General features: G+C 61.2%; 109 protein-coding genes and 2 pseudogenes. 79 read left to right on the top strand and 32 right to left on the bottom strand.

Annotated elements, in window-relative coordinates; all coding sequences use genetic code 11:
• Positions 1-334: 334 nt before the first annotated feature.
• Together ABIB44_RS19170 and ABIB44_RS19165 are read right to left on the bottom strand one after the other, a co-directional pair.
• Entirely contained in the window at positions 335-898 is a 564-nt protein-coding gene (locus ABIB44_RS19170) for a Riean_0653 family protein (protein WP_354586292.1), read from the bottom strand.
• A gap of 145 nt (positions 899-1,043) precedes the next feature.
• Positions 1,044-1,490, bottom strand: coding sequence for a hypothetical protein (locus tag ABIB44_RS19165; protein ID WP_354586291.1), 447 nt, complete (start codon positions 1,488-1,490; stop codon positions 1,044-1,046).
• Positions 1,491-1,725: 235 nt separating this feature from the next.
• Between ABIB44_RS19165 and ABIB44_RS19160 the strand changes: the two genes are divergently transcribed.
• The 4 genes from ABIB44_RS19160 (at position 1,726) to ABIB44_RS19145 (ending at position 3,480) form a co-directional block, all read left to right on the top strand.
• Positions 1,726-2,031: a hypothetical protein gene (locus ABIB44_RS19160; protein ID WP_354586290.1), complete on the top strand. Its 306-nt coding sequence runs from the start codon at positions 1,726-1,728 to the stop codon at positions 2,029-2,031.
• Positions 2,032-2,144: 113 nt separating this feature from the next.
• Positions 2,145-2,402 carry a DUF7660 family protein gene (locus ABIB44_RS19155; protein WP_354586289.1) on the top strand — a complete coding sequence of 86 codons (258 nt, stop codon included), beginning with the start codon at positions 2,145-2,147 and terminating at the stop codon, positions 2,400-2,402.
• Positions 2,403-2,556: 154 nt separating this feature from the next.
• Entirely contained in the window at positions 2,557-3,165 is a 609-nt protein-coding gene (locus ABIB44_RS19150; RefSeq protein WP_502916505.1) for a recombinase family protein, read from the top strand.
• A 138-nt stretch (positions 3,166-3,303) separates the two neighbouring features.
• The gene (locus ABIB44_RS19145; RefSeq protein WP_354586288.1) at positions 3,304-3,480 is read left to right on the top strand and encodes a hypothetical protein; all 177 of its coding nucleotides are present in this window, start codon (positions 3,304-3,306) and stop codon (positions 3,478-3,480) included.
• Here ABIB44_RS19145 and ABIB44_RS19140 read toward each other — a convergent pair.
• The 6 genes from ABIB44_RS19140 to ABIB44_RS19115 all read right to left on the bottom strand — a co-directional run bounded on the left by ABIB44_RS19140 (position 3,449) and on the right by ABIB44_RS19115 (position 11,565).
• Positions 3,449-4,042: a Fic/DOC family protein gene (locus ABIB44_RS19140; protein ID WP_354586287.1), complete on the bottom strand. Its 594-nt coding sequence runs from the start codon at positions 4,040-4,042 to the stop codon at positions 3,449-3,451. The two genes, ABIB44_RS19145 and ABIB44_RS19140, sit on opposite strands and share 32 nt — an antisense overlap.
• A 43-nt stretch (positions 4,043-4,085) precedes the next feature.
• Positions 4,086-5,168, bottom strand: a complete 1,083-nt coding sequence (locus tag ABIB44_RS19135; protein ID WP_354586286.1) for a DNA polymerase beta superfamily protein — start codon at positions 5,166-5,168, stop codon at positions 4,086-4,088.
• 107 nt (positions 5,169-5,275) lie between these two features.
• Complete coding sequence (locus ABIB44_RS19130; RefSeq protein WP_354586285.1) at positions 5,276-6,046, bottom strand: nucleotidyltransferase domain-containing protein; 771 nt, start codon at positions 6,044-6,046, stop codon at positions 5,276-5,278.
• A 29-nt stretch (positions 6,047-6,075) separates the two neighbouring features.
• Entirely contained in the window at positions 6,076-8,694 is a 2,619-nt protein-coding gene (locus ABIB44_RS19125) for a polynucleotide kinase-phosphatase (RefSeq protein ID WP_354586284.1), read from the bottom strand.
• Positions 8,695-8,842: 148 nt separating this feature from the next.
• Positions 8,843-10,291, bottom strand: coding sequence for a 3' terminal RNA ribose 2'-O-methyltransferase Hen1 (locus ABIB44_RS19120; protein ID WP_354586283.1), 1,449 nt, complete (start codon positions 10,289-10,291; stop codon positions 8,843-8,845).
• Positions 10,292-10,623: 332 nt separating this feature from the next.
• Positions 10,624-11,565: a 2-dehydropantoate 2-reductase gene (locus ABIB44_RS19115; protein ID WP_354586282.1), complete on the bottom strand. Its 942-nt coding sequence runs from the start codon at positions 11,563-11,565 to the stop codon at positions 10,624-10,626.
• Positions 11,566-11,759: 194 nt separating this feature from the next.
• Here ABIB44_RS19115 and ABIB44_RS19110 point away from each other — a divergent pair, with 194 nt between their 5' ends.
• The 3 genes from ABIB44_RS19110 to ABIB44_RS19100 all read left to right on the top strand — a co-directional run bounded on the left by ABIB44_RS19110 (position 11,760) and on the right by ABIB44_RS19100 (position 17,349).
• A complete protein-coding gene (locus ABIB44_RS19110) occupies positions 11,760-12,302 on the top strand; it encodes a GNAT family N-acetyltransferase (protein WP_354586281.1) in 543 nt (180 codons plus the stop codon).
• A 344-nt stretch (positions 12,303-12,646) separates the two neighbouring features.
• Positions 12,647-13,549, top strand: coding sequence for an MBL fold metallo-hydrolase (locus ABIB44_RS19105; protein ID WP_354586280.1), 903 nt, complete (start codon positions 12,647-12,649; stop codon positions 13,547-13,549).
• A 560-nt stretch (positions 13,550-14,109) separates the two neighbouring features.
• Positions 14,110-17,349: a PAS domain S-box protein gene (locus ABIB44_RS19100; protein WP_354586279.1), complete on the top strand. Its 3,240-nt coding sequence runs from the start codon at positions 14,110-14,112 to the stop codon at positions 17,347-17,349.
• Between the two features lie 98 nt (positions 17,350-17,447).
• Here ABIB44_RS19100 and ABIB44_RS19095 read toward each other — a convergent pair whose 3' ends face one another.
• A complete protein-coding gene (locus ABIB44_RS19095) occupies positions 17,448-19,796 on the bottom strand; it encodes a PAS domain-containing protein (protein ID WP_354586278.1) in 2,349 nt (782 codons plus the stop codon).
• A gap of 349 nt (positions 19,797-20,145) precedes the next feature.
• Here ABIB44_RS19095 and ABIB44_RS19090 point away from each other — a divergent pair, with 349 nt between their 5' ends.
• The 9 genes from ABIB44_RS19090 (at position 20,146) to ABIB44_RS19050 (ending at position 31,213) form a co-directional block, all read left to right on the top strand.
• Positions 20,146-22,974 carry a PAS domain-containing hybrid sensor histidine kinase/response regulator gene (locus tag ABIB44_RS19090; RefSeq protein WP_354586277.1) on the top strand — a complete coding sequence of 943 codons (2,829 nt, stop codon included), beginning with the start codon at positions 20,146-20,148 and terminating at the stop codon, positions 22,972-22,974.
• Between the two features lie 268 nt (positions 22,975-23,242).
• Positions 23,243-23,434 carry a hypothetical protein gene (locus ABIB44_RS19085; protein ID WP_354586276.1) on the top strand — a complete coding sequence of 64 codons (192 nt, stop codon included), beginning with the start codon at positions 23,243-23,245 and terminating at the stop codon, positions 23,432-23,434.
• A 233-nt stretch (positions 23,435-23,667) separates the two neighbouring features.
• Positions 23,668-27,186: a PAS domain-containing protein gene (locus tag ABIB44_RS19080; protein ID WP_354586275.1), complete on the top strand. Its 3,519-nt coding sequence runs from the start codon at positions 23,668-23,670 to the stop codon at positions 27,184-27,186.
• Positions 27,187-27,188: 2 nt separating this feature from the next.
• Positions 27,189-27,842 carry a response regulator gene (locus tag ABIB44_RS19075; RefSeq protein WP_354586274.1) on the top strand — a complete coding sequence of 218 codons (654 nt, stop codon included), beginning with the start codon at positions 27,189-27,191 and terminating at the stop codon, positions 27,840-27,842.
• Positions 27,843-28,154: 312 nt separating this feature from the next.
• On the top strand, positions 28,155-28,454 hold the full coding sequence (locus tag ABIB44_RS19070) for a hypothetical protein (protein ID WP_354586273.1): 300 nt from the start codon (positions 28,155-28,157) through the stop codon (positions 28,452-28,454).
• Positions 28,455-28,521: 67 nt separating this feature from the next.
• Positions 28,522-29,580: a chemotaxis protein CheB gene (locus tag ABIB44_RS19065; protein WP_354586272.1), complete on the top strand. Its 1,059-nt coding sequence runs from the start codon at positions 28,522-28,524 to the stop codon at positions 29,578-29,580.
• Between the two features lie 271 nt (positions 29,581-29,851).
• Positions 29,852-30,445, top strand: coding sequence for an RNA polymerase sigma factor (locus ABIB44_RS19060; RefSeq protein WP_354586271.1), 594 nt, complete (start codon positions 29,852-29,854; stop codon positions 30,443-30,445).
• A 300-nt stretch (positions 30,446-30,745) separates the two neighbouring features.
• Positions 30,746-30,916: a hypothetical protein gene (locus tag ABIB44_RS19055; protein ID WP_354586270.1), complete on the top strand. Its 171-nt coding sequence runs from the start codon at positions 30,746-30,748 to the stop codon at positions 30,914-30,916.
• Between the two features lie 36 nt (positions 30,917-30,952).
• Entirely contained in the window at positions 30,953-31,213 is a 261-nt protein-coding gene (locus ABIB44_RS19050) for a hypothetical protein (RefSeq protein ID WP_354586269.1), read from the top strand.
• A 331-nt stretch (positions 31,214-31,544) separates the two neighbouring features.
• On the opposite strand, the gene ABIB44_RS19045 is transcribed toward ABIB44_RS19050, so the two are convergent.
• From ABIB44_RS19045 to ABIB44_RS19025, 5 genes are all read right to left on the bottom strand, one after another.
• Positions 31,545-32,699 carry a hypothetical protein gene (locus ABIB44_RS19045; protein WP_354586268.1) on the bottom strand — a complete coding sequence of 385 codons (1,155 nt, stop codon included), beginning with the start codon at positions 32,697-32,699 and terminating at the stop codon, positions 31,545-31,547.
• A gap of 251 nt (positions 32,700-32,950) precedes the next feature.
• Positions 32,951-33,322: a DUF6799 domain-containing protein gene (locus ABIB44_RS19040; RefSeq protein ID WP_354586267.1), complete on the bottom strand. Its 372-nt coding sequence runs from the start codon at positions 33,320-33,322 to the stop codon at positions 32,951-32,953.
• Positions 33,323-33,452: 130 nt separating this feature from the next.
• Entirely contained in the window at positions 33,453-34,958 is a 1,506-nt protein-coding gene (locus tag ABIB44_RS19035) for a sensor histidine kinase (protein WP_354586266.1), read from the bottom strand.
• Positions 34,959-35,139: 181 nt separating this feature from the next.
• Positions 35,140-35,859 (bottom strand): response regulator transcription factor, encoded by a 720-nt coding sequence (locus ABIB44_RS19030; RefSeq protein ID WP_354586265.1) that lies wholly within the window; start codon positions 35,857-35,859, stop codon positions 35,140-35,142.
• A gap of 98 nt (positions 35,860-35,957) precedes the next feature.
• Positions 35,958-36,317, bottom strand: coding sequence for a hypothetical protein (locus tag ABIB44_RS19025; RefSeq protein ID WP_354586264.1), 360 nt, complete (start codon positions 36,315-36,317; stop codon positions 35,958-35,960).
• A gap of 106 nt (positions 36,318-36,423) precedes the next feature.
• Between ABIB44_RS19025 and ABIB44_RS19020 the strand changes: the two genes are divergently transcribed.
• From ABIB44_RS19020 to ABIB44_RS18980, 9 genes are all read left to right on the top strand, one after another.
• Positions 36,424-36,954, top strand: a complete 531-nt coding sequence (locus tag ABIB44_RS19020; RefSeq protein WP_354586263.1) for a DUF417 family protein — start codon at positions 36,424-36,426, stop codon at positions 36,952-36,954.
• Positions 36,955-37,017: 63 nt separating this feature from the next.
• A complete protein-coding gene (locus tag ABIB44_RS19015) occupies positions 37,018-37,263 on the top strand; it encodes a hypothetical protein (RefSeq protein WP_354586262.1) in 246 nt (81 codons plus the stop codon).
• Positions 37,264-37,980: 717 nt separating this feature from the next.
• The gene (locus ABIB44_RS19010; protein WP_354586261.1) at positions 37,981-40,317 is read left to right on the top strand and encodes a response regulator; all 2,337 of its coding nucleotides are present in this window, start codon (positions 37,981-37,983) and stop codon (positions 40,315-40,317) included.
• A 208-nt stretch (positions 40,318-40,525) separates the two neighbouring features.
• On the top strand, positions 40,526-40,681 hold the full coding sequence (locus tag ABIB44_RS19005) for a hypothetical protein (protein ID WP_354586260.1): 156 nt from the start codon (positions 40,526-40,528) through the stop codon (positions 40,679-40,681).
• A 474-nt stretch (positions 40,682-41,155) separates the two neighbouring features.
• Complete coding sequence (locus tag ABIB44_RS19000; protein WP_354586259.1) at positions 41,156-42,112, top strand: hypothetical protein; 957 nt, start codon at positions 41,156-41,158, stop codon at positions 42,110-42,112.
• A gap of 245 nt (positions 42,113-42,357) precedes the next feature.
• Positions 42,358-42,744, top strand: coding sequence for a hypothetical protein (locus ABIB44_RS18995; protein WP_354586258.1), 387 nt, complete (start codon positions 42,358-42,360; stop codon positions 42,742-42,744).
• A 205-nt stretch (positions 42,745-42,949) separates the two neighbouring features.
• Entirely contained in the window at positions 42,950-43,114 is a 165-nt protein-coding gene (locus tag ABIB44_RS18990; RefSeq protein WP_354586257.1) for a hypothetical protein, read from the top strand.
• A 157-nt stretch (positions 43,115-43,271) separates the two neighbouring features.
• Entirely contained in the window at positions 43,272-45,398 is a 2,127-nt protein-coding gene (locus ABIB44_RS18985; RefSeq protein ID WP_354586256.1) for a TonB-dependent receptor, read from the top strand.
• 105 nt (positions 45,399-45,503) lie between these two features.
• The gene (locus ABIB44_RS18980) at positions 45,504-46,214 is read left to right on the top strand and encodes a DUF4198 domain-containing protein (RefSeq protein ID WP_354586255.1); all 711 of its coding nucleotides are present in this window, start codon (positions 45,504-45,506) and stop codon (positions 46,212-46,214) included.
• A gap of 623 nt (positions 46,215-46,837) precedes the next feature.
• Here the strand turns inward: ABIB44_RS18980 and ABIB44_RS18975 are convergent.
• A complete protein-coding gene (locus ABIB44_RS18975; protein ID WP_354586254.1) occupies positions 46,838-48,148 on the bottom strand; it encodes a DUF2268 domain-containing putative Zn-dependent protease in 1,311 nt (436 codons plus the stop codon).
• 181 nt (positions 48,149-48,329) lie between these two features.
• Here ABIB44_RS18975 and ABIB44_RS18970 point away from each other — a divergent pair, with 181 nt between their 5' ends.
• The 7 genes from ABIB44_RS18970 (at position 48,330) to ABIB44_RS18940 (ending at position 52,581) form a co-directional block, all read left to right on the top strand.
• Positions 48,330-48,890 carry a hypothetical protein gene (locus ABIB44_RS18970; protein ID WP_354586253.1) on the top strand — a complete coding sequence of 187 codons (561 nt, stop codon included), beginning with the start codon at positions 48,330-48,332 and terminating at the stop codon, positions 48,888-48,890.
• A 125-nt stretch (positions 48,891-49,015) separates the two neighbouring features.
• Complete coding sequence (locus ABIB44_RS18965; RefSeq protein WP_354586252.1) at positions 49,016-49,318, top strand: transposase; 303 nt, start codon at positions 49,016-49,018, stop codon at positions 49,316-49,318.
• The gene (locus ABIB44_RS18960; RefSeq protein WP_354586251.1) at positions 49,315-50,196 is read left to right on the top strand and encodes an IS3 family transposase; all 882 of its coding nucleotides are present in this window, start codon (positions 49,315-49,317) and stop codon (positions 50,194-50,196) included. The genes ABIB44_RS18965 and ABIB44_RS18960 overlap by 4 nt, the downstream gene beginning before the upstream one ends.
• A 57-nt stretch (positions 50,197-50,253) precedes the next feature.
• A complete protein-coding gene (locus ABIB44_RS18955) occupies positions 50,254-50,628 on the top strand; it encodes a hypothetical protein (RefSeq protein WP_354586250.1) in 375 nt (124 codons plus the stop codon).
• Positions 50,629-50,739: 111 nt separating this feature from the next.
• On the top strand, positions 50,740-51,069 hold the full coding sequence (locus tag ABIB44_RS18950) for a hypothetical protein (RefSeq protein WP_354586249.1): 330 nt from the start codon (positions 50,740-50,742) through the stop codon (positions 51,067-51,069).
• Between the two features lie 108 nt (positions 51,070-51,177).
• Entirely contained in the window at positions 51,178-51,822 is a 645-nt protein-coding gene (locus ABIB44_RS18945; protein WP_354586248.1) for a hypothetical protein, read from the top strand.
• Positions 51,823-52,179: 357 nt separating this feature from the next.
• Positions 52,180-52,581, top strand: coding sequence for a hypothetical protein (locus ABIB44_RS18940; RefSeq protein WP_354586247.1), 402 nt, complete (start codon positions 52,180-52,182; stop codon positions 52,579-52,581).
• Positions 52,582-52,666: 85 nt separating this feature from the next.
• Here ABIB44_RS18940 and ABIB44_RS18935 read toward each other — a convergent pair whose 3' ends face one another.
• Both ABIB44_RS18935 and ABIB44_RS18930 read right to left on the bottom strand, forming a co-directional pair.
• Positions 52,667-53,230, bottom strand: coding sequence for an SMI1/KNR4 family protein (locus ABIB44_RS18935; RefSeq protein ID WP_354586246.1), 564 nt, complete (start codon positions 53,228-53,230; stop codon positions 52,667-52,669).
• A 126-nt stretch (positions 53,231-53,356) separates the two neighbouring features.
• Positions 53,357-53,611 (bottom strand): hypothetical protein, encoded by a 255-nt coding sequence (locus ABIB44_RS18930; protein ID WP_354586245.1) that lies wholly within the window; start codon positions 53,609-53,611, stop codon positions 53,357-53,359.
• 148 nt (positions 53,612-53,759) lie between these two features.
• Here ABIB44_RS18930 and ABIB44_RS18925 point away from each other — a divergent pair, with 148 nt between their 5' ends.
• Together ABIB44_RS18925 and ABIB44_RS18920 are read left to right on the top strand one after the other, a co-directional pair.
• Positions 53,760-54,476, top strand: a complete 717-nt coding sequence (locus ABIB44_RS18925) for a porin family protein (RefSeq protein ID WP_354586244.1) — start codon at positions 53,760-53,762, stop codon at positions 54,474-54,476.
• A gap of 104 nt (positions 54,477-54,580) precedes the next feature.
• A complete protein-coding gene (locus ABIB44_RS18920) occupies positions 54,581-55,048 on the top strand; it encodes a hypothetical protein (RefSeq protein WP_354586243.1) in 468 nt (155 codons plus the stop codon).
• A gap of 67 nt (positions 55,049-55,115) precedes the next feature.
• On the opposite strand, the gene ABIB44_RS18915 is transcribed toward ABIB44_RS18920, so the two are convergent.
• A complete protein-coding gene (locus ABIB44_RS18915) occupies positions 55,116-55,490 on the bottom strand; it encodes an SMI1/KNR4 family protein (RefSeq protein ID WP_354586242.1) in 375 nt (124 codons plus the stop codon).
• Between the two features lie 192 nt (positions 55,491-55,682).
• Between ABIB44_RS18915 and ABIB44_RS18910 the strand changes: the two genes are divergently transcribed.
• From ABIB44_RS18910 to ABIB44_RS18900, 3 genes are all read left to right on the top strand, one after another.
• The gene (locus tag ABIB44_RS18910) at positions 55,683-56,060 is read left to right on the top strand and encodes a DUF3592 domain-containing protein (RefSeq protein ID WP_354586241.1); all 378 of its coding nucleotides are present in this window, start codon (positions 55,683-55,685) and stop codon (positions 56,058-56,060) included.
• Between the two features lie 205 nt (positions 56,061-56,265).
• The gene (locus ABIB44_RS18905) at positions 56,266-56,475 is read left to right on the top strand and encodes a hypothetical protein (protein WP_354586240.1); all 210 of its coding nucleotides are present in this window, start codon (positions 56,266-56,268) and stop codon (positions 56,473-56,475) included.
• Between the two features lie 888 nt (positions 56,476-57,363).
• The gene (locus ABIB44_RS18900; protein WP_354586239.1) at positions 57,364-59,259 is read left to right on the top strand and encodes a T9SS type A sorting domain-containing protein; all 1,896 of its coding nucleotides are present in this window, start codon (positions 57,364-57,366) and stop codon (positions 59,257-59,259) included.
• 552 nt (positions 59,260-59,811) lie between these two features.
• Here the strand turns inward: ABIB44_RS18900 and ABIB44_RS18895 are convergent.
• On the bottom strand, positions 59,812-61,986 hold the full coding sequence (locus tag ABIB44_RS18895) for an ATP-binding protein (RefSeq protein ID WP_354586238.1): 2,175 nt from the start codon (positions 61,984-61,986) through the stop codon (positions 59,812-59,814).
• A gap of 552 nt (positions 61,987-62,538) precedes the next feature.
• Complete coding sequence (locus ABIB44_RS18890; RefSeq protein WP_354586237.1) at positions 62,539-62,913, bottom strand: hypothetical protein; 375 nt, start codon at positions 62,911-62,913, stop codon at positions 62,539-62,541.
• Positions 62,914-63,295: 382 nt separating this feature from the next.
• Between ABIB44_RS18890 and ABIB44_RS18885 the strand changes: the two genes are divergently transcribed.
• The 3 genes from ABIB44_RS18885 (at position 63,296) to ABIB44_RS18875 (ending at position 66,601) form a co-directional block, all read left to right on the top strand.
• On the top strand, positions 63,296-65,596 hold the full coding sequence (locus ABIB44_RS18885) for a T9SS type B sorting domain-containing protein (RefSeq protein ID WP_354586236.1): 2,301 nt from the start codon (positions 63,296-63,298) through the stop codon (positions 65,594-65,596).
• A 113-nt stretch (positions 65,597-65,709) separates the two neighbouring features.
• Entirely contained in the window at positions 65,710-66,084 is a 375-nt protein-coding gene (locus ABIB44_RS18880; RefSeq protein ID WP_354586235.1) for a hypothetical protein, read from the top strand.
• A 136-nt stretch (positions 66,085-66,220) separates the two neighbouring features.
• Entirely contained in the window at positions 66,221-66,601 is a 381-nt protein-coding gene (locus ABIB44_RS18875) for a hypothetical protein (RefSeq protein ID WP_354586234.1), read from the top strand.
• A gap of 69 nt (positions 66,602-66,670) precedes the next feature.
• Here the strand turns inward: ABIB44_RS18875 and ABIB44_RS18870 are convergent, their stop codons facing one another.
• Together ABIB44_RS18870 and ABIB44_RS18865 are read right to left on the bottom strand one after the other, a co-directional pair.
• Positions 66,671-67,552, bottom strand: a complete 882-nt coding sequence (locus tag ABIB44_RS18870) for an IS3 family transposase (RefSeq protein WP_354586233.1) — start codon at positions 67,550-67,552, stop codon at positions 66,671-66,673.
• The gene (locus tag ABIB44_RS18865) at positions 67,549-67,851 is read right to left on the bottom strand and encodes a transposase (protein WP_354586232.1); all 303 of its coding nucleotides are present in this window, start codon (positions 67,849-67,851) and stop codon (positions 67,549-67,551) included. Before ABIB44_RS18865 ends, ABIB44_RS18870 begins: the two co-directional genes overlap by 4 nt.
• A 515-nt stretch (positions 67,852-68,366) precedes the next feature.
• Here ABIB44_RS18865 and ABIB44_RS18860 point away from each other — a divergent pair.
• A complete protein-coding gene (locus ABIB44_RS18860; protein WP_354586231.1) occupies positions 68,367-69,125 on the top strand; it encodes a helix-turn-helix domain-containing protein in 759 nt (252 codons plus the stop codon).
• Positions 69,126-69,157: 32 nt separating this feature from the next.
• Entirely contained in the window at positions 69,158-70,324 is a 1,167-nt protein-coding gene (locus ABIB44_RS18855; RefSeq protein ID WP_354586230.1) for an FAD-dependent oxidoreductase, read from the top strand.
• A gap of 69 nt (positions 70,325-70,393) precedes the next feature.
• Here ABIB44_RS18855 and ABIB44_RS18850 read toward each other — a convergent pair whose 3' ends face one another.
• From ABIB44_RS18850 to ABIB44_RS18830, 5 genes are all read right to left on the bottom strand, one after another.
• Positions 70,394-70,750 carry a nuclear transport factor 2 family protein gene (locus ABIB44_RS18850; protein WP_354586229.1) on the bottom strand — a complete coding sequence of 119 codons (357 nt, stop codon included), beginning with the start codon at positions 70,748-70,750 and terminating at the stop codon, positions 70,394-70,396.
• Between the two features lie 49 nt (positions 70,751-70,799).
• Complete coding sequence (locus tag ABIB44_RS18845; RefSeq protein ID WP_354586228.1) at positions 70,800-71,507, bottom strand: ClpP family protease; 708 nt, start codon at positions 71,505-71,507, stop codon at positions 70,800-70,802.
• A 127-nt stretch (positions 71,508-71,634) separates the two neighbouring features.
• Positions 71,635-71,901, bottom strand: coding sequence for a hypothetical protein (locus tag ABIB44_RS18840; RefSeq protein WP_354586227.1), 267 nt, complete (start codon positions 71,899-71,901; stop codon positions 71,635-71,637).
• A gap of 3 nt (positions 71,902-71,904) precedes the next feature.
• Entirely contained in the window at positions 71,905-72,492 is a 588-nt protein-coding gene (locus tag ABIB44_RS18835) for an RNA polymerase sigma factor (protein ID WP_354586226.1), read from the bottom strand.
• 218 nt (positions 72,493-72,710) lie between these two features.
• Positions 72,711-73,070, bottom strand: a complete 360-nt coding sequence (locus ABIB44_RS18830; RefSeq protein ID WP_354586225.1) for a winged helix-turn-helix transcriptional regulator — start codon at positions 73,068-73,070, stop codon at positions 72,711-72,713.
• 214 nt (positions 73,071-73,284) lie between these two features.
• Between ABIB44_RS18830 and ABIB44_RS18825 the strand changes: the two genes are divergently transcribed.
• From ABIB44_RS18825 to ABIB44_RS18705, 25 genes are all read left to right on the top strand, one after another.
• Positions 73,285-73,881: an FMN-dependent NADH-azoreductase gene (locus ABIB44_RS18825; RefSeq protein WP_354586224.1), complete on the top strand. Its 597-nt coding sequence runs from the start codon at positions 73,285-73,287 to the stop codon at positions 73,879-73,881.
• 159 nt (positions 73,882-74,040) lie between these two features.
• The gene (locus ABIB44_RS18820) at positions 74,041-74,688 is read left to right on the top strand and encodes a YceI family protein (protein WP_354586223.1); all 648 of its coding nucleotides are present in this window, start codon (positions 74,041-74,043) and stop codon (positions 74,686-74,688) included.
• A gap of 22 nt (positions 74,689-74,710) precedes the next feature.
• Complete coding sequence (locus tag ABIB44_RS18815; RefSeq protein WP_354586222.1) at positions 74,711-74,968, top strand: hypothetical protein; 258 nt, start codon at positions 74,711-74,713, stop codon at positions 74,966-74,968.
• A 115-nt stretch (positions 74,969-75,083) separates the two neighbouring features.
• Positions 75,084-75,473 (top strand): DoxX family protein, encoded by a 390-nt coding sequence (locus tag ABIB44_RS18810; RefSeq protein ID WP_354586221.1) that lies wholly within the window; start codon positions 75,084-75,086, stop codon positions 75,471-75,473.
• Between the two features lie 66 nt (positions 75,474-75,539).
• A complete protein-coding gene (locus tag ABIB44_RS18805; RefSeq protein ID WP_354586220.1) occupies positions 75,540-76,136 on the top strand; it encodes an FMN-dependent NADH-azoreductase in 597 nt (198 codons plus the stop codon).
• Between the two features lie 129 nt (positions 76,137-76,265).
• Positions 76,266-76,538 (top strand): acyl carrier protein, encoded by a 273-nt coding sequence (locus ABIB44_RS18800; RefSeq protein ID WP_354586219.1) that lies wholly within the window; start codon positions 76,266-76,268, stop codon positions 76,536-76,538.
• A complete protein-coding gene (locus ABIB44_RS18795; protein WP_354586218.1) occupies positions 76,535-76,801 on the top strand; it encodes a hypothetical protein in 267 nt (88 codons plus the stop codon). Before ABIB44_RS18800 ends, ABIB44_RS18795 begins: the two co-directional genes overlap by 4 nt.
• A gap of 67 nt (positions 76,802-76,868) precedes the next feature.
• Positions 76,869-77,831 carry an adenylate/guanylate cyclase domain-containing protein gene (locus ABIB44_RS18790; RefSeq protein ID WP_354586217.1) on the top strand — a complete coding sequence of 321 codons (963 nt, stop codon included), beginning with the start codon at positions 76,869-76,871 and terminating at the stop codon, positions 77,829-77,831.
• A 651-nt stretch (positions 77,832-78,482) separates the two neighbouring features.
• A complete protein-coding gene (locus ABIB44_RS18785; RefSeq protein ID WP_354586216.1) occupies positions 78,483-78,926 on the top strand; it encodes an efflux RND transporter periplasmic adaptor subunit in 444 nt (147 codons plus the stop codon).
• Positions 78,927-79,218: 292 nt separating this feature from the next.
• On the top strand, positions 79,219-79,803 hold the full coding sequence (locus ABIB44_RS18780) for a Crp/Fnr family transcriptional regulator (protein WP_354586215.1): 585 nt from the start codon (positions 79,219-79,221) through the stop codon (positions 79,801-79,803).
• A 190-nt stretch (positions 79,804-79,993) separates the two neighbouring features.
• A complete protein-coding gene (locus ABIB44_RS18775; RefSeq protein ID WP_354586214.1) occupies positions 79,994-80,347 on the top strand; it encodes a nuclear transport factor 2 family protein in 354 nt (117 codons plus the stop codon).
• Positions 80,348-80,547: 200 nt separating this feature from the next.
• Entirely contained in the window at positions 80,548-81,618 is a 1,071-nt protein-coding gene (locus ABIB44_RS18770) for an LLM class flavin-dependent oxidoreductase (RefSeq protein WP_354586213.1), read from the top strand.
• 104 nt (positions 81,619-81,722) lie between these two features.
• Positions 81,723-82,676, top strand: coding sequence for a quinone oxidoreductase family protein (locus tag ABIB44_RS18765; protein ID WP_354586212.1), 954 nt, complete (start codon positions 81,723-81,725; stop codon positions 82,674-82,676).
• Positions 82,677-82,864: 188 nt separating this feature from the next.
• A complete protein-coding gene (locus ABIB44_RS18760) occupies positions 82,865-83,473 on the top strand; it encodes a TetR/AcrR family transcriptional regulator (protein ID WP_354586211.1) in 609 nt (202 codons plus the stop codon).
• A 166-nt stretch (positions 83,474-83,639) separates the two neighbouring features.
• Entirely contained in the window at positions 83,640-84,524 is an 885-nt protein-coding gene (locus ABIB44_RS18755; protein WP_354586210.1) for an aldo/keto reductase, read from the top strand.
• A gap of 490 nt (positions 84,525-85,014) precedes the next feature.
• A complete protein-coding gene (locus ABIB44_RS18750) occupies positions 85,015-86,355 on the top strand; it encodes a TolC family protein (RefSeq protein WP_354586209.1) in 1,341 nt (446 codons plus the stop codon).
• Between the two features lie 42 nt (positions 86,356-86,397).
• On the top strand, positions 86,398-87,486 hold the full coding sequence (locus tag ABIB44_RS18745; RefSeq protein ID WP_354586208.1) for an HlyD family secretion protein: 1,089 nt from the start codon (positions 86,398-86,400) through the stop codon (positions 87,484-87,486).
• A 12-nt stretch (positions 87,487-87,498) separates the two neighbouring features.
• On the top strand, positions 87,499-89,133 hold the full coding sequence (locus ABIB44_RS18740) for a DHA2 family efflux MFS transporter permease subunit (protein ID WP_354586207.1): 1,635 nt from the start codon (positions 87,499-87,501) through the stop codon (positions 89,131-89,133).
• Positions 89,134-89,339: 206 nt separating this feature from the next.
• Positions 89,340-89,627: an acyl carrier protein gene (locus ABIB44_RS18735; protein WP_354586206.1), complete on the top strand. Its 288-nt coding sequence runs from the start codon at positions 89,340-89,342 to the stop codon at positions 89,625-89,627.
• A 58-nt stretch (positions 89,628-89,685) separates the two neighbouring features.
• Complete coding sequence (locus ABIB44_RS18730; RefSeq protein WP_354586205.1) at positions 89,686-91,245, top strand: GMC family oxidoreductase; 1,560 nt, start codon at positions 89,686-89,688, stop codon at positions 91,243-91,245.
• Between the two features lie 37 nt (positions 91,246-91,282).
• Positions 91,283-92,029 (top strand): SDR family oxidoreductase, encoded by a 747-nt coding sequence (locus ABIB44_RS18725; RefSeq protein ID WP_354586204.1) that lies wholly within the window; start codon positions 91,283-91,285, stop codon positions 92,027-92,029.
• A 682-nt stretch (positions 92,030-92,711) separates the two neighbouring features.
• A complete protein-coding gene (locus ABIB44_RS18720; protein ID WP_354586203.1) occupies positions 92,712-93,002 on the top strand; it encodes an Atu4866 domain-containing protein in 291 nt (96 codons plus the stop codon).
• Positions 93,003-93,011: 9 nt separating this feature from the next.
• The gene (locus ABIB44_RS18715) at positions 93,012-93,917 is read left to right on the top strand and encodes a helix-turn-helix domain-containing protein (protein ID WP_354586202.1); all 906 of its coding nucleotides are present in this window, start codon (positions 93,012-93,014) and stop codon (positions 93,915-93,917) included.
• Positions 93,918-94,212: 295 nt separating this feature from the next.
• Positions 94,213-95,163, top strand: coding sequence for an SDR family NAD(P)-dependent oxidoreductase (locus tag ABIB44_RS18710; RefSeq protein ID WP_354586201.1), 951 nt, complete (start codon positions 94,213-94,215; stop codon positions 95,161-95,163).
• 156 nt (positions 95,164-95,319) lie between these two features.
• On the top strand, positions 95,320-96,075 hold the full coding sequence (locus tag ABIB44_RS18705) for an SDR family oxidoreductase (RefSeq protein ID WP_354586200.1): 756 nt from the start codon (positions 95,320-95,322) through the stop codon (positions 96,073-96,075).
• 318 nt (positions 96,076-96,393) lie between these two features.
• On the opposite strand, the pseudogene ABIB44_RS18700 reads toward ABIB44_RS18705, so the two are convergent.
• The 4 genes and pseudogenes from ABIB44_RS18700 to ABIB44_RS18685 all read right to left on the bottom strand — a co-directional run bounded on the left by ABIB44_RS18700 (position 96,394) and on the right by ABIB44_RS18685 (position 98,845).
• A pseudogene (locus ABIB44_RS18700) lies at positions 96,394-96,966 on the bottom strand (oxidoreductase).
• A 29-nt stretch (positions 96,967-96,995) separates the two neighbouring features.
• On the bottom strand, positions 96,996-97,874 hold the full coding sequence (locus ABIB44_RS18695; protein WP_354586199.1) for an IS3 family transposase: 879 nt from the start codon (positions 97,872-97,874) through the stop codon (positions 96,996-96,998).
• Positions 97,875-97,909: 35 nt separating this feature from the next.
• Positions 97,910-98,173 carry a transposase gene (locus ABIB44_RS18690; RefSeq protein ID WP_354586198.1) on the bottom strand — a complete coding sequence of 88 codons (264 nt, stop codon included), beginning with the start codon at positions 98,171-98,173 and terminating at the stop codon, positions 97,910-97,912.
• Positions 98,174-98,419: 246 nt separating this feature from the next.
• On the bottom strand, positions 98,420-98,845 hold the full coding sequence (locus ABIB44_RS18685; RefSeq protein ID WP_354586197.1) for a hypothetical protein: 426 nt from the start codon (positions 98,843-98,845) through the stop codon (positions 98,420-98,422).
• A 359-nt stretch (positions 98,846-99,204) separates the two neighbouring features.
• Between ABIB44_RS18685 and ABIB44_RS18680 the strand changes: the two genes are divergently transcribed.
• The 5 genes and pseudogenes from ABIB44_RS18680 to ABIB44_RS18660 form a co-directional block, all read left to right on the top strand.
• Complete coding sequence (locus tag ABIB44_RS18680; protein WP_354586196.1) at positions 99,205-100,167, top strand: site-specific integrase; 963 nt, start codon at positions 99,205-99,207, stop codon at positions 100,165-100,167.
• A 501-nt stretch (positions 100,168-100,668) separates the two neighbouring features.
• On the top strand, positions 100,669-102,249 hold the full coding sequence (locus ABIB44_RS18675; protein WP_354586195.1) for a toll/interleukin-1 receptor domain-containing protein: 1,581 nt from the start codon (positions 100,669-100,671) through the stop codon (positions 102,247-102,249).
• 324 nt (positions 102,250-102,573) lie between these two features.
• Entirely contained in the window at positions 102,574-103,641 is a 1,068-nt protein-coding gene (locus tag ABIB44_RS18670; RefSeq protein ID WP_354586194.1) for a PDDEXK nuclease domain-containing protein, read from the top strand.
• A gap of 172 nt (positions 103,642-103,813) precedes the next feature.
• Positions 103,814-104,371: a PDDEXK nuclease domain-containing protein gene (locus tag ABIB44_RS18665; RefSeq protein ID WP_354586193.1), complete on the top strand. Its 558-nt coding sequence runs from the start codon at positions 103,814-103,816 to the stop codon at positions 104,369-104,371.
• Positions 104,372-104,616: 245 nt separating this feature from the next.
• Positions 104,617-104,853 (top strand): annotated as a pseudogene (locus ABIB44_RS18660) (PDDEXK nuclease domain-containing protein); the annotation flags it as partial.
• Positions 104,854-104,977: 124 nt separating this feature from the next.
• On the opposite strand, the gene ABIB44_RS18655 reads toward ABIB44_RS18660, so the two are convergent.
• Positions 104,978-105,361, bottom strand: a complete 384-nt coding sequence (locus tag ABIB44_RS18655; RefSeq protein ID WP_354586192.1) for a helix-turn-helix transcriptional regulator — start codon at positions 105,359-105,361, stop codon at positions 104,978-104,980.
• Positions 105,362-105,462: 101 nt separating this feature from the next.
• Between ABIB44_RS18655 and ABIB44_RS18650 the strand changes: the two genes are divergently transcribed.
• From ABIB44_RS18650 to ABIB44_RS18620, 7 genes are all read left to right on the top strand, one after another.
• Positions 105,463-106,116, top strand: coding sequence for a hypothetical protein (locus tag ABIB44_RS18650; protein ID WP_354586191.1), 654 nt, complete (start codon positions 105,463-105,465; stop codon positions 106,114-106,116).
• Positions 106,117-106,149: 33 nt separating this feature from the next.
• The gene (locus tag ABIB44_RS18645; protein WP_354586190.1) at positions 106,150-106,758 is read left to right on the top strand and encodes a hypothetical protein; all 609 of its coding nucleotides are present in this window, start codon (positions 106,150-106,152) and stop codon (positions 106,756-106,758) included.
• A 36-nt stretch (positions 106,759-106,794) separates the two neighbouring features.
• The gene (locus ABIB44_RS18640) at positions 106,795-107,259 is read left to right on the top strand and encodes a hypothetical protein (protein ID WP_354586189.1); all 465 of its coding nucleotides are present in this window, start codon (positions 106,795-106,797) and stop codon (positions 107,257-107,259) included.
• A 1,608-nt stretch (positions 107,260-108,867) separates the two neighbouring features.
• Positions 108,868-109,626 (top strand): ParA family protein, encoded by a 759-nt coding sequence (locus ABIB44_RS18635; protein WP_354586188.1) that lies wholly within the window; start codon positions 108,868-108,870, stop codon positions 109,624-109,626.
• Positions 109,623-110,000: a hypothetical protein gene (locus tag ABIB44_RS18630; RefSeq protein WP_354586187.1), complete on the top strand. Its 378-nt coding sequence runs from the start codon at positions 109,623-109,625 to the stop codon at positions 109,998-110,000. The genes ABIB44_RS18635 and ABIB44_RS18630 overlap by 4 nt, the downstream gene beginning before the upstream one ends.
• A gap of 611 nt (positions 110,001-110,611) precedes the next feature.
• Positions 110,612-111,901, top strand: a complete 1,290-nt coding sequence (locus tag ABIB44_RS18625) for a replication initiation protein (protein ID WP_354586186.1) — start codon at positions 110,612-110,614, stop codon at positions 111,899-111,901.
• 134 nt (positions 111,902-112,035) lie between these two features.
• Positions 112,036-112,479, top strand: coding sequence for a hypothetical protein (locus ABIB44_RS18620; RefSeq protein WP_354586185.1), 444 nt, complete (start codon positions 112,036-112,038; stop codon positions 112,477-112,479).
• Positions 112,480-112,593 lie beyond the last annotated feature (114 nt).

Below are 112,593 nucleotides of genomic sequence, written 5' to 3'. Positions count from 1 at the left end.
GGGCCATCAACAGGCACAATACCGCAGCTTCGAGCACCGGAAAATGTACTTCCTGCACGGTAGGGCGCGAATCCCCACGAGGCCACTGCCCATAAATCAGGTAGTACCAGTAGCCAAAAGCGGCGCACACCAAGACGTATGCAGTTGATACCGAAGCACACCGCAACAGCCATCGTGCCAGTGGGGAAGCAGTTGACGTCGGATGCATAGGGATTGAACGTGTTTACTTATCGGTCGAAAACGGCGCGACATTTATAAAATTGCTCCTTTCACCAAACGGGGCAGGTTTACCTTCGGACCCTTTAGATGAACGCCGCGGCGGAGGTCGGGGCCGTTAAAATTTAACGTCAAATCGGCCGTTGGTCACGCGCAACGTGTCACAGCCGCCAGGCTCGTACAGGGTGAAGGCAAACCGGCCAGCCGCGATGCGGGCCAATCCATCGAACTTCAGCAATTCCACTTTGCCCGTTTTGATGTAGTTCCCTTCGTAAACGCAGGGTTTGCTACCGGCTACCGCATTGGCCGCAAACTGGTTGAGACTGGGTGCTAACGGCTGCTTGAACGGAACCAAATCAAACAGTTGCCCGCTTTCTAATTTTCCATTCAATAGCAAGCCGATGGAGACCAACTCTTTTCCGAACACGGCCCCGGCATTGGCACCCCCACTGATGCCCAGTGCACGGGCGCCTTGCCAGTCCCCCCGGCACTTAATGGGCGAAATCGTCGCATAAGCGTTGCCATTGACCAAGCACCCAAAGGTGTTGGCCCCGGTCTGCGTTTCGGCAGGGAGCACGCTGAGTGGGTCTTTCGGGGGCAGCGGCGTGGGGTTGTCCAGCTTGCATTTGCTGCATTGCGTCAACGACAATAAAGACAGGTAAAGCAGGAGTTTGCCAAGCATAGTGGAAGGTAGCGCCGCAGGTGCTTTCATTTATTGGCTCGTAATTCTGAACCAAGCGCGTTCACCCGAGTACTGTTTTCCTGAACACAAAAAAGCGACAGTACGTAGCATCCTACTTAAAGTGCCACCGGAAGGACTTCAGCATTTAGTCGGCCTCAAAGGTTAAATCGGCAAAGTCTGGGGAATTGGTTTCTTGGTAACGCAACCGCAAGCTCGACGGCGATAGCTCACGGACGGTCAGTGTGCTGGCCAGCAAATAGGGCAAATAGGGGACAGCCCCGGTCAATTGCGTTTCTCCCGCCGCCCACTGCCATTGCCCCGTCTGTTGCTGTGGGTCGGTCGCGGCGCAGCGGCTTGCCCCCTCGTCGGTAACGAGCCGGTGGTCGGTGTAAAACTGGAGGCGGTTGTCGCGGCTACAGGAAGGAATGTCTGCGTAACGGTCCGTCGTTCGCCCCCCTGTTGTGGTCGTTAGGGCGACCACGTGCCACGGGTGCGCCGTCAGCAAGGCGGTGGGCGTCGAAGGGGTCGGGCCGGTATGTTTACAGGCGCCTAGGGCGAACAGCAATAACAAAAACAGGGCAGGTGACCGCATCAGGGCAAGGAAAGGTTTAAGAACGCATCGACCGGCAAGATAGGGGCGACGACTTGCACCAAACAAGCTGTCAAACACGGGCGGCAAACCAGAGCGGAATTGATGACTCAAACGCTCGTAATTCTGAACAAAGTGCGTTTAAGCCACTACCCTTTCAGTAAACCGATGTTACCAATGGAATGAGCTATATAGTACACTCGTTAGTCCGTTCCGCTCGTCCTTACAATAGCTGTCAATGAAAGTTGTGCAACAGGCAAATGGGGTTTCTTTGGTCGTATCAGTCCTATACGTCGGTGCTGGGACCTTGCAGTTGTTGGCTTCTAACGGAGGCGATGGGATTTTTCGCCTAGGCGGGGCATTAGATGATTTTTTGGGGCCAGGTTACTTTTTAGGGTTTGCACTGGGATACGGGGGTGGAACATTTTGGGCCATGGCAGGGCAGGCCGTGATGTTGCTCGTGGTCTATGGAATTGCATTAAGCATTTTCCTGCCAATTTTTAAGCTTATTGAAAAAGGAAGTAGCTCATCCAAAGACACCTAATTTACCGTCTCCCAAACGCTCCTATTTTTGAACGTAGCGCGTCTACCTTGCCACCGTTCAAGTAAACTTATCATTTGCTACTTGCTTACCCCGGCTGCCAACAATCCTTTCCCATGTCAGATAAAGTCAGTGGCTTGCCGCCCATCAAAACGCGCCAGGAGTTTTTGGCCTTTCTGGAAGTACTTCGAAAAGACTTACGCGAGGGCGGCACCCAGTGGGAAAACGGTACCCTTGCTGATTATCTGGAAGCGATTCAAGCGTGGACGGCTGACATGGATGGCTATTACGCCAATACAGGCCAGCCGACGCCAGAAAACGTGCAATGGCAAGTTTTTGCAGATATTCTGCGAGCCGCACGAGTGTATGAATAACCACTCGTTTTAGCAAACCACTAAACTAGACAGCTCACAAGTTCTGCAAAGGCTTTTGAAAGAACTTTCGTGACGTTGTCGAGTTTAAGAAACTCGTCTACTAATCAAAGTTTACGAAATGCCGTTAAGAGATGAGTTTCTTAAACTCCTCCGCATGAAAATTGGCTACGCCCGTGTCTCGACCCGCGACCAGAATTTAGCACTGCAGCTCGATGCCTTGACCCAGGCCGGCTGCGAGCTTATCTACCAAGAGAAAGCCTCCGGCGCCCTGGCAGCCCGGGTCGAACTCGACAAGCTCCTCGTGCAGGTGCGCACGGGCGACACGGTCTTTATCTACAAGCTCGACCGGCTGGGTCGTTCGCTCAAACACCTGCTCGACCTAGTTGCCGACCTGCAGCGCCGGGACATCGGCTTGATTTCGCTGACCGACGCCATCAACACCCACTCGGCCCAAGGGCGGCTCGTGCTCAACCTGTTTGCCTCGCTCGCCGAGTTCGAGCGCGAACTCATCCGCGAGCGCACCCTGGCCGGGTTGGCCGCCGCCCGGGCCCGGGGCCGCGTCGGCGGGCGCAAACCCGGCCTCTCGGCCGAAGCCCAGCGCACAGCCCGCGCCGCCGAGTTGCTCTACAAAGCCCGGGAGCTGAGCGTCGATGACATGGCCCGGAGTCTGCGCATCTGCAAGGCCACCTTTTACAAGTACCTGCACCACCGCGGCGTGGCCCTGCACGCCCAGCCCTTGCCCAGTCCCGTGGCGCCTGTGTGAGCCGCCCGGGCTGCGGCGATTAGGGCCACTATTCTCCGCATCGTAGGCGGAGAATAGCGGCCGTGCTGGGCAGACGCGCCGCGGCGGAACTTCGCCCGTACCTTTGGGCTTCTACTGGGAGCATTCTCCCCTTTTGCCATGAAACTCCGCGACCGCTTCCGTCAGCTGCAGGACCCCGCCGTGGTCAAGGCCATGGTCGTGCGCTCGGTTTATGCCTCGATGGCGCTGGAGAACCAGACCGTTTCGCTGGACCGCTTGGACGCGCTCTACGAGCAGATGGGCCCTACGCCTCCAGCGGGCGCAGCTGGGCGCTAATGAGCGCCTGCAACGGACCCGGGTCGTAGGCATCCGCGTGGCGGATGGCATGTAAATATTCGGTCCGCCCGGTGCCGTTCTCGCGGTGGTACAAGACGACGTCCTGGTAGCCGTAATTGTAGGCCAGCAGGTTGGTGAACAAGCGCGCGGTCCGGCCGTTGCCATTGGCGTAGGGGTGAATGGCCACCAGCCGGTGGTGCGCGTAGGCCAACAAGGCCGCTACCTGCTCGGCCGTGGGCACCTCCGGCAGCAGGGCCTGCCGGTGGCGCAGCTCGTCGATGAATTCGTAGAGCAGCTGCGGCACGCGGTGGGCCGGGGGCGGCAGGTACGCGCCCACGTTGGGCACTTGCGTGCGCCAGTGCCCGGCCCAGTCGTACACGTGGCCAAAGGCGCGCCGGTGCAGGTCCTGCAAGAGCCCGACCGATGGTTCGACCGGGTAGTCGAACTCTTCGAGCAGGTAGCGTTCGACCCGGGCCACGCCCAGCGCTTCCTGTTCGTTTAAGGCCGCCTTGTCGGTCAAGCCGAGCAAATTGTCTTCCGGTGCGTCGGTGTAATGCCCCATGCGCCAAAGGTAACCGGTTCACCTAAGCCAAGAGACGCTTAGTTTACTGCGAAGCGGCCAGTTGATAGAAAGCCTTGCGTACCCGCACCAACAAGTGTTCGGACTGCTCCTTGTTGGGGGCATCCGGTAACGCAGAGGCCGCAAAGGCCGCCTCTACCCGCGTAACCAATTCCTCCGCTTTGGCCACCAGTTCCTCGTACTCAAACTCCCCGCGGCGGATTTGCAGCAGGTACTCCCGGTTGGGCCGGCGCACGTGCAGCTGACCGGTTTCAGCAATTTCCAGCGCCATTTGCAGGAGCCGGAACACGTGCAGCATGTTCTTGGCGTCGTAGTTCTTGCCGTGCTGCACGGTGTTGGCGTACCGCTCGCCGCTGCGCTTCTCCACCCACTCCCAGTATTCGCGGAACACGCGGCAGTAGGTGCTGTAGCCGTTGCGGTTGAAGGAGAGGTAGGCCACCGGTGCCTCGCCCTTGGGCACGGCCGAAAGCAGCACGTCCTGCGACGTGTCCGAGTCGCGTACCAGCCCGCGGTAGCCGTGGGCGCGTTCGGGCGTGGTGTCTACGAACAGGGCGTACAAATCCACCAGGTGGGGTACGTTGACCAGGCCGCACTGCGCCGCAGCCACATTTTTCCGGTCCAGCCAGGTAGCCACAGGCTGCGCTCCGGCGCCGGCAGTCACGTAGCAAAAATCCAGCACCGACTTGCGGGCCGGCGGCTCGGGGTGGTTGATTTTCTTATTCAACCCCTTGGCCTTGCGGATTTGCGCCACCGCGTACTCGGCAAAGCTTTGGCGGCAGAGCTTGGAGAGGAAGTCCCCGGCCTGAAAATGCGCAAACAGCGGGTGTTGGTACACCACGCAGTCGGCCGGCGTGCCCAGTAGCTCCAGCACCGTGGGGTTGTTCTTCAACAGCAGCTCGACGAAGCGGCGCAGCTCGTAAAACACCTCGTCGTTGGTCTCGTTGGCCACCTGCGGCACGTAGTCCAACCCCAAAAACTGGTGTTCCGGCAATACAAACACGCCTTTGAGGTCGGTATCCGAATGCGGCAGGTTGGTGCCGTAGGCCCGGCTGCCGCTCACGGCTTCGAAGAGTATCAGGTGCTGCTCGCGCAGGTCGGCAATGGTCATAAGCGAATGTAGCGCGGACTTTAAGTCCGCGTCCCGCTACACTACCCAGCACCGTTGGTCCGCCGGGCGTTAAACACTACCCCGAGCCAGCAAACCCAGTGGCCACGCTACCTCGGGAAAGCCACGTGCAGCCATGTCCGAAACAGGGCATCCAGCTCGCTTGCCGTGCTGCCGGCCCGGATAACTGGCAACGACTCCCGCGCCACCTGACCCGCCACCAGCTCGTCCCGCAGAAACGCCGTTAACTCTTCCGGCCGGGTCACCATCGTTTTTTCGTTCGCCCCGGCCTTGCGCTGCAACAGCTCGTCCACTTTGGCCTCCAAGGGCGGAGGCAACAGCATCCGCAGCGGGGCAAACTCCATTGGGGGCACCGTCTGCCGCTCCCGAATCCAGCGCGCGGCCAGTGCCGAGCGCAGGGCGTAGAACAGTCGCTTCAAGCGCACGTCCTCACCCACCAAGTCCTCCTCTACGCCGCGCCGCAGCTGCCCCAAATAGTGGTGCAGCCCGGCTTTGAGATTGAATGTGGCCGGCAGCAGTGGTGCTAGCTGCGCTCGGAAATGCAGCGCCTCGTGGTACACCACCGGCGACTGCAACCACTCGAACAGCGCCGCATTCGACCCGCGCAGTAACCGCAGGGCCTTGCGCAGTTCCCAGCCGGCCAAGTCCAATTCGGCGTCCACCGGAAAGTCCAGCGTGTCGCGCCCCTCGTCCAGCGTCAGGTACCAGTCCGCGGGGTGGCAGTAGATGAACCGCACGTCGTAGTCCGAATCCGGCGAAGGGAACCCCCAGGCCCGGCTGCCCGACTCGCAGGCGTAGAGAATGCGGATGCCGTGGGTGGCTTCGAGGGCAACGAGCGCGGCGGAGATGCGGGCAACCATAGAACGAGGACGGATTTTACGTTGATGTGCTACAAGCGTGGGTCCACGGCTTCGCTCTCCAGCGCCAGCACTCCGAACACGCACTGGTGCACCTTGCGCAGCGGCTGCCCGGCCACGAACCGCTCCAAGCCTTCCACCCCCAACGCGAATTCCCGCAGGGCCAGGTTGCGCTTGGTCTTCACGTTGCGCTGCTTGAGCCGTTCGAGGTTGCCCGGTAGCAAGTAGTCGGGGCCGTAGATGATGCGCAGGTACTCGCGCCCCCGGCACTTGAGCGCCGGCTGCAGCAGCCCCTTGCGGGTGGTGCTCACAAAGTCGTAAGGCTTCACGACCATGCCCTCGCCGCCGGCCGCCGTTAGCTCGGTCCACCACTGGATGGTGGCTTCTACCTCGGCCGGGTCGGCCAAGGGCACCACCCGGTAGGGCGTGGCCCGGAGCAGGCCGGGGTCGGCCAGGGCAAGCGTGCGCAGCGTTTCCATGTGCCAGGCGTGGTCGCGGTCGAAATACGTCTTGCCTTCTGTGGCCAGCAGGTGGAAAGGCGCCAGCTTCAGGTCGTCCAAGGAGTGCACCGGCCAGCAGTAGTGGCGGTAGGCGTCGGCGTAGTGGCCCGCGGCCTCGCGGCGCGCCACCGTGCGGGCCAGCAGGGCCTCCGCCCCGTCCAGGTCGCGGGCGGCCGCTTCCGTGAGCACCGCTTCTACTTGGGGCAGCGCGGCGCCCGCGGCCGCCGCCACGGCGGCGTACTGGTTTTTCACCAGCTCCTGCGCCTTGGCCGACCAGGGCAGCAGTTCGGCATCCAAGCACACCCAATCCGTCCCGAATTTCTCCCAAAAGCCGGCCGTGGTCAGCGCATCGCGCAGCCGGGCCAGAAACGCGGTTTCCAGTTCCGGGTCGGTGAAGAAGTTGCGGCCGGTGCGGGTGTAGCACTTGCCGATGCCTTCGCCCACCAGCCCGAGCCGCCGGCGGATGGCTTCCTCGTCCCGGCCCAGTACCACCACCACGCGGCTGCCCATGTGCTTTTCCTCGCACACCACTCGCTCCACGCCCAGTTGCTGGTAGTAGGCCAGGGCTTCGGCCGGGTGCTCCAGCAGGTCGAGCAGCTCCGAGGTTTCGGTGGGCGACATGGTGGGGGGAAGGTACAGCAGCCACTTGGGGTGCAGGGCAAAGCGCGACATCACCTCCAGAGCGGCCACGGCGTTCTCCTCGCGAATGGTCACCCCGCGCATGAGGCGGGTTTCGATGAACTGCTTGCCCGTCACGTCGCGGATGTCGAGCAGGTCGTCGTCCTGCTGCTGCATGGTCAGCTCGCCTTCGCCGGCAGTGCCCTCCGCCAGCAGCGCGGCGGCCCGGTAGTTGAGCGGGCGCGCCGGTTCGCAGTATACCCGCGCCGCGGGCACCGTCACCAGCTCCCGTTCGGGGTAGCGCAGCGCCGTGAGCCGCCCGCCAAACACGCAGCCGGTGTCGAGGTCGATGGTGTTATTGAGCCACTCCGGGTCCGGCACGGGCGTATGGCCGAACGCGACCATCGCCCGGCCCCGGTATTCACGGGCCCACTCGTAGCGCACGGGCAGGCCGAACTCGTCAATCTCGCCGGTGCTCTCACCAAATAGCGCAAAGGCCCGCACCGCCCCCGAGCCGCGGCCCTGCATCTCCTCGGTCAGGCCCGCGTGGGCCACCACCAGCTTGCCGCCATCGAGCACGTAGTGGCTCACCAGCCCGTCGAGGAACTGCCGCACCTGCCCGCCAAACGCGGCCGGCTCCAATTCCATTTGCGCGAGTGTTTCGCCCAGCCCGTGGTTCACGGTCACTTTCTTGCCGTTGAGGTGGCGCAGCAGCTTGATGTCGTGGTTGCCGGGCACGCAGAGCGCGCTGCCGTCTTTGACCATACTCATCACCAGGCGCAGCACCTGCGGCGAGGCGGGCCCGCGGTCCACCAAATCGCCCAAGAACACGGCCCGCCGCCCTTCGGGAGGCGTTACCCGCACCCCCAGGTCCCGGTCGTCCGCCACGGGCTCGGCTTCCACGCGGTAGTCCAATTGTCCGAGCAGCGTCAGCAGCTCGTCGTAGCAGCCGTGCACGTCGCCGATGATGTCGAACGGCCCGGTTTCTTCCTTGCGGTTGTTATAGAGCAGGTCGCGCACGATGCTCTGCACCCCGTCGATTTCCTCCACGCCGCGCAGGTGGTGAATGTGCCGAAACCCTTCCTGCTTGAGGTTGCGCAGGCTTTTGCGCAGCTCCTGGCGGTGCCGGGCCACCACGTGCGGCCCCATGTGCTTGCGGTCGGGCCGCAGCGCGTTGCGCTCGTGGGCCACGCCTTCGGGCACGTCGAGCACAATAGCCACGGGTAGCACGTGGTACTGCCGGGCCAGGGCCACCAGCGGCTTTCGCCCTTCGGCCTGCACGTTGGTGGCGTCGACCACCGTGAGCAGCCCGCGCTTCAGGCGCTTGGCCACCAAGAAGTGCAGCAACTCAAAAGCGTCTTTGCTAGCCGATTGGTCGTTTTCGTCGTCGGCTACTAGTCCCCGGCAGGCATCCGACGACACGATTTCTGTGGGCTTGAACAAGCGCCGGGCAAACGTGGACTTGCCCGCACCCGTGCTGCCGATGAGAAGAATGAGGGAGAGTTCGGGGAGCTTGAGGGTATCGTGGGGCATTGGGAAAGCGGTGCAGGCAGATTAAATAATAAAACGTCTCCTCGCTGTTTTAGCGCACGGGCCGGGAGTGGTTTTTCAGCACCTTTGGTGCGTTAAAACCCACCCGTTGGGAGGCAGTGAATAAAAGGGCGTGGGGCCCCGGCAAGAACTAGCTAAGTGGCCCAAACACGGCCATCTGCGACGGTGGCCCCATGTTCTCCACTTCCTCGCCCATCGCTACTACCCGCACCCGGTACCCGTGCCGTTCCGCTACGCCCGCGGCCCAGGTGGCAAACTCGGCGCGGGTCCATTCGAAGCGGTGGTCGTCGTGGCGGAAGTCGCCGGCGTTAAGTTTGTTAAACAGTTGGTTGTAGTCCGCGTTGGGCGTGGTTACAAAGACGTGCGCCGGCCGGGCCTGCCCGAACACCACGGCCTCGAGTGCCGCCAGCCGGTTTTCGTCGAGGTGCTCGATTACTTCCACCAATGCCGCGGCATCAAACCCGCTTAACCGGTCGTCTTTGTACAGCAGCGACCCCTGAACCAGCTCGATACGGGCGCGTTGGCGCGGGGGCATCTCGTCCAGGTGCAGCCGTTGCGCCGCTCGGCTCAGGGCCTGATGGGACACGTCCATGCCCCGGATGAATTCAATCTTGTGTTGGCGCAACAGCAAGCGCAAGAGCTTGCCCTCGCCGCAGCCCAGGTCCAGCACGCGCGTTGGCCCGAGCTGGTAGATTTCGTGGGCTACCTGCTGCAGCCGTTGGTCGTGCAGCGACAGCTTCGGCTCGGCGCTTTCCACCGCCGCCGACGGGTCCGCAGCTGGCGTCACGTCTTTATTGGTTTCCTCGGCTGCCACCGCTTCCAGTGGGGCTTCTTCCACTTCGTCGCCTTCCATCAGCCGCAGCAGCGTGGGGTTCACGATGCCGGCCAGGTAGCGCAGGTACCGCCGCGTAATAAAGCCCCGCTCGGGGTGTTGCGGCAACCAGTCGCCCCCGCGGTGCAGCAGCTTCTCCGCCTCGTTCTCGCCGATGTAGTAATGCTTGTCGTTGTCGAGCACCGGCAGCAGCACGTAGAGGTGGGTGAGCACGTCCTGCAGGCGCAGGCCCTCGTGGCGCAGGTGCAGGGTGTAGTAGCGGCTGTCGCCCCATTCCGGTACCGTGGGGTCGAGCGGCGTGGTTTCAATGTCCACCTCGTAGCCCAAGGGCTCGAACAGGCGGCGCGGCCAGTCCGGGCCGGGCGCGGAGACCACGGCCACCTTCACTTCCAGCGGCAGGGCCTGGGCGGGCAGGTTCGGCCGGTCCTTGCACGTGCCGTTCATGGCCGTGCCGAATGCCTTGCTCAGCGCCGCGCTCAGGAAGGACGAGGCCACGTAGGGCCGGTCGTTCACGTATTGCTCCAGCGCAAATCCTTCGCCGGACGCGCCGCCCCGGCCGCGCACCAGGCCCACGGGGTCGAGGTCGAGCAGCAGGGCCGCGGTGCAGCGCTCCGCCGTAGCTTCGGGGTAAAAGACGTGGGCCTGGCCGCCGGCTACCTCCACGCTTTGCAGGCGGGCCGGGTTCTTGTGCAGCAGGTACCCGAGGTCGGTCGCGGGGTAAAATGTGGTAGTAAGGGTCAGGAGCATAGTGCAGCGATAATCAGACGCGAAGCCGAAAGTAACGCCGTCGAGGGTATTTGGGACCAGAAGCACGACTGATACACTGCCCTTTTTCAGTCAGCTGCGGAGTTTACAAAACTCATCCCCTCGGCGCGTTTCGTAAACGTTGAATCGTAGACGAGTTTCTTAAACTAGGAAACGGCATAAGCGCCCTCCTCTCGCTCCCTAGCGGAACATTGCATCTGCCAGCCTAGTGGTTTGCTAAAACGAGCCAAATACTGAACTGCGCAAGCCGCGAGAGGACTTAACAAGGGTTACATAAATTGACTGTCGGTGCCGTTCACGCTGCGGGTTGCCATTTAGTGCGGAGCGGCGTTAAGACGAGTCGCCGCGATTTCCTGTGGCCAGAGTACGGCATACAGGATGTCGTGCACGGGGGTCGGCACCCGGTGCGTCTGGCCCAGTCGAACCACCGCCCCGGTCTGGGCTTGCAGCTCCGAGGGCCGTCCGGCCAGCAGGTCGCGCTGCATGGAGGTCGTTCCCGCGACCGGTGTTTGCTCGTAGCGTTTCCAGACTCCGTCGACTGCATCGGCCGGAAGGGCCACGCCGCCCGCCCGGGCCAGGGCGGCTAATTCGATGACGCACGCGCGCAGCAGCGCCCGGCTTTCAGGCACGGCCAACAACTCGCCCATCGGCACGCGAGCCGCGGCCCCCACCGTGCCGAACGGGGCCACAAAGAGAAATTTCTCCCAGAGCGCCACCCGTAAATCCGCCGGCTCTTCCACCCCAATGCCCGCCCGCCGAAACGCGTGTCGCAAGGGACCCAAGGCCATGGGCAGGCGGGCGTCCAACGCGCCAAAAGCCAAAGCGGGTGCCACGCCGCTGTGGCGAAACGCCCCGGGCCCGACTTGCTGCACAATGATGCGGCACAGGCCCAGCAGCACCCGCTGCGGCCCGAGGGCGGCGGCCAGGTGTTCCGCGGCCTCCACCCCGTTTTGCAACGGCAGCACCACTGTGTGGGGCCCCAACAACGGCCGCAGCAGCGGGGCAATCCCGGCGACCTGGCCCGCCTTCACGCCCACCAATACGACGTCCACGGGGCCTGCCAGCGCGGGGTCATCCGTGGCCCGCACCGTCGGCAGGTGAAAGTCGCCGGCGATGCTGGCCACGCGCAGCCCGTGGGCACGTAAGGCCAGCAGGTTCTCCCCGCGGGCAATAAACGTCACGTCCTCGCCTGCCTCGGCGAGCCGCCCGCCGAAGTAGGCCCCCACCGCGCCCGTACCAAATACTGCTACCCGCATCTTATCAAACTCAAATAAAAAAAGGGCCTTTATCACCGCCTCCACAGCACAAACCTACAGACTTCCGGTTCATAGAAACATCATTTGTAGTCTACAAAAACGGTTGAAACGGCAAAGGCGCGCTGTTGAGTTGAAGGAGAAAAATTCGTTTGCGTGCTACCTTACCCTAAGTCCTCTTCGTTGACGTCAAGAAAATGGAACTTCACACCACCCACCTGCTACTGCGGGAGTTATCGCCGGCTGACCTAGCGGCGGTGCACCGCCTGCATTCCTTGCCCGAAGTTGATGAATTCAACACTCTGGGCATTCCCGAGACAGTGGCAGCAACTGAGCACTTATTGACTGGCTGGCTGGCGCAACGGGAAGCAACCCCGCGAATCGCCTATGTTTTGGCCGTGCAAAGGACCAAAGACCATGAATTTGTCGGGTTGATTGCGTTGAACCTCGGCAAGGCAACCTTTAAGAATGCGGAAGTCTGGTACAAGTTGTTGCCCACGTATTGGGGACAGGGACTGACAACCGAAGCGCTAACGGCGCTGCTCAACTTTGGATTTGACCGCCTGCAGCTGCACCGCATCGAGGCCGGGTGTGCGGTCGAAAACCTAGCCTCGGTGCGCGTGCTGGAAAAGGCCGGCATGACTCGGGAAGGCCGCAAAAGGCAAGTCCTGCCTATTCGAGGTGCTTGGGTAGACAATTACTTCTTTGCCATCCTAAAAACCGATGGCGTACCCGTTTGAGAAGGCCGATGTTGGTAGAGACGTTTCAAAAGCGAGCAATTAAGAAACGACCTACTGCCTAGGAAAGCACCTTCTTTAGGCTCATTAAAACGGTACTGGCTGTTGCAGAACTCTTCAAGTTCACGCAATGCCGAGCAACCAGCAAGGTTCAGGCTTGAAAACGAGGCTCTACGGGCTTGTTTAAGGAGTTGCTGCCCCAGGAGAACGGCGGAAAACGTTCGCTCCACGAGTTCTGCAACAGCCACGGTCGGAATGGCAAAAGGAGGGTATAAAGAAAGGAGCCGCTGGGCAGTACCTTTCGTGAGCTAAAAATTCATTGCCCCATCCGCCGTCAATCCCCTTTCATGAATCGCAGACAGTTTGTGCAACGCACGGCCCTCGGCATCGGCGCCGCGTCGGTCGTCAACCACCCCTTGTTCGCCCGCCTACTGGCGGACGAACCGTACAAAATGAAAACCGTCCGGGATGGCGTGGGCGTGTTCACCGAAAAAGGCGGCACCATCGCCTACCTGCCCACCAAAGAGGGCTGGGTCGTGGTCGATGCGCAATTTCCCGCGCAGGCGCAGCACCTGGTCGACGCCCTGAAGAAAACGCGCGACCAACCCTTCCACCTCCTGCTCAACACGCACCACCACGGCGACCACTCCGCCGGCAACATCGCCTTCAAAGGCCTGGTGGGTCACGTCGTGGCCCACGAAAATTCGCTGAAAAACCAGCGAACGGTGGCCGAAAAAGCGAAAACCGAAGACCAGCAATTGTACCCGGACGTGACGTTTACCGCGGGCTGGAAGCAAAAAGTGGGGGCCGAACGCCTGCGGGCCTATCATTTTGGGCCGGGCCACACCAACGGCGACGTCGTCGTTCACTTTGAGCACGCCAACGTGGCCCATATGGGCGACTTGGTGTTCAACCGCCGCTACCCCTTCGTGGACCGGGGTGCCGGTGCCAACGTGCAAAGCTGGATAGCCGGGCTGGACCAAACGCTGAAAACGTTTGACAACAACACTATTTTTGTGTTTGGCCACGCGTTCGACCCCGAAAAAATCACGGGCACGAAGGAAGACATCAAAGCCTTTCAGGATTACCTCGAGAAACTGCTGGAGTTTGTGGGCAGCGAAATAAAGGCTGGCAAATCCAAAGAAGAAGTGGTAAAGGCCACGGCCGTGCCGGGCGTAACCGAGTGGCAGGGCGACGGCATTGCCCGGAGCCTGCAGGCGGCCTACGAAGAACTGAGCGGTGCAAATTAACCAACGTTTTCTCTCAGCGGTCCTACAACCGATGCCTCACCCACTCCAGCAGGCGCTCGAACCAAGTAGGTCGTCAGCAGGAAAGAGCGAGGCGATGTGCGTTGAGGGAAGCTAGCCAAGGTAATACTTGCTGGAAGAGGGCGGAAATCTATGGTGCTGATGTTACTCCAGGGATTAAAAAGGCGTGAATTGTTGAAGCCAAAGCACTAGACACGAGTGGGAAATCATATCTAAAGCTGGCTAGTTGACCATGCTGCTGGCAATCCTGCTTTTGCGTGGAGGCATTCTCAAAAGTGTCAAGAACAGCTATAATACCTAGATGGCGTCGACAATTTTAACGCTGCACTGAATGGACAGGTCCGTATGAAACAAAGTACAAGTTCAAAAGCCATGAACCTAGCTTGATTCAGGGTCTGAAACAATCGCTGATGTGAACGCTTGTTTGTCATAATCAATAGCTTTTCTACATAAAATTGCCGGATTTCACGGCTTGAAATCCGGACAACATCTGCTGCTTTCCGCTACCAAATCCCCCGGGCCTGGGTGAGTGCCCTGCCCGCATGAGCGCCAAGAAACCCGCTTCGACCACCCCGAATTGGCAGCGCATCGCACGCCAGCAAGCTGCTGAAATCGCGGCCCTGCGCGCAATCGTAGCTGCACAGCCTGCGGCGGATACTGGTGCCCCTGATAACCTATTCGAGCAGTTTCTGGCACGCGAGCAGCGTACCGCGGCGCTGCTCTCCGACGCCGACGGCCGCATTACGTGGGCCACCCCTGCCTTTACGGCACTATGTGGGCTGCCGCTGCCCGAAGTGCTGGGCGGTGATGCGGCCAGTCTATTGCGCCCGCGCCTGCACGATGCTGCCACGCTGGCTTACATCGACGATGCCGCGCGCCAGCAGCGCTCGTACCAGTACGAAGTGCCCAACCCGCGTCCCGACGGCCCCACGGGTTGGCTGCGGGTAAAGGTGCAGTATATACCCGACGAAGGCACCGGGGTGGTACGCCGGGTGGCGCAGTTGGAAGACATCACGGACTGGCGCAACGCCCAGGTGCAGCTGCGGGAAAGTGAGACCCGGTTCAGAGCCCTGACCGAAAACGTCCCGGGTGTCGTCTACGAGCTACGCCAACGGGCCGACGCCACGGTGGGATTTGCCTACGTGAGCCCTAAAATTGCGGAGCTCTTCGGCATTGCCGTCACGGAAGCCAATGCGCTAATGGGCTTTGTGCACCCCGACGACCAGGCTCCTCTGCGGCGCAGCCTGGGTCAGGCCGTGCGCATGGGCACCCCGTGGGCTTTCGCCGGCCGGTTGCTAGTGCCCGGCCAACCCCTGCGCTGGTTCCAGACCAACGCCGTCATCACGGGCCGCGACGCGGCCAGCGTGCAGTTAAGCGGGTTGTTGCAGGACATTACTCCAATAAAAGCAGCCGAGCAAGCCGTGCAGGAAAGCGAGGCACGCTGGCGCCAAGCCGTGGAAGGGCTGGGCTACGGTCTCTGGGATGTATGCCTGACCACGCAGCAGGTGGTGTTTTCGCCTCAGTACAAGGCCATCCTTGGCTACGGTGATGCCGACTTTCCCAACGCGGCCGGAACCTGGATGCAGCAGGTGCATCCCGACGACCGGGCCCGGGCCGAGGAGGCATTTTTGGCGCACTTGAGGGGCGACACCACTGAGTACGCTAACGAGCACCGCCTGCGCTGTCGCGATGGGTCGTACAAGTGGGTGCTGTCGCGCGGGCTGGTCACCCAGCGCGATGCTGCGGGCCGGCCGCAGGCCATCACCGGCACGCAATTGGACCTTTCCCAATTGAAGGAGGCGCGCGAAGTGTTGGAGGCCTCAGCCCTTCAGCTGGCCGCGGTGGTAGCCAATTTTCAGGACGGCATCGTGCTCGAAGACGTGAACCGCCGCATTGTGCGGGCCAACGACGCCTTTTGCCGCTTGCTGCGCCTGCCCACCGCCGCCCCGCAACTCGCGGGCATGGATGGGGCCCGCTTAGCCGAGGGCCTGCAGCGGGCCTTCCGGCGCCCTGCCAAGTACGCCCAGCGCCTGCGCGAACTAGTGGCGGCCAGCCAGCCCGCGGCTGGCGACCACTTGGTGCTCACCAACGGGCAGGTGCTGCAGCGCGACTACGTACCCTTGGTGGTGCAGGGCCGCTGCATCGGCCACTTATGGCGCTATGAGGATATCACGCTGCGCGTGCGCACGGCCGTGGAGCTGCAACGGCGCGAAGAGAAGTACCGTGGCATCCTCGACAACATGGAGCTAGGCATGGTAGAAGTAGGCTTGGATAACCGGGTGCTGTACGCCAACCAAAGCATTGAACGCATCACCGGCTTCACGCCTGCCGAGCTGCTGGGCCAAGAATTTCTCCCGCTCATTCTGCGGGGCGAGAGTCTACAGATGGTGCTCGACAAGCAGGTGTTGCGCCTACAGGGTTTCGCCGACTCGTACGAATTGGCCATCACTACCAAGGCGGGCACCGTGAAGTGGGTGCTCGTGAGTGGGGCACCGCTCTACGACGACCACCGGCAGGTCGTGGGCATTGTCGGTATCTACTTAGACTTGACGCCCCAGAAGCATCTGGAAGAAAGCCTGCGCAAGGCCAAGGCTCAGGCCGAGGAGAGCGTGCGGGTAAAGCAGGAATTTCTGGCCAACATAAGCCACGAGATGCGCACGCCGCTCAACGCCATTTTGGGCATGGGCCAACTGCTGGCTAAAACCACCCGGCGCGAACCGCGCGCGGGCTACTTGCGGGCCGTGACGACCTCGGCCGATAACCTGCTCGTCATCATCAACGACGTGCTCGACCTGGCCAAAATCGAAGCCGGCCAGGTCACAGTGGAAGCCATTGGCTTCCGGCCCGCCGACCTGCTCACTCAAGTAGCCCAAACCCTGGCCTACAAGGCCGAGGACAAAGGTCTTGCCTTCGTGACGCGGGTGAACCCCCTGCTGCCAGCCGTGCTCATCGGTGACCCCTACCGCCTGGGCCAGATTCTGCTCAACCTGGCCAGCAACGCCGTCAAGTTTACCGAGCAGGGTTCGGTATTCGTCGCCTGCTCCTTGGTTACAGGCGCGGGCAATGAGGTGCTCGTGGAATTCGCGGTGCGCGACACGGGCGTGGGCATCGACCCGAAGTACCTGGCGCGGGTGTTCGACGACTTCAGTCAGGAAGACGCATCGGTGACCCGTCGGTTCGGCGGCACGGGCCTGGGACTGGGCATCAGCCGGCGACTGGTGGAGCTGCTCGGCGGCGAGCTGCATTTGACTAGCGAACTCGGCCAGGGCACCATCGGTCGCTTTTCGCTGCGCCTGCCCGTGGGCACTGCCGATGACTTACCGTCTCCCGACAGCCCGCCAGATTTGCCCCGCCTGCGCCGGGCCCTGCGCGGTAAGCGGGTGCTACTAGTGGAAGATAACTTGTTCAACCGCATTCTGGCCCGCACCATTCTAGCATTAGTTGACGTGGCTGTGACCGAAGCCGAAAACGGCCAATTGGCGGTGGACCTAGCCCGCGAGCAGTCGTTTGACCTCGTGCTCATGGACGTGCACATGCCCGTGATGGATGGCCTGGAAGCCGCCCGGTATTTGCGTCAGGAACTGGGCCTTGCCGTGCCCATCGTGGCCCTCACTGCTAATGTGGTGGACGGCGAGCAGGCCAAATGCCGGGCGGCCGGTATGGACGATTTTTTGAGCAAGCCCTTTCGGGAGGCGGCGCTGCTGAACGTCGTGTTTAACTGGGCTGGGCAGCCCCATGGTAACGTTGTGCCAGTTTCGGAAAGCCCCACAAATCAACGTTAGTGGGCTTTATCAGCGCACGGAGTAGCCGGTGGCATTCGCCAACTGGATTATCCCTGGCTGGCTACCGTGCTCGCAGCACCCGGTGACGGATGAGCACGTTAGCCAGCTATGGGCGGTCGCCCGGCTCCGACAAGCTTACTTATCAGCTCCGATTCGGTGAAAGGCTTAGTCAGCACGTCGTTCATACCGGCGGCGCGGTAGTGCTCGTGTTGCCCACGAAACGCGTCCGCAGTTAGAGCCAACACAGGCGTGGCAGCCCGGCCCGGGTCCTGGTGGTTGCGGATATAAACTGTGGCTTCAACGCCGCTCATCCCGGGCATTCGCACGTCCATCAGCACGGCGTGGTACGTGTGCTGCTCGAATAAAAGTAATGCGGCTGGTCCGCTAACTGCGGCGTCCACTTCCACGCCATTTTGCCGCAACACGGCAGTGGCTAATTCCAGGTTCAGGGCGTTGTCGTCCACCAACAGCACCCGCCAGCCTCTGACGGTCGTCGCATCCGTTCGGGCGGCGGGCACGCGGGCGGCTGACTTCGGGGCTTTAGCGAAGATAATTGTAAAGCTGAACGTACTGCCGACCCCTGGCTCGCTGCACACCGACAAATGCCCACCCAATTGATTCACTAGCAGGCTGCTGATGGCCAAGCCGAGGCCAGTGCCCCCGTAACGCCGGGTCGTGTCGGCCGAAGCCTGAACGAAGGCCTCAAAAATGTGCTCCTGTGCGGCCGGACTCAGCCCGGGGCCGGTGTCGTGCACGCTAAAGCGCACGGTCAGGGTTTCTGCGGTCTCGGCGCACACAGCCCCATGTAGGCTCACCTGGCCGGCCTCGGTAAATTTCAGGGCGTTGCCCAGTAGGTTAAGTAGCACCTGGTTCAGGCGCACCGGGTCGGTGCACACCGCCGGCGGGGCCTCATCGAATCCGGCCACTTCCAGTGAAAGCCCTTTTTCGTGAGCTTGCCAGGAAAGGGTTTCGGCGGGTTGCCGCAGGGCCTGAATCAGGTCGACGGGCACGGATTCGAGGTGCAGCTGGCCGGCGCGAATCTTAGCCATGTCCAGCACATCATTGAGAATGGCGAGCAGGTGCTGGCCGGAATGCTGTACTACGTCGAGGTAGCGCTGCTGCTCGGCGCTGAGGTCCGTGTTGGCTAGCAGTCCGGCCATGCCGAGTACCCCATTTAAGGGCGTGCGGATTTCGTGGCTCACCGTGGCCAGAAAGTTTTCCTGGGCCTGCGCTGCCGCCGTGGCGCTGCGCTGGGCTACTTTCAGAGGCGTCACGTCAGTGGCCACAGTTAGCACCTGCACCGTGCCGTCGGGCTGCGGCAACGGCCGCATCACCACCTGGTAGTCGCGCACTTCGCCGTTATCCATTGGAAATTCTACTTCAAGCGCGGATTCGTGGCCAGTGGCGAGTACCTGCTCTAAAGCGGCCCCCGTGAGACGCAACTCGGGCACCTGGGATGCATCGCGTAGAAACTGGCGTTGGCGCCCCATCGTGGCCTGGGCCACGGCGACCTGCGCGACGTTGCGAAACAGCAGTTGCCCGGTGGCAGTGGTCAGCCGGATTGGGTTGGGCACGGCATCGAGCAGATGCTGCATTAGCGCCCGTTGCTCGCGCACCCGGGCCTCGGCCCGGCGGCTCTCGGTCACGTCCAGTCCCGAAGCGACCATCAACTGAAACTCGCCGTCGGGGCCCAGTACCGGACGCATGTGCCGGAGCCACTGGCGCGGGCCGCCGGGCGCGGGCACCGTTTCTTCCCAGCTTACTTGGCAGCGTCCGCGCAGGGCGTAGGCAAATTGACGGTCACGCTCGGCCGTGACTTCGGCACCGTATCCCCGCGCGGCGCAGGCTTCGGCGCTGGTTTTGCCCACCATCCAGTCAGTGGGTTGCCCGGGTAGACTTAGGATAGGATTGGCCCACACGTAGCGGTGTTCCGCATCAAAGGCCACAATACCGGCCGGGACCTCCCGCAGCAAAGTTTCGTAAAATTCCTGCTGCTGCTTGAGCGACCCCTCGGCCGTGCGCTGGCTCCGGACTTGGGCCGTAACATCAACGGCAAAAGCCACCAAGCCCTTAACCTGGCCCAGAGCATCGCGTAGCGGCTTAAACGTGAAGTCATAGAAGCAGGCTTCGAGTTGATGCGTTACTGGGTCAAATACATCAATGGGCATTGCGTGCTGGGTAAACGCCGCTCCGCCTTGATATACTCCGTCGAGCACCTGCACAAAGCCTTGGCTCATGAGTTCAGGCAAGCAGCTGCCAATGGGCTGGCCCAGTTGGGCGCGGCCGCGGGCATTGACTTGGAACTGGTCATTGAAATACGTGAGCCGGTGTTCGGGACCAGTCGAGGAGGCCACACCCGCCGGCGTTTCGCGCAGCACTTGGCGCAGTAAATCATTTGCCGCTACCAGTTCAGCTTGGGTAGGGAGCGGGGTAGAAGTGGTTTCCATGGCCAAGGCAAAGCGTGAGGAAAAGGCACGTAGCAACAGCTGCTGCAAGTAGCGGAATAGTATCAGCAGATGGGGGCGTTCTTAAATGACATCGGCTAAGTTAAAAGCTAATCAATTGAAACGCATCTGTCAGGCAGTAAGATACAAGAGGAGATTTACCCCAGCACTCCAACAACGAAATGAGGTGCCCTGCGCAGTTAGCCTGGTTGAACAATTATTTGACAGGATTGCTTGCATGTGATAACCAGCACCTTTTCCGTCAGGCGCTGGTTGCAGCTATTGTTTGGTATGAGGGCCCCTTTTCGGCTTTTCGCTCCCAATCCCTGGGTCTGGGTGACTGCCCCGCCCCATGAGCGCCAAAAAATCCATTTCAAATTCTCTGGAGTGGCGGCGCATCGCGCGGCGCCAGGCGGCTGAAATCACCGTCTTGCGCGCCGCCCTGGCTTTAGCCCAAGCGCCTGAGGCCGACTACCTGCGCTTAGTACGCTTCATGGAAGAGCTCTATCCCGCTGTAGTCATGGCTGACCGCGCGGGCTTGGTTACTTGGGTGAGTGCAGGCTTTACGGCCCTGTGCGGCTTTGAATTGAGCGACATGGTGGGCCGGCCGGCCGGCCGCTTCGTGCGCCCGGCTTTGAACGATGCCCCGACGCTTGCCTACATTGAGCGGTGCGTGCGCGAGCACCAGCCGTTTCAGTACGAAGCACGCAATCCCCAGCCCGGCCGCGAGGCGGATTGGATTCGTGTCAAAGTGCAGCCCCTCTACGATGCCCAGCGCCAGGTAGTGGCCATGGCTGGTATGCTGGAAGATATTACGGCGTGGAAGCACACGCAGGGGCAATTGGCGCAAAGTGAGCGCCGCTTTCAATTATTGGCCGAAAACGTGCCCGTCGTGCTCTTCGAATGGCACAAGCCGCGTGACGGTTTCGCTCGCTTTGGCTACGTGAGCCCTCAAGTACAGGAGGTATTCGGCGTGGCCGCTGCCGACGTCCAGCCCTTGCACGCCTACACCCTGCCTGAAGACCAAGCTGCGCTCGACCACTCCTGGTTGGTGGCGGTGCGGGACCGCGCCCCGTGGGTGTACGAAGGCCGGGTACAAGTGCCTGGCCAACCGCTGCGCTGGGTGCGGGGCAGCGCCACGTTCCGGCGCGCAGACGCGACGGAAGTGGTATACAGCGGCATTTTTGAGGACGTTACGGCGCTACGTACGGCGGGGCTGGCCGAGGAGCTATCGACCCTGCGGTTGGCCCAGGTGGTAGCCCACCTGCCGCTGGGGGTGGTGCTCGAAGATGAAGGGCGTCGCATCGTGCTGGCCAACGACGCACTGGCAAATCTGCTGCACCAGCCGCTCACCCGTCGGGCGCTTGATGCCCGCGATGGGTCGGGGCTGACCGACGTCGTGGGCATGTTCATGCAGGAGCCGGCACTGTACGCGGCCCGCGTGGCCGAGTTGCTGCGCGAGCGCCGGCCGGTGGTGGGTGACGTGCTGCGCCCGCTTGACGGGCGCGTTCTGCTGCGCGACTTTACCCCAGTTTATGACCACGAGCACTATGTGGGGCAGCTCTGGCAATATGAAGACATTACCATCCGCGCCTCGGCCGAGGCCGAGCTGCGGCGGCGCGAGGAAAAGTACCGCGGCATCATCGAAAACATGTCACTCTCGTTGGTCGAAACCGACTTGCACGACCACCTGCTCTATGCTAACCAGAGCTTCTACCACCTCACCGGCTTCAGTCCAGAAGAACTCCAGGGTCAGCAGGGTGTCTTCGCACCCATGCTCACAAGCCCAAGCCGGGAGCTGCTGCGCAGCAAAGACGCGCTGCGGCAGAAGGGCCTCGCCGATTCTTACGAAATTGCCATCACCACAAAGAGCGGCGAAAACAAGTGGTTGCTGGTGAGCGGAGCACCAGTCTACGATGAGGCCGGGCAGGTCACCGGCTCCATTGGCATTGGCCTGGACGTGACCCCGCAAAAAGCGCTCGAAGCCAGCCTACGCGAAGCCAAAGCCTTGGCTGAAAGCAGCGCCCGCGCCAAGCAGGATTTTCTGGCTAACATGAGCCACGAAATCCGCACGCCTATGAATGCCATCCAGGGCATGAGTCGGTTGCTGGCCAACACGCCGCTGCGCGGGCCCCAGGCGGCCTACCTACATGCCATCACGGCTTCAGCCGAAAACCTACTTGTCATTATCGACGACATCCTCGACTTTTCTAAAATTGAAGCCGGGCGGCTCGACCTGGAAGTGGTCGACTTCAGCCCCCGCCGGGTGTGCGCCCAGGTAAAAAAGACGTTGCAGTACAAAGCCGAAGAAAAAGGCCTGGTGTTAGTTACCTACGTGGGTGCCGGGATTCCTGCCGTGCTGCGCAGCGACCCCCACCGCCTCACCCAAATCCTGCTCAACTTGGCTGGTAACGCCGTCAAGTTCACCGAGCGGGGGCGGGTGCGGGTGGGCCTAATGCTGGTGCGGCCTCCAGCCAATGGGGTGGCTGAAGTCGCCTTCACGGTGCAAGACACGGGCGTGGGCATCGACCCGGCTTACCTGGCCCGGGCCTTTGACGACTTCAGCCAACAAGACGTGTCTGTGACCCGCCGCTTCGGGGGCACGGGCCTAGGTCTGGGCATCAGCCGGCGGCTCGTGGCACTGCTCGGTGGTGAGTTGCGCCTCGACAGTGAGCAGGGACGGGGTACCACGGCCCGCTTCACCCTGCGCCTGCCGGTGGGCGCGGCCCAGGCCCTGCCCCAGCCTAACGGGGCCGGCGCAGGGCCCTGGCGCACGGCCCTGCGCGGCCGACGCGTGCTGCTGGTCGAGGACAATTTTTTCAACCGCCTATTGGCGCGCGTCACGCTCGAAAACGCTGGTCTGAACGTGACGGAGGCCGAAGATGGCGCGGCGGCCGTGGCCGCGGTGCGGGCCGCCGCGCCATCCTTCGACGCGGTGCTGATGGACGTGCACATGCCGGTCCTCAACGGCTATGACGCCACCGCCGTGCTGCGTACAGAGTTGGGCTTGAGCCTGCCCATCATTGCCCTGACGGCCAACGCCACTTCTGGGGAGCGGGCCAAATGCCTGGCCGCGGGCATGAACGATTACCTGAGCAAACCTTTCCAGGAAGACGACTTGCTGCGCATGCTTTATGAGTGGGTGCTGGGGTCCGGGGCGTCGGTGAATTCTACCAAATGAGACCCAGCCCTGGCAAGGCACCTTTCATTTTAAGACAACACCTGTAGGCGTTCAAGAAAACTGTTGGTACGCTCATTACGAAATGGGTTGCAAACAGGCAGGCGCGTGTAGCGGCGCAAACGACTTCGCGACGGGTTTGCACTATTATTCCTTTTGCAAAATCTAGGTATAATCCGCAACTGCATTCTGGTATTGACCGCAACGCATGGCAGCCTTCCCGGCCGGACCTTTGTGCGGGCGTACCCTTGCGCTCCTTTTGGTCCTTACTATGGCATACGACGCCCGCTTTGGTCCCACTGCCCAAACCCCGGCGCAACGTGCGCGGGTGTTGGAGCAACTGCAAGTCGCCCTGCCCTACCTGAAAACCAAGGCCACGCTTTCCGCCCGGCAGCTTTACGCCCGCTACGTGGCCGGCGAGCTGAGTTGGGCGGATGTACGCCTGTCCCTCGATGCCGCCTAACAGCTAAAAACCGGTATATTGTTGCAGTGGGTGGCGCTTTACTCCACCGCATTTTTCCTGCCCAAACCTGAAACGGTAATTTTTCCCCAAGCCGTTAGAGCAGGCCAGCAGCGACTCCCAGCTGCCCCTTGTCCTCCATGCGCAAACCTAAATCCTTTGTCCAGGAGCCAGCAGGCCCTCCCGCTCCTTCGTCCGATAGCCATGCTGCCGGGAGTGGAACAGACGCGGAATCCTTGCTGCAAGGCTTGCCCTGGGGCGTGGTGGTGCTCGACGCGCACGGCACGGTGCTGCGCCTGAACGAGCAGGCGGCCCACTGGTGGGGAGTGCAGCCGCTGGAGGTGCTGGGTAAGCGGTTGAATTCCGCCATAGCCGGTACGCTGCCCGCCGACCTGCTGCAAACCCTGCAAGCGGTGGCGAGTGGCCCGGTGCGGCCCGGTGGCGAATTTTTCCTGCCGGAGCACCAGCAATGGATTACCATGAACAGGGCCCAACACGGCGACGGCTGGGTGGTGTACTGGCAGGACGTGACGGCGCAGAAGCAGCAGCAGCAGGCGCACGAAACCCAACAAGCCGCCCACGACCTGCTGCGGGACGTGACCGCGCGCGAGCAGGCGGCGCAGACCCTGCTGCAAGCGCATAACGCGCGGGCCCGCGCCGCCGCCGACAAGTACGGCGCGCTCTATCGCTCGATGGATGAGGGCTTTTGCATTCTGGAAGTGTTGTTCGACGAGGCACAGCGCCCCGTCGATTACCGCTTCCTGGAAGTGAACCCGGCGTTTGAAGCGCAAACCGGCCTGCGGGAGGTCGTCGGCAAAACCATGCGCGAGCTGGTGCCCGGCACGGAGGTGTTCTCCATCGAAATTCATGGCCGGGTGGCCCGCACGGGCGAGCCCGCACGCTTCGAGGGATACGCCGAGGCGCTGGGCCGCTGGTTCGACGTGAATTCCTTCCCCATTGGCCCGGCCGCCGACCGGCAGGTGGGTGTGCTCTTCACCGACAGCAGCGCGCGCAAGCGGGCTGAGGAAGCCCTGCGCCACTCGGAGGCCCGCTACCGTTCCCTGTTCAGCAACATGGAGCAGGGCTTTTGCCTGCTGGAAAAGCTGGCGACCGCGCCGGGCGAGCCCAGCGACTTCCGCTACCTGGTGGTCAACCCGGCCTTTGAGCGGCACACCGGCCTGGCTGACGCGGCCGGCCGCACGATTCGGGAGCTGGTGCCCAGCTTCGAACCCCACATCATGGCCATCTACGACGAGGCGGTGGCCAGCGGCGAGCCCCGGCGGTTTGAGGAATACGTGGTCGGGCGCGACATCTGGTTCGAGGCCGAAGTCGTGCCGGAGGCGCAGCCCGGCCACCTGGCGGTGCTGTTCAGCAACGTATCGGCGCGCCGCCTGGCCGAGCAGAACCTGCGGGAAAGCGCGGCCCTCAGCTCGGCCGCCCGCGCCGGGGCCCTGGAGGCCGAGCTGAGGGCCGTGCGCACGCACCAGCAGCTCCGGCAGCGGGAGCGGGAAATCTTCTACCGGATGTTCGAGCAAACCCCGGCCGTGATTGCCTTGCTGCGGGGGCCGGAGCACCGCATCGAATTCTACAACGATGCCTTCCAGCGGCTGTATCCCGGCCGGGGGGAGCTGCGCGGCCGCCTAATGGACGAGGTGGCCCCGGAGACGACCAGTCAGGGCTTCGTGGACCTGCTGGATGGCGTGTACCAAACGGGCGAGACGTTCTACGGCACGGAGGTGCCGCTGCTGATGGCGCAGCCCGGTGGTCAGCCGCCCAAAATGCATTACTTCAACTTCACCTACCAGCGCTTCGAGGAAGACGGCCAGCCCGCCGGTATCTCCGTGTTTGCCTATGACGTGGCCGAGCAGGTGCTGGCCCGCCGGGAGCGCGAAACCCTGCAGCTGCGGCAGCAGGAGCTGTTCGAGCAGGCCCCCGTGGCAATGGGCGTGTTCAGCGGCCCCGACTACGTGGTGGAGGTCTGCAACCCGAAGCTGGAAGCCATCTGGGGGCGGGCGGCGGCCGAGGTGCTGGGGCGGCCCTTGTTCGAGGCGCTGCCCGAAGTCCGCGACCAGGGCTTCCGGGAGCTGCTCGACGGCGTGCGGGCCACTGGCACGCCCTACGTGGCCCGCGAAATGCTCGCCTGGGTGCTGCACCACGGCGAGCTGACTTCGGTGTACCTTGATTTCGTGTACCACCCGCTGCGCGATGCCCAAGGCACCATCACGGCCATTGCCGCCGTGGCCAGCGACGTGAGCGCCCGCAAGGAAGTCGAGGCACAGCTGCTCGCCTTCAACGCCGGCCTGGAGCGGCAGGTAGCCGAGCGCACCCGCGACCTGGGCGAGAGCCAGGCCCGGCTGCAGTCCGTGGTCGATGCCGTTTCCACCACCGTCCTGCTGCTACGGGCCGTGCGCGATGCCAGTGGTGGCATCCTGGATTTTGAGTATGTGCTGATTAATCCGGCCACCCAGGCCTACTATCCCGGCCAAGCCGTCGTCGGCCAGCGCTTCGGCGAGCTGAACCCCGGTGTCCGGCTCACGCCCATTTTCGGGCAGCTCGTGGCGGTGGTCGAGACCGGCCGGCGCACCGATTCGGAGGTGCATTACACCCACGAAGGCCTCAACAACTGGTTTCGGCTGGTGGGGGTGAAAGTCGGCGACGGGCTGCTCTACACCGCCGAAGACATCACGCCCCGCAAGCGGCTGGAGCAGGCCCAAACCAGGAGCTTCGCCCTGCTGCAACAGTCGGAAGCGGTGGCCGCGATGGGCAGCTGGGACTACGACCTGGGTACCCACGAGCTGACCTGGTCCGAGGGCCTGTACCACCTTTTTGGCCAGCCGGTGGGCAGCCCCGTCAGCCTCCAGTCCTTTCTCGATGCCGTGCTGGACGACGACCGGCCCGCCGCCGCGCGCCTGCTGCGCACCGTCGCCAGCGGCAGCAGCCACTTTGATGCTCCCCTGCGCCTGCGGGTGGGCGACGCGGTGAAGAACGTGCGCTTCAAGGCCGTGCCCATCCCCGACGCGCCGGGCGTGCCGGAGCGGATGCTGGGCGTGTGCCTGGACGTGAGCGACGTGCAGCGCCTGGAGGCCGAAAACCTGGTTCTGAAGCTGGACCGGCACAAGGAGCTGCTGCTGGGCATTCTGCAGGCGCAGGAAACCGAGCGGCAGCGGCTGGCCGAAGTGCTGCACAACGGCCTGGGCCAGGTGCTCTACGCCACCAAGCTGCACCTCGACCAGCTTGACACGCCCGCCCTGCGCGCGCTGCCCGCCCTGGCCGGCCTGCACCAGCAAACCGACCGCCTGCTGGCCGACGCCATGCGCCAGACCCGTACCCTGGCCCACGAGCTGGTGCCCACCTCGCTGGTGGAGTTTGGCCTTGTGGCCGCCGTGCGCGACGTGTGCCGGGACCTATCCACGCCGCAACTGCTGGTGGAGTGTCAAATCTGGGGCGAAGAGCTGCCGCTTCCGCAGCCCGTGCAGGTCACCCTGTTTCGGCTAGTGCAGGAGCTGGTCCACAACATTGTGCGGCACGCCGGGGCCACCCAGGCCCTGCTGGAGCTCGAAACGTTGCCCGGCGGCGTCAGTCTGCGGGCCGAAGACAACGGCCACGGCTTCGACCCGCGCACCGTGGTCGAAGGCTTGGGCCTGCGCACCGTGCGCCAAGCCGTGGCCCTGCTCGGCGGCACCGTGGCCGTGGACTCCTCGCCCGAGTTTGGTACCCACATCCGCCTGCGCATTCCCCTGCCCTTATTCTCCTAGCCATGATTCGCGTTTTTATCGTCGACGACCATACCCTCATCCGCGACGGGCTGCGCACGCTGCTCGCGGCCGACCCCCTGTTTGCCGTAGTGGGCGAAGCCGGCAACGGGCAGGAGCTGCTCGACCAGCTGCCCGCCGTGGCCGCCGACGTGGTGCTGCTGGACCTGAACATGCCCGTGCTCGACGGGCTGGCCACCACCCACCGCCTGCGGGCCGAGTACCCGCACCTGCGCATCCTGCTGCTCTCGATGATGACCCACGAGCGCACCATCGGCGAAGCCCTGGCGGCGGGGGCCCACGGGTACGTGCTCAAGAGCGCCGACAAGTACGAAATTGTGGCGGCGCTCCAAGGCGTGGCCGCTGGCAAGCGGTTTTTGTGCTCGGAAATCGGCTTGGGATTATTAGATAAATTACTGGTTCAGGAGGCCCGCAACCCGGCCCCGGATGCCGGCCCCGGCGTGGCCCTGACGCACCGGGAGCGGGAAATTCTCCAACTGGTGGCCAGCGGGCTTACCAACCAGGAAATTGCCGACCAGCTCTTCACCAGCCGGCGCACGGTGGAGTCGCACCGCCAGAGTCTGCTGGAAAAAACCGGGGTCAAAAACACCCCGGCCCTAGTGAAGTACGCTATGGAGCGGGGCTTGATTCAGCAATAGGTGGGCTAGTCAGCCGCAGGTGATTCTTGCAGACAGCGCGTCCGTTACGCCCTCCGCCCGGCCCTTTGGCATTCGGGCCGGGGCATGGCATCACCGTATTTATACGGGGACGCGAATGGGTATCTACCCTGACAAATCGGGTACATCTGCTGTAGCCTGCTAGGTTGAGGGCCAGTTCCTTTGTACAAGTGCTGGATAAGCTTGTATCGACCGGTTAGTCACAACCGAAAGGATGCCTGCTGGTCTTTCACGAGGCGTCCCGAACGTGACCGGCCATTTTGGTGGCTCACCCGGTGCTTTCCCCTGGTCCCTATGTCCGTTTCCTATCCTGCCTTGCTTGCCGGGCCCGCCGCCCCGGCGCTAACGCCCGTGCGGCTGGCTGATTTAACGGCGAAACAGCTGGCCGTGCTGCTGGTCGCGCCGCCGCCCCACCTGCTGGTCGACTGTGGCGGGCGGCGGCTGCCGCACCCGCTGGGCGTGTGCCGCTTCGTGACGCAGCTGCTGCAAATAAGCCAACGGGGGACCCGCCTGGGGCTGTGCAACGTGCATCCGAGCCTGCACCGCAGCTTGTGGCACCTGAAGCTGGACGACTTGTTCCACTTAGACGAGTAAGCGCTGCCTGCCACTGCCCCTGCCGGCCTGGAGCCGGGCCGGATGACTTTACCTTAAAAAAACACCCATGACCACGCCCGCCAAAACCCGCAAGCCGTACCGGGACATCGTCGTCATCGGGACTTCCACCGGCGGGGTGGCGGCCCTGATGACGTTGGTGAAAGCGCTGCCGGCCGACTTTCCGGCCCCCATTTTCGTGGTGATGCATGTGCCGGCCGATTCGCCGAGCATCCTGCCGCAGCTGCTCAGCTCGGTGTCGGCCCTGCAAGTCCGGCACCCGCAGAACGGGGAAGTGGTGGCGGCCGGCGTCATCTACGTGGCCCGGCCCGACCACCACCTGCTGCTCGAAGACGACCGGGTGCTGGTGACGCGGGGGCCGAAGGAAAACCGCTTCCGGCCGTCCATCGACGCGCTATTCCGCTCGGCCGCGTACACCTACGGCCCCCGCGTGATTGGCGTGGTGCTCACGGGCTACCTCGACGACGGCACGTCAGGGCTATGGAGCGTGCAGCGCATGGGGGGGCTGGCCGTGGTGCAGGAACCCCGCGACGCCGAGCAGCCGTCGATGCCCACCAACGCCCTCGAATTCGTGGCGGCCGACTACGTGGTGCCCCTGTCCGAGATGGGCCCGCTGCTGGTAAGCCTGATGCGGGAGCGCGCGCCCGCCAAAACCCGGCTGCCCGCCGCCGAGCTGGACCTGCTCCAAATCGAGCTCACCATTGCCAAGCAGGGCGGGGGCTTCGAGCTGGGCATCATCGACAAAGGCCAGCTCACGCCTTTTACCTGCCCCGATTGTCACGGGGCACTAACCCAGCTCATTGAGGGCAAGCTGATTCGCTACCGCTGCCACACCGGGCACGCCTACACCGTCAGCGCCCTGCTGAGTGAGGTCACGGAATCGGTCGAAAGCATGCTCTACCAGGCCATGCGCGGGCTGGAAGAAACGAAGATGCTGCTCCACAACATTGGCATGCACTTCACGGAAACGCTGCAAACGGCGGTGGCCGAGCTGTTTTTCCAAAAAGCCGACCAGACCGGCCGGCAAGCCCGCGTCGTGCACGAATCTATCCTCAAGCACGAGTCGCTCAGCGGCGACCTGCAGTTTGAACGCAAAAGACTCCCCTAAGCCGGCGGCTTCAGAAGCATCTCCTTATCCAAGCTCAGCTACTATGGTATTGTTGGTTTTCTTATTGTTCTGCTCGTGCCTGGCCTGTCTGCGGGAATGCGTGTGGACCAAGTACACGGCCTCAGACGTGGCCCGGTGGCACGCGCAGTCGGCTAACGAAATGACTGTTTCTCATCAACCGCTCCCGGCGCAGCGGCTCGTCGTGCCGTGCCTTTACATCGGTAACTAATTACTCCCTCGTGTCTGAATCCGACTCGTCATTATATACGATATGAATCCAGTGCCCGCGCCGCGTGAGGCGGCCCCTGACGAAGCCCTGCTTATTCAGCGCCTACTGGCGCGCGACGAGCAAGCCCTGCGCCTGCTGTACGCGCGGTACGCCAACAATCTGTTGGCCGTGGTGTTGCGCCTGGTGCGCGACGAGGCCCTGGCGCAGGATGTGCTGCAGGAAGCCTGGCTCAAGGTCTGGCTCAGCTTTGCTAGCTACGATGCCGAGCGGGGCCGGCTCTTTACGTGGCTGGCGCGTGTATGCTCCAATCACGCCGTTGACATGCTGCGCAGCCCCCGCTATCGGTTCCACAGCCAAACCAGGTCGCTGGAAGGGGCTGATGCGGCGTGGGTTGCCGCACCAGTCTCCTTCCAGCCCGAACACATTGGGGTGCGGGACCTGACCCGGCAACTCAAGCCCCGCCAGCGCGAAGTCATCGACCTGCTGTACTTCGGCGGCTGCACGCAGGCCGAAGCCGCCGAAGAACTCGGCATTCCCCTGGCCACGGTGAAAACGCGGGCGCGGGCGGCCATTCGAGTACTGGCGGGACTGGCGCGCGCGGGACCGGTGCCGTTACTTCGGGAGGGTAGCACCTGAACCGGCCGGAGCCAATGGCCGCCGGAAGAAAAAAGTCCGGGTTCGCGCAAGCGGCCCGGCGCTAAAAAGTACGGGCCGTGCGAGCGGTCCGTCGCTATTGGAGAGGCCCCGACGGCACGAGCGACTGGGTCCGTTTGCATTCCATCGGGCACCAGAATTTTTTGCAAGGCCTGGGCCCACAGGCGGCTTTGTTAGCTAAAACACCTCGTCAACCTCCCCCACAATGCCATGCTTGCTCCCCTAAATTTTGGCCCAGCCGAACAAACCCGCGAACAGCGCCAGTAAATTGCTGCCCGCGCCTTGGTCCTTACCCGCGCCGAAGAACAAGACGCCAAGGACGAGTTACTGGACTTGTACCAGCGCTACGTCGATGGGGAAGTCGACTTGTATGCCATCAGCGTGCGGGTCGGACTGCAAACTCGGCACCGGTTGCAACAGCTCATTGACGCCGGACCGGACACCAGCGACTAATGGCCGGCACCCTCACATCTGTTTACCATTGCCGCCGTGCTTTCGCCTCCCGACTCTTCCTGCCCGCCAGAGCTGCACCAATCCTTGCTCAAATTGTCACTGGCTGGGCTCTTGCTGTTGCGGCCGGTTTCCGGGGGAGCGGACGGCACCGCGGTGATGGATTTCTCTCTAGGATATTCGAACCCGGCCACCGGCTTGTTGCTGGCCCGGTTCCCGCCTGTGGAGGCCGCGGCCTTGAAGGCCTTCTGCTGCCGGGTGTTCGACACCAGCGTGCCAGTGCAGCACAACGTGCATTAACCGGCCGACGGCCCCGACGGCCACTTTCGCTTCGACACCGCCCGCAGTGGGCTGTACTTGGCCGTGAGCTTAGCCGATTTTACCTACCTCTGGCTGGCCGCCGAAGCCGCCGTGCGGGCCAGACGAAGGGCCTCGGCCTTAACAGCCTCGTCATATTTACGCCGTTTGTCAGGCGACGTTCCGCTGAATTTGCTTGCCGTAACAGAAGAAATATACGTTCTTCTTCTGTCCGTCATTTCTAGCCCCGCTCAACCGGCTGACCTTCGTTTCAAAAGCCGAATCTGGTATCCCGCTACGCGCACACTGCAAGCAGGGCCGTGCTGACCGGGAATTATCGGGCGCGGGCCGGCACAAAAATAATGGGGCAGTTGACGATAAAGTTGGCGGCGTTGAGCCCACCCAGCGAGGCGTTGCGGGGGCCGTTTGGGGCACCAGCTCGCACAAAGCCATCGGCATACAACTCAATGATGTTGATGGGCGCAATGACCTCCCGCTTGTCAGTAGTGACGCGGGTGCGGAGCCCAGCGGCGATGGCCGCGTCGGTCCACATCACCGGGTGCACATCCCAAAGGGGGCTGTAGCCGGCCGCGTCGCAGAACGCACCGGGGTCGTCGGCGTTATCGCAGCCAGCCTGCTCCTGAAATATGTTCAACGGGTCGCCTTCGCCCGCCACAGCTGAGCGCAGCCCCTGCCGCTTGGGATTATTTAAGCCCATCGGGCCGTTGATGACCGGAATCAGGGCCTCGCGGGCCGAGCGGAATGATTTATCGTCGCCGGCGAAGGGCGCGGCGTTCATGTTGGGGGCAAAGGTATTGTCTTCCAGCGCGGCGATATCGTCGTCGGAGGTTTCGGTGGTCGAATACAGAATCGGGAAGCCTTCGTAGAAGCCGCGGGCCAGCCGCATTTTCACGGTCATGGCCACTTTGTCCATGCTAATGACCCGGTCGTGCATGCCAGTGCGGTTGGCTAGGTGCGAGGCGTTGTACACGATTTTGCCATCAAAAGTCACTAGAGGGCTGTAAGCCGCGTCGCCCACCGAGCCCGGTGTCGAGGCGGGGTCCAGCGGGAAGCCCAGCGGGCCCGGCACTAGCCGCCGTACGGGCGCGAAGTCCACATTGCCGGCAAATTTCAGGACTGGAAAGTTATTCGGGTTCGCTGGGCCACCGGTCACCACGGTGGCCGTTTGCGTGGCCTTCGTGCCAATGGCGTGCACCAGCTTGGGCGTCCAGTTCAGGCCCAGCTCGATGGACTTGTCTACATTATTGCATTCGGTGATGATGTAGTACACGTCGCCCCCGCTGGCGTCCTGTCCGCGGTAAAGGGGCAGTACGGCGGTGGCCGTTATCGTGTCGATTTGGGCGGCGCTGGCCAGCTGGTTGGGCAGCGTGCGGATTTTGGCTTCGGGCACAGCCTCCGGCTCGTCATTCTTATTGCAGGAAAAGACCAGCAAAGGCAGCACACAGAGAAGAACAAGGGTTAGTTTCATGATGGCCGGGGATAAGAATGCACTGCTCCTGCCAGGCCGGTTGAACAGTTCAATCGTCTGCGGAAGTTGAGGTTGAACGTGGGCGGCCAACCTTGAGGTGTCACGATTTAGTCACGTTTTAATGCTCATTGTCGCGCCCGGAAGTCCGGCGGCTGCGTGCGGCGGAATGCCTCGCAAAAAAGAAGTCCCGGCAAACTGCCGGGACTTCTCTTCAACACTGCTTACAGGCCCGCCTTGCGAACCCAAACGTGCTACATCTTGGACTTCATCTTACCCATTTTGTCGTGGTGCATCATTTTGCCGCCGTGGTGCATCATGGTGCCGTCCATAGCCATCATGTCGCCCTCTTTCATTTTCATCATCGTGCCATCCTTCATTTTACACATGCCGTCTTTCATGCACATGCTGCCGTCGCTCATGGTCATGTCCTCGGTCATGGCCATCATCTTGCCGTCTTTCATCATCATCATCTTCCCGTCTTTCATCATGGTGCCGTCGCGCATCATGCCCTTTTTGCTCATTGAGCCGGATTTCATCTTCATCTTGTCGCCTTTCATCGGGGCGGTCTGGGCCTGCGTGGCGAAGCACAATGCGGCTAGGGCCAGCGTTGGGAGAACTTTCAAAAGGAATTTCATGGAAATGGGGGTTGAAATGAGGGATGTGTATGCTCGCCGCCCGCAAGGCGGAAAGTCAGATTGTTACAACGCCAAAACTAGCCGGTAGTTATCACGAAACGGTCACAAAATCAATATTTTATTGTGTTACTGCACCACGTTTCGCGTGGCTGTCTCCGGCCGGCCGGCAGGGCTGGCCGGCCTCGTGCACCGGCACCGAAAAAGCGAAGCACGTGCCCTGGCCTTCGGTGCTGTGCACGGTCAGCTCGCCGCCGTGCAGCGCCACGATGCGGCGGGCAATGGCCAGGCCTAGGCCCAGCCCCGGCTGCTGGCTGGTGCGCACCCGCGGGGCGCGGTAAAACCGGTCAAATATGAACGGCAGGTCGGCGGGCGCAATGCCCCGGCCCGTGTCGCTCACCTCCACGCCGATACGCTGAAGGCCCACATCAGCGGGCCGGAGCCGGACCCACACCTGCCCTCCGGCGGGCGTGTGGAGCAGGGCGTTGTCGAGCAGGTTTTGCAGCACCCGTTCCAACAGGCCCGCGTCGGCGCACACCATGGGCAGGTGGGCCGCGCCCGTCTCGCCCCAGTCCGGGTGCAGGCCCAGGCCTGCGGCCTGAGCCTGCGGGGCTAACTTGAGCAGCACGTCCTGCACCAACTCGGCCAGCGCCAAGGGCTCGGGGTGCGGCAGGACCTGCTGGCCCTCCAGCTTGCTCAGTTCAAACAACTCCGACACCATGCGCTTGAGATGGCGGGTATTCGCCAGGATGGTGCCTGCGTAGCGCTGCCGCTCTGCGGCGGTGAGCTCGTACGGCGGGTGCAGAATGGTTTCGGCGTAGCCCTCGATGCTGGTCAGCGGCGTGCGCAGGTCGTGCGAGATGTTGGCCAGCACCTCCCGGCGTAGGGCATCGGCGCGGTGCAAGGCCCCCACGGCCTGCTCAGTGCGGGCGGCCATGGCGTTAAATGCCTCGGCCAGGTCGCTCAGCTCGTCGCGGCCCCTGATGCCCGTGACGCGGGCGCTGTAGTCGCCGTGCTGCAGGCGCCGCACAGCGCGCGTGAGCCGGTCCAGGTTGCGGGTAAGCAAGGCAATCAGTAGCAGGCCAGTCAGCAGCACGGCCAGCCCGGCCACGGCCAGCGTGCGCAGGATTAACTGGAGAATATGGCTGCGGCGCAGGTCGGCCGGCGGGGGGGCGGCCGGGTCGCCAGCGAGCGTGATGTAGAGGTAGTGCCGGGGCTGCCCGCCGGCCGTGCGCAGCAGCGCCGCCGAAAAGGGCTGTGGCCGGCCGGGGTGGCGGGGGTCGGCCCCAAAGATGGGTAACGGCTGCCGGCCCGCCAGCAGCGCCCGCACCGGCCCCAACGGCACCCGCGTCAGCCGTAATTCCGCGGGCTTGGCAGACGCGTTGAGGATGCGGCCGGTCCGGGCATCCAAAAAGTAGAGTTTGATGTAGGGGTTGACCGTCATCGCCGCCTCGAAGAGTTGGCGCACCGCAGCGGCCGACAGCTCGTGGGTGCCCTCGTTGAGGTGCAGGGCGACGGTCACCGAATTGGCCAGGCCGCGGTTGCGGCGCTGCAGGTCCTCGGCCACGTAGCGGGCGGCCAGCCGCGAGAGCAGCGCTACGTAGAGGCCACCCACAACCAGAAGCAAGACCAGTAGCAGTACTGACAGCCGCAGCTGCAACCTTCCAGGACGCCAGGAAATGCTCATATAGCTAGTTGGTACGATGGCTCTGTTCAGGAGTTGCCGGATTTGATTGCCAACACGATAAGCGCCGGCAGTACGGCCCGCGCCGCCAGCTCGCGGAAGGCAGGTTCGGACTGCGCTAGGCTCAGCTACTCAGTGTGTCGGTAAACTGGTAGCCTACGCCCCATACAGTAAGAATGTGCTCGGGCCGGGCCGGGTCGCGCTCTATCTTGACGCGCAGGCGGTTGATATGGGAGTTAACTGTATGCTCGTAGCCGGCATAGGACGTGCCCCACACTTGCTCCAGCAGTTGCGTGCGGGTGTAGGCGCGGCCGGGGTGGCGCATGAAGAGCGCCAGCAAGTCAAACTCCTTAGCCGTGAGCGCCACCACCTGCTCGCGTAGCAGCACGCGGTGCAGCACGGTGTCGAGCACCAGCGGGCCGTGCGTGAAACGGGTGGCCGATGTGGCGGCCCCAGCAAAGCCCGGCTGCTGCTCGGGGGCGAAACGTCGCAGCCGGGCCTTCACCCGCGCCATTAACTCGCGCACGCTGAAAGGCTTGGTCAGGTAGTCGTCGGCACCCAGGTCCAGGGCCAGCACCTTATCAATTTCCTCGTCGCGGCTGGTAAGCATAATAATAGGCGTGCGTACGCCCCGCTCGCGCAGGCGGCGGCACACCTCAATGCCGTCAAGGCCGGGCAGCATGATGTCGAGGATAATGATGTCGTACTGGTTGTCGGTGGCCAGGCGCAGCCCTTCCAGCCCGTCGGCTGCCCAGTCGGCGGCGCAGTCCAGCTGCCGCAGGTTCACCTGCACCAAGAAGGCAATATCAGGGTCGTCTTCAATTACAAGCGAACAGTTGGTCATGTCAAGGAAGTTAAGGGACGGGCAGGGAGCAACACCGCCCCGACAGCAGGTCGGCCAACGCGTTTTCCAACGGAAAATCATCGCGCCCGTCCACGGGACTAAACGCAATAAAGGTCGTTGGGTGCACGGGCCAAGCTGCGCGGCAAGTATTCGATGCTCCATAGATGGCTAGGGAGCGTTTTATGCTGGTTCAGAACAATTTCGTGATAAAAGCAGCAGCAAAACAGTACCACGGGAGGAGGCAGTTTCCGGTAGACTACTTCAAAATCGTTGCGGCCACGTACCAACAGCTTCCGCAGGTAGCCCTTTTGCGACAACACCGTCCCAACTCCAGTTACAGCAAGCCGCATCTTCAGGAGCGGATGCAATTGCTCTCTTCGCACCTCGGGCTGAAGGCCGGTATTGATGAAATCCTGCCACTCTTGTTTGGCTTTTGCGAAGCTCGTCAGCGTTCCCAAAACGCACTGCCTCTAAAAATAAAACAGGTCCGGCTGGGAAAAAAAGTGGTTACCTGTAAGTACCGGTTCTGACGGTCGTCCAATGGGGCAACTCAACCAATAAAACATGATGACCCCTACTTCGCTGCTGGTCGACCGGCCCACCACTTCACTTGCGCCAGCCATTGGGTTTGTGCCGGCCCTACCCATTTCACGGCTCGAAAAGGCAGGGGATTTTGTGCTGCGCTACAGCCTGGTGCTCATCGTGCTCTGGTATGGGGTATTTAAATTTACGCCCACCGAGGCGGCGGCAATTAAGCCGCTGTTCACTAACAGCCCCCTGTTTGCTTGGCTCTACGACGTGTTTAGTCTGCGGTCGGTGGCCAACCTAGTGGGCACAACAGAAGTGCTCCTTGCCGGGCTGATTGCGCTACGGCCGGTGGCCCCCCGGCTGTCGTGGCTGGGCAGCTTAGGGGCGATAGTTATGTTTCTGACTACGCTTTCCTTCCTGCTGACCACGCCCGGCTTGTTCAAGCTCGTCGATGGACTCTGGGTGCCGGGCGGGGCGGGCGGTTTCCTCATCAAAGACCTAACCCTGCTGGGCGCGGCTCTTTACACGGCCGCCGAAGCCCGCCGGGCCGCTATGTACCGAAGTTAGGGCGCAGCCGGCTAGCGCCCGAAACAGCCCGTACCTTCTGGTTTGCCGGTTGGCTACTTACGATTGCCTATAGCATTTCTCGGGCAGTTCGTATACCGGCTTCGCTGGCTGCTATGGGATGCTGGAGCCGCCGCCCTGCCCGCCGAGCTAACGCCTATTTCGGAGCTGGCCGCCACGCCCGACGCGTTTGTGCTGCACGGCGGCAGCATTATTGTTGGCCCCGATGGCGCGGTGCTCGCTGGTCCCATCTACGACGCGGAGTTGATTTTGACCGCCGAAATTTACCTGGGCTGCATCTGGAAAGAGTAGATGACGCTCAACGTAGCCGGCCATTATTCGCGGCTCGACGAGTTTGGGCCGGCTCATCAACCGCCGCCCCCGGCCCAGGGCCCGTGAACTGGGAGAGCATTAGATACTGTGATACAAGGATTGCCTATCGAGTATTTTTTACTTTTCAGTTCCCCAGAGAAGGCCGCTGGGATTATCCTGTGTTGCCATAATTCGCTCACTTGGTCAGGGCAGCTTCTCTTTAACCACTCAGGCGGAATAATAGGGATTCTTCTTATAAAAAGGCGGATTAACGCACCCCTCTGCTATCGCTCACAATTAGAAGATTCTGTGCTTAGCATGTAAATGCGCCCTTTCGCAAGAAGAATCCCGTTCAGGCAAAAGAGCCTATTTTTCGACTGCCTACTTGCTGGCCGTTACGCTAGGGCCGATTGCTGTCGCAATGCTGTTTGGCGACTTACCGCGAGCACCTAAACCGTTCCAGCGGGGCTCCGAACTTTTTCGTCTATTTGTTCAAAAGCAGCTTTCTATAGTTAAATTTAGGTTTAATCAGCTGTAGGAGCTATATTAATTGAAATTTAATCAGCTAAGCACACTAATAAATGAATCGGTGGGGCGTTCTGTGGCGAGGCGATTGATTGTCTGACGGGGAAGCTTCCTCCCCTATCCATCCGTCCGGAATCCTTTGCTTCGCCCGCCCCCTTTACGCCGGGCTTCTGCGTCTGTACCCATTACCTCATGAAGAACCAGGGAAAGAAGCACCGGCCGCTATTGGCTGCGCGCCCGGATTCGCAGTTTACCCTGAATCGGCAAGGCTTTATCCTGACGGCTAATGAGGCGGCCCTGCTCCTGACAGGCGTGGAGCGGGACGACTTGCTGGGGGCTGATTTTTTCCCCTTTTTCACCGCCCCGGAAGAAGTGTGGGCGGCCTATCAGCAGCTGCTGGCCCAGGGGACCGTCCGCCAGTTGCCGTTCACGCTCCGTACCCGCACGGGCACGCTGACGACGGAAGTCCTGTTGGACGGCGCGGTGCACCAGCACGCGCAGGGCGGGGTGCTGGGCGCGACGCTCACGGTGCGGGAAGTGGCCGGGCCCGCGTGGGTTTCGGAGTTGCGCCGGGCCCAGGAAGAACTCGCGATTCAGCACCAGGAGCGAAAACAACGAATCAACGAGCTGCGCCGGGCCAACGTCGCCTTGACTTTTCAGCGCACCGAGAAAAAAAAGCGCACCGCCGAGTTGCGCCTGGCCAACAAGGAGCTGGCCTACCAAAACCAGGAAAAAGAAAAAAGAGCCGCCGAGCTGTTCATTGCCAACCTGGAATTAGGTTTTCAGAACGAAGAAAAGGAGAAGCGGGCGCAGGAGTTGCTCGTCGCGAACCGCGAGCTGGCGTTTCAAAACCGCGAAAAGGAAAAACGGGCGCAAGAACTCCATCTGGCGAACATCGAACTCTTGTTTCAGAACGCGGAGAAGGAGAAGCGGGCGGCAGAACTGGTGCTGGCCAACGTAGAGCTGGCCTTTCAGAACGAGGAAAAAGTGAAACGTGCCGCGGAGCTGCTCGTCATCAAGTACGCCCGAAGCCTGATTGAGGCCACCCGGGACCCGCTGGTGACCGTGAGCCCGGATGGCAAAATTACGGACCTCAACCAGGCCGCCGTAGCCATCACCGGCCTGCGCCGCGAGGCCGTGGTGGGCTCGGACTTCTGCGCCTATTTCACCGACCCGCACGGGGCGCGGGCGGTGTATCAAACGGCGTTTACCCAGGGCACAGTGGCCCATTCGTCTCTCACCCTACGCCATCCAGACGGCCAACTGACGGACGTTCGCTTCAACGGCGCGGTCTACCGGGGCGACGACGACGAGGTCGTGGGCGTGGTGCTGGTCGCCCATGACGTCAGCGAACAGCAGGCCGCGCACACCACCCACGTAAAAAAGCAGTTTTTGGCCCACATGAGCCACGAAATCCGCACGCCTTTGAACGCTATTCTGGGCATGAGCCGGCTACTGGCTACTCCCCCACTGCGCGGGCCGCAGGCCGACTACCTGCACGCCATCACGGCCTCGGCCGAGAACCTGCTCGTGATGGTCGACGACATCCTCGACTGCTCCAAAATCGACGCCGGGCGGCTCGACTTGGAAATTGGGGGCTTCGGGACGCGCCAGCTGTGCGCCCAAGTCGTTCAGACGTTGCAGGACAAAGCCGAAGCAAAAGGCTTGGAGCTCATCATCCACGTGGAGGCCGGGGTGCCCGCCGTGCTGCGCAGCGACCCCCACCGGCTCACCCAAATTCTGCTCCACCTGGCGGGCAACGCCGTCAAGTTCACTGAGCGGGGCCGGGTGTGGGTGAGTTGTACCCTGGTGCGCCCCGCCGCCGATGGCGTGGCCGAGGTGGCGTTCACGGTGCGCGACACGGGCATAGGCATCGACCCGGCTTACCTGGCCCAGGCCTTTGACGACTTCAGCCAGCAGGATGCCTCGGTGACCCGCCGGTTCGGGGGCACGGGCCTGGGCTTGGGCATCAGCCGGCTGCTGGTGGGACTGCTGGGGGGGGAGTTGCAAATGGAAAGCGCGCCGGGCCAGGGTACCACCGCCGGCTTCACCCTGCGCCTGCCGGTGGGCGCGGCCCAGGACTTACCCGGGCCCCTTAGGCCCGGCGCGGGCCCCTGGCGCGAAGCCCTGCGGGGCCGGCGCGTGCTGCTGGTCGAAGACAACGCGTTTAACCGCTTGCTGGCGCGCGTCACGCTCGAACAGGCTGGTCTGGACGTGAGCGAGGCCGAAGATGGCGCGGAGGCCGTGGCCGCGGTGCGGGCCGCCGCGCCATCCTTCGACGCGGTGCTGATGGACGTACACATGCCGGTCCTCAATGGCTACGAGGCCACCGCCGTGCTGCGCGCGGAGTTCGGTCCGGGACTGCCCATCATCGCCCTGACGGCCAACGCCACTTCCGGGGAGCGGGCCAAGTGCCTGGCCGCGGGCATGAGCGATTACCTGAGCAAGCCCTTCCAGGAAGACGACTTGTTACGCTTGATTTATGACTGGGTGCTGGGGCCTGGGGTACCAGCAAACGTTACCCAATGATACCCAGCCCTGGCAAAGCACCTTTTATTTTAAGTAGGTACTAGAAGGCGTTTAGCAAAAGGGTGGTCGGTGAACGCGTGCCGTTTGAGCAACGGGAAAAATATGCTTTCCTACGAACAGCCCGGCGTTGCCCGGTCAAGTTAGCCGTTGGGCGGCAGAAATCTTCCGCCTACCCTTCCCCCGCTGAGTGGTGTGTTACCTTCACCCCATGCGTTTCTTCGAAGCCAAGGACTGGATGGACAAGGTGCCGGGCGTGGCGTGGGTGGTGGCCATCGGCCTCGTGACGAGCGTGGTGGTCGCGGTGGGCGTGGCCCTGGTGGTGGGCGGCTTGTGGCTGACCGACTGGCTCGGCTGGAAAACGTAACGGCCCGAACCCCCGGCCGCACCCGGCCGCCAGGGGTTCGTGTTGCGCGGGTGGTTTCTCCGCGGCGTCAGCCGCTGGTGGCCACGCCAATCGGTTCCCCAGCCAAGCCGGCCACTGGCGGCTGACGCGGGCGTAACCGCCGCCGCGAATCGGCTACTGGTTGGAGTCCGAGTAAAGGGTTGTGGCTGTTGCAGAACTCGGCGCACTCCTTTCAAAAGAACGACTGCGCGTCAAATCTGGTCGAAAAGAGGTGCTTAATGGGCCCATGGCACGCGTTTCGCGGTTAGCTAACGTGGTTCCTACGCTGCCTTAATAGTTCTGCAACAGCCACGGTCCGAAAGCAAAATAGCAGTTCCCCATCTCAATACTTGTGACCCTAGCTCCCGCCACACTCGCTCCGCAGGATTCCACTGCTTCGCTCAGGATAGCCCCTCGTAGCTTTAGCCACTCATCTCCCTCCTTGATTCCCCCTTTATGTCATTATCGGCGACAACCGTCTGGACTTTGGTTTTGCTGGTAAGTCAAGTGGCTAGCTGCTACGCGCAGGAAGCGTATCCGAGCGTAACGTGCGCGGCCACGCAGAAAGTGAAAGCCATTTTTCAGTATGACGTGGACGTGACCCCGGGCGTAGCCCAGCCCCGACGCATGCTGCTCGAGGGAGATTTTTACGACCGTGCGGGCCACCACACGCAGTGGCAGCAATACGACGGGCCGGATTCGACCCGCTTTTCGACCCGCACCTTCACCTACAACGGCAAGGGCCAGCTCACAAAAATGGTGGACCTGTCCGAAGATAAAACCGAAGGCATCATCGATTCCACCAGGCTCGACGAGCAGGGGTTTATCGCCTATCGGCGGCTGTATCGTCCGTCGGGGAACGTGCTGCTCGAGGCGTTCATGTCCACGGAGTTGAACCAGCGTCAGCAGCCCCTCAAGTCTAACGTATTCAATAAGCAAAAACAACTGCAGGGCTACACGCTCTACACCTACAACCCCGCACACCAAGTGGTGCTCGAAGCCAATTTCACGGCCGAGAACGTACTCGCTCACCAACGCACGTACCAATACTACCCCAGTGGCACACTCCACAAAACGGCGGACATCAAGGGCCGTCAGGATACGTTGCTGCTTCACCTATTTGCCCCGACCGGCCTGTTGACGGCGGAAACGCATTTCAATGAAGAACAGCCGGGCGGCCCGATTGCCTACCAGATTGTCAGAAAATACGACCGCGAGCACCGGGAAGTGGAAGAGCTCACGTATTCGAGCGACTATCGTCCGGGAAACAACTTGCGCGTTTCGCGTCGCGAAGTCAGTCATTACGGGGCGTCTTGTTTGAAGCGCAAAACGCTTATTTATACGCGCGCCCCTTACGCGGAAGAGGAAAAGTTACAGGTGGTTTTTGTCTACCGATATACCTACTACCGGTAGTTTAGGCTACTGACTGCTGGCAGTTAGGCGGGCGAGCTAAACGGGGCAAGGAAATCACGAGTAAGCAAAGGGGAAAGCTAAGTGCGTTCAGTGAAAGGGTCCGAATTTCAGTCGTTTTCGCAAACGAGGATAAAAATATATTGCACGAGAGCAACACCCACCCGACCTTATTTTACCGTACTTGCCTTCGAACACAGGCGCAAGCCACGACCTGTTCATCCCCCATCCGCCGATTTCCTGTCTCCGTGGTGCGCTCCTACGCCGTGTTGCTGTTGCTGCTCAACTACCTTTTGGTGGTGGGGGCCGGCATGGCCGAGCGGCCGGCGAAGGTGATTGACCGGCCTTTTGCCTATGTGCACAGCCGGGACTGCCAGCTGACGCACACGCTGCGCCTTGCGTGCTTTGACGACTGCAACGGGGTGCAGTACACGGTGAAGAAAAACGGGGAGCGACCGCCGCTTACCCAACTGTTGACCAGCCTCAAAGGGCTGGATTTGCACTGCCTGGCGGAAACGCGGGTGGTATTTGCCGCGCCTGTGTTCGGGCGCGACCGGGCCCGGCTGGTGGCCTGGAACAAGGCCGTGCCGGTGGGCTTCCGGGGCCGAATGGAGCTGCCGCCCCGGCGGGGATAAGTCGGGCGCGGGCCTTGCGGGGCCTGCCTCAGGTACTGAGCGCGTGGCGTTCGGGCCGTTTCGTCTTATCCATTCGCTGACGCTGTTCGTGCGGGCCATAGAGCTGGCGCGGGCGTCGCTATCCTCCCTTTTTATGGTTTTCCTGGCATTTGCTATCCAACCCGCAGCGGGCGCTGCGGTCGGGACTTCTCGCGTACAGCTGCCCGTGGCCGGCCGCTCCGCTTTCGCTTCTTCTGACATTGGCCGGGTGAATGCCCTGTTGCCGGCAGCCGCTGCCGACCGGGACCAGCCACGGGGTGCCCTGGCCGGCCGGCGCACGCAATACCGGGCGCAGTGCCGCGCCAACTGCATGACCAAGGCCAACTTTTAATTCTGGGTGATGCCCGGCTCCGAGCTCGCTCGGGGCGGCGCTTGCGCGGAAAAGCGTGGGCCACCCGCCCCGTTGTGGGCTTGAGCCGGGCACCGCAGCTATTTTCTCATTCGGGGGCTTCGCGCTGCAACGCGGGGCTTCCACCTTTTTCTTCTGAATGAAACCTCTTTTTACGATTAAGACGGCTGGGCAATGGATGCCCGTGGGCCTGTTATTCCTGCTTTCGGCCGGTACGGCAGTGGGCCAAACCAGCGATGCGCGGCCCCGGGCCGACACCCTGAAAACGCAGCGCCTGGGCGACGTGGAGGTGACCGGCGGGGCGGTGCCCGTCAGCAAAACGGAACTCTCGACCGAGGCCACGGCCAGCCCGGCGTCGGTGACGCTGGTGGGGCGCGACTACGTGGCCCGGCAGGCGGTGAACTCCTACGGCGACCTGCTGCGGCCCCTGGCTGGGGTGACGGTGGCCAACTTTCAGCTCGGCGGCGTGGGCTACGGCGTGTCGATGCGCGGCTACGTGGTAACCGAGCACGCCCGCGACATCCTGTTTTTGATTGACGGGGTGCCGCAGAACCAGGGCTCCGACATTCAGACCAACGGCTACACCGATTTGAACCCGCTCATTCCGGAAACACTGCGGCGCATCGAGGTGACGAAAGGGCCGTTCAGCCCGTTTTACGGCGACCACGCCCTGGGCGGCACCATTCGGTTTGATACCGAGGACCGGCTGGCCAGCAGCGTCTCGCTGACGGGTGGCACCTATGGGTTTGTGCGGGCCGTGGCCATCGCGGGGCTGGGCAGCCCGGACCGGACCAAGGGTGGCGGCTACGTGGCCCTGGAGGAAAACCGCTCGGACGGCTACCGCGACAACGGCCACGACCAGCGCCTGAACGGGCTGGCCAAGTACTCGTTTCCAATGGCCGGCGGCATGGGCGCGGTGCGGGTGCAGGCATTTAGTAGTCAATTTGGCTCGGCCAACTACCTGATTCAGTCCGACGTGGAAAGCGGCCGTACAGCCCGACGGGCGGCGCTGGACCCCACCGACGGGGGCAGCACGCAGCAGCAAAACGTGGTGTTTACCTACCGGGGCGACAACGCCGAACAGTACTGGACGGCCACGGCCTACGTGCAGCACCACGACTTCACCCGCTTCCGGGTGGGCCAGAACGGCACCACGCGGGCCCTGACGCCGCAGCGCAAGGAGGAAGGCAACCGGGTGTGGGCGGGCTTCGACCTGCGGCGCACGGTGGCGAGCACGCTGGCTGGGGTGCCGGTGGAGTACGCGGCCGGCGTGAGCTTCCGGGGCGACGACGCGGACCTGACGCGCTTCCAGACGGTGGGCCGGCGGGAAATCAAGCAGGTACAGGCCCGCCGGGTGCGGACCTACACGCCGGCCGTGTACGGCCTGTTCCAACTCAAGCCCACCGAGCGGTTAAAACTGACGCTCGGCGCGCGCTACGACCAGCTGTATTACAACATCACCGCCGAGGCGCTGGATTCGGACTATCCGGGCAAGGATTTGAAGCCGCACCCCGGCGTGTTCAGCCCCAAGGTGGGACTGGCCTACGCGGTGTCGTCGGCGGTGAGCGTGTTTGCCAACGCGGCCCGCGGCTTCAAGGCCCCGAGCGGCTACGAGGAGAACATCGACAACCCCGACTTGGGCGTGTCGCGGCTGAACACCTACGAGGTAGGAATTGCCGGGGACGACGCCTCGGGCCGGCTGCACGGGCTGGTGGCGGCCTACCGCACGGACCAGACCGGCGAAATCCAGAGCGACCCGGTAACCGGCGCACTGGTGAACTACGGCAAGACCCTGCGCCAGGGCATCGAGGGCGAAGGCCGCTACCGCTTCGGGGCCAACCCCGGCAGCCTGAGCGTGTTCGCCAACTACTCGGTGCTGCAGGCCGAGCTGCGCAACGGCGACGCGGGCACGCACTACGTGTTGAACGCGCCGAAGTACACCGGCGCGCTAGGGCTGGATTTCACGGCCGGGGCGGCGAGCAACGCGGCCAACCAGCTGACGCTCTCGGTGTACGACCAGCTGGTGGGGCCCAAGCACCTGAACGACGACGGCTCGATGGAGAGCCGGGCATTTCAGCGGGTGTCGGGCAAGCTGATTTTCACACGGCCGGCCGCGTATCCCGGCTTCCGGGTGTTCGTGGAAACGACGTTTTACCCCGCTGGCAGCCACGGGCTGGACGAAATGAGCTTCGTGACGGGCGGGGTGCTGCGCACCGCGCCGCAGGCGAAGGCCACGTTTTCAGCCGGGGTGAAGCTGCCATTTTAGGGTACTGATTATGCTGGGCAACGAAGCGGTAGAGATGCTTCGACAAGCTTAGCAGGACGTTCTTTTTGTCACCATTCAATCATCAACCGTTTTCAACCATTTCCCATGAAAAAGACCACCACCATGCTGGCTGCCTCCGTTGCGGCTTTTCTGACCCTCACCACCCTGGCCCACGATGCGTGGGTAGACCCGCTGGGCGGGCCGGTATACAAAATCCTGTACGGGCACAAGATTCCCGAGCCTTACCCCACGGCGAAAGTGACGTCGCTGCAGGTGCTGGACGCGGGACAAAAGCCACTGAAATTTACCCGGACCGAGAGCAAGGAAGGACTGAGCATTACGCCGGCAGGCAAGCCGGCGCTGTTTGTGACGGCGTTTGACAACGGGTACTGGGTGAAGGTGGGCGACGAGAAAGAGTCGCGCAACGTGCGCAAATCGGCCCTGCCGGCGGGCACGGTGGGCGGGCAGTCGTCGCACCCGCTGAAGTGGTCGAAAACGATGCTCAGCTGGGCATCGTGGATGAGCAAGCCCATGGGGCAGCGCATTGAGTTTGTGCCGGTGGGGCTGACGTCCCTGCCGAAGCCGGGCAGCTCGCTGAAACTGCACTTACTACTGGACGGCAAGCCGCTGGCCAATCAGATGGTGGAGAACAACAGCAACGAAATGGGCCCCAAGACGGACGCCAACGGCGACGTGACGGTAACCGTGCTCAAGGGCATTAACCGCTATGCGACGGACCACGACATCATGCAGGCCAACATGCCCGATGCGCAGCGGTTAAGTTTGACGGCGGCACTGGTGTTCGTGGCCAAATAGTGAGCTAGTTACTCGTGCCTAACCAAAACGAGCGGTCCAGGTGGTCCGCTCGTTTTGGTTAGGCACGAGTAACTAGCTCACTATAGAACAGTTTGGGGGGCTAGCCAACGCAGGACAAAGGCCGTGTCTTCGCGCCAAGCCCCATGTGTTAGGACAGCTTTAGAAGTTCATTGAAATGGTGGGTCGGTGAACACAACTCGTTCAAAAATAGGAGCGTTACTGTTCTTACCTCTGCCTAGCTTTCCACTTCCTCGTGTCCGAATGGTAAGTCATCGACTCGCCTAGCTTCGTTCCAAACCATACCACGTAGGTGGTGTCCTTTTTCGGCTGATAATATAGCGGTCCTTCTTCTACTTCGGCAATCCCCATCGCGGACAGAGAGGGCGGAAGGGCGCCTGCTTTTTGTTGGTACAACTCAACACGGCGCACGAGCTGGTCTCCTTCGCTCATCAGTTGTTCTGCTCGACTAGTGCAGCCCACGAGTGAGCAAGCGCATAGCCAAACCGCCAATGTGCCTTTGAGTAATTTCATTGTGGCTGATTAAGGGTGCACCTCTTACAGTTTATTTAAACGGTCCAAAAAGTAGCCTAGCTGTGTATTTGACCCGTTAACCTGCCCGGGACCTAGTTCGCGGCGCTGGTAAAATCTATCAGGAACGGCTGTAAGGACCGGCCATCCTGGCTCTGAAACCCGTCGCCGACCAGCAGCTGGTAGTGCCGCTTGGGCTGTACCTCCACTTCGATCGTCGCGCTCGTGTAATCGGCCGAAAAGCCCACAAACCGCTGTACGCGCAGCAGCTGGTCGACGCCCATCGGCCCCAGCTCAAAGTTTCGATGCTGCGGGTCCATTGGGGTGGAGAAGCGCAGGGTAATGGTCGAACGAGCGGGCGTCGGCGAGGCCACCGGGTTGGCTCCGCGGGTAAAGCCGAGCACGTGGGGCCGACCGGCGTTGAACCCGGCTTTGAGCTGCGCGCTTGCTTGGGGAAAGTACCCGGCCCGGTCCACAAAAGCGAGCAGCGCGGCCTCGTCGTTGTAATCGAGCGCGATCATGGTTTTGACCGCGCGTTGCTTGTCAGCTGCCCGCTGGTAGTACGCCTGGCACAGGGCGTAGCCGACGTAGTAGCCCAGGTCGCGGGTCCCGAATTCGTTGGGCGCGTTGCTGTAGAGCCAGAACCCAGGGGAGGGGTTGAACAGGTGGGTGGCAAAGCGCTGCTGTACGGCCGCGGTGTGGGCGGCACCGTAGGCCAGGGCCGGCAACGTCGAGCGGTGGCCCGTGGCCGTGACGGCCACGAACTCGGCGACGCCTTCCAGCACGCACTGGGCCAGGAGCGTGGGGCCGAGGGTGGTTTTTTGCTGGGTGTGGACGTACTCGTGGACGATGGTGAAGAGCACGTCCGCTTCGGTTTGGGCGGCGAGGAGCGCTTTCAACGGGGCCAGTTCGGGGCCAAATTCCGTGGTATTGGTGGTGCGATCGGCCAGGGCCAGTTCGCTGCCCAGCAGCACCCTATTGCCCGCAGTCGTGCCGCCCGTGCGGAAGGCGCCCACCGTGAAATAGGTCGTGGCGGGCCGCAATTCGGGATAAAGGTGCCGCAGCTTTTGGACCTGGGCGGCGGCTTTGCGGGCGAAGGCCGGGGCCCGGGCGGTGTTTTTTCGAATCGACTGCCAGAACAGCGGGTAGCGGTTGATCGCCTCCACGTAGGACTGGGCGGTGTAGTTGCGGGCCTGCATAAGGGCCTTCAGGCCCGGGGAGCCCGGCTGCAGGAACAGGGCATCGAGGTAGGCGTACTGCTGCGCGCTGTCTTTCGTGGTGACCATCCGGTCGTAGGCGTTCCAGAACCGGTCGAGGTCGGCCGTGACGAAGGCATCGGTGCCTTGCCCTCGGGAGGTGACCGCCACCAACAAGAGCAGCAGGACGCAGCGGATCGTTTTAGTCATAAGCGGGGGCGGTAGTGGCACTGGCAAATAAACAACAGCCCCGGTAAGGGAGGCGTGTCGCAGGAGCGCGCCTCTCTGGCTCGTTCAGCCAACCGGTCGAACCGCAAACGCACCTTGTTCATTTTTACGAGCGTTTTGGAGGCATAAGGGATGGCACCTCGTTCACTGCTATTTTTAGCGCATGAAAAACACCTTCCTTCCCTACTTCCTCGTTCTAGCTAGCTTTCCTGCCTTGGCTCTTACCGTCGTCGAATGGGTGCCTTTTGCCATCGATAATGTAGAGGTAAAAGTGCCGCAGCAAGCCGTCGAGGTGGATTTGTCGAAGCAACCAGCGGGGAAAAGCTATTCTAACACGCGGGTATTTATATCAGGGGATGAATACGGCACTTATCAGGTAATCCGAGAAGATTACCGTTCCAACGCTAAACTAGGGCAAAGCAAAGCTGCCCGGGAAGAACTCTACGATGGCATCATTGCGGGACTGCTACGCAGTCAAAAAGGCGTGCTGGTGGCCACTTCCCCCTTTACTACGGCGGGAGGACCGGGAATAGAAATCAAGTACAAGGGGCTTCAACTGGGCACAAATAAGATGGTCGTGAAGTATACCCGCGCCTTGATCGTGGGCAAAATCAACTACTCGTTCAACTTTATACCGAAGGACAAGGAAGATGCTACGGGGACGAGCGGAAATGAGCAGCGGCGGCGGTTTTTTGATTCGGTCGTCGTGAAACCCAAGAGCTAGCGAAGGCCTCGTTCACGCAAACGGTGGGTCGGTAAACACGGCCCGTTCAAAAATAGGAGGGTAAGTTTAGTCCGTGAGGTGGTCTAGCTAGGCCGGACAGAAGTAGGACGTATATTCCTGCTGTCATGACCGCAAAAAAGAGCAAACCGTCGCCGGATGGCCGGCGCAAATATGATGATGCTTTCAAGGCCGAGGCGTTGCGCCTGGCGACCGAGAGCCGGAGCACGCAAGCCGCCGCGCAGCAGTTGGGCATCAGCCCCAAGCTGCTTTACCGCTGGCAGCAGGCGCAGCTCGTGGCCGAGGTCGGCAGCGTGGAAGTGGCCCGCGACCCGGAGGTCCGGGCCCTGCGCGCCCGTCTGAAGCGGGCCGAGCAGGAGCTGGATATTTTAAAAAAAGCCTTGGTCATCTTCGGCCAGCCGACCCGATGAGCGCCTACCAGCACATCGCCCAGCGCCAGCAGCAAGTGCCCGTGCGCCGGCTCTGCCAGGTGCTGCAGGTTGCGCCGAGCGCGTACTATGCCTGGCACCGGCAGCAAAGCGAGCCCGTGCCCGAGCCAGCGTGGCAAGGGGCCGTGCGCGCGGCCTTTGCCTACCATGCGCAACGCTACGGCACGCGTCGGCTGCGCGCCGAAATGCACGCCCAGGGCCACGCGGTGGGCCGCTGGCGCATCCGCCGCGTGCTCAAAGCGCACGGCCTGCGCGCCCAGCAGCCCCGCTCGTTCGTGCCGCGCACGACCGATTCAGACCCGACCGTGCGCGCCGCGCCCAACCGCTTGCTCGGCCAGCCGGCCCCCACTGCCCCGAACCGGGTGTGGGTAGGCGACATCACGTACTTGCCCCGCCAGGGCGGCGGCTGGCTCTACCTAGCCGTCTGGCTGGACCGCTGTTCGCGTAAGATTGTGGGCTGGGACGTGCGCGACACCATGCCCGAAGACCTCGTGAGCGAGGCGCTACGCCGCGCCTTGGCGGTGCGCCGGCCAGCGGCCGGGCTCGTCGTGCACTCCGACCAAGGCAGCCAGTATACGGCCACCCGTTTCAAGGACCTGCTGGCCCGCCACGGCGCCGTGCAGAGCATGAGCCGGCGCGGCAACTGCTACGACAACGCCCACGCCGAATCGTTTTGGAGCCGCTTCAAAGCCGAGCTGCTCGACGGCGGCCGCTTCCCTGGCCTGACCGAAGCCCGGCTGGAAATCAGCCACCATATCGCCTATTACAACGCCGAGCGGCGGCATTCTGCGCTCGGCTACCAAGCCCCCAATCACTTCGAAACCCACCTTCAAACAACGTCCCAACTCTGTCCGGCTTAGCTAGACCACCTCACTGAGCTGGCAATGGTGCCCCATCTGGACCCTAGTTATTGCTAAATGATGACCATTCTTAAAGTGCCCGAAACGACAGGCAAGCCAGAAAGCTTAGGCGTGCGTTTGCTTCATGGGCTAGTAAAGCTGCTGTTTATCTGGGTGCCGAAAGGCAGCCCGGATTATGACGGGCGCACCTGGGACACCGTGGCGTACTGGCTTGTAGAAGTTGACGATGAGGGATATCCAAATCGGGAAATTGGATTTACGACGCAGCACCAGCCAGTTCTGTTCGCTCCCACTGACCGAAACATGGGCATGTGGACTGATACCGACCGCGTCTTCTCGCTCAAGGAATTTGAGGCCCAAAACGAGTATCCGTTTGCGGCGACGTGGGATGCTCTATACGCCCAAACGCGACAGGGCACCCGTTCGCTTTAACGGTAGTGGCTTAAACACGCCCTGTTCAGAATTACGAGGGTAACCCAAGGCGTACTTTCATGTTCGCCCGGTCAAAACGGGCCTGTAAGCTCGTCCCACACTGCCCTGCCCATGTCCCCTGCCCTCACCGATGACGACGTTGCCACTGCCAAGGTTATCATCAAAGACGATTACACCGAACTCTGGTTCCTGGTCGCCGAATTGCAGCAGGCGCACCCGGCCGCGTCCTTGGCTCAACTCAGCACCTTGGCCCAGCAGTTGGTCGTCGTCCTCCTGCACGAACACGGGATGCATTTGTTCGACCCGTTCACCGAACAGCCCGTGCCGTTGGCCCCTGCGCAAGTGGGGGCGATGGTTGACGACTTGTTCCGCACCCTGGACCGAATGCCCAACATCGGCGATGGCATCTGGTTAGGAATCCCAACACAAATAGCACGTTGAATTTAGACAAAGGGTAATGGCTTAAACGCGCTCCGCCCAATCACAATCCTTTCTTCAGAAAAAAAGGTCGGTGCTACCTTGCCGCGGTCATCCAAGCCCCGACACACTATGAATACTGCCTTTCTGCTGCTTTTCTTGCTACGCAACGGCGCTAGTGCGCCCCGCCCAACGAGCGTGCGCGTGGCCTTTAGCCCGCTAACGAAGGCGGCTTATATGCAGGCGCTGAAAGGAAAAATTGCTTTTACACCCCGCGTGACGTTTCCGCTGAAAAAGCAGCAGGGGCGACTGGTTATTCCTTCGACGAAAGGCCCCCATGTTTTTCGGGATGGCTGGGTCGATGGCGAGCGGGACGAAGACACGCAGTACAAATACCTGGGGTATTGGCCCGAACTGCGGTGGCATCTGGTGGAGGGCTACCATTTCAGCGAAGTGTACCGCCTCAATGCCCTTACCCAAAACGGCCAGTGGCTCCGGCTGGAAGACTCCCCCGCCATCAGCCCGGACACCAGTCAATTCGTCGTGGCTTCGGGCGCCTTGGACGGGATAGGAACGCCGACCATCCAGCTTTTTCAACGTAAAGAAGGGGCTTGGCAGCAAGTGTGGAAGGTGGAGTCGCGCAGTTGGCAGGTAGAAGAGGTGGAATGGGTCGCCGCAAACGCCTTGGTGCTGCAGCAAAAGCATTGGAACAAAACGTTCTCACGAGCTTGGTATACCTATGCCAGGCTCACTATTCAGGACCAGACCAAGAACTAGCTCATCAGTTCAGGAAAAGGGTAGCAAGGTAAAGGCGCTACATTCAAAATAAGGAGCCTTTGCATTGTACCTTCCGTGCTATTCGTGGTTCTCTTGCTTACTACCCTTCGCTTCCTGCTTATGCGAACTTCCCGACTGCTGTTTTGCCTGTCGGCCCTGCTGCTCGGTCCTGTGGTCGGAAAAGGTCAAAGTGCCCCGCCGAGCTATTCGGTCCATTTTCACGCCCATTCCGGCGTTAGCGGCTCCGATTTCCGGGTCCAACTCACGCGCCGCCCAACCGTTGTGTCACTACGCTATGGGCGGTTGGATAGTATCCAGCACAAGGCCATGCGCCGGGACCCGCGCTTTGCGGCGTATGTGTCCGCAATCGAAGCACCGCAACGACGGGCCGCCGAAAAATCCGGCACGCTGCAGCTCGTGGCGGCCTTGTGGGAGCAGTATACGGTCTACCGTTGGGACAGCCTGGAGGTGGCCACGACCGAGCACCCGGCCTTGGTGCAGGCCCTTGACTCGGTTTACAAGAGCCCCGCCGCGCAACTCGAACGGGCCGATGCAAACCGAAACCGCATTGTGCTCGATGGCACTTCGGTACAGGTGGTGGTGAATAGCGGACCGCAAACAGCGAAAAACCTATACGTCCAGTCTCCTACGCCGACCTCGCATCCCCAACTTTACCGATTGTTGCACGCCGCACTCGACCTCTACCGCCAGCAGCAACCAGCTGCTATTCTCGACCAGCGGTACACAAATGGCTATTGAGGCAGGTGCGACCCCATAAAATTAAGAGAGGCCCCAAAAGGGTATTTTGAGTTTAGCGAAACGGTCTAAATAGGAAGCGGAGGGGCTAGCCGTTGAGGGACTGTGGCCGGCCCCGGGCGTCAAATCCTTGGGCCACGCGTTGCACCTCAGCAACGAGCATCTCCTCGAAGCTGACCCATTCCTGGACCACGGTGCCCTCGGCGGTGGTCCGCTGCCCGGCGTGGGTGCGCAAATCGAGGGATAACCACAGCACGTCGGCGTTTCCGGCCAGGTACAAGCGCCCGGCCGTGGGGCCCCCGCGGCGGTAGCGGTTGAGGTCATCCATGTCAAACGGTTGGCGGGCGTTGTCGCCCGTGCGCTCGTAGCCGCTTCGCCGCCCGTGCAACGCCAGGGTGCACGAGAACAGGTTCAGGCCGTTGTGGTGCAGGTAAAAGGCGCGCAAGGCCGGCGGCAGGGACGCGCCCAAGGCCTGCTCCCAGGCAGCGAGCTCGATGGGGGCCAGCGGGGCAAACAGTTCGTGCAGCCACGCTTCCGGGGCCCGGTGCGGCACGTGGCCCGCCAATTCGGTGCCGTTGGGCAGGACTCGATGACCAAAGGCTTTGGCTTGGTCGGTTACCGCATATACCGCTTGCAAATACGCTGGGACCATGGCGAAGAAACGACGACAACCGCTCAACCGGGAAAGCCCGGCATGCCAAAAGTAGGGCGGGAAGTTGCGTGGTTTCTTTGCCCACGCTTTCGTTTACCCAAACGGTCGGAATAAAATAACGAGCGTTTAAACTTCTGTTGCAGCAGGCCACTGGATTTGCCAGTCCATCTCCTCGATGAGGCCCGGAATGTGTGAGGCGTTTTCAAGCCACCAATCAAATCCCATGAAGTCTGGATAGTCAGGGTTGGGGTCCTGAATGTAAATGAAATAACCGCCCGTTTCAGCGGTGTCGTCGACAATCTCTATCGACCAGCCCGGGTGTTCGCCACTGAGAATGGTGCCCTTCTGGCCGAAGGGAAATGGTTGCGGATTCGTTTCCATAATTCAAAGTAAGAAGTTTAGGGAAACGGTAGAGCGGTGGACGCGGTCCGTTCAATACGAATTGTGCTCCATCCGGCTTGGCCGGACTACCTCAAGACCCGCGCACGGCCTATCTTGGCTGTGCGATTCACCAACTGCCCCCCGCCTGATGTTCTTGTTGCCGTCCCCTCGCTGGGCTGTATTCGCCCTGTTGCTCGCCCCGGGTTGCGCTTCCGCCCAAGCCCCTGCCGGGGAGGTCCGCCCGCCCGGCCCCGCCCCGGGGCTGTTTGTGGGCTTCCGTGCCGGCTACAGCAACTACACCATTACCGGCACGGAAGTGGACCTGCACACCCAGCCCGGATTCGATCAGCTCGTGCGCGTGCCGGGGGTGAGCGTGGCCGCCGTAGTCCGCCAACGCCTGTACCAGCCGCTCGCCGCGCAAGCCGAGCTGTGCTACGTCCGCCAGGGCGGCGACTTTACCCGCCGCGCGTTCCCGGGCAAAACCGACTACACCGTGGACTGTCTGCAGGTGCCGCTGCTGCTGGACCTGCGCTTGGGCGGGGCCACCGGGCCGGCGCTGCACCTGCAGGCCGGCCCGGCGTTCGTGGCCGTCTTCGGCGATGTGCGGCCCGACGCGTCGTCCTTTGCGCCCGGCAACCGGTTCAACAACCCCACCACGTGGTGGGCGCAGGCCTACGGGGCCGAGCTGGCCTGGGCCCGCGCGCAGCGCGTGTACACGCTCACCGCCCGTTTCACTCAAGACCTGACCGACTATTACCAACGCGACTATGCCGGCACGCCTTACCACGCCCGCAGCCACGGCTACAGCCTCACCGCCGGCGTGCTGTTCGCTCCTAAACCCGCCCATTCAGTGGTTCGCCAGTAGTTTACCCAAACGGTACTGGCGTGAACTCGCTCCGTTCAAAGTAAGGAGCGTTCTACCTTGCCAGCACCATTAATGGCCATCTCTCCTCCTTACTTGCTACGCTGATGAGTGTATTTACCCAAATAGACGAACGCCTGGCGCAATTCGCTGCCGCGCAGCATACCGTGCTAACACGAGACCGCGAAAATCATTGGCCCGATGGTCCGGGCAGCTTGGGGTTTGAAGAACGGCGCGTCGATTGGCAACGGGACGGCTTTAACTTGGCCGTTATCATTCAGCCCGACTTTGGGGGCATGGCAGTTGATTCAAGTAAGTGGCATCTCTATGCCTTGGCGTGGCAGAACGTGGAGGTGGGCAGTGGTCGGCGCGTGGCGGAGCTGCGCTTGGTCAGCGGCCGGCCATTCACCGAAATCGAAGCCCGCATAGAGGAATTGCTAACTGAAGCCGGTGTATACCTGAATGGTCTGCAAGCACACGACTTACGCCCGCAAATTGACTTACACCATCAGCGTGTAGTGCGCCAACAGCGTGCAGAGCGCCGGCAAAATGGGCTTGGGAAATCCCTAGAGTAATAGTCTACAAAAAGGGTACTGCGTTGAACGCGACCTGTTCAGAATTAGGAGGGTTTGCGAAGGTGGCCTACCCGTACAATTCATCGGCATCCGCCACATACCAGCGCAAGAACTGGCTCAACGAGGTGGTCAGCACCTGAAATTTATTGTCCCCGGCTAGTATGCCAATTCGATAGTCGAGCCCGTTGGCCTCCACCAAGAACCCATATTCCCAACTGCGGTGCATGTAATCTACAAACACCGTGACCCCGGCCCGCTCCATCGTTTCGGCTTCCGCCGTGAGAACCCGCCACCCTTTCTCTTCGGTCCGTAAGGCTTCAACCGGCAGAAAGGAGCAGTAATTTTCGTCCAGTTCATTGGGGTAAAGCTCGGGCGTTCCGTTCGCGGCGCGGTAGAGCTGGACAAAATCAGCAGGCAGCCGCACGCCGTTGGCGATGGCCACTTGGCGTACGTCCCCCCCCGACGGTGGGCACGCAATGCCTTGCCGCTGCCACGACGCAAGAAGCACGGAAAGGGCTTCCGATAAGGAATCAGGCGAGGGATGCATACGCGAAAGTCGCGGAATGTGTGTTTACTTAAACGGTGGCAAGGTAAACGCGCTCCGTTCAGTTGAAGGAGCCTTTAACTTTGGGCAATGGCGTACTTAGTCGGTGGTGTTTTTGTCGCGCTCTTTGCATGGGCTGCCCTTCGCTCCCTGTATTTGCGCTACTGGGGCATTGCCACGACCGGGACCGTTGTGTCCTTGGAACTGACCCGCGATGGGGACGGTGATACGTACAAGCCAGTGGTTGCCTTTACGACCCAGCACGGCGTGCGCATCGAGGCCAAGAGCATGTACGGCACCCCAGAAGCCGGTACGTACTTCCGGGTGGGGGAGCAAGTACGGCTTCGCTACGCGGCGAGCAAACCGACGTGCTTTGCTATCGAGGGTTATGAGGTATCCGCCGTGCTGTTCCTGTTTTTTTTCGCCATCGCAGGGGCCGCGATTCTCTGGTGGGCCTTTACTACCTAAGCAGCTGCGTTAAAGAAAACGGTGGCCAGGTAAACGCGCGCCATTTGGTGAAAGAAGCGTTTATTTGACCTTTGGCTGGCCGACAGCGCTTCAAAAAATACCCGAAACCAGGTGTCAGGTAAGGCTCGTCCGAATGCCCGATTTGCCAGAAGAAACCCACGGCCTCGGCCCCTTTTTTTTTTACGCACGACCGACTGCGAATCCTATGAAAAACCCATCCCGCGCCTTTTACTTTGTTGCCACCTTATGCCTGCTCTTGGCCTTGGGCGGAGTCTTCATGGCGGGCTACTATTCCGGCCGCAACGACTCCTTGGCGAAGCTGGGGCTGGGGCTGAGCTTTGGGGGCGCACTCTCGCTCATCTTCGCCTCTGTTGCATATAAAAAACAAAAGGGCAACCCAGCCAATCCGCGCTAAGAAGACACGTAGGAACTACGGCATAGTGCCGTGCAAATGGGCTTGCCCGCTTCGGTTTACTGAAACGGTGGCAAGGTGAACGCGCGCGGTTCAATTGAAGGAGCGTTCTGCCTTGTCAGGACTATTAATGGTCATCTCTGCTGTTACTTGCCACCTCAGCAACTGCTGGTAGAACAAGGCGCTTCTCGTGCTTGACTGACAATACTCAACAGTTGCTGCTCCCGGCGCGGGCTCCGTTTTCAATGCGATTAGTTCGGGGGGCGGCATCAGCTGCTGGAAAAAGCAAGCATCACACTTCGAACTGAGGCCCGGAATAGGCCGGAAATATCATCGAGCTTTGAGGCCTTTATTTACACGATGAAGCAACTAGTACTTGTAGCCAGCCTTTGGGTAGGGCTCATTTGCCCTACCTGGGCTCAGAACACCCTCTTTACTGAAGATTTTGAAAGCGGCACCTTCGGAAGTTTCACCGCCATCAACGGTCAACAAACCCCGACTTGGAACACCGGGACGGCACCCGGCAATGGCCCGCGGTGGGCCGGCAGCATGGCGGCCTTTATTTCCACCAGTGGAAGTATTTACGGTCCCCTGTCGGGTCTGAGCGGGGTGGTCCACCTGTACCGGGATATTACGTTTCCAGCTGGCACCACCGACTTCAAACTCCGCTTTGATTTCCGAAGCGAGGGGTCACTAGATGTCTTCCTAGCTCCCACTTCCTACCAGCCTACTGCGGGCATCGGACCTCCCCTGTCATCGAGCACTCAAATCGCTACAAATCTGCGGAATGCTTCCGCCTATAATTCGGCGACGATACCGTTACCGGCATCGGTCGCCGGCACCTCCCAACGCCTTATTTTCACGTGGACCAGTGCCTCCCAAGCGCCGGCCATGCTGCCCGCAGTGCTGGATAACGTAGTGGTAACGACTGGCGCTCCGGTGCCCTTGGGCGGTGCCTATACCCTCGACCGCCAACTGCCCCGTAGCGCGCGCAATTTTCAGAGCTTGAGCGATGCGGTCTATCAACTGAACACCGCGGGCACCAGCGCCCCGGTGGCGCTGGCCATCCCTGCGGGGCAGCGTTTCGTCGAAGTGGTGCCGCAAGTGTTGGGCACGAACACCCACCCGGTCGTTTTTCAAAAGCAAGGGCTGGGCGCGAACCCGCAGTTGGAGGGCGGAGGCATCGACCTGGTGGGTGCGCATCACCTCACGTTCGATGGCCTGGACATTGTGCCGGGTACGGGCGCTGTAGGCCCCGAGGCCGGGTATGCGGTTTCGGGCGCGTTTAACCAGGGCAGCCACGATATCCGCATCCGCAACGCCACCGTCACGATGCGTCAGAATCAGGCCCAAACCAAAGGCATTTATCAGCGCAACCTGTTGCTCAGCAACGGCGGGCCAGCGGATACGGTCCTCGTTAACCGCCGCATTTGCTACGACCACCTGCAGATTCAGCAGGCCTGTACCGGAATTTGGATACAAGCTGGCTCTGGAGTCACGCCCGACTACGACGTGGAAGTCGGGCACGTCACCATCGGCGATGGCACCCCGGGCAACATCGGGTACCCCACAGACGGTTACGCGGCCTACGGCATGTACTTCTTGCGGGTCAACGGCCTGAACGTGCACGACAACGTGGTGCAGGGCGTGGTCAGCCGCACCGAGAATGCCGTGGGCATCTACGTGTATGATTTGATGGGGCCGTTGCCGTCCGTATTTGCCAATAACCGAATCCGGGACATCGAATTTCGGCATCCCGCCAACCCAGCCATGTCTGCCGTGCAGCCGGTGCTGGTTGTCGGCCTGTGGTTGCTGCAGGCCCCTACTTTCCAGCCCCTGGCGGCCGGACACGCGGTGCAGGTGTTCAACAACGAAATCAGCGACCTGCGGCATGGGCTGGTCCCGGGCGCAGCCATCCCCACAAACCGCAACGGCCAAACCCACGGTGTAATAGCGACCCTGGGAGGCTTTGCGAGTAGCGCTCTGCTGTTTGCCCACAACACGGTCGCAGTGGCCGCGCCAGCTTGGCCGACATTCAGCAGCGCGACCGTGATTCTGAGCACCAGGAACCTGGCATACGGCACGGCTGAAGTGGTGAACAACATCCTGCTCAACACGACCCCACCCATCAGCGCCCCGAACCCCAACACGGCGCAGTCGGTGCTGAATGTAGGGATTCCGGCCACACAAACGACCCCGCCGATTGCCCGGGTACGGGTGGATTACAATGACTTGGTGTTGGCCGCGGGAGCACAACGCTTCCTGGGAAGCTATACAGTAGGCACAACGGGCATAGGGCAACAATATGCCTCACTGGCGGCCTGGCAAGCGGCTACGGGGTACGACGCGCACTCCGTCGGCTTGGACCCGATGTTTTCCGGAGGCTCGCAGCTACGGCCGACCAATGCGGCCTTGGACAATGGCGGAACGCCGCTAGCAGCGGTGCCTACTGATTTGGAAGGGGTCGCCCGCGGCCGCACCCCAGATGTGGGCGCGTACGAATTTGGCAGCGTCGTGACCGGCACCTCCGTCGCTCAGAGCCCAGCACAGGTACAGGCCTGGCCCGTACCCTTTGCCGACGAACTGCGCATTGCACTTCCTGTAGGGACCACCGACCCGTTGCAACTGGAGCTGTTGGACATCTTGGGGCGGGTGGTGCGGGAACAGGCCGTCTCAGGTGCTGCGGGCCCGATACTAATTACGGGCCTGCAAGCTCTGCCGCACGGCTCCTACTGGCTGCGCCTGCGCACCCCCCAAGGGCTGCAAGTGCGGCACTTGACGCACTAGGCGGGGAACTTGAATGGCTAAAGGACAACCTGTGCTTGGCAGCGCTCTCACAAGCGAAATTTTAGCCTACTCACTGAACGAGGTGAACTGGGGATGAGAGGCAGTGAGGTGCTCTCGCTAAGCCGGACAGAATTGGGACAATGGTTGAAGCGAGGTTTCGAAGTGGTTGGGTAAGCAGTAGCCGAGGGCGTAATGGCGCCGTTTCGCGTTGTAATAGGCGATGTGGTGACTGATTTCGGGCTTCGGTCAGGCCGGGGAAACGGCCGCCGTCGAGTAGCTTGACCTTGAAGCGGTTCCAGAAAGATTCCGCATGCGCGTCGTCGCAGCAAGTGCCGCGCCGGCTCATGGTTTGCAGCGCGCCGTGTTGGGTGTTGTTAAACAAATAGGAAAACCTCCGAGGCCGTAGCCAAATGGCGTGGTTGCTCGAGATAATGTACAAAAGCAACGTTAGAGTATCAAAAACCCGATAGTCTTATACACTCCCTAACGCAATCGAAAGCGGGTGGAGAAAACGGTAAGGCCGTAAACGCGCGCCGTTCAGAATTACGAGCCTTATTTTAGGCGGCTGTAAACAGGTCCGTTCAAGGGCAAGGTTACGGAGAAGGTGGTGCCCTGCCCTTCCCGGCTTTCCACGCCGAGCGTGCCCCCGTGGCCCTGGGTGATGATGTCGTGGCTGAGCGAGAGGCCCAGGCCGGTGCCTTCGCCCGCAGGCTTGGTGGTGAAAAAGGGTTGGAAGATTTTCGCCTGCACGGCCGCGCTCATGCCCGGGCCGTTGTCGGCGATGCGGATTTCGACGCCGCCCGGCCCGGCGCTGGTGTGCACGTGCACCTCGGGGCGGTAGCCGGCCTCGCCTGCCTGTTGGCGCTGGCGCACGGCGTGGAAGGCGTTGGTGAGCAGGTTGATGAGTACCCGGCCCACATCCTGCGGCACCACTGCCACCAGGGGCAGGGCCGGGTCGAGCGCGGTGGTCAGGTGGGCGCGGAAGTCGCGGTCTTGGGCCCGCAGGCCCTGGTAGGCCAGGCGCAGGCTGTCTTCGACCAGCGCGTTGAGCGGGGTGGGCACGCGCTGGCCGGTGCCGGCGCGCGCGTGTTCGAGCATGCCCGCGATGATGGCCGTGGCCCGCTGCCCGTGCTGGCTGATTTCGCGCAGGTTCTGCTTCAGCCCGGCCAGGATTTCGCCCTCCAGCCCGGCGGCGGGGCGGGGCCCGCCCATCTCGTCCACCAGTTCGGTGCTCACCTCAGCAAAGTTCTTCATGAAGGTGAGCGGGTTCTGCAGTTCGTGGGCGATGCCGGCCGTGAGCTCGCCCAAAAAGGCCATCTTCTCCTGCTGCACCAGCTGGGCCTGGGCCGCCTGCAGGTCGGCCAGCGACTGCTCGAGCTGGGCGGTGCGCTGCTGCACCTGGGTTTCCAGCGTTTCGTTTTGCTGGGCTAGCAGCGCTTGCTTCTCCTGTTCCTGGGCCAAAGCCCGGACCGAAAGCTTTTCCACTTCCTCCAGTTTCACCAGCAGCTGCTGCGCATCCAGGGCAAACTCACGGGCCAGAAACAGCGAAATGCCCAGCGCGGGCGCCAGGTAGCTCAGCGCTAGAAAAGGCAGGACGTTGGGGAGAACTCCGGTCAATACCAGCGCGAATCCAACCAAAAAACTGAGCAGCCCGACGGCGAAACCGGTGCCAATGATCCAGATGCCGCGCTGGCGCTCCCGCCACGCTTTTGCCGTCAGGCGCAGCTGCTCGGCAAGGGCCAGCCCGCCAAAGGCAATCGCCGCGATACTAGACAGGTAATCGTTAAATACATAAAGGGTGTTCCAGGCCAGAACCAGGCCGGCGGCGCCCCACAGCCCGTGGTAGAGGCGGCCCGGCCGGTAGCCAAACAGCGCGTACAGTGCCCGCACCGCCCAGAGGTAGCTCAGAAATTGCAACCCGTTCCCGACCAGTTGCAGCGCGATGGACTGCGCAACCGACGAGAAATCGGTGGTCCCGGCAAAGTAGCTGTGGGTCCAGACGCACAGGGCCAGCGACCCGGCGTAGAACCCAAAGTACAGGTTGGCCCGCCGCGTGGGGTTGAAGCGAAAGAAGACCAGGTGCAGCAGCGTGAGCAGCCCAAACAGACCGGTCAGCACCAAAAACTGGGTGCCCGCCCGCGTCCGCTCGGCGGTCTGTCGGCGAACATCCGGTGCCGTAAACAGCCGGAAGGAGAGCGGCGGGTAGGCGTCCCTGCCCAGTTGCCAGGGCGGGGGCTCGTACGGGGCAAAGCGCACGGCCAGCACGTACCCCTGGCCGCTCGCGCCGGGCAGCGCCAGCGGCTCGGGCGTGTTGGGATTGATCTGCACCCGGGTCGGGTCGGGGTGCAGGGTGCCGTCGCGCCGTACCAGCCGCCCGTCGAGGTAGAGCTCCATGGCGCCGTTGCCGCTAATCTGCAGCAGCAGGGCGCGCCGGCGCAGGCTGTCGCCGACCGCGTAGCGCAGCCGCAGCCAGCCGAGGCCCGCGGTGAGCCGCGCGGGCAGCGCGCGCCGGGGCCGGGCGGGGTTAAGCGTGTCCCAGGCGCGGTCGTCGAAGTCGGGCCGGGCCCAGGCGGGGTTGTCGCCGGGGTGGTAGCGCCAGCCCCGTTGCAGCTCCAGGCCATCGGCGGGCAGCCGGTTGAGGCGGAGCGCAGCGGTGTCGGGCGACGGCGTGGCCCGGGCGAGCAGGGCCAGCAGCCAGACGGCGGCTAGCAAGAAAACGAAACGCATGGGGGCGGGGCCACGCCGCAAGCTCGGCACGGCAGCGGAAGTAATCAAAAGGAACGGGAGCTTTCGGCGGGCAAGCTACGACCCGATGCGGCGCATTACAGCCACCACCGGGCTGACAACCAAAGCGTCGGAAATGTCATTGATGACTGGGAGCGTAAGTTTACAAAAACGGTGGCAAGAAACTAGCTAAAGAAGAGACTGCCGGGGCCGCTAGCGAAATTCTAGGGGAATATTTTCCAGTTGCCGCAGCAGGTTCCACTCGGCCGGTTTGAGTTTCGGCAACTCCCAGGCCGCGCCTTCTGCCAGCCACGCCTGCCGGTAGAAAGAGGCGGAGGAAGGAGTATAATCCTCGTATCCGGCCTCCACGCCGCAGCAGGGACAGAATTCATACGTCGGGCACTGGCCGTCCGCGCCCCAGGGCGGCTCCGAGTGCTCTAAGCCGCATATTCTGCAAAATAGCGTAGCCATCGGTCCAAAAGTAAGGGGCGGGTTTAGGGAAACGGTAGGTCGATGAACACGGCTCGTTCAAAAATAGGAGCGTTCAATGACCCGCTATTCGGATACTTTGGTCAACACCACCCGCTCCACCGGAAGGACCTCGACGCTGTTTTTGTTGGACGGACGGAGCACCATTTCCGTGCCGGTCAAGCGGACAATTTCGAAGGTCCGGGGCCAATTTGGCAATTCGATGCTGAGCTGGTTTCCCGCCACGTGCCAGTTGAAATAGTCGATGCGCACGTCTCCGTAGTCCGCGCGTTCCCGTTTCCCCTGGTCATTGTACGTGTACTCGTAACACGTGCCGTCACGCGCAAAGGCGTAGCCGTATCCGACGTTGGCGTCCCAGTAACTAGACGTGTTGCCGCAAATCAGGTCCTGCGCGTCCGGCTCGCTCCGGTCGCAAGCAACCAGCAGCAGCAGCACGAGCATGCGCACCATCGGATGCGTTGCTACGCGGTGACCGGGAGAGAGGAGAAACACTCGCATTTTCGAATCTATTGAGACAGCAGCCCGAAGATACTCTTTGCTCAGAGAGGTCACCATTCAGTCTAGCCAAACGGTGGCAAGGTAAACGCGCTCTGTATGATAAAAGGAGCCATTATGCGAACTACCTGGGACCTAAGCACAAATTCTAATGTGCTTTTATTTGGATAATAGTGCGCTTATGTCGAAGGAGTTAATGCGCGGTTAATGTCATTTGTAAAGTCGGATGGCCCGGTCTTTTGCTTGGCGTGGGCGACTCACCGCAGGTACGTTTGTCTTCGGTCAGTCCGTATGGGGCTGCGCTTTTTTACTTTTTTTCCGACCGCCCATGCTTTATCGTCCTGCCTTTCGCGTGCTGGTTGCTTGGCTGTTCCTGACCGGCGTGTTGGGCACCTCGCGCGCCGGGGCCCAATCGGCCCCCGACTGGGTGAGCGCCTACGCCGAAGGCACGGGCTCGCAGCTGCGGGGCGCGACGGCCGTCGACGCGGCCGGTAACCTCTACGAAGCCGGGGCCTTCCGGGGCACGGCCGTGGTGGGCACCGCGGCCCTGACCAGCCGGGGCGGCCTCGATGCCTACCTGGCCAAGTACACGCCGACGGGCCAGCTGGCGTGGGTGCGCGTGCTGGGCACTGCCGGCGAGGACTACGCCTTCGACGTGGCCCTCGACGCCGCGGGCAACGCCTACCTGGCCGGGGCCTCCCCGGGCGCGGTGGCCTTGGGCAACAACCTGGTGCTGAACAGCAGCGCGAGCGGCTCCGGGCAAGCCTTCCTCGTCCGGTATTCGCCCCAAGGCACCCCGGAATGGGTGCAACAGGGCACGACCGGCAGCCCCGGCTTTGCCTTGGCCAGCGGCGTCGGTCTCGACGCGTCCGGGCACGTGTACCTGACTGGGGTGTACACCGCCGTCGCCTTTGGGGCGTTGGCGCTGCAGGCGCCGCGCGCCGACCCCGGGGCCGTCGGCCTGTTCCTGGCGCGCTTTTCGGCGGCGACCGGGGCCGTGCAGTCCCTGGTGGCGGCCGTGCGCTACCCCGGCACCAACCAAAGCACGGGCGAGTTTCCCACCCTGGCCGTGGCCCCGTCGGGCGACGCCTACGTGTTCGCCAACTTCATCGGCACGCCCGTGCTGGGCAACGTGACGCTCACCCCGCGCGGCCAGTACGACGTGCTCATCGCCAAATTCGATGCGCAAGGCGCGCTGCAGTGGGTGCAGCAGGCCGGCGGGCCCGGCACCGACACGCTGCAAGAAGGCGCGGTCGACGTGGCGGGCAACCTGTACGTCGCGGGTTTTTTTGACGGCACGGCAACGTTTGGCCCCACGCCCGTGGCCAGTGCGGGCAGCTTCGACGGGTACTTGGCCAAGTATACGCCGACGGGCCAGCTGGCGTGGGTGCAGGCCAGCCGCGGCCCCGGGTTTGACGGCTGGTACGGCCTTGCCTTGGACGCGGGCGGCAACCCGTGCGTGGCCGGGGGCGTGTCCGGGGGCGCACAGATTGGCCCGTTTGCCCTGGCCGTGGCGGGCCCCCGCGACGTGGCCGTGGCCGCTTACACGCCCCAGGGGCAGGTGCGCTGGGTGCAGCAAGCCGGGGGCCCCGGGTTCGACGCCGCCTACGCCGTGCGCTGCGGGGCCGCGGGCGACGTGTTCGTGCTGGGGCAGTTCAACGCCCCCTGTGCGTTTGGTGCCCTGACCTTGGGGACGTCGGGGGCGGACCAAACCTTCGTGGCCCGGCTGGGGGTAGGGCCGCCTTCGGTTGTTGTGCAAGGCGACTCGCTGGTGTGCAACGGGGGAAGCGCGACGCTTACGGCGGTGGCCACGGCCCCGGTGGCCGCTTACCGCTGGAACACGGGGGCCACCACGGCCAGTATTGCGGTAACGCAGCCGGGGACCTACTCTGTACAGGCCACGTTCAGCGCCGGGGGCAGCAGCACGGCGTTTTACCGGGTCCGCGCGCTGGTGCCGACCCTCGCCATTGCCAGCGACTCCGTACTGTGCCCCGGGGCCGCCGTCCTGTTGCGCGCCGTCGCGGGTCCGGGCACGCCGGCTTACCGCTGGAGCACGGGGGCCACCACCGCCAGCATCGCAGCGACGCAGCCCGGGGTGTACGCGGTGCAAGCCGTTTTCGGCCCCGGGTGCAGCGCCACGGCGCAGGTCCGCGTGCGGCCGGCGGCCGGGCTCGCCCCGTTTACGCTCGGGGCCGACACCACGCTGTGCGACGGCGATGCGCTGGTTTTGCGCGCCCCCACGCCCCGGGCCGCCGGGGACACGTACCGCTGGTCAGACGGGTCGACCGGGCCGTCGCTGCAAGTGAGCGCCGCGGGGACCTATACCTTGCGCATCACGGGCTGCGGCACCCAAAGCGCGAGCCGGCGGGTGGCCGTGGAAGCGTGCGTGCGGATTGGCAACGTCATCACCCCCAACCACGACGGGCGCAATGACCGCTTGGAAGTCCAGCACTTGCCGCCGGGGGATTGGGGCCTGACCGTCTGCAACCGCTGGGGGCGGCAAGTGTACCGCACGGCGGCGTACGGCAACGAATGGGGGGACACCGCGGCGGCGGGGCTCTACTACTACCTGTTGCAGCAGTCCGGGATGGGCAAAACGTACAAGGGGTGGGTAGAAGTCATCCGGTAAGCGGTGAAGTGATGTGTTTGGCCAAACGGCACTGGCTTAAACGCGCTCCGTTCAAAATAAGGAGCGTCTTTTTGATACTCTACCTTGCGGAAACGTTTGACACCACCCATCCTATGCGCTTCCTCTGGCTATTTGTATCCAATGCGGCATACTACTACGCCTTGTTTTTCCTGCTCATTCTAAAGGGACCCGTCATTTCCATTTCACAGCTAGCCTATGGGCTGCTGATGGTGGCTATTTTCCCGCTGTTTTGGACCCTTTTCTTCGTTGCCATCCTGTTTGCCTATTCTAGGTTGAAGGTCAAAGTGTCCCCTCAACTTGACGCCTACATCTTGGTTGGCCTAGTCGTTGCGCTTGACCTGCTCTATGCATCCAGCTATGCGCAACGGTACTTCTCCACGGCACTAGTCGGGGTCACGTTGGTAAAAATGGCCACAGATGCCTTCCTAGTGCTCAGGTACCGTAAACCGTCACTCCTTGCCACGTAGAGGCACCCAACAGAAGCATTGGTAAGTCTCCGGCTCCACAGCTTCTAGTTCACCATAACGGTAGGAAGGTAAACGCGCACATTCAAGTATTAAACATTTCATTTAAACTACACGCCGTGAAGAATATTTTGGGCCCATGAAAAAACTCTTCTTCCTCGTTTTGTTGCTCGTCGCGGTAACCAGCCACGCCCAGGCGCCGTTGGTGCCGGCGGTCCCCACCCACGCCGACAGCGTGGCGCAGCTGCGGCATGTGTTTCAACACGCCCGGCGCGTGGCGCGCTTCGGGGCCGGGGCTTCCGCGATGGTGCTCGGGGCCCAGGTGCTGTCCTTCGCCACGGACCGTGCCTCCCCCGGCCGCGTGGCGCTGGGCGTGAGCCTGAGCGCCCTCTACTCGTATCTTTTCGTAGACGACGCGGGCCGGTGGCGACGGTTCAGCCGCCGCCGGGAGAACGAGGCGGTGCGTCGCTTGGACGCCCACCAGCCCCAACCCGAGTACGTCGTGAGGTGGTCTAGCTAAGCCGGACAGAGTTGGGACGTTGTTTGAAGGTGGGTTTCGAAGTGATTGGGGGCTTGTGAGGTGGTCTAGCTAAGCCGGACACAACTGGGACGTTGTTTGAAGATGGGTTTCGAAGTGATTGGGTGATTGATAGCCGAGGGCAGAATGTCGGCGTTCGGCGTTGTAATAGGCAATATGATGGCTGATTTCGAGCTTGGCTTCGGCCAGGCCGGGGAAGTAGCCGCCGTCAAGTAGCTCGGCTTTGAATCGGCTCCAAAACGATTCGGCGTGGGCGTTGTCGTAGCAGTTGCCGCGCCGGCTCATGCTCTGCTGGGCGCCGTGTTTAGCGACTAAGTCTTTGAATCGGGTGGCCGTGTACTGGCTGCCCTGGTCGGAATGAATAATGAGCCCCGCCGGGGGCCGACGCACGGCCAAGGCCCGGCGCAGGGCTTCGCTGACGAGGTCTTCGGGCATGGTGTCGCGCACGTCCCAGCCGACGACCTTGCGCGAACAGCGGTCCAGCCACACGGCCAGGTAGAGCCAGCCGCCGCCCTGGCGGGGCAAATACGTGATGTCGCCCACCCAGACCCGGTTGGGGGCCGTGGGGGCCGGCTGGCCCCGCAAGCGGTTGGGGGCGGCGCGCACGGCCGGGTCCGAGTCGGTGGTGCGGGGCACGAACGAGCGGGGCTGCTGGGCGCGCAGGCCATGCTCGCGGAGCACGCGGCGGATGCGCCAGCGGCCCACCGCATGGCCCTGGGCTTGCACTTCGGCGCGCAGCCGGCGGGTACCATAACGCTGGCTGTGGTCCGCAAACGCCTCGCGCACGGCCACTTGCCAGGCCGGTTCGACCGCCGGCACCTGCTGGCGGCGCTGCCAGCCGTAGTACGCGGCCGGGGCCACGCGCAGCACGTGGCAGAGCTGGCGCACGGGTACCTGAGTGGCCCGCTGCGCGATGTAGCGGTACGTACTCACGGGGTCGGCTGGCCGAAGATGACCAAGGCTTTTTTTAAAATATCGAGCTCCTGCGCGAGCCGTTTATTGGCCGCACGCAGGGCGCGCACTTCCGGGTCGCGGGCCACTTCCAGGCTGCCCACTTCGGCCACCAACTGCGCTTGTTGCCACCGGTAAAGCAGTTTGGGGCTGATTCCCAGCTGCCGCGCCGCGGCCTGCGTGCTGCGGCTTTCACTGGCCAGGCGCAGGGCCTCGGCCTTGAACGCCTCGTCGTATTTACGTCGTTTGTCGGGCGACGCCCCGCTTGCTTTGCTTGCCATAACAGAAGAAATATACGTCCTTCTTCTGTCCGTCATTCCTAGACCACCTCAGTCTGCTCCACGATGCCAGTAATGAGTGCTTTTTACATAGTACACGTGTTTAAAATGGTCGCATCCAAACCCTGCTTCGTGAACTGGCTTTATTAGCTTTCTGCTACTGCAAAGTTCCGGCGAAATGAAATGGTACGGGTAAAGAGAATCAAAAAGTATGATTATCAAACCTTGACCGTCCAAATTTTTGGAAATTCAGCCCTTCATTACAGCAATTGTGAGATTGCTATCCACCAGCAGAAGCGGTTGGGGGTCAAAACAAGTCGGTAGGTGGCGTTGCCAATGGCCTTATTCATAAGTACGACAACGGGCCGGCCCCCAGCCTGCATCCACGGTCCCATTGCGGCAGTTTATCGGGATATTTCTGCCGTTCTTGAAGTCAGACGTACTTATGACAGCACCTCAACGTTGGCGGTGCCTAACATCCTTTTTCCCTTCGTCGTACCAGGAAAACGCGCTTCGCCATGGCCTTTACTGACCTCGAATACCAGGCCGCGCAACCGCCGCCGCCGCTGGCCAAATTCGTTGAAAGCTTCTGGATGCTGGCCAATCCTTCGGAGGTCGAGCAGCATATTATCCTCGTGCCCGATGGCCGGATTGACGTGTTCTTCTCGGTTTCCGCCGCCGAGCCCTACCACGTCACGCTGCTGGGACTACAAGACCGACCCGAGGCCCAGGTGATTCCCGCCCGCTCCACCACGTTCGCCATCAGCTGGAACCTGTTGGCTGTCGAGTACCTGCTGCCCATCCCCTTGGGCGAACTGCTGCACCGCGGCCGTGCCCTGCCGGCCGACTACTTGGGGATGAGCGGGACGGACCTGCGGGATTTCGACGCTTTCTGCGCGAAGGCTGCGGCCCACATCACGCCCCTGTTGCCCGGCGACCTCGACCCGCGCAAAAGCAAGCTATTTGACCGGCTGTATGCTTCCAATGGGAGCCTTCCCGTCGAAGCCCTGGCCCAGGCTGCCGGCTGGAGCAGCCGGCAAATCAACCGCTACTTTACCCGCCTATTCGGCCTTTCGCTGAAGACGTACAGCTCCATTCTGCGTTTTCGGGCCTCCTGGCACTACCTCAAAGCCGGCCAGCTGTACGCGGAAGGAGCGTTTGCGGACCAGGCCCATTTCATCCGGGAGATAAAGAAACACACGGGCGTTACGCCCAAAGAGTTAGCTCGGAACCAGAATGACCGATTTATTCAATTTTCCGCCTTCTCGCTGCCCTAGGTTTGCGCTGAATCAACCCTTTCAGCACAACCATGGTACTTCAAGACAAGCAAATAGCCGTCGTGGGCGGTGGCCCCGGCGGCCTGACGCTGGCCCGGCTCCTCCAGCAAGCCGGCGCAGCCGTCCGGGTATACGAGCGCGACCCTGGCCGCCACGCGCGGGTGCAGGGCGCAACGCTGGACCTGCACGACGAATCGGGCCTGGCCGCCCTGCGGCACGCCCAGCTGCTCGATGCATTCAAGGCTTGTTACCGGCCGGGGGCCGACAAGCTGCGCTTGACCGATAAGCACGCGCGTATCGCCTACGACCAGCAGGCGGAGGAGCCCACCCCGGCTACCTTCGGCGATGCCTCGTTCCGCCCCGAAATCGACCGGGGCCCTTTGCGCGAGCTGCTGCTGGACTCCCTGCTGCCCGGTACCGTGGTCTGGAATAGCCGCTTGGTTGCGCTCACCCCCCAGGGCGGGGGCTGGCGGCTGGCGTTTCAGAATGGCCCGATAGCCCAGGCCGACATCGTCATCGGTGCCGACGGCGCGAATTCCGGCATCCGGCCGCTGGTGACGCCCATCCGGCCGTTTTATGCCGGCATCACGGTGGTAGAGGGAACCGTGTATGATTCGGCGCGCAACGCGCCGCGATTGCATGAGTTGGTGCAGGGCGGGAAGGTATTCGCCCTGGACGAAAATAAGACCCTTATCGTCAGCGCCAAAGGCGATGGCAGCCTCTCGTTTTACACGGGCTGCAAAACCGGAGAGTTCTGGGCCCGCGACAGCGGCATCAACTTTTCGGACGCGACGCAGGTGGGGGCGTGGTTTCGGCAGGAATTTACCGGCTGGGACGACATCTGGTCCGAACTATTCGCCCATCAGTCAACCCGGTGTGTGCCGCGTCCGCAGTACTGCATGCCGCTCGACCAGGAGTGGGCAGCCCAGCCGAACATTTCCCTGCTCGGCGACGCGGCGCACGTCATGCCGCCCTACGCCGGCGAGGGCGTGAACATGGCGATGCTCGACGCGCTGGAATTGAGCCGCTGCCTGACCAGTGACCAATTCGTTGATGTGCAAGCCGCCATTGGGCACTACGAAGCCCAGATGCGCCCGCGCGCTTCGGCCGTCGCCGGGCTAACGCTGGAACAGACCGAGGCCTTGCATGCGCCGCACGCGCTGGCGCACCTGATGAACCTGTTTGAGGCCGCGCAGTGAAGCTTGCCGCGTTGGCAATTTCCTGCGGCTTAGCTGGGACCGGCTGCGAACACCTATCAGCGTCAGTGGTTAAACTCGCTCAATGTCCATTTGGCCCAGCAGGCCGTTTCGGGGGGTAATGAGGTGCGTCACCACGCCCTCAAATACGGTGGTTCCCTGCCTGTCCTTGACGACTTGCTGCACCGTCACTTCCAAGCGCCCGTCGCTCCGTTCGCGGAAGCCGGTGGGCACCACGTTCGGGTCGAGTTCCTGCCACTGCCGCAGCCAGTACTCCCGCACTTCGTCGTGGCCCGTGGCGTAGTCGCCCTCCCAGGCCCTCGCCCAGCGCACCTGCGGATGGAGCGTGGTCAGAATGGTGGGAATGTCGCGGGCGTTGAACGCCGCATACGCTTTTCGGACAAGGTCTTGGGGAGTGAGAGCGTCCATAAAAACAAAAGAAAATAGTCGTGTAAGGTAACAGCTGCGTGTCGGGCAGCTAATTGGCTTCGCGTTTCAATACTTCATCAATCAGGCCGTATTCCAGGGCCTCGTCGGCGCGCATCCAGTAGTCGCGGTCCGAGTCGTCGTGAATCTGCTGGTAGGTTTTGCCGGTGCGCTCGGCGTAGATGGCGTAGAGCTCCTGGCGCAGCTTAACGACTTCACGGGCCGTAATCTCAATGTCGGCCGACGGGCCCTGTACCCCGCCCGAGGGCTGGTGAATCATGACGCGTGCGTGGGGCAGGGCCGAGCGCTTGCCCAGCGCGCCGCCGGCCAGCAGGAAGGCCCCCATGGAAGCAGCCAAGCCCGTGCAGATGGTCGCAACGTCGGGCCCAATGTACTGCATGGTGTCGTACATGCCTAGGCCGGCGTACACCGACCCACCGGGCGAGTTAATGTAGAGCAGGATGTCTTTTTTGGCATCGGCCGATTCCAAAAATAGCAGCTGGGCGTTGATGATGTTGGCAACGCTGTCGTCCACGGCCTGGCCCAGAAAGATGATGCGGTCCATAATCAGGCGTGAAAACACGTCGATTTCGGCAAAGCGCGTGGGCCGCTCCTCAATGATGGAGCGGGTCATGCCGGTCGGCATACTCAAGCCGCCGCGCGCCTGGCCCTCCACGTGCTGGAGGTAGCGGTCGACGCCTAAGCCATTGAGGCCCTGGTCGTGCACGGCGAATCTGCGGAATTTAGTTCGGGTGAGCATAAGGGGAACTAGGGGATTAGTATGGTTTGGGCCAGGCCCGTCCGGCTGAAGAATCGGAAGGGGCCAGCCCGTAAGTCAGCGGAAACGTTAGGGGGCCACCCGTCGACCTGGCAGCGTGGCCGGGGCCTTACTGCGCCCACCAGCGGCGAAGCCAGGCAAGCCAGCTTCTCGGGCCGGGCGCGTACAGCCGCACGTGAATAAGTTGGAGCTCGCGGCGCAGCTGCCGGCGTCCAGCCAGGCGCAGGCCTTGGTAAAGCTGCCGCTGCGCCGCCGTGTCCGCGGCCAGTTCGGGGTCGAAGAGTTGGCGCAACCGCCACTCGTCGGCCGGAAGCGCGGCCAGCGTCCGCAGCAGTTGCTGCTCAATCAGCTGTAAACGGTCGAGTTCGGGGCGCATGACCTACTGCTCGCTGGTGGCTACTTGAAAAGCCCCGCGTACTGCGTGGCGCAGCCGCTCCAGGCATTTAAACTTCTGCACCGTCGCCGAGCGCACGGAGCCGTAGCCCTGGCGTTCGGCAATCTGGGTGAGCGGCTGCTGGAAGTAGTAAAAGCTGAGCAGCACGTTTTTGCATTTCTCACCTAGCTGCTCCACGTAGTCGCGCACGGCGAAAGCCGGTTCCGCGGAGTCTTCTGCCTCGTCGGCCAGCCCGGCGGCTACGTCGTCGGAAAGGGTATCGGGGGCGAGGCGAGCGCGACGGCGTACTTCGTGGTGCCACAGGTTGCGGCTGATGCCCAGCAAATAGGTGCTCACCGACGCGGTGAGCACCAGCGTGCCGCCTGTGGCCTGCTCGTAAAGCACAAGCAGGGCATCCTGAAATACGTCCTGCGCATCCTGGGCCGAGCCGCCCCGGCGGCCGATGTGGCGGCGCACGGGCGGGAAACTCTGCCGGTAAAGCTCAGTGAGCACCTGGGTGCGGTTCGCTAGCAGCGCGTGGCGCAAGCTGTCGGCTGTGATAGGAGCCGCGGGGCGAGGTTGAAAAGTAGGCATGGCAACGGGATATACTACTTAATCCTGTCTGGGCGAAACTATCACCGGGTGGCCTCAGAAAAAACAGCTTTTTTTTCTGAGGCGGGGGAATATGGTTATCACAGCCGGTAACTATCCCCATGGCAGAGGTCCAAGAAAACATACTTTACTGGCCCCGCCTTCTCTTCGCAGAGGAACTTGGCGCTGCTGCGGGAGCGCAAGTGGAATTCCCCAAAAGGCTAAACCGCCGGGGGCGTGGAGCCGGCCAGGCGCTCCTGGTGCTGCTTGCCCCAGTCGCCGAGCATGAACAGTATCGGGTCAAGGGTTTCGGCGTAGGGCAGCACTTCGTAGGAAACCGCGACGGGGGGACCCGGATGCACGTGCCGTTTGATAAGCTGGTGGTCTTCAAGGTCCTTCAATTCCTTGGCGAGCACCTTGGCCGAAATGCCCGGCACGCGGCGCTCGATTTCGCCAAATCGCTCGCTGCCCGTGCGCAGAGCCATCATGATGGGAAACTTCCACTTGCCGTTGAGCACCGCCAACGCTTCGCGCAAAGCGGCCATGGCGTGGGGACAGTGGGAATAGGACTCGAGTTTCATGACGGACTAGCTAACCATGACGGACTAATAAATAATAATTACTACGGTAAAAGTAAGCAAAAGTCACCAGACTTACTAAAACTGCACTACTTACATTTTATTCATAAAAAACTTTTTATTAGTTAGTAACATTTTGTAAGTAACGTTGCTTACATTTGTCCCGTCCTAATCGCCACAGGCACCGGACGACTCCTTTTGCTTCGCTCTTTTCGCCATGCAGATTCTTCAACTTCTTGCCAGACCTCGCGGGGCAACCTCCTACAGCAACCCGCTGGCCAATGACCTGGTCGCTCAGCTGGTTGCCGCGAACCCGGGCAGTTCCGTTCAGGTCCACGAGCTGACCAACAGTACCTTTCCTCAATTGGAACCAGCGCAACTGCACTCCTTCCTTACCCCCGCCGAGAGCCGTACGCCCGAGCAGGAGGCCGCTGTACGCCTCTCCGATGCAGCCATTGCCGAACTGCTGGCCGCCGATACCCTCGTCATCGGCGCTCCGCTCTACAACTTCAGCATTGCCACCACGCTGAAGGCGTGGACGGACCACATCGTCCGCGCCGGCATCACCTTCCGCAATACGACGGTGGGTCCCGAAGGCCTAGTAAACGGTAAGAAAGTGTACATCGCCCTCTCCAGCGGCGGGGTGCAGTACGAGGGCCCGATGGCCGCCTATGATTTCGTGGCCCCTTACCTGCAAACGGTGCTCGGCTTCCTGGGCATGACCGACGTGACGGTGGTGCGGGAGGAAGGCCAGAACGTGCCCGTGCCCGGGGACAATACGGTGGCCAACGCCATGGCCAGCATCAACTTCTAAGCCCTACCAACGGGCTGAGGGCACGTTACTTACTCCTTAACTGGTGGGCAGCCAGCAGCCATTACGACCGACTACCCCTTTTTTCTTACCCTAGCTGCCCATTGCGGCAGTTACTCTTTACCACTTCATTTTTACACATTTTTTTCTCTCATTTTTCTCATGAAAAAGCCCCTTTTTGCCCTGCTGTTCGCCAGCACCTTGCTGAACGCCCCCGCCTATGCGGCCGCGCCCGGCACCCCGACTACCCGGCCGACCGCCCCACGGGCCGCCACCCCCTACAAACTACAGCCCCAGCTGAGCACGCTGGGCTGGGATGCCAAAGCCGTCACCCACGGTCACAACGGTACTGTGCAGTTCAGCACGGGCGAGCTGCTGGTCAACGGCACCCAGCTGGTGGGCGGCACCGTGACCGTGGACATGAAGACGATTAAAGCCACCGACATTGCCGACGCCGAAAGCAACGGCAAGTTCATGGGCCACATCACCTCCGATGACTTCTTTGGCACGGCCAAATACCCCGCCGCCAGCTTCAAAATCACGAAGGTGACGCCCATCAAAGGCGCGGCGGCCGATGCCAACAACGCCACCGTCACGGGCGAGCTCACCATCAAGGGCATCACCAAGCCGCTGAGCTTCCCAGCCAAAGTGGGCGTGAAAAACGGCGTGGCCGCCGCCGCCGGCACGGCCACCGTCAACCGCACGCAGTACGACATCAAGTACGGCTCGAAATCTTTCTTCGACGGCATCGGCGACAAGGCCATCTACGACGATTTCACGCTCAGCTTCAACGTCATCGCCAAAAAATAACGGTTCACCAGGGCACTGGCCTGTGGAAATCGGCATCGACAGTTTTGCCTGCAACACCTACCCAGAGGTTCCCACCGGTCGGATTTCTTCCCTGCGCCTGCTCCTCAACCGCGTGGTGCTGGCCGACGAGGTGGCACTGGATGTCTTCGGCATCGGCGAGCACCACCGCATCGACTTTATGGATTCGGCCTCGGCCATGATACTGGCCGCGACTGCGCCGACCAAATTGCTCCGCTCCATTGAGCTGCTGGGCACCGGCGTGGTCCAGCTGCTGCGCTAGCCGCCCGGCCGCTCTATACCACCTTCCTGTAAATGCCGCACGTTGGGCCCCTGCCCCGACACGGCTTTGTGTTGCCTTATTTTTTATCCCGTTTACCTTTTAAATCATTGAAATCATGAGTGTTAAAACCAAAAAGATTTTGAGCTGGGTACTTTCCGGCCTCTTGGCCCTGGGCTTTATCGGCGCGGGCGGCAGTAAGCTGGCGGGCGCGGCCGACCAACTCCACAACCTGGAAAGCTGGGGCTACCCGCTCTGGTTCCGGTTCCCGATTGGCCTGGTGGAAATCGGGCTGGGCATCGCCCTGCTGGTGCCGGCCTACCGCACCCTAGCCCTGTACGGGGTATTCATCTGGGCCGTCACCGCCGCAATCACTCACCTGCAAGCCGGTCAGGCCGCCATGCTGGCGCTCCCCGCGGTGTTTGCCGCGCTGGCCGCGCTCGACCTGCTGCTCTGGAAACCCATTGCCCACTTCCAGGGACGGGTACGGTCGCTGGATGCGAACTAGTTACCGGCTGGCCCGGCGTGGCCCGCTTTCCATTTCTTCCTCCCATTTACCCTTTTTCGTTGTCCCATGAACATTTTGCAAATCCTCTCCAGCCCCCGCGGGGCGGCCTCCTACAGCAAGCAGCTGGCCGATGACCTGGTTGAAAAGCTGGTCGCCGCGAACCCCGGCAGCACCGTACGGGTCCACGACCTGACGAGTATGCCCTTTCCCCACTTGGAGGAAGTCCACCTCCAATCGTTTTACACCCCCGTCGAGCACCGCTCCCCCGAGCAGCAGGCCGCCGTGCGCCACTCCGACGACGCCATTGCCGAGATTATGGCCGCTGATACCATCGTCATCGGGGCCCCGCTCTACAACTTCGGCATCGCCTCGACGCTGAAGGCGTGGATTGACCACATTGGCCGCGCCGGCATCACGTTCCAGTACACCGCCAACGGCCCCGAAGGCCTGGTGAAAGGCAAGAAGGTGTACGTGGCCATGGCCAGCGGCGGCGTGTACTCCGAAGGCTACATGGTGAGCTACGACTTTGTGGTGCCGTACCTGAAAACCGTGCTCGGCTTCCTGGGCATGACCGACGTGACGGTGGTGCGCGTGGAAGGCACCAGCAACGCCGACGCGGCCCCCGCCGCGCTGGCCCACGCCAAGGCCAGCGTCAGCATCTAAGCAAGTTTCACACGGCGTGTAGCGAAGCTGCTTTCTGGCTTGGTTGAGTCACTCAACCAAGCCAGAAAGCAGCTTCAATGGCCTGATGACCGAGGAGTGTACCCGTTAACCGTCTTTTCCTTTCTTCGCATGATTACTTCGCTTCCTTCACGCTGGCTGGGCAACCCGGACCAGCAGGTACGGCACCTCATCAGCCGGCGCAAGCGGGTGGGCCTGCGCCAGTTGCGTGCTACCACCAGCCTCGCGCACGAGTTGCACTTCGACCTCGTCGACGTGGTCGACGTCATCCTGGAGGTGGAACGCTTCTTCCACCTCACCATCCCCGACGAGGTGCCCGTGCACACCGTGGGCGACCTGATGCGCTACGTGCGGGGGCACTTGCCCCTGGCGGCCCGCGCATGAGTAACGCCGTGCCCACCCGCCGGGTGTACCTGGCGCATCCGGTGCCGGGCACCTCAACCGGGCTGCTGGTTCGGCACCGGGTACGGCTGGGTCCCGGCCTTCGGCCCGAGCTTCCGGCCCAGTTGCCCGAATACCGGGAGCAAATTTCATCGGCGGCCCACACTCCACCGCCAGAAAATAACCGGCAGTTCCTGGCCGATGCGCTTGCCTGGTTGCTGGGCTTCGACCTGGACGCTATGCTCGCGCTGGTGCTGGGCCGGTAGCCCGGTCAACGATTATGCCCCGGCGTAGGCTTACTCCGCTGCTTTATCATGCCCCTTTCACCCGATTATGCTTCCGCTATACCTACTGCCCGATAACCGGAACCTGGCCATTGCGGCCGACGAAACCATTCTGGCGGCTACGCTGCGCCAGGGCGTGCCGCACGCCCACGCCTGTGGCGGCCATGCCCAGTGCTCGACCTGCCGGGTGCACGTGCTCGACGGGCTGGCCCACTGCTCGCCCCGTACCGCCGGCGAGCAGGCCCTGGCCGACCGCCTGCGGCTGCCCGCCGCCGTGCGCCTGGCCTGCCAAACCACTTCTACCGGCCCGCTGCGCCTACGCCGCCCCATTCTGGACGCGCTCGACGTGGAGCTGACCCGTCACACCCTTTCCCATCCCGACCACCAGGAGGGCACCCAGCAGCAGGTGGCCGTGCTGTTTTCCGACATCGAAGACTACACCGCCTTCGCCGACGCGGTGCCGGCCTACGACGTCATTCACGTGCTCAACCGCTACTTCGAGACCATGGGCGAAGTGGTGCGCACCCACAACGGCCACGTCAGCGACTACATCGGCGACGGGCTGATGGCGGTGTTTGGCCTCGCGCAGCCCACCACGGCGGTGGCCGACGCCCTGGCCGCCGGCCAGGCCATGCTGCGGCAGGTAGCCCCGCTCAATACGTACTTGCAGCACATGTACGACCGCACGTTTCGCGTGCGCCTGGGCCTGCACTACGGGCCGGCGGTGGTGGGTCACATCGGGGGCGGGGGCTTGCGCAAGCTGGCCACCATCGGCGATACGGTGAACGTGGCGGCCCGCATCGAAAGCGCCAACAAGGAATTCGGCACATACTTTTTGGTGTCGCAGGCCGTGGTCGACGCCGCTGGACCAAGCTTGGTCACCGGCCAGGAATTTCGGGCGCGGCTCAAGGGCAAAAAAAGCGAGTACCACTTGTACGAGGTGGCTTCCACCCCAGTAGCGGCCGGGGCGGCGCTACAGCGCAACTTGGTGGAAGTTGACGAGAACAAATGATTACGCGCAAGCCCAGGCCTGTAAATAGCGCATAGCTCTGCATAAAAAATGTTTTGTTCGAAATAGGTGTCGCATTTCAGCTTGACTTGAAGACTATACGCTAAGATTTAACCACAAATACGAAGGTGCCGCTGCGCTAGGTGGCCGACGTATTGTCGGCCTGGCACCGGTGCAACACGTTGCGCCCCAGCGGCCTGCGCCCGCGCACGGTACGTAGCGATACGGATTTCAGCCGGGTGGCCACCCGGATTCTGGCCGACGTGCGGCTGCCGTTCGACGGGCTAAAACCGTCCGCCGGCGCGCACCTGGAGCAAGACGGCGAGCAGTTCCAAAGGCTTGTGGCTCGCTGAACGTCTTTTAAAGAATCGGGTGGCTCAGCTACTGAGACATTCTGGCTTGGGCTGGGTTGCCCAGATTATCCCCACTCATCGCGCTATTTAAACCATATACGTCATGAAACTCACGTTAATTGCGGTCGTCCTAGTCTTGCCCGGACTGCTTCTGGTAGGTCGGGAAAAGCTCTGCAACAAGCCCGACAGCACCCCAATGCCGGTCGAGCAAAACCAGGCGCGGTCAACCGGAGCGCCATTAACCGGCCTAGTGCTGGCCGCGCCGTACCTTATGGTCAGCACACCCGTTGGGGGCCGAGTCGTGAAAACGTATTATAACGAAGGGCAGACCGTGCCAGCCGGCGCGCCGCTGCTGAAACTGGCCGTCGGCACGGGCGCTTCCCCCCGGACGGTTTTTGCCCTGGCCCCGGCGGCGGGCGACGTGACTCAGGCACAGGCTAGGGTCGGGCAATACCTGTCCGCCGGGACGCCCTATGCCCGGCTCACGCCGCGTGGCCCGGTGCGGGTGCGCGTGGCGGCGACCGACGCCGTCCGCCTGCGCCCTGGCGACTCGTTGCACGTGCAAAGGGGTCCGATGGGCCTCATTGGGCATACTACTCCCCTGACAGCCCTATTCCCAGACGTTGCGACCGGTACGGTGGTGCTGGTGCTGGGTCGCCTGGGTTGGCCGCCCGGTACGGCTGTTAGGGTGGTGATAATGCCGTTGTCGGCACAAACACTGGTATTCTCAGGCACGAAGAAGTAAGTGGGTACACCGCAGCAGGTGAGCAATTAATTAACCCAAGTTGCGGAATACCAGGATGAGCAACAAATCGAAAGGCAGCACCAATCTACAGCTATTGCCCGACGTTGTAAACACGGCGCTGCTGCTGCTGGTTTAGGGATAGTCGGTTGGCGTTGGGCTTTTGATTTGAACGGTTCCCCCCCCGCGCGGGGCCGTGCTCGGCGCAGCATTCAGGACTAGAATTGCTGGCCAACTCGTGCGGCCAAGCGACCGATTCGTCCCGCCTCTTGTTCCTACTTCTTAACGTAGTCCCATGTTTGACCGCATCTTGCAACACGTGCAGCAGCAAATCTCCCTGACCGCAGACGACGCGGCCGGGTTCACGGCCCTGCTTACTCCCCGGCCGCTGCGCCGCCGGCAGCACCTGCTCGATGCAGGGGAAGCCTGCGACTTCGTGGCCTTCGTCAGCCAGGGATTTCTGCGCTCGTTCAGCACCGACGAGCGCGGCACCGAACACGTGCTGGACCTGGTGCCCGAAAACGGCTGGCTCGACGACCCCACCCGCGGCCCCGGCCGGGAGCCCAGCCCGTTCACGATTGAAGCCTTGGAAGACAGCGAGGTGCTGCTGCTCAGCAGCCAGAACCTCGAAACGCTTTACCAGCGCGTGCCAGCCTTTGAGCGGTTCTTCCGGCTGCTAAGCCAGGAAAGCTTCGCCCGGTCGCAAAAGCGCTTGATGTGCGCCAAAAGCTGGCCCGCCAGTGACCGGTACCACGAATTGATACGCCAGTACCCCACCGTCGAGCTGCGCGTGGCCCAGCACCAGATTGCCTCGTTTCTGGGCATCACGCCGGAGTCGTTGAGCCGGCTGAAAAAGGGGTTGTACGAGAAGCAGACCTAGCGCACAGGTTCCCGGCAAGGGCATCCGCCGGCCGTTGGACTTCCTCGGGGAAGGTCAACGGCCGTTTTTTTTGCGGCGGAGCGGTCCGGGCCGAAAGTCTTATCCTACATCAAGGAAATGGAGGGGAGCCCGGGGGGACCTTTGTATCGTTGGCTGTCAGTCAATGCTTAACCCCCAAACCCCATTTCTTATGCAAACGGTAGCAGAATCAGTAAACGAACTAAACGGCCACATCCTGAACGGCAACATCCTCGGCGCCTTCGACAAGTTTTACGCCGATGACGTGGTGATGCAGGAGAACGAGAACGAGCCTGCCGTGGGCAAAGCGGCCTGCCGGGCCAACGAAGAAGCCTTCGTGGGCAGCATGACCGCCTTCCGGGGCGCGCAGGTCAAGCACGTGCTCATCAACGACGACATTGCCGTGGTGCAGTGGCACTTCGACTACGACCACGCCCAGTATGGCACGCGCAACTACGACCAAGTGGCCGTGCAGCGCTGGCGCGACGGCCAGATTGTGAACGAGAAGTTCTATTACAGCCGCTAGGCCGGCGGCGGCAGCCTGGCCCAGTGTGGACGCCAGGCTGCCGTTAGGGCCCCGCGGCCGCCCAACCCATCATTTGTCATAATACGACGACTTCGACCTCGACTTAAAATCCGTTGCCGTCCGTCAGAAGCTTTCCCGTCGGTTGCCGTCTAACTGTGCGGCAGCGTATTTTCTCCCCTCCCACCTCATTCTCCCTCGCGATGCAAATTGGCATTGATTCTTTCGCGGCCGCCTCGGCCGATTACACCCCCGGCCCGGCGCTGAGCCCGGCCGAGGCTGTGCAGCAGCTGCTCGACCGGGTGGTGCGGGCCGACGAAGTGGGCCTCGACGTGTTCGGCATCGGCGAGCACCACCGGCCCGAGTTTCTGGACTCGGCCCCGGCCGTGCTGCTGGCCGCCGCCGCGGCCCGCACCCGCACCATCCGCCTGACCAGCGCCGTGACGGTGCTCTCGGCCGCCGACCCGGTGCGCGTGTTCCAGGAATTTGCCACCCTGGACCTGATTTCCAACGGCCGGGCCGAAATGGTGGTGGGCCGGGGCTCGTTCGGCGAAGCGTTTCCGCTCTTTGGCTACGCCCGCGCCGACTACGACGCCCTGTTTGCTGAAAAGCTGGACCTGCTGCTCACCATCCGGGACCACGAGCACGTGCGCTGGGCGGGCCAGTTCCGGCCGGCGCTCACGGGGCAGGGCATCTACCCGCGGCCGGTGCAGGCGCGGCTGCCCGTGTGGTTGGGGGTGGGCGGCACGCCGGCCTCCTTCGTGCGGGCCGGCACGCTGGGTCTGCCGCTGATGATAGCCATCATCGGTGGCGAAACCCACCGCTTCCGCCCGTTGGTGGATATGTACCGCGAAGCTGGCCGCCGGGCCGGTCACGCCCCGGAAACCTTGCGGGTGGGGCTGCACTCGCTGGGCTACGTGGCGGAAACGTTCGAGCAGGCCGCCGAAGAATACTACCCCGGTTACGCCGCCGCATTCACCATGATTGGGCGGGAACGGGGCTTTGGCCCGGTTACGCGCCCACAGTTTAACGCGCAGCTGGGCCCCACTGGCTCTTTTTTAGTGGGCAGCCCGGAAACGGTGGCGGCCAAAATTCTGCGGCACGCCGACGCCTTGGGCGGCATCGACCGGGTGACGTTCCAAATGGACACGGGGGGCCTCACCTCGGACCAGCTGCTGCACGCCATCGAACTGATTGGCACGCGCGTGGCCCCGCAGCTGCGGGCGGTGGGGGCCCCGGCCTCGGTGAAGCGGCCCGTCGTGGCGGCGCAATAACTCGAGTTTTTCACTGGTTGACCGCCACCGGCGGGTGCTGATAAACGCGGACTTACCGTCCGCGACGGTCGGCCATGTCGTTCACTTTTCTCCTTCTCCTTATCATGAAAGCCATTCAAGTTTCTCACGCTGGCGCGCCTTCGGTGCTCCAGTTCGTTGACCTGCCCGCACCAACACCGGGTCCGGGCCAGGTACTCATTAAAGTAGCCGCCGCTGGCGTAAACTACTCCGATACGTTGCAGCGCCGCGACCAGTACGTGCGGCCCATGACCTGGCCCGCCGTACTCGGGGCCGAGGTGGCCGGCACCATTGCCAGCGTCGGCCCCGACGCCGGGTCCTGGCAGGCCGGGCAGCGGGTCATGGGCATGTTGCCGCAGGGCGGCGGCTACGCCGAATACGCGGCCGTGTCCGTGGCCATGCTCATGCCGGTGCCTGATGAGGTAGGCTTTCCCGAAGCCACGGCGCTACTGGTGCAGGGATTGACGGCCGTGGGCCTGCTGCGTACGGGCCACTACGAGACAGTACTGGTGCTGGCAGCCACGGGCGGGGTGGGCTCGGCGCTGGTACAGCTGGCCAAGGCCCAGGGCAAATTGGTAGTGGCCGGCGTAGGCGGCCCCGACAAGCTGGCCCAGGCCCGCACCCTGGGGGCCGACGCGGCCGTGGACTACACCGCCCCGGACTGGGTGCAGCAGGTGCGCGACGCCGTGGGCGGCCAGGGCGTGGCGGCCAGCTTCGACGCGGTGGGCGGCGCGGTGGGCACCCAGGCCCTGGGGGCGTTGGCCCCCGGCGGCACGGCCGTGGTGTACGGTATGGCCAGCGGCGAGCCCACGACGCTGACGGCCCAAAGCCTGATTGAAACCAGCCGGACCGTGCGCGGCTACACCTTGTACGCCGACCTGGCGCAAGTGCCGGCCTTCCTGGCCGAACTGGTGCAGCATCGGCAGGCGGGTCGGCTCCAGCTTCCCCTCAGCACGTACCCCTTTGCCGAGGTGCAAACGGCCCACCGGGATATGGAAGGCCGCCATACCCAGGGCAAAGTCGTGTTGGTGCTGGAGTAGCCGGGGCGTAAAGCCGACCCCATTTGTCCCCCGCTGCCTACCCTTGGCAGTGGGGGACAAATGGGAGCTGGCTAGCCACCGGCATACTCTCGCCCCACTGCCGTGAAAGAACCAGTTGCTATACGTACCCGTCGAGGTGAACTTAACGCCCTTCCAAATGTTAACAATTTTGTTAACTTTGTCCCTTGATGGCCACCAAAGAAAGAAACCTCCAGACCGAAGAACGCATTAAGCAGACCGCCAAGCAGGTGTTCTTCGCGCAGGGTCACCTGCATGCCACTACTCAGGAAATTGCGGACCAGGCCGGCGTGAATCGCGCCCTCATCAATTACTACTTCCGCAGTCGCGATTTGCTGTTTCAGCAGGTGTTACAAGATGCCATGAGCAGCCTGTATGATAAACTGCACCTGCTGTTCACCGCCAAGATGGATTTCCGCGCCAAGATTGAAGAGTTTATCGATACCGAAATAAACCGGATGGCCGCTTATCCCTACCTGGAAACCTTCGTGATTGCGGAATTGAACCGCGGCGACGCGCTGGCTCCCCGATTTCCCGACCACTTGCGGCAGGCCCTGTTGGGGCCTTTCAGCGAAGAGGTGCAGGCAGAAGTTCGCAAGGGCACGCTGGCGGCCGTCACGACCGAGCACTTCATCATCAACCTGATGTCGATGACGGCCTACCCCATGCTGGCCAAGCCCATCGTGAAGATGATATTCAACCACGACGAAGCGGCTTATGAGCAGAGTTTGCAGGCGCTCAAGCAGCAGATTTTACGGTTGATTTTCCGGCAGGAATAGCGGACTGTAGACGTTTGATTTTTATTTATCATTTTTGTTAAACAAAATTGTTACCCTTTCGTTTAATATTTCATAGCACAGTTACAGCAGCGTACCGGTCCGTGCACAGTCCATAATCGGCCTGCACAGCAACTTAAAATTTGTGCTAAATTTTTCAAGCAGCCCCATGAGCATTCCAGCCACCCCCCTCACCATCGCCCACGGTTCCGCCCAGCCTTTAACTGTCAACCGCCTCGGCTACGGCACCATGCGCCTCACCGGTCCCGGCGTGTGGGGCGAGCCGGCCGACCGGCCGCAGGCGCTCGACATTCTGAGAACCGCCGTGGCCAGTGGCGTTAATTTCATCGATACGGCCGATTACTACGGCGAGGACATCACCAACCGCCTGATTGTAGAGGCCCTTTATCCCTACTCCCCCGAGTTGGTGATTTGCACCAAAGTGGGGGCTACCCGCCGGTCTGACAAAAGCTGGGTGCCGTTTAACACCCCCGCAAACCTTCGCACCAGCATTGAAAACAACCTGCGTACGCTCCGGCAGGAGCGGGTGCAACTCGTTCACCTGCGCCTGATGGGCCCCGGCTCGGTGCCGCTGGCTGAGCAGCTGGGGGCCATGTTCGAGATGCAGCGGGAGGGTAAAATCCAGCACGTGGGCCTGAGCAACGTGAGCCCCGAGGAGTTGCAAACGGGCCTGCAGTTGGGCGAAATTGCCAGCGTCGAGAACATGTACGGCTACGGGCAGCGCACCACATTGCGCGACGCGCACGGCGAAACCCGCGGCGGTGAAGAGGTGCTGGCCCTGTGCGAGCAGCACGGCATTCCGCTCATTCCCTTCTTCTCGCTGGTGCACGGCCTGCCCAAGGGGGGCAACAAGCTGGCGGAAATCGCCCAGAAATACGATGCCACCGAGGCCCAGCTCAACATTGCCTGGCTGCTGCACCGCTCGCCCCTGCTGCTACCCATCCCGGGCACGTCGTCGCTGGCGCACCTGCGCGAAAATCTCAAAGCCACCGCCATTCAACTCAGCGCCGAGGACATGGCGTACCTGGGCTAGCCGCCGGGCAGGAGCGGACGGTGGCTTATTCGCCTCCATGGCGAGTTAAAAGGCGAGACCTAGCGAAGATTTCGGGTCACTGTGCCGGGGTGCTCCCGCGGGGGCCTCATGCCCCGGCCCCTTTCCGAAAAGGAAAGGAGGAGCCAATCAGGTAGGGACTCTATACGCACCGGGACGCTGCTTTAAACGCTGAATTCAGCTTAACAATTTTGTTAAATACGGAGTCAAACACTAGTCAACTCTACTTCTACTAGCCTTTTAGTGCAGCCGAAATCTGCTTTCCATAAGGTGCCTTCGCTGCTCAGTTGCGGCCCGCACATCGCCCGCCAATCACCTGACAAAGTCAGGACTCAGCCAGCCTTGCCTTAACGGCGACCCCTAAACGAGCTGATGGCTTTGGGCCTTTGGGAAGGGTGCCAGAGGACCGTTCCGCACTGCTTCTGCCTACCCCCTTGCCGGACTAAGAATTCTTTAACCGCCAACTAACTATATGAAATACTCCCTCAAAGCAGCTGTCCTGGCTACGGCCGTTGTGCTGTCGCTCCCCCTCAAGTCGGTGTTGGCCCAGGGCAGCGAGCGACGCGCCCTGCCGCTGGCCGAGGCCGTGCAACTTGCCTTGGCCACCAGCAAAGACCTGAAGGCTAGTATGGCCGCTCAAGGCGTGGCCCGCGCCAAAGTGGCGCAAGCCAAGAACGGTATTCTGCCCACTGTGGCCATAAACTCGACTTTCACGCGCCTTTCAGATAACATCACGCCGTTCCGGGTGCGCCTTCCCGAAAGAGAAATAACGCTGAACCCGCAGATTCTCAACCAGAGCTACAACAACTTCCAGGTGCGGCAGGTGCTGTGGGCCGGGGGCAAGGTGCGCAACGGCATTGCCGCCGCCGGCCGCGCCGAAGCCGCCGCCCGGGCCGAAACCGACCAGTACCGGCTGGCGGCCGCTGACAACGTGACTACCATCTGGTACACGCTCTACACCCTCAACGCGTCGGAGGGCCTCATCGAGCAGAACATTCAGTTGCTGCGCGCCCGTCGTCGGGACCTGACGAACCTGGAGCGGCAGGGCCTGGTGCTGAAAGTGGACGGCCTAAAGCTCGACCTGGCCGTGTCGCAGCTCGAAAGCAGCCTCGTGGACCTGCGCAGCAGCCGGGCCATCAACAGCTTCGACCTGGCGCTGGCCACGGGCCTGCCGCCCACTACGGAGTTCATCATCGATGCCGAATTGCCGGCCCGGCCGCCGCTGCCACCGCTGGGCGAGTTGTTGACCGAAGCCGGGGCCGGCCGGTCCGAGCTGAAGGCCCTGGGCCTGCGGCGCGAGGCGGCGGTGCTGGACCAGAAAATCGTGCGGGCCGGCGTGATGCCCACCCTAGCCTTCGGCGGCAACGTGGACTACAACCGGCCCAACCAGCGGGTATTTCCCAGCGAAGCAGCGTTCAAAGGCACGTCGAGCGTGTTTGCCAGCCTGAACTTCGACATCGGCGGACTTTACACCAACCGGGCCCAGGTAGCGGAAAGCCGCTACCGACTGGAGCAGCTGAACGCCAACATCGAGCAGGCGCAGGAGGGGGTGCAGCGCGACGTGAACGCCAACTACCAGGCCTACGTGCAAGCCACCGATAAAATCCGGGTGGCCGAACAGGCCCTCGGGCCCGCCACCGAAAACTTCCGGGTCGAGCAGAACCGCCTTAAGGCCAACGTGACCACGCCCACCGACTTCCTGGCCGCCAACACCCAGCTTTTACAGGCGCAGCTCGACCTGCGCACGGCCCAGGCCAATGCCGCGCTGGCCTACAGCAAGCTGCTGAAAAGCACGGGCCGCCAGGCCCAATAGTTTCCGCTGAGCCCATTCCTTCAACTCCTTAATAATTCGTTTATGAACTTCTTGCAAACCTTGTACGCGGGCGGCACCCTTGGGCTCGCTTTCCTGCTAGCCAGCTGCGGCGGCGGGGCCGAAACCGATAACGCCCAAGTGCAGGCCGATATCAGCCCGGTGATTCCCAGAGTAGGCGGCACCGTGATAGCCGTGCGCGTGGCCGACAACCAGGCTGTGCGGGTCGGCGACACGGTGGCCGTGCTCGACGACCGCGACTTCCGGCTGCGGGTGCAGCAGGCCGAGCAGGCCGTGGCCCAGGCGGAAGCCAACGTGGTGCTGGCCCGCCAGAACACCCAGGCCGCCAACCAGGGCACCGCCACGGTGGCCGACAACTCCGGCGCGGCGGCGGCGAGCGTGGCGGCAGCCCGCGCCGGGGTGCGCACGGCCCAGGTGCGGCTGCGTCAGGCCAATCAGAACCTGAACCGGCAGGCGGCGCTGCTGGCCGAGCAAAGCACCACCCAGCAGGCTTACGACGACGTGAAGGCCGAAAAAGACGCCGGCGAAGCGGCCCTGAACCAGGCCCAAGCCCAGGTCCGGGTGCTGGAGCGGCAGGCCGCCGCGGCGAGCAAAACCGTGGGCAGCACCCGCACCGAAGCCGCGGCGGCGGGCACGGCCGTGCGCCTGGCCGAGCTGGCCGTGGAGCAGGCCCGCACCAACCTGGCCACGGCCCGCCTGAACGCCTCCTACACCGTGCTCACGGCCCCGGCCACGGGCGTGGTGTCCGACAAAAGCATCCAGCTGGGCCAGGTCGTGAACCCCGGCCAGACCCTGATGCGGGTGGCCAACGCGGGCAGCCTGTGGGTGGTGGCTAACTTCAAGGAAACCCAGCTTGAAAAGATGCGGGTGGGGCAGACCGCCGAGGTGAAGGTGGATTCCTATCCCGACAAGGTGTTCCAGGCCAAGGTGCAGTCGCTCTCGCCAGCCACCGGGGCCCGCTTCTCGATGCTGCCCCCCGACAACGCCACCGGCAACTTCGTGAAAGTCACCCAGCGGGTGCCGGTCAAGCTCGTCTTCACCGAGGCCCCCGACCAGCAAAATCCGCTGCGGGCCGGCATGAGCGTCACCGTCACGGTAAAAGACAAAATTTAAGCCCCTTTTGCTATGGCTGACTTAGCCCTTTCCCCCGACCACGCCGCGCCCGCGTCCGAACAGGACCAGGCGGCGGCCGACGCCCCCGGGCAACCAACCCACGAAGTCGGCTTCCGCAAGTGGCTCATCACGATTACCGTGATTACCTGCGCCATTATGGAGCTGATTGATACCAGCATCGTGAACGTGGCCACCCGCCAGATTGCCGGCAACCTGGGGGCCACCATCGACGAAACGGCCTGGGTGATTACGGCCTACGCCGTATCCAACATCATCGTCATCCCGCTCACCGGCTTTTTGTCCGACCTCATCGGGCGCAAGGTCTATTTCTCGGCCTCGGTCGCCTTATTTACGGGGGCTTCGTTCCTGTGCGGCTTTTCGGGCTCGATTGAGACGCTGATTTTCTGGCGCTTCGTGCAGGGCATCGGGGGCGGGGCCCTGCTGGCCACGGCCCAAACCGTGCTGGTCGAAACCTTCCCGCCCGAGGAGCTGGACAAGGCCAACGGCATCTTCGGGGCCGGCATTGTGATGGGGCCAACGCTCGGCCCGCTGCTGGGCGGCTATCTGACCGACAACTTCCACTGGGGCTGGATTTTCTACATCAACGTACCCATCGGCATCCTGGCCACGTTTCTGGCCTGGAAGTACATCAAGGGCACCAAAAAGCCGCTCGCGGGCCGCATCGACTACCTGGGCATTCTGTTCATGGCCGTCGGCATCGGGGGGCTACAAATCGTGCTCGAAGAAGGCGAGCGCAAGGACTGGTTCGCCAGCCCGTTTATCGTCGTGCTGGCCGTGGCCGCCCTCGTGGGGCTGGCGCTGTTCATCCTCCGCGAGCTGAAGACGGAGAACCCGGTTGTGGACCTGCGCATCCTCAAAAACAAGAACGTGGCCATCGGCTCGGCCCTGCGCTTTGCCTTTGGGGTAGCCATTTTCGCCTCGGTGTTCCTCTACCCGGTGTTCGTGCAGGGCTTTCTGGGCTGGAACGCCACCCGCACCGGCCTGCTGATTTTGCCCGGAGCCTTCGTCACGGGCATGCTGATGGGGGTGTCGGGCGCGCTGCTGAAGAAGGGGGCCAATCCCAAAATCCTGGTCATCTTCGGCTTCGGCTTCGTCATCGCCTACGAAATCCTGGCCTTCTACCTGGCCACGCCCGAGGCGGGCGAGTGGGATTTTCTCTGGCCCCAAATCATCCGCGGCGTGGGCTTCGGCTTAATTTTCGTGCCCGTGGCGAGCCTGAGCCTAACTGGGCTGCAGGGCAAGGACGTGGCGCAGGCGTCGGGGCTGACCAACATGCTACAGCTGCTGGGCGGCTCCATCGGCATCGCCGTCGTCAACACTTTCGTGGCGCGCCGCATCGCCGACCACCGCGTAGAGCTGTTGCCCAACATCAACCTCTCCAACCCCGCCACCGCTGACCGCTACCAGGCCATGCTGCAAGCCTTCCAGGGCATGGGCCACTCACTGAACGAAGCGCAGCGCATGGCCATGGGCGTGCTGGAAGGCACCGTGTCTACGCAGGCGGCCATCCTGGGCTACCGCGAAGGATTCATGCTCATCGGCCTCGTTTGCATGGTCACCATCCCGCTGGTGCTCTTCGCCCGCTTCAAAAAGGGCGACGCCGTGGCGGTGGGCGGGGCCCACTAACCTGCCCGCCCGACCTTTCTTTTTCTGTGAGGTCGGGGCGGCCGGCGAGGCTGCGGGCGGGCCCCGGCGGCCGGCATCGGCCCGCCACTTTGAAATGGTCGCTGCCGGGGCCCAGAGCTAGTAGCGTAACCTAAGACGCTACCAGCCCAGGCCGGTAAATCAACGGTTTCGCTGGGCCAGCGGCTTCCTTAAATCCACTAATCACCATGACGACTATTGACCTCCAAGAACGGGTGTTTGCGCTGGTCCGGAAGCAAGTGTGGCACCTGCGCCGGCCCGTGCTGACGCGCGCCACCCACCTGCGGGCCGACTTAGGCCTGAATTTGCTCGAACGGGTTCAGCTGGGCATTCGCCTCGAATACGACCTGGGAATTGAGATTCTGGATACCGAAATCGGGCAGTGGAACACGCTGGCTGACGTGCTGGCGTGCGTTGAGCGCTATTTGCCTGTCGCGGGCCTGCATGCGCTCACGGCCACTTACTTACTACGCTAGCGGGTCACTAACTACTCGCCGGCTGAACTTTCAGTCGTCAGTCATTACACACCATGCCATGAACAGCAACCAGCAATCACCAGCCCCTTTCGACGTCATCGTCGTGGGTGGGGGGTCGGCCGGGGCCGTGCTAGCCGCCCGCCTCAGCGAAAGAAAAGACCAAACGGTGCTCCTGCTCGAAGCAGGCCGGGCTTACGCGGCCTGGGATTACCCGGCCGCGGTGGCGAGCAGCGACCGCGTGGGCGGCGACCCCGCGCACGACTGGGGCTACCACACGCAGCCTGGGGCGCAGCGCCGGGCCATTCCCACTCCCCGCGGCAAAGTGCTGGGCGGCAGCTCGGCCATCAACGCGGCCGTGGCCCTCCGCGCCCGCCCCGAGGATTTCAAGAACTGGAACCTGCCGGGGTGGTCCTACGAGGATATGCTGCCCTACTTCAAGCAGCTCGAAACCAGTGACTCGGGCGACCCGGAACTGCATGGTTTCGACGGGCCACTGCCGGTGCGCCAGCTGCTACGCAGCGACTTGACGGCGCTGCAGCAGGCCTTCGTGGACGCCACGGTGCAGGTGGGCTACACCGTTGTGGCGGATTTTGATGGCCCCGATGCCAACGGCGTGGGTCCTTACCGCATGAACGTCGTCAATGGCGTGCGGGTGAATACGGGCATGGCCTATTTGACCAACGCCGTGCGCGCCCGCCCCAACCTCACCATTCGTCCCGATTCGCTGGTCGACCGGGTGTTGTTTACGGGAAACCGCGCGGTGGGCATCGCCCTGGCTTCGGGTGAAGCGGTTTTTGCCCGCGGAATCGTGCTCTCGGCCGGCACCTACGGCACCGCCGCCATCCTGCTCCGGTCGGGCATTGGGCCGCGGGAGGCGCTGGCGCAGCTAGGCATTCCGCTGGTCGCGGACCTGCCCGTGGGGCAACACGTGAAAGACCACCCCTTTTATCCCGTCGCCTACGCCGTGAAGAAAGAAATGGTGACGGCCCTCTCGCCAACCGTGGCCGCCCTGCTCTGGACGGCCAGCACCCTGGCCGAGGCCGGGGCGCTGGACCTGCACATCACGGCCAGCCACCTGTTTCCCCACGACCAGAGCCCGACCGGCATGGGCTTCGCGCTGGGCACCGCCCTCACGCGGCCCCTGTCCGAGGGCAAGGTCTGGATTGAGTCTCGGGACCCCGCCGCTGCGCCCTGCATCGACCTCAACCTGGCCGCCCACCCCGACGACCTCCGGCGCTTGGTGGAGATAGCCCGACTGGCCCGTAAAATCGGCGAAACAGCTCCGTTCGCTGATTTTGTCGAGGTCGAGTTGATGCCGGGGGCCGCCGTCCAGACCGACGAGCAGTTCGAGGTGGCTATCAAAGCCATGATAGACGTCTATCACCACCCCACCAGCAGCGCGCCCATGGGTCCGTCGGATTCGCCGCGGGCCGTGGTCGATTTGGAAGGACGGGTGCATGGCCTTTCCGCCCTGCGCGTCATCGACGCGTCCATTTTCCCGGATACCGTCTCGGTAGCCACGAACTTAACCACCATTGCCGTGGCCGAGCGCCTCGCCGACAAGATGCGGCATTCCCAGGAGCAACCCGCGGCTGAGTTGGTCCATTCCCAGGCGTAGTTTCAATTCCCATCCATCCACCCATAACCTCATAATCATGTCTCCCTCTCCCCAGAAAGTAGCCCTCATCACGGGCGCCGCCACCGGTATCGGGCGTGGCATAGCCATTCGCCTGGCCAAAGACGGCATCGCCGTGGCCGTTAATTACTTCGGCGACGCGGCCCCCGCCGACGAAGTGGTGCAGCAAATCCGGCAGGCCGGCGGCACCGCCGACGCCTTTCTGGCCGACGTAAGCGCGGTAGCCGATATCAGCGCCCTGTTTGAGGCGGTTATCGCCGCATTCGGCGGGCTCGATGTCGTGGTGGCCAATGCCGGCGTCGCCCTCGTTGGCCCCCCCATCACCGACATCACCGAGGCGGACTTTGACCGCCTCAACGCCGTGAATCACAAGGGGCTGTTTTTTGTGCTGCAACAGGCGGCGCGGCACGTGCGCGACGGCGGCCGCATCATCCAGATATCTTCTTCCTCCACCCTTTACCCCGCCGCGGGCCTCGGCGGGTACGCCTCCAGCAAAGCGGCGGGCCGGGTGCTCACCGAGATTCTGGCGCTGGAGCTGGGCTCGCGGCAGATTTCGGTCAACAGCGTATTGCCCGGCCCGACCCGCACGCCGGCGATTATGCGGGAGATACCCCCTACCGAAGTGGACCGCATCAACGGGGCCATTGCGCTGGGCCGCTGGGGCGAGCCAGAGGACATTGCCAGCTTTGTCTCCTTCCTCGCCGGCCCCGACGGCGGCTGGGTAAACGGCCAGCAACTCGTGGCCAACGGGGGCGGCCGCATTTAACGCGCTACCTGGGCCACGCCCCAGATAAGGTGATAAAAGGGTGGCCTGTTGGGTAAGATTTCTGTATTTTTAGTCTTCCTAAAGGAGTGCCTTCGGGTTCATCCTGTGTAGCCTCGACCCGGTCACATGGTCGGGGCTGCTTCTTTTTTAACCAGTTGCACAGGATAGCAGTACGAGTTATAGACTCAGTCATTTTTCCCAAACAAATAGCAGCGCACGAGCAGTTAGGGTGGCTTTGCTAACGTCAATGCCGACAATAGTTGCTAGTTGATTCATGGGGGCATGAGGTAGGTGAAGAAAAAACAAGCAACCGCCGCGCTTTCCAGGTAGCAATTCTCAATCCTAATACAGGCTCCGAGGCAATTGGGAACTGTCCAGTGTCACCCTGAAATAGGATGGAGATTATCATTTTAGATGGGCTCGAATGGCCCTTTACGTTAATCCATCTTATTTCTTCCTGTCGCTGCTGGCTCCTACAAGTTAGGCCGCAGCCAAAACATAGGATTAAGCAGACCTACCGGGGCTCTTTCTTTTACTAGGGCAAGTGCCAAGAGCCACATGGCAGGAGTGTACGATGAACGGCCTAGCGCATTTTATTTGATTTGCGCAAGTAGTGGCTTGCCTAACGCAAGTATGTTCCCATTTGCGCCCCCGACCTTTGCCGTCCTCAACCGCTGCTCCCATGAATGCTTCTCCAGCCGGTCCGTCGGCCCCCGATAATCAGCCCGGCGCAGAGCACCCTTACGTGGGCCTGTGGGTGACCCAGGACGGGTATATCCGCCACGAGCTGCTGCCCAATGGCCGCTACGACGAAGCCAGAGGCTCCCGGCAGTCAGCTTATCAGGGCCGCTACTGGGTGAAAGGTAACCACATCGACTACCGCGACGACACCGGCTTCACGGCCGATGGCGAGTTTCGCGCCGATGTGCTCTACCACGCGGGCATGGTGCTCTACCGCCAGCCGTTCACCTAAGGCCACGCCATGACGACCCTCTCCCTCGCCGACTTTTACCAAAGCAAGCTGAACTGGCTGCCCGACAACCTGCAACAGGACATTGGGCATTTCAACGTGTTTCGGCTGGCCGATTTCGTCGGCCATGCGGCCCGGCCGGTGCCCTACTCGCGCAAGGATTTCTACAAAATCAGCCTTATCCAGGGGCAGAATACCTACCACTATGCCGATAAGAGCATCGCCGTCGAGCGCAACGCGCTGCTATTTGCCACGCCACTAGTTCCCTACCAGTGGGAGCCGCGCAGCGACGAGCAGGGCGGCTTTTTCTGCATCTTCACCGAGGCGTTTTTGCAACGCTACCTGGGCAGCCGGCTCGCCGATTTCCCGGTATTTCGGCCCGGCGGCCAGCCGGTTTTCTTTTTGGACGAGACGCAAGTGACGGCCACCACCGTCCTGTTCGAGAAGATGTTCACCGAGCTGGCCTCGGATTACAGCTACAAGTACGACTTGCTGCGGGCCTACGTGCTGGAGCTGATTCACAGCGCCCAGCGCCTGCAACCCATCACCACCCTCTACCGCGAGAGCAATGCGGCCACCCGCCTGGCCTCGCTGTTCACCGAACTGCTGGAGCGGCAGTTTCCCATCGAGTCGCCCCGCCAGCGCGTGCGCCTGCGCGCGGCGGCCGCCTACGCTGACCAGCTGGCCGTGCACGTCAACCACCTCAACCGGGCCCTGAAGGAGGTGACCGGTAAAACCACCACTGTGCTGCTGGCCGAGCGCTTCGCCCTGGAAGCGCAAAGCCTGCTGCGCTACACCGACTGGCCCATCAGCCTCATCAGCTACTGCCTGGGCTTCGAAGAGCCGGCCCATTTCAACAACTTCTTCCGCAAGCACATCGGCACCACCCCGCGCAACGTGCGGGCCGCCCAAGGCTAGCCTAAGCCACCCGGCCAGGGCCTTTTCGCCGCTTGGTTTGAATCGCGCAAGAAGTGGATTGACTGGCGTAAGCCTGGCCTTCAGGGGCCCGGCTACCTTTGTAGCGCCGAGGCACCGGAGCCCATCCCATCCGCTAATCAACTGCTCAGAAGGAAGAAACTTCCGAAAACGACCACCTGACCAGGCCAGCGGCGCGGCCGCCCGCTGCCTGGTTTTCGCGGCCCGACGCTGGGCCGGCCCGAGCTGTTTTGGGCGGGCACGAACGCCTCGGCTTCACCTTATTTTTTCTTGTTTTATGAACCCAGCAACGGAGTTTACCGCCCCGCGCGTGGCCTATCCGCGCGCTACCACCGTCCTAATTTCGGGCGCGGGCTCGGGTATGGGCCTGCACACCGCCCAAACCCTGCTGCGCGCCGGTTATGCCGTGTACGCCGGCATCCGCGACCCGCAGGGCCGCAGCCAAGCCCGTGCCGCCCACCTGCACGCTTACGCCGCCGAGCACGGGACCGACGTAACCGTCGTGGACCTGGACATTCTGCACGAGCACTCCTGCCGGGCGGCCGTGGCCCAAGTCGTGGCCGACCACGGCCGGCTCGACGTGGTGGTGCACAACGCCGCTCACCTGTTCATCGGCTTCAGCGAAGCCTTTACGCCCGAGCAGCTCGCCAGCTCGCTCAATACCAACGTACTCGGGGCCCACCGCCTCAACCGGGCCGCGCTGCCGGTACTGCGGGACCAGGGCGCGGGCCTGCTGCTGTACGTGGGCAGCGGCATCTCGCGCATCTGTTACCCCTTTATGGCACCCTATGTGGTGGGCAAAACCGCCCTCGACGCCCTGGCCGAAGCCACGGCCTACGAGGTGGGCCGCTTCGGTATCGAAACCACCATCCTCATGCCCGGCGTGTTCACCAGCGGCACTGACCACTTCAAGGCGGCCGAATTTGCTAAGGACGCGGCCACTGTGGCAGCTTATGCGCGCCTGCAAGCCGATTTTGATAATGGGGATGCGTCCCTGCAGCGCTTGTTCCGGCCTGACCAAGAGGTGCCGGTGCAGGGCGTGGCCGACGAGATTGCCCGCGTGCTGGCCCTGCCGGCCGGGCAGCGTCCCCGCCGCACCACGGTGGACTATTCGGATTACGGCGCGGAAGCCGTCAACGCGGTGGCCGAAGCCCAGACCGCCCGCATGTTCCGCATCATTGGGTACGACCACCTGCTGACAGCGAGCGAGCCGGCCCCGACCCTTTAGCCCGCCCGTCGCTGCACCGGCCGCCCGCTTGCTCCCGCCCGGTGGTGGGCCATAATTTCTTCCTTTTTGCCACGCAGCGGGCCATTTTAAACGGCTTTGCCGGGCCCCTTACTGCCCGTTTTATTTCATTTAACATCCCCATTTTTCTTCCTTTTCATGGCCACTCAACCAGAAAACATCGTCGGTAAAGTCATTGCCATCACCGGGGCCAGCAGCGGCATCGGCGAAGCCACCGCCCGGTACTTGGCCGCGAAAGGGGCCAAAATCGTGGTCGGGGCTCGCCGCACAGACAAACTCGAAGCCCTCGTGGCCGAGATAACCGCCGCCGGGGGCGAAGCCCGCTGCACCACGCTCGACGTGACCCGCCAAGAGCAAGTGGTCGGCTTTATCGCCTTTGCGCAGGCCCAGTTCGGGCGCGTGGATGTACTCGTCAGCAATGCCGGCCTGATGCCGCTTTCCCTGCTGGGAAACCTCAAAGTAGCCGAGTGGGACCAGATGGTGGACGTGAACCTGAAGGGCGTGCTCTACGGCATTGCCGCCGCTCTGCCTGTGTTCCAGGCCCAAGACGCTGGGCACTTTGTGCACATCACGTCGGTGGCCGACCGCTGGGTGGGGCCTACGTCCAGCGTGTACAGCGCCACCAAGCACGCCGTGCGGGCCCTGACGGAGGGCCTGCGCCAGGAAGTGAGTCCCCGCATCCGGGTGACCTTAATAGCGCCGGGCGCGACCGAATCGGAATTGCCCAACACCATTTCGGACCCCGTCCTTAAGCAGGCGGCCGTGGAGCAGTTTCGCATTCACTTGCTGCCCGCCGAGGCCATTGCCCGCGCCGTCGCCTACGCCGTAGAGCAGCCCTCCGACGTGGACGTGAACGAGGTGGTGTTGCGGCCCGCCGGCCAGAAATCGTTTTAGCAGGTGCCGCAAATGGGGCCGAACGGCTTGCCCTTCGCCCAGGTCCCATTTGCGGCACCTGCCAAAACGACTTCTGCCCAGAACCGGCTTATGCTTGACCGGTGTCTTGTCCTGAAAAAAGTTGACACTTCTCCCGCCGGCGTAACGTCAGGGCAAAAAGGCGAACAGCTTCTCCAGTAAGTAGGCGGGGGCTTCCTCCGCCAACCAGTGGCCGCAATTGGGCAGGCTGCTTCCCTATGTGTTCCGCTACGGCCTGCACCAGCGGCAGGATAAAGGTCCCAATGCCGTGGTCGCCGCCCAGCGCCAGCACGGGCATGGTCAGCCTGGTGGCCGCTTTGGCGTGGTTCTGCTCAGCGTTAATGGCGAAGGGCCGGTACCACTCAAACCCGGCGCTGATAGTCCCCGACGCGGAGTAAGTCCGCACGTATTCGTCGATGGCGGCCGGCGCAATGCTATCACGTCGGTGGGGGAGGTCGGGTAATCGGTGAGCGGAAATAGGGGATGCGTTAGGTGCAGGTAGGCCAGCGACAGCTTGTTGAGCTCGCCAATGAGGTAGCTGTACAGCACCTGCGGGTTACTGTCCACCATGTTGTTGTAGGCAATAGAGGGCGAGAGCTTGGTGCCTACTAGGTCAGGACCCCACAGGTCCACCAGGGCCCGCGTTACCTCCAGCGGGAAGCGGCTGCGGTTTTCAATCGAGCCGCCCTATTGGTCGGTGCGGTGGTTGGCCCCGTTCACCAGAAACTGATTGGGCAGGTAGCCGAAGGCCGCGTGCATATCCACGCCGTCGGAGACTGCTTCCCGGGCACGCTCGGCGGCCCGGCGGTAGTCGGCCACCACGCCTACGACCTCCTCGGTCGTGAGGGGACGAGGCACTTCGTAGTCCTGCATGCCGGTGGGCGTGTAGTGAGGTGGTCCAGCTAAGCCGGGCACAATTGGGACGTGGTTTGCAATTGGGTTTCGAAGTGATTGGGGGCGAGATAACCGAGGGCCGAATGCCGGCGCTCGGCGTTGTAATAGGCTAGATAATGGCTGATTTCCAGCCGCGCTTCCGTGAGATTGCGGAAGCTGCCGCCGTCGAGTAGTTCGGTTTTGAGCCGACTCCAAAAGGATTCGGCGTGGGCATTATCGTAGCAATTTCCTCGGCGGCTCATGCTTTGCACCGCCTCGTGGCGCGCCACTAAGGCCTTGAAGTTGGTCGCGGCGTACTGGCTGCCCTGGTCGGAATGGACCACCAGCCCAGCTGCTGGCTGACGCACGGACAGGGCGCGGCGGAGCGCCTCGCTGACCAGGTCTTCGGGCATGGATTCGCGCACGTCCCAGCCGACCACCTTGCGCGAGTAGCGGTCCAGCCAGGTGGCCAGGTACAGCCACCCGCCGCCCTGTTTAGGCAAGTAGGTGATGTCGCCCACCCACACCTGATTCGGGGCGGTGGGGGCCGGTTGGCCCAGCAAGCGGTTGGGAGCCGCCCGCACGTTGGGGTCGGAGTCGGTGGTGCGGGGCACAAACGAGCGGGGCTGCTGGGCACGCAGCCCGGCGGCGGCCAGCGTCCGTCGAATGCGCCAGCGGCCCACCACGTGGCCTTGGGCCTGCAGTTCGGCCCGCAACCGACGGGTGCCATAGCGGGCGGAATGCCACTTAAATTCTGTCCGGACAGCTACTTGCCAAGCGGGTTCCGGGGCGGGCAGTTGACGCCACTGCCACGCGTAGTAGGCGCTGGGGGCCACGTGTAACGCGTAGCAAAGCTGGCGCACCGGCACTTGGGCCTGGCGCTGGGCGATGTGCTGGTAGGCGCTCACCGGGTCGGCTGGCCGAAGATGACCAAGGCTTTTTTTTAAATATCGAGCTCCTGTTCGGCCCGCTTCAGACGGGCCCGCAGGGCGCGCACTTCCGGGTCACGCGCCACCTCGACACTGCCTACTTCAGCCACGAGCTGCGCTTGCTGCCACCGGTAGAGCAACTTGGGGCTGATGCCCAGTTGCTGCGCCGCCGCCTGCGTGCTCCGGCTTTCGGTTGCCAAGCGCAACGCCTCGGCTTTGAATGCATCGTCGTATTTGCGCCGCTTATCCGGCGTGGTCTGGCTCTTTTTTGCGGTCATGACTCAGGAAATATACGTCCTGCTTCTGTGCGCCTCGACTAGACCACCTCAGTAGTGCTGTTGGCCTTCGATGCGCAAAGCCGAAGGAGTTACGGGCAGCTCGCCGTCCTTCACCGAGGAATGGCCCAATCGCCCCGAATGCCTGGTGTTTTAAGCCGAACACAGGTATTGGCATCCGCGATGTCTTGCCCACGTCCTGGTTGCTCTGCGACTTTGATTACACTTGAGCTAGCGGTTAGATTACCACTAGCGGCTAGCGGCCAACTGTTGCAGCCACCGGTACGCAGAATCTACGTCGCCAAACGTATTTGTCTCAGGACAATCGGGCCGGTAGTCGGGTGAGTGTTCGATAAGGTTCAGCACATTTTTAGTATCTGCCAAGGCCCGCAGGTTGTGGGGCAGCACCCAGGCGATGGCCTGAATACCGGTTGCTGTTAATTTCGGGAAAAGCTCATGCCCGAACCAGGAAACAAATTCGCCCCAGCCATCCAGGTCTAGGCTAGCATCATTGAGCAAGTTGGTGCTTCGCGTCAATTGTATCTGCTGTAAGATGATTTCGCTGGTGGCTTTGATGAGCTTGGTCGGGTTCTGGCCCCGCCACGTCAGGAACAGACAAGCGTTGACCGTATCATGCTGAATGGTCAGGTTGGGGGTTTCGTAAACTATTTTCATTGTCAGCTAATCAAGTAGCTTAATGTAACACTGTTTTGTGCGCTTCGATTCGGTTCCATATTTTGAGCTGTTAATCAAGACAAGTTAAGAGGCATGTCTCACCACACCTATACTATATAGATGCGTCGAACGCATCCATCCCGCGTGGTCACTGAATTGAAAACTTAGGTTTCATACCTCTTACTTATGATACCTAAGCTGAGAAAAACAAGACAGGGACATTTTTTACTATAACGACTGATAACGTTTACTTATCAATCGTTACAATAAGGTCCGATAACCTTCTCTTATCGCCCCTTAAATATTCTGATTATATTTGGCAGTCAAAGTCGCGTTTTACTCCTTTATATATAGGTCGCATGGAAAAGTCGTCCGAACTCTCGATTCACGGTACCTTGTCGCCGGCGCTGGTGCAACTAGCCGAGCACACCTCGCGCTACATCGAGGTCGGGCTAAGCGGAGCGGCCAACACGGTGAAAGCTTACGCTGGCGATTGGAAGCGTTTCGGACTCTGGTGCGATGAGCATGGACTGGACCCACTGCCAGCTTCAGTGGATACGCTGGCGGGATTCGTGACGCACCTAGCTGAGACTGACAAGAAGGTCGCGACTATCCAGCGGCACTGCGCGGCCGTGGCAAAGGCCCATGTGTTGCGCGGAATTGACTCGCCCACGGATGACAAGAAATTCAAGGTACTTATGGAAGGCATTGCCCGGGTCAAGGGCGTGCGGCAGAAACAGGCCCCGGCGTTTACCCTGGCTAATTTTAAGCGCACGGTGAAAAGCATTGATGGCAAAACGCTGGCAGGGCTTCGTGACCGGGTAATTATGCTGCTTGGTTTTACCGGGGCCTTTCGACGGTCGGAGTTGGCAGCACTGAATATTGAGGACTTGTCGTTTTCTGAGGAAGGACTAATTGTCAACTTAGCCAAGAGCAAGACCAACCAGTATAGCGCGGCTGAGGAAAAGGCTATTTTCTATTCGCCAGATTTTAAGTTGTGCCCCATTCGCACGTTGGAGGCTTGGATAAAACGGCTTGAGCGCACAACGGGGCCGGTGTTCGTTTCATTTCGCAAGGGTGAACGGCTAACTGAGCGGAGGTTGACCGATAAGCACTTGAACTTGATTGTGCAGCGGTACTTGGGGCCAAAGTATTCGGCTCACTCACTTAGGGCATCGTTTGTTACCGTGGCCAAGCTGGCTGGCGCTGATGATTCAGAGGTTATGAATCAGACGAAGCACAAGACGAGTGAGATGATTCGCCGTTACACTCGTCTGGATAATGTACGGCAACATAATGCAGCACAAAAACTAGGTTTGTGAGAAACTTAAGACCCTCATTTACAGAACATAAAATTCTAATTTACTTCGATGGCAGCTTGCTGAGTTAATAGTCGAGTAACAGTAGCGTTTTTTAATAGCCCGTTAGACGTTGTCAGCTTCGCCTAAGACATCATTCAAGAGGACGTTCTTAAAGTGACTATAGCCCTGCTTTTGCGAACCAATTCTATTTAACATGGTCACTTCCGCTACCTGTTATGTTTCTTATTATCGCGTGAGCAATACTCTTCAAAACGAGTATAATCTTGTGCCCGAAGGCCTACAATCTTCTGTGAGGTACACGGTAGTGAAAATATGCTTTTCTACTGCCAACTGGCTCTCTCAGGCCGGAAGTGTATAGACCCTATATTGCATCTCTATTCGACTCTCTTATAAGTAAATGATTCAACGCACATAGGTGGAGACCGTTTTGGTGGTACCAAGAAGATCCACCAGAAGTCCGTTACCCTGCTGGGAACGGCCTGTCTTATTTTCTGCCCCCGATTGTGCATCCAGTTTACTTTAATTCTTTGTCAATTTAAATCGTTTACTACTGTGCCGAGCCCGATTGAAATTAATGCTTTACGAGTTGCTGTTGTACTATTCGAGAAGGATAGAGGGGACGGACCATCCTTCGATGGGAACACTATCCAGATTACCACGCAATTAAGCGCGCGTGATATTAACGATGCTGTAGACTATCTGGACAGTAAGGGGCTTATAGAGCGGCTCGATTATATGGGTACCAGTCCCTATAATTTCGGCAACGTTGGCCTCAATGTTCATGGTCGGCAATTCTACTACGAGAACAAGGGAGAGAAAATGAGTCCTTCTAAGCCAAGAAGTCAGAAAGCGTCTAAACGCAAGGGTATAAGAGTTTTCATAAGTCATAGTAGCCAAAATGTTGAGCAGGCAAAACAATTAATTCAATTGATAAGATCGGCTCTAAACCTGAAGGTTGAAGAAATCCGATGTACAAGTGTTGATGGATATCGACTGCCAGGAGGTACTAGCACTGATGCCCAATTACAGATAGAGATTTATGAATGTGAGTTGCTAATTGGCCTTGTGTCGAGTGATAGCATGAGTTCGCACTACACTCTTTTCGAGCTTGGTGCAAGATGGGGTGCGAATAGCCCTATGATACCTCTTCTGATAGACAAAAAAGGTCCCGAGATTTTGAAAGGACCACTATCGGGCATAAATGCGCTGAATGCCTACGAAGAGGCACAGCTTATGCAGTTTGTGGAAGATGCTGGTAAAGTGCTCAAAATTAAACCTGAGCAACCGAGCTCTTTCCACGTGCATATCAAGTCTTTGATAGCGTCTTTGCCCAATGCAACAGTTAAAGAAAAAGTAGAGGCAGTTGCGGAAAAGAAGGTGATAGCTGAAAGATCTGATGATTATTCTAACACGGACGAAATAATACGTAAAAGAAGCGCTATAGAATGGCCTGATGATTTTGATATGCAGCTTCATTATGTCACTACGCAGCGCAAAGCTGTAGCACAATTACAAAAAGCGAAGCCAGAAGACATTCCTGAAAATGAATTCAAAGTTATCAGGCGAAAAGCTGCGATAAATTGGCCTAATGATTTCGAAATGAGAGCGCATGAGGAAGATACTCAGTTTAAAGCGCTACGAAAACTAAGGGGAATTGAGCAGGCTGAATCACAGCAGCAAGCGGAAGCCGGTGCAAATATTTCCGCGGAATTATTGCACTTGGAGAAAACCAAACTGCGCTTGTCTGTTATTCCACGCTTCCATTTTGGCAGGGCAATGAGTAACCCACAAGGAAAGACTATAACGTTAATGAATAATGGTAATGGACGTGCTAAAGTAGAGAGTATTGAGGTGGTATTAGGTGAATCCGATGTTACTGCTAATATCACGAGGCTGCCGCTCATAGTTGAAAAAGATAGGGAATTTAATATTATGCTAAGTCCAAAAAATCAGGCTAATATGAATTTAACTTCGTTTAGGTGCCAAATCGTTTATTCTGATGAACTAGGCAACAGATATCAAATCGAGATTATAAATAGTCAAGACCAATTGCTTGTTGAAGAGCCTATTCTTTTACCTTGAAATTTCTATTCTAAGCTTACAATTTAAGTGGATAAGTTGCCATCACAAGATGTGAAGAGGGTTTTTGTGAGGCATATTGGGCTCGAACCAAGGAATGGTTGCCGGAGGAAGACCTTAAGACCTAGTACCGACAATGAACTATTATCGGTACTAATCTGGGATTGCGAAAGTGGTACCTGGTCGACGAGGCCACCGCGTTTCTAACCCGGCCGGCGGTAGCGGAGGAAGCGCGGGCAACTTTCTCCGTCCGGCACCCGAACTTGCGGCTTATCCTGAGTCGTACGCGCATGCCACGCGGGGCCCTACTTCTTTCCGTTGTTGCCCATGAGTTTCGTTCCTTCCGACTACCCCCAGTTTCTAACGGCCATTACGCAGCGCGTGCGAGAAGCCCAGTACCAGGCCTTGCAACTGGTCAACCGCGAGCAGCTGCAGCTTTACTGGGACCTGGGTCGCTTAATTGCCGACCGCCAGCAGCACGCCGGCTGGGGCAAGGGCATTGTCGAAACCCTGGCCCACGACTTGCAGACCGAATTTGCGGGGCTCAGCGGCTTTTCGGCCTCTAACCTGTGGCGCATGCGTGCCTTTTACCTAGCGTACGCCGACGACGAAGTTCTCGCACCGCTGGTGCGAGAATTAGGCTGGAGCCTGAACGTAGTCATCCTAGAAAAAAGTCAGTCGGCCCACGAGCGCTTGTTCTACGTCACCCAGGCGCGGCAATACCACTGGACCAAGGCCACCCTGCTCCAGCAATTCAAGGCCCAGGCATACCAGCGCACGTTGACGGCCCAACACAATTTCGAGCAGACCCTTCCCGGCCCGTCGCAGTCGTCGGCGGTGCTCGCCCTCAAGGATGAGTACCTCTTTGATTTCCTGGAGCTGAGCGTGCCCCACTCCGAATACGAGCTGGAACAAGCTTTGCTCGCCAACGTGCGGCGCTTTCTGAGCGAGATGGGCGGGGATTTTACATTTATCAGCAACCAGTACCGACTGGAACTGGCCGGGCAGGAGTACTTCATCGATTTGCTGCTCTTTCACCGCGAACTGCAGTGCCTGGTAGCCGTGGAACTCAAGATTGACGAATTCCGGCCCGAGTACGCGGGCAAGATGAACTTCTACCTCTCGGTGCTGAACCAAACCGTGCGCAAGCCCCACGAGCAGCCCAGCATTGGCATCATCATCTGCCAGAGTAAAAACCGCACGGTGGTCGAGTTTGCGCTGCGCGACGTGAATAAGCCCATCGGAGTGGCCACGTACACTTACACCGATACGTTGCCCAGCGAGTTGCGACCCTTCTTTCCCTCGAACGAGGAATTGGTCCGTCGGCTCGATGCCGTGACGGCAGCCCTGAAGAGCCAAACCGAAGCCAGACCCGGCGCACCGGCGAAAGAATAGTCCGGAACTGGTAAGGCTTATGAAGAGCGGTTCCATACGAGAAACTACTCTTTTTCGAATGGGTCCCTTCCCTACTCCACCGGGGCCGCTAACGCTGGTTTGCAGAACACTTTTTAATCAGGTTTTTCGAACCCCATTGGTCCTATTCGAAGCACTTAGTCGGCTGCCTTTTTTGCGACGGTGCTGCGTTGGCTTGGAGAGCATCAAGGGCTTGGCAGCGGAGCTGCAGCCGCAGTTTGGCAGCGGCTTTTCGGGGCGGCAACTGGAACGTTACCGCCAGTTTTACCGCACGTTTCCCATTGCGTCCGCACTGCGGACGCAATTGAGATGGACGCACTACAAAACGCTTATCAGCCTCGACAACCCTGACAAGCGGGAATTTTATTTGGCCGAAGCAGCCAAAAACAACTGGTCAGCCCGGCAGCTGGAGCGGCAGGTCAACAGCCAACTCATCGAGCGCCTGCTGCTGAGCCACGACGTGGCCGCCGTGGCCCGGCAGGAGAAACCACCCACGGTAGCCCGCGACATCATCAAGGACCCGATCGTGCTGGAGTTTTTGGGCCTGAAGCGCGAAGCGGCTTATTATGAGCGCGACCTGGAAACCGCTTTGATAACGCACCTGCAGGCGTTTCTGCTGAAACTGGGCAACGGGTTCAGCTTTGTGGCCCGGCAGCAGCGGCTGCACCTAGACGGCGACGACTTCTTCGTGGACTTAGTGTTCTACAACTAGGGCTTCCGCACCAAATTTCGCGGTTTTTGGCCTGTTCGACGGGTTGCCAGTTTCAGCCGACAACAAAATCCGCTCTTCATTATGCTTCCACTGGGCATAGCTGCTGAAAGCACCTTCTAAAGCAGCTGGTCTAAGGTAAAAACAGCTCAAAAACCTCGAAATTTGGTGCGGAACCCCTATTCTACAACCGACTGTTGCAGTGCTTCGTGCTGGTCGAAATCAAAACCGACTAACTCACTCATCAGGACCTAGGCCAACTTCAGATGTACGTCAACTACTACGATCGTCTGGAAAAGCTGCCCCACGAAAATCCAACCATCGGTATCCTGCTCTGCGCTGATAAAAACGACGCAGTGGTAAAAATCCGCCTGCCGGTCGACAACCAGACCATTGTGGCCAGCAAGTACCAGCTGTACCTGCCCTCGGAGCAGCAGTTATTGGCGGAGGTACAGCAAGAAATGGATAAGCTGGACCAGCTTTAGTTGATAAAAAGCTGCGTTCGCACTTGGCTCCATACCCTGGCAGGAATATACACATTAGCCTTCTAAAGCTATCGGCGAAACCTGAATTATCCCAAGTACGTGGCCGCGTTGCAACGGGTGCCGGTTAGTTTGTGCCAGCCACGACCTTGTTAATCGCCGTCAGCCGCGCGACGGCCCGTTCCAAGCTGGAGGCGGTGCCGTCCAACTCCACCGACACCAGCAGCGGATGCTGGGCGGGTCGGGGAAGGTTTTCCTCTTCCCGGCGTTCCCCAAGTGGCGACCGGTCCGGCATGACGCTTGGTTGCTGGGTTAGGTCGTGGCTGCGCAACGCGTCAATGCCGACGCGAAAGAGCTGGCTCAGCTTGGTGAGTGCCTCTAGCTTGGGGGTCGATTTGCCGTTTTCGTAGCGGCTAATCGTATTATAGTCGGTCGAGAGCTTGTCGGCCAGCGCGGACTGGGAAAGTTCGGCCCGACGCCGTAGAAAGCGCAAGTTTTTAGCAAAATACATAGCCGTGCAGGAAACTATGCAAAACTACCGGACTGAAAATGTGTATTTTACTACAATTATGCTGAATTATACACTATTATATGTCATAATAATCAGCCATTATGCTGCATATTGCAGTTGATGTGCGCTTTCGGCCCTTCCCGACCTTCACCTCCGCCTTTTCCATGAAATCCATTCCCCCTCCCCTGCCAGCCCCCGTTCCCCAGCGCATCTCCTTCGCGCAAGCGACGCCCGAACAACGCGCCCAGGTCAAGGAATACGTCTGGGAGGAGTTGGCGGCACGGTTTCCCCCCGTGCTCAAAGGGACGTGGGCCGGCGCGTTGGAGGCCCTGCAACCCGACCTGTGGGCGACATCGGACAGCGTCGGCATCGACGCGTACCAGCTGGACCGCGTGGCGGACCATATGGACGCCCTGCCGGCCGTCGTCCACGCCCGGGCGGGCCACGGGCCGCGCAAGCTCTATTTCGGCCGGCAGCCGATGCACTGCCCGCAGGAAGTCTTCCGCGCCCTGGCCGAACTCGAAGCCGACCCGCGGGCGGGCGGCCCCGCGATGTACCGGCTGGTCGCGGGGGTGGCCCGGCGCTACGCCGAGGCCGAACAGTTCGGGTGGTCCAAGGCCCCGGCCCCGCGCGAGGCCGACGGCACGGACTCCGACCAGGCCCGTGCGGACCTGCTCGCGCGGGTGGCGGCGCTGGACCGCGCCCGCGGCGTGCCGGCCGGCCACGACCCCGCCGACGACCCCCGGCGTCGGTAGGTCCCGCTGTCCACCCCCCGCTTTCATTCGCCCATGCCGCGCCTCTCCCGCCCCCCCGCTCACCTGCTCGCGCTTTTGTTGCTCGCCCCCGGGCTGCTGCTCCCCGGTTGCGCGCCGCCGAACCCGACCACTGCGGCCGGGGCGGCCCCCGCGGCCACGCCCCCGCCCCCGGCGTTTCCCTTCGGCCACCGGGTGGATTCGCTCAACGGCATCGCGGGTCACCGGTTCGGCGAGCCCCTGCGGGCTTTTCCCCGGCTGCACTTAGCGCCGCCCGACACGGGCGTTCCGCTGCAGAGCTACTCGTCCGGGGCCCCCACCGGCTGGTTTAGCCGGCACCGGGCGCGGGTACCCGACCAGTACTACACCTTTCTGGACGGCCACTTCTTTGCCTTCATGGCCCAGGGCGACCCGGCCGTGCTCCAGTCAGAGGCCACCCGCCTGTTCGGCCCCGGCCGGGCTCAGGGCCCCCACCAGCTCCTCTGGGAGGGGCGCCAGGCCCGGGCCGTGTATTCCGAAACAGTCGAGGGCTCGACCCGCGAAGGCCGCCTGGACGTGGTGAGCAAGCCCCTGGAAGCCGTCCTGGCGGCGAAGCAGTACGCGGGGGTCAAGGCCGGGAATGCCCACCAGGGCGCCGGAAAATAACCCTGTTTTCTTCCTTACTCATTCCACCTCGTCCCTATGCAACCCGTTACCGCTGACCTGGCGCGCCCTGAGGGCCACGCCATCCCCTACCGCTGGGCCACGCCTGGCCAGCATGCGCAGGCCGTGCTCTGGCTGGCGGAACAGCTTCAGCACTACTTCCTCCCCCCGGCCATGGAGGTATGGTCCGAAGTATTCCACGAGTACCAGCCCGAACTGTGGGAAAACAGTAACGGTATCTGCCTCGACCACGCCGACCTGGTCCGGCTCGCCCAGCGCGTGGCCCGCTCGGTGCTGGCCCCGGACCTCGACCCGCCCATCTACTGCGAAGCGGCGCGCTACCTGGCCGAAGGCTATGCATACGTTGGCAAAGTGGCGGCCGCGCTGCGCGCTGATTTAGAATATGGCCTCTTGGACCCTACCCCCGAGGTAATGGCAATAATCAAGCGGCTGGAAGTTGGTAAAGCGGTCGCCGAGCGCGTGATGCAGGCCACACACAGGTAAGCGGCGGCAAATGACGACCCGCCGGTTAAAAGGCCTTCTTATAGCAGCAAGGAGTCAAACTTACTCTAAGGACATATCATATATAATATGTCGTTGAATTTTAAGCAAATGCCATTTTCATGCGGCCCAAAAAGCTAGGTGCAATAAACCAAATGGCTGTTTGTTTTTGGATTGTCTTTCTGAACCCTATATGCTGGGCTAATTAGCTAAGTGGGCTGCAAGACTTACAGGGTCAATAAGTTATGGCTTTCTGGACCTGCCCCGGAACAGCTTACAGTAATTTTACACCCTCGCTGCTATAAGAAGGCCCACTTCGCTCATTAGCGTCGGGCTAATCACAATTCCACCCTGTAACCAATGCGAAGGAGCCTGTATAAATTGGCCGCTTTTATGTAATTCTTTATTGCCTCTATCACGGATAAATCTAAAAATCACCACTGTTAAATATTGGCTATCAATATTTTAGGCACCATAAGACTTACTTATGGAACCTAAGTTTGCCTATATTATTAATAATCATGTGTTTATGATTTAAGCAACATGAAACCCATATTCTTTGCTTTAAAGTATCTTATAGCGTTGATTTTGAACATAATAAACAAATAAAAATTATATGGAATACTATGAGTAATAATTAGGGCGCGCGGTTATTGATGCCTTAAAATAATTATAATAATTGTGGTCGACGTTCGGCTGTTAGGCACTGTGTTAATCGACGTGGTGGCTGACTAAAAATCATTTCTGGCCGGACCAGGAAACAGCCGCCTTCGAGTAGTTCAGCTGTTGGTGCGGTTTTAACAAAGTCGACCGTGGCTGTGGCAGCTGCCGCGATGGCCCCCACTCGGTACGCTGCTGCTGGGCGAGTAAGGCCTTCATGTGGGCGATACGTTTTCACTGGCCAAACGTATGGGGTCAGCCGTGAATTACTTGCCATAGGTAAGACAGTCAGGCCCGATGCTCCTCTTGTTTTTGGGTGGCACATTAGTAGAAATAGACGTCTTCTCTCTCTCCTTCCTGCTTCAATCGCGATGGGGTTTGGGGCCTAAAGTAATGGCGTGGAGCATCGCCCGCCAAAAATGGCATTGCATTCGACTTTTGAGGAAGCACTCGCAACCTTGAATTCGACCATGCGGCCCCGCCGCGCCGGACCCGCTCACCCGGCTAAGCCATCACCAGTTGAAAGGTGCTTGAGGACGCTGCGCGTTGGAAAAGGCCACAACTCTGCCCCCCCGTGGCCGCTCGATGAAATGTTGGTTGCAGTAGCGTCACGGCATTCGGGTTGCATTCCAGATGCTGGAACTCAGCACTTAGCATCTTGGGCATATTCAACATTCTGGGCATGCACAGCAAGCATAAAGTGCTCCGGAGTGAGCTATTCACTTGATATGCTCAGCATTCTTAATAATCTGAGTACCCTCTGATGCTGATATGGTCACGCAAAACACACTGATTTATGAAATTATGCTCGCAATGTATCCAATACATCGAGTGTTCTCAACATACTGAGAATGTTGTATAATTTCAGTATATGGAGTGTGTTCAGTATATGGAGTGTGCTCGTTTGCCTCAGCCGTTGTAATATTGCCGCATCACCGTCATTGCTACCTCATGAAAGTTATCACTTTTGCCAACCACAAGGGAGGGGTTGGCAAAACCACTTCCACCCTCACAGTCGGTCAGGAACTGGCCCGACGCGGGCATCGGGTGCTTTTTCTGGACTGCGACCCGCAGCACAACCTGACCATGAGTTTTGTCGCCAAAGTGGCGACCAACTTGGGCACCGTGATCAAAGGCGAGCGTACGCTCAAGCAAATCATCGTCGGGGTAGGGGAGGGGATGGGACTGGCCGGGTCGGCCCGGGAGCTGACGCAGCTCGAGAAGATACTGGGGCAGCAGCCCACCTACCAGTTTTTCCTGCGCGACCAGCTGGAAGAGGTAGCGAACGACTACGACTACGTGTTGATTGACACGCCCCCCGCTCTCACCAGCCTCACCTACGCGGCGCTGGTGGCCAGTGACGCGGTGTTCATCCCCGTGCAGCCCGAGTTCTACGGCTACGAGGGCCTGACCACGCTGCTGGATGCCTGCGCCATTATGGGCAAGAACTTTAATCCCCGCCTGAAGGTCGGCGGCCTGTTCCTGACGAAGTACTCGGCCAGCTACCGCCTCGCGCTGCACCACGACGTGGTGGCCATCATGCGGGACAACGCCGTGACGGGGCCCCTGCTCATGAATGCCAGCATTCGACAAAATGGCAAGCTGTCGGAAGCGCAGATTGAAAAGGAAAACCTGTTTGATTACGCGCCTACCAGCAACGGGGCCGAAGACTACCGTAACCTCACCACTGAAATCCTCGCCCGTCTATGAGCGCAAGTCCCAAAAAGCGTTTTGGCAGCACGCTGACCCAGCCCGTTGCCCCAACCCCCGACGAGCTGATGTTCGGGGCCGTCAGCCCGCTGCCTGCGACTCCTGGCGGCGGTACTATGTCAAGCCCCTCGGCGCAGGAAACTGCACCGGCCGGTCCAAGCGGGCGCTGGGTGCCCTTTGGGTCCTACGTACGCGACCAAACATACCTGCAGCTCAAGCAGGCGGAGTACTGGGAGCCCGGCTTCGAGATTCGGCAGTTTCTGGAAGATACTCTGCAAGCCGCCCTGGCGCAGTTACCTGCCGCGCAGCGGACGCTGCCAGCACCCGTGCTGGAAAAACTGCTCAAGACAAACCGCAAGCTGCAGCCCCTGTAGCTTGCGAGGTCATCAAACAGACCGGCTTGGGGCGATTGCAAGGTGGTAGCTGGGGCGATTACAGCGGCAACAGCTTCTCAAGCTGCTGAAGATATTGAATATTTCCGTTATTGGAACCCGCAAAAAACAATTCAATACATACGGTTTTCAGCCTAGTATAAAATCGCAACATATTTACTACCAATGCATAGTATAAAATAGTACAACGGCCTTGAAAATTCTTTGTGCTTTGTGCTTTTTTTGACTTTTAATCCAATAAGGTTGCTACAAAATAGACGCTTAAAAAAAACTCCCTAGCTAGTTATTTTTAGACTCACATTATAATATTAGTATTACAGGCTCCAGAACGCATTGACAAACAACAATTTATGAGTCCAAGTTGCTACAGAAAGGACGCTAGGTTGCTACAAAATAGACGCTAGGTTGCTACAAAATAGACGCTGATAGATTACAGGTTGCTACAAAATAGACGCTACCCCGCCAAGTTGCTACAGAAAGGACGCTAGGTTGCTACAAAAAGGACGCTACGCGAACTCAGGTTGCTACAAAAAGGACGCTAGATTACGACGAAATAGACGGCTATTGCTCTCCAGTGCCCCGACTTATCCCCCATGAAAAAGCCGCTCAAACAGAACGCCGACAAAATAGTAGCCCAGCACAATGCGCTTGTCAACGCGCGTTTTAGCTTCGTGCCCCTGCAGATGCGCCTGTTTCTGGCGCTGCTTGCCCGCATCAGTCTGGACGATACCGAATTCAAGGAGCACGTTATCCCGGTCAGCGAACTGCTGTTTGAGCGGCATGGTGGTTCGGCTTACCAGCAGCTGGACGAGATGTGCGACGACATCACCTCCTTTAAGCTGTACATCGAGATACTCGAAGATGGCACCCGCAAACGACGCCGGCGGCCCAAGTACGACTACATCCCGCTGATGGCCAAGGCGGGCTATGACGGGGACGTGGGTGGGATAGTAGCAGCATTTAATCCCCTCATCATGCCGTACCTGCTGCAGTTGCGCGAGAGCGGCAATTTCACGCTGGCCGACCTGGACGAGTTACGCAAGCTGAAAAGTCCCAGTTCGGTGCGCATTTACTGGCTGCTTAAAGAATACTCGGACTTTGGGCAGCGAACCGTCACCCCAGAGCAACTGCGCTTCATGCTCAACATTGCCGAAAACGAGTATCCCCGCTTTAGCAACTTCAAAGCGCGGGTGTTGGACCGGGCCCAGTTGGAACTGGCGCGCACCGACATGCCATTCACCTACGAGCTGGAACGGCAGAACCAATTGGTGCAGCGCATCAAGTTCCTGTTCGGCTATGACGCGGCCAACACAGGCTCAGATGGGCTTGATGAAGTACAGGGTACCCAGCCGAGTGAAAAAACAGAGCTTTCTCAACATTCTGAAAATGTTGAGAAAGCTCCTATTCAGGAGCCTGCCTGGGTTCAGGCATTACGGTTAATAGGGGTAAGCCTGCGCAGCATCAAGCAAATCACGAAGCAATTAGAAGCAAAGGAATATCCCCTGGAATACGTCGATTTTGTGTTGTCGCGCATTGGCAAGCAGCACCAACTGGGGAAAGTAAAGAAACCGGCGGGTGCGGTTTACAAAGCGTTGGTAGAGAAGTACCTGCTGGAAGAATACTTGGCCGGTCAACAAACCCCCAAGATGATTCCAGTCAAAAAGACCGGCGTTGCCACGAGGACAAAAATGCCCCTGCTGGAAGAAGTTGCTTTTCCGTTGCGGGAAGTACGGGATATGTATGAGAACCCCGGGCCGTTTCTGAAACGGCAGTTGCAGGAACCCACTTTTGAGCTGCACCTGGAAGCTATCTATTTAAGTCAGGGATTCGTTCTTGTAAAGCGTGATGGGGAAGACTGGCTCATTAAAACTATTCTTTCCTAACTCCTGGTAGGAAGGTCCCACCGTCACCCGTTTAACGGCAGTGTCGTCAGCTGAACCCGAGGGCAGACTCCGGACAAAAGTTTGAGTTATCTTTTATCTCCATCCAGATGTCAACGACCCCAAGGTCACCCATTATGACGCCCGTTCACATCCAGCGGGCGAAAGCGGCCCTGCATGACGCCGGCATTCCGGTAGCAATTGGCAATCAGGCCCTGGACCTGGCCACTGCTTACTACCACCAAACCCCTCAAGCTAGCCAAACGGACGCCATGCGCCAAGAGCGCAACCGCATTCAGGACGAACTGGAAACCGTCAGCAGCCAGCTCCTGCAGGAGCGCCGCAAGACGCTTCGGCTGGAACAGGAGTTAGCTGCCGCCCTGAAATTGCCCAAAGCGCACCAAAACAAGGCGTATCAACTGCGCAAGCGGCTGCGGGCGATACTGGCTGTGCTAGAGCACCCCCAAGCGAAGGAATCGACCAAGCTTAAACGCATCGCTGAGTTGGTCGCCGAGACTTCAGAGTGGGAAGATACCCCAAAGACAGAAGTTCAAGGGGAGAGGTCTGCAGGAATTCAATGACGAAGAGCCTGCTAAATCCACCGTTATGGTGAACTAGAAGCTGTGGAGCCGGAGACTTACCAATGCTTCTGTTGGGTGCCTCTACGTGGCAAGGAGTGACGGTTTACGGTACCT

Source organism: Hymenobacter sp. UYCo722, assembly GCF_040547115.1.
Taxonomy (GTDB): Bacteria; Bacteroidota; Bacteroidia; order Cytophagales; family Hymenobacteraceae; genus Hymenobacter.
Note: the sequence above shows the minus strand (reverse complement) of the source record. Positions and strands in the feature narration are given on the sequence as shown.

What these genes read in the sequence shown, in the direction of transcription:
- ABIB44_RS19170 (WP_354586292.1), bottom strand. Translation starts at nt 898, where the DNA reads ATGCTTGGCAAACTCCTGCTTTACCTGTCTTTATTGTCGTTGACGCAA.
- ABIB44_RS19165 (WP_354586291.1), bottom strand. Translation starts at nt 1,490, where the DNA reads ATGCGGTCACCTGCCCTGTTTTTGTTATTGCTGTTCGCCCTAGGCGCC.
- ABIB44_RS19160 (WP_354586290.1), top strand. Translation starts at nt 1,726, where the DNA reads ATGAAAGTTGTGCAACAGGCAAATGGGGTTTCTTTGGTCGTATCAGTC.
- ABIB44_RS19155 (WP_354586289.1), top strand. Translation starts at nt 2,145, where the DNA reads ATGTCAGATAAAGTCAGTGGCTTGCCGCCCATCAAAACGCGCCAGGAG.
- ABIB44_RS19150 (WP_502916505.1), top strand. Translation starts at nt 2,557, where the DNA reads ATGAAAATTGGCTACGCCCGTGTCTCGACCCGCGACCAGAATTTAGCA.
- ABIB44_RS19145 (WP_354586288.1), top strand. Translation starts at nt 3,304, where the DNA reads ATGAAACTCCGCGACCGCTTCCGTCAGCTGCAGGACCCCGCCGTGGTC.
- ABIB44_RS19140 (WP_354586287.1), bottom strand. Translation starts at nt 4,042, where the DNA reads ATGGGGCATTACACCGACGCACCGGAAGACAATTTGCTCGGCTTGACC.
- ABIB44_RS19135 (WP_354586286.1), bottom strand. Translation starts at nt 5,168, where the DNA reads ATGACCATTGCCGACCTGCGCGAGCAGCACCTGATACTCTTCGAAGCC.
- ABIB44_RS19130 (WP_354586285.1), bottom strand. Translation starts at nt 6,046, where the DNA reads ATGGTTGCCCGCATCTCCGCCGCGCTCGTTGCCCTCGAAGCCACCCAC.
- ABIB44_RS19125 (WP_354586284.1), bottom strand. Translation starts at nt 8,694, where the DNA reads ATGCCCCACGATACCCTCAAGCTCCCCGAACTCTCCCTCATTCTTCTC.
- ABIB44_RS19120 (WP_354586283.1), bottom strand. Translation starts at nt 10,291, where the DNA reads ATGCTCCTGACCCTTACTACCACATTTTACCCCGCGACCGACCTCGGG.
- ABIB44_RS19115 (WP_354586282.1), bottom strand. Translation starts at nt 11,565, where the DNA reads ATGCGGGTAGCAGTATTTGGTACGGGCGCGGTGGGGGCCTACTTCGGC.
- ABIB44_RS19110 (WP_354586281.1), top strand. Translation starts at nt 11,760, where the DNA reads ATGGAACTTCACACCACCCACCTGCTACTGCGGGAGTTATCGCCGGCT.
- ABIB44_RS19105 (WP_354586280.1), top strand. Translation starts at nt 12,647, where the DNA reads ATGAATCGCAGACAGTTTGTGCAACGCACGGCCCTCGGCATCGGCGCC.
- ABIB44_RS19100 (WP_354586279.1), top strand. Translation starts at nt 14,110, where the DNA reads ATGAGCGCCAAGAAACCCGCTTCGACCACCCCGAATTGGCAGCGCATC.
- ABIB44_RS19095 (WP_354586278.1), bottom strand. Translation starts at nt 19,796, where the DNA reads ATGGAAACCACTTCTACCCCGCTCCCTACCCAAGCTGAACTGGTAGCG.
- ABIB44_RS19090 (WP_354586277.1), top strand. Translation starts at nt 20,146, where the DNA reads ATGAGCGCCAAAAAATCCATTTCAAATTCTCTGGAGTGGCGGCGCATC.
- ABIB44_RS19085 (WP_354586276.1), top strand. Translation starts at nt 23,243, where the DNA reads ATGGCATACGACGCCCGCTTTGGTCCCACTGCCCAAACCCCGGCGCAA.
- ABIB44_RS19075 (WP_354586274.1), top strand. Translation starts at nt 27,189, where the DNA reads ATGATTCGCGTTTTTATCGTCGACGACCATACCCTCATCCGCGACGGG.
- ABIB44_RS19070 (WP_354586273.1), top strand. Translation starts at nt 28,155, where the DNA reads ATGTCCGTTTCCTATCCTGCCTTGCTTGCCGGGCCCGCCGCCCCGGCG.
- ABIB44_RS19065 (WP_354586272.1), top strand. Translation starts at nt 28,522, where the DNA reads ATGACCACGCCCGCCAAAACCCGCAAGCCGTACCGGGACATCGTCGTC.
- ABIB44_RS19060 (WP_354586271.1), top strand. Translation starts at nt 29,852, where the DNA reads ATGAATCCAGTGCCCGCGCCGCGTGAGGCGGCCCCTGACGAAGCCCTG.
- ABIB44_RS19045 (WP_354586268.1), bottom strand. Translation starts at nt 32,699, where the DNA reads ATGAAACTAACCCTTGTTCTTCTCTGTGTGCTGCCTTTGCTGGTCTTT.
- ABIB44_RS19030 (WP_354586265.1), bottom strand. Translation starts at nt 35,859, where the DNA reads ATGACCAACTGTTCGCTTGTAATTGAAGACGACCCTGATATTGCCTTC.
- ABIB44_RS19020 (WP_354586263.1), top strand. Translation starts at nt 36,424, where the DNA reads ATGATGACCCCTACTTCGCTGCTGGTCGACCGGCCCACCACTTCACTT.
- ABIB44_RS19010 (WP_354586261.1), top strand. Translation starts at nt 37,981, where the DNA reads ATGAAGAACCAGGGAAAGAAGCACCGGCCGCTATTGGCTGCGCGCCCG.
- ABIB44_RS19005 (WP_354586260.1), top strand. Translation starts at nt 40,526, where the DNA reads ATGCGTTTCTTCGAAGCCAAGGACTGGATGGACAAGGTGCCGGGCGTG.
- ABIB44_RS19000 (WP_354586259.1), top strand. Translation starts at nt 41,156, where the DNA reads ATGTCATTATCGGCGACAACCGTCTGGACTTTGGTTTTGCTGGTAAGT.
- ABIB44_RS18985 (WP_354586256.1), top strand. Translation starts at nt 43,272, where the DNA reads ATGAAACCTCTTTTTACGATTAAGACGGCTGGGCAATGGATGCCCGTG.
- ABIB44_RS18980 (WP_354586255.1), top strand. Translation starts at nt 45,504, where the DNA reads ATGAAAAAGACCACCACCATGCTGGCTGCCTCCGTTGCGGCTTTTCTG.
- ABIB44_RS18975 (WP_354586254.1), bottom strand. Translation starts at nt 48,148, where the DNA reads ATGACTAAAACGATCCGCTGCGTCCTGCTGCTCTTGTTGGTGGCGGTC.
- ABIB44_RS18970 (WP_354586253.1), top strand. Translation starts at nt 48,330, where the DNA reads ATGAAAAACACCTTCCTTCCCTACTTCCTCGTTCTAGCTAGCTTTCCT.
- ABIB44_RS18965 (WP_354586252.1), top strand. Translation starts at nt 49,016, where the DNA reads ATGACCGCAAAAAAGAGCAAACCGTCGCCGGATGGCCGGCGCAAATAT.
- ABIB44_RS18960 (WP_354586251.1), top strand. Translation starts at nt 49,315, where the DNA reads ATGAGCGCCTACCAGCACATCGCCCAGCGCCAGCAGCAAGTGCCCGTG.
- ABIB44_RS18955 (WP_354586250.1), top strand. Translation starts at nt 50,254, where the DNA reads ATGATGACCATTCTTAAAGTGCCCGAAACGACAGGCAAGCCAGAAAGC.
- ABIB44_RS18950 (WP_354586249.1), top strand. Translation starts at nt 50,740, where the DNA reads ATGTCCCCTGCCCTCACCGATGACGACGTTGCCACTGCCAAGGTTATC.
- ABIB44_RS18945 (WP_354586248.1), top strand. Translation starts at nt 51,178, where the DNA reads ATGAATACTGCCTTTCTGCTGCTTTTCTTGCTACGCAACGGCGCTAGT.
- ABIB44_RS18935 (WP_354586246.1), bottom strand. Translation starts at nt 53,230, where the DNA reads ATGGTCCCAGCGTATTTGCAAGCGGTATATGCGGTAACCGACCAAGCC.
- ABIB44_RS18930 (WP_354586245.1), bottom strand. Translation starts at nt 53,611, where the DNA reads ATGGAAACGAATCCGCAACCATTTCCCTTCGGCCAGAAGGGCACCATT.
- ABIB44_RS18925 (WP_354586244.1), top strand. Translation starts at nt 53,760, where the DNA reads ATGTTCTTGTTGCCGTCCCCTCGCTGGGCTGTATTCGCCCTGTTGCTC.
- ABIB44_RS18920 (WP_354586243.1), top strand. Translation starts at nt 54,581, where the DNA reads ATGAGTGTATTTACCCAAATAGACGAACGCCTGGCGCAATTCGCTGCC.
- ABIB44_RS18910 (WP_354586241.1), top strand. Translation starts at nt 55,683, where the DNA reads ATGGCGTACTTAGTCGGTGGTGTTTTTGTCGCGCTCTTTGCATGGGCT.
- ABIB44_RS18905 (WP_354586240.1), top strand. Translation starts at nt 56,266, where the DNA reads ATGAAAAACCCATCCCGCGCCTTTTACTTTGTTGCCACCTTATGCCTG.
- ABIB44_RS18900 (WP_354586239.1), top strand. Translation starts at nt 57,364, where the DNA reads ATGCTGCCCGCAGTGCTGGATAACGTAGTGGTAACGACTGGCGCTCCG.
- ABIB44_RS18895 (WP_354586238.1), bottom strand. Translation starts at nt 61,986, where the DNA reads ATGCGTTTCGTTTTCTTGCTAGCCGCCGTCTGGCTGCTGGCCCTGCTC.
- ABIB44_RS18890 (WP_354586237.1), bottom strand. Translation starts at nt 62,913, where the DNA reads ATGCTCGTGCTGCTGCTGCTGGTTGCTTGCGACCGGAGCGAGCCGGAC.
- ABIB44_RS18885 (WP_354586236.1), top strand. Translation starts at nt 63,296, where the DNA reads ATGCTTTATCGTCCTGCCTTTCGCGTGCTGGTTGCTTGGCTGTTCCTG.
- ABIB44_RS18880 (WP_354586235.1), top strand. Translation starts at nt 65,710, where the DNA reads ATGCGCTTCCTCTGGCTATTTGTATCCAATGCGGCATACTACTACGCC.
- ABIB44_RS18875 (WP_354586234.1), top strand. Translation starts at nt 66,221, where the DNA reads ATGAAAAAACTCTTCTTCCTCGTTTTGTTGCTCGTCGCGGTAACCAGC.
- ABIB44_RS18865 (WP_354586232.1), bottom strand. Translation starts at nt 67,851, where the DNA reads ATGGCAAGCAAAGCAAGCGGGGCGTCGCCCGACAAACGACGTAAATAC.
- ABIB44_RS18860 (WP_354586231.1), top strand. Translation starts at nt 68,367, where the DNA reads ATGGCCTTTACTGACCTCGAATACCAGGCCGCGCAACCGCCGCCGCCG.
- ABIB44_RS18855 (WP_354586230.1), top strand. Translation starts at nt 69,158, where the DNA reads ATGGTACTTCAAGACAAGCAAATAGCCGTCGTGGGCGGTGGCCCCGGC.
- ABIB44_RS18850 (WP_354586229.1), bottom strand. Translation starts at nt 70,750, where the DNA reads ATGGACGCTCTCACTCCCCAAGACCTTGTCCGAAAAGCGTATGCGGCG.
- ABIB44_RS18845 (WP_354586228.1), bottom strand. Translation starts at nt 71,507, where the DNA reads ATGCTCACCCGAACTAAATTCCGCAGATTCGCCGTGCACGACCAGGGC.
- ABIB44_RS18840 (WP_354586227.1), bottom strand. Translation starts at nt 71,901, where the DNA reads ATGCGCCCCGAACTCGACCGTTTACAGCTGATTGAGCAGCAACTGCTG.
- ABIB44_RS18835 (WP_354586226.1), bottom strand. Translation starts at nt 72,492, where the DNA reads ATGCCTACTTTTCAACCTCGCCCCGCGGCTCCTATCACAGCCGACAGC.
- ABIB44_RS18830 (WP_354586225.1), bottom strand. Translation starts at nt 73,070, where the DNA reads ATGAAACTCGAGTCCTATTCCCACTGTCCCCACGCCATGGCCGCTTTG.
- ABIB44_RS18825 (WP_354586224.1), top strand. Translation starts at nt 73,285, where the DNA reads ATGCAGATTCTTCAACTTCTTGCCAGACCTCGCGGGGCAACCTCCTAC.
- ABIB44_RS18820 (WP_354586223.1), top strand. Translation starts at nt 74,041, where the DNA reads ATGAAAAAGCCCCTTTTTGCCCTGCTGTTCGCCAGCACCTTGCTGAAC.
- ABIB44_RS18810 (WP_354586221.1), top strand. Translation starts at nt 75,084, where the DNA reads ATGAGTGTTAAAACCAAAAAGATTTTGAGCTGGGTACTTTCCGGCCTC.
- ABIB44_RS18805 (WP_354586220.1), top strand. Translation starts at nt 75,540, where the DNA reads ATGAACATTTTGCAAATCCTCTCCAGCCCCCGCGGGGCGGCCTCCTAC.
- ABIB44_RS18800 (WP_354586219.1), top strand. Translation starts at nt 76,266, where the DNA reads ATGATTACTTCGCTTCCTTCACGCTGGCTGGGCAACCCGGACCAGCAG.
- ABIB44_RS18795 (WP_354586218.1), top strand. Translation starts at nt 76,535, where the DNA reads ATGAGTAACGCCGTGCCCACCCGCCGGGTGTACCTGGCGCATCCGGTG.
- ABIB44_RS18790 (WP_354586217.1), top strand. Translation starts at nt 76,869, where the DNA reads ATGCTTCCGCTATACCTACTGCCCGATAACCGGAACCTGGCCATTGCG.
- ABIB44_RS18780 (WP_354586215.1), top strand. Translation starts at nt 79,219, where the DNA reads ATGTTTGACCGCATCTTGCAACACGTGCAGCAGCAAATCTCCCTGACC.
- ABIB44_RS18775 (WP_354586214.1), top strand. Translation starts at nt 79,994, where the DNA reads ATGCAAACGGTAGCAGAATCAGTAAACGAACTAAACGGCCACATCCTG.
- ABIB44_RS18770 (WP_354586213.1), top strand. Translation starts at nt 80,548, where the DNA reads ATGCAAATTGGCATTGATTCTTTCGCGGCCGCCTCGGCCGATTACACC.
- ABIB44_RS18765 (WP_354586212.1), top strand. Translation starts at nt 81,723, where the DNA reads ATGAAAGCCATTCAAGTTTCTCACGCTGGCGCGCCTTCGGTGCTCCAG.
- ABIB44_RS18760 (WP_354586211.1), top strand. Translation starts at nt 82,865, where the DNA reads ATGGCCACCAAAGAAAGAAACCTCCAGACCGAAGAACGCATTAAGCAG.
- ABIB44_RS18755 (WP_354586210.1), top strand. Translation starts at nt 83,640, where the DNA reads ATGAGCATTCCAGCCACCCCCCTCACCATCGCCCACGGTTCCGCCCAG.
- ABIB44_RS18750 (WP_354586209.1), top strand. Translation starts at nt 85,015, where the DNA reads ATGAAATACTCCCTCAAAGCAGCTGTCCTGGCTACGGCCGTTGTGCTG.
- ABIB44_RS18745 (WP_354586208.1), top strand. Translation starts at nt 86,398, where the DNA reads ATGAACTTCTTGCAAACCTTGTACGCGGGCGGCACCCTTGGGCTCGCT.
- ABIB44_RS18740 (WP_354586207.1), top strand. Translation starts at nt 87,499, where the DNA reads ATGGCTGACTTAGCCCTTTCCCCCGACCACGCCGCGCCCGCGTCCGAA.
- ABIB44_RS18735 (WP_354586206.1), top strand. Translation starts at nt 89,340, where the DNA reads ATGACGACTATTGACCTCCAAGAACGGGTGTTTGCGCTGGTCCGGAAG.
- ABIB44_RS18730 (WP_354586205.1), top strand. Translation starts at nt 89,686, where the DNA reads ATGAACAGCAACCAGCAATCACCAGCCCCTTTCGACGTCATCGTCGTG.
- ABIB44_RS18725 (WP_354586204.1), top strand. Translation starts at nt 91,283, where the DNA reads ATGTCTCCCTCTCCCCAGAAAGTAGCCCTCATCACGGGCGCCGCCACC.
- ABIB44_RS18720 (WP_354586203.1), top strand. Translation starts at nt 92,712, where the DNA reads ATGAATGCTTCTCCAGCCGGTCCGTCGGCCCCCGATAATCAGCCCGGC.
- ABIB44_RS18715 (WP_354586202.1), top strand. Translation starts at nt 93,012, where the DNA reads ATGACGACCCTCTCCCTCGCCGACTTTTACCAAAGCAAGCTGAACTGG.
- ABIB44_RS18710 (WP_354586201.1), top strand. Translation starts at nt 94,213, where the DNA reads ATGAACCCAGCAACGGAGTTTACCGCCCCGCGCGTGGCCTATCCGCGC.
- ABIB44_RS18705 (WP_354586200.1), top strand. Translation starts at nt 95,320, where the DNA reads ATGGCCACTCAACCAGAAAACATCGTCGGTAAAGTCATTGCCATCACC.
- ABIB44_RS18690 (WP_354586198.1), bottom strand. Translation starts at nt 98,173, where the DNA reads ATGACCGCAAAAAAGAGCCAGACCACGCCGGATAAGCGGCGCAAATAC.
- ABIB44_RS18685 (WP_354586197.1), bottom strand. Translation starts at nt 98,845, where the DNA reads ATGAAAATAGTTTACGAAACCCCCAACCTGACCATTCAGCATGATACG.
- ABIB44_RS18680 (WP_354586196.1), top strand. Translation starts at nt 99,205, where the DNA reads ATGGAAAAGTCGTCCGAACTCTCGATTCACGGTACCTTGTCGCCGGCG.
- ABIB44_RS18670 (WP_354586194.1), top strand. Translation starts at nt 102,574, where the DNA reads ATGAGTTTCGTTCCTTCCGACTACCCCCAGTTTCTAACGGCCATTACG.
- ABIB44_RS18655 (WP_354586192.1), bottom strand. Translation starts at nt 105,361, where the DNA reads ATGTATTTTGCTAAAAACTTGCGCTTTCTACGGCGTCGGGCCGAACTT.
- ABIB44_RS18650 (WP_354586191.1), top strand. Translation starts at nt 105,463, where the DNA reads ATGCTGCATATTGCAGTTGATGTGCGCTTTCGGCCCTTCCCGACCTTC.
- ABIB44_RS18645 (WP_354586190.1), top strand. Translation starts at nt 106,150, where the DNA reads ATGCCGCGCCTCTCCCGCCCCCCCGCTCACCTGCTCGCGCTTTTGTTG.
- ABIB44_RS18640 (WP_354586189.1), top strand. Translation starts at nt 106,795, where the DNA reads ATGCAACCCGTTACCGCTGACCTGGCGCGCCCTGAGGGCCACGCCATC.
- ABIB44_RS18635 (WP_354586188.1), top strand. Translation starts at nt 108,868, where the DNA reads ATGAAAGTTATCACTTTTGCCAACCACAAGGGAGGGGTTGGCAAAACC.
- ABIB44_RS18630 (WP_354586187.1), top strand. Translation starts at nt 109,623, where the DNA reads ATGAGCGCAAGTCCCAAAAAGCGTTTTGGCAGCACGCTGACCCAGCCC.
- ABIB44_RS18625 (WP_354586186.1), top strand. Translation starts at nt 110,612, where the DNA reads ATGAAAAAGCCGCTCAAACAGAACGCCGACAAAATAGTAGCCCAGCAC.
- ABIB44_RS18620 (WP_354586185.1), top strand. Translation starts at nt 112,036, where the DNA reads ATGACGCCCGTTCACATCCAGCGGGCGAAAGCGGCCCTGCATGACGCC.